General features: G+C 66.8%; 88 protein-coding genes, 1 tRNA gene, 1 rRNA gene and 2 pseudogenes. 29 read left to right on the forward strand and 63 right to left on the reverse strand.

Annotated elements, in window-relative coordinates; translation table 11 throughout:
* The 4 genes and pseudogenes from AB0280_RS20020 to AB0280_RS20035 all read left to right on the forward strand — a co-directional run.
* Window positions 1–258 (forward strand): annotated as a pseudogene (locus AB0280_RS20020) (lipoyl synthase); the annotation flags it as partial.
* Window positions 259–346: 88 nt separating this feature from the next.
* On the forward strand, window positions 347–1099 hold the full coding sequence (locus AB0280_RS20025) for a DUF4191 domain-containing protein (RefSeq protein WP_159632207.1): 753 nt from the start codon (window positions 347–349) through the stop codon (window positions 1097–1099).
* A 125-nt stretch (window positions 1100–1224) separates the two neighbouring features.
* Window positions 1225–1575 carry a DUF3817 domain-containing protein gene (locus AB0280_RS20030; protein WP_224025688.1) on the forward strand — a complete coding sequence of 117 codons (351 nt, stop codon included), beginning with the start codon at window positions 1225–1227 and terminating at the stop codon, window positions 1573–1575.
* Between the two features lie 18 nt (window positions 1576–1593).
* The gene (locus AB0280_RS20035; protein ID WP_366368520.1) at window positions 1594–2565 is read left to right on the forward strand and encodes a DMT family transporter; all 972 of its coding nucleotides are present in this window, start codon (window positions 1594–1596) and stop codon (window positions 2563–2565) included.
* 81 nt (window positions 2566–2646) lie between these two features.
* Here AB0280_RS20035 and AB0280_RS20040 read toward each other — a convergent pair whose 3' ends face one another.
* Window positions 2647–3084, reverse strand: a complete 438-nt coding sequence (locus AB0280_RS20040) for an RDD family protein (protein WP_366368522.1) — start codon at window positions 3082–3084, stop codon at window positions 2647–2649.
* Between the two features lie 283 nt (window positions 3085–3367).
* Here AB0280_RS20040 and glnA (AB0280_RS20045) point away from each other — a divergent pair, with 283 nt between their 5' ends.
* Entirely contained in the window at window positions 3368–4792 is a 1425-nt protein-coding gene (gene glnA / locus AB0280_RS20045; RefSeq protein WP_159632210.1) for a type I glutamate--ammonia ligase, read from the forward strand.
* A 273-nt stretch (window positions 4793–5065) separates the two neighbouring features.
* On the opposite strand, the gene AB0280_RS20050 is transcribed toward glnA (AB0280_RS20045), so the two are convergent.
* From AB0280_RS20050 to glnA (AB0280_RS20060), 3 genes are read right to left on the reverse strand one after another with little or no spacing between them, the layout of a single operon-like run.
* Window positions 5066–5602, reverse strand: a complete 537-nt coding sequence (locus AB0280_RS20050) for a GNAT family N-acetyltransferase (RefSeq protein WP_366368524.1) — start codon at window positions 5600–5602, stop codon at window positions 5066–5068.
* A complete protein-coding gene (locus tag AB0280_RS20055) occupies window positions 5592–8603 on the reverse strand; it encodes a bifunctional [glutamine synthetase] adenylyltransferase/[glutamine synthetase]-adenylyl-L-tyrosine phosphorylase (protein WP_224025684.1) in 3012 nt (1003 codons plus the stop codon). The genes AB0280_RS20050 and AB0280_RS20055 overlap by 11 nt, the downstream gene beginning before the upstream one ends.
* A 9-nt stretch (window positions 8604–8612) precedes the next feature.
* Complete coding sequence (glnA, locus tag AB0280_RS20060; protein WP_141160830.1) at window positions 8613–9953, reverse strand: type I glutamate--ammonia ligase; 1341 nt, start codon at window positions 9951–9953, stop codon at window positions 8613–8615.
* A 282-nt stretch (window positions 9954–10235) separates the two neighbouring features.
* Between glnA (AB0280_RS20060) and panB the strand changes: the two genes are divergently transcribed.
* Window positions 10236–11123, forward strand: coding sequence for a 3-methyl-2-oxobutanoate hydroxymethyltransferase (panB, locus tag AB0280_RS20065; RefSeq protein ID WP_307489665.1), 888 nt, complete (start codon window positions 10236–10238; stop codon window positions 11121–11123).
* A 15-nt stretch (window positions 11124–11138) separates the two neighbouring features.
* On the opposite strand, the gene AB0280_RS20070 is transcribed toward panB, so the two are convergent.
* Window positions 11139–11303, reverse strand: a complete 165-nt coding sequence (locus AB0280_RS20070; RefSeq protein WP_159632225.1) for an SPOR domain-containing protein — start codon at window positions 11301–11303, stop codon at window positions 11139–11141.
* 120 nt (window positions 11304–11423) lie between these two features.
* On the opposite strand from AB0280_RS20070, the gene map reads away from it, so the two are divergent.
* A complete protein-coding gene (gene map, locus AB0280_RS20075; RefSeq protein WP_307489668.1) occupies window positions 11424–12302 on the forward strand; it encodes a type I methionyl aminopeptidase in 879 nt (292 codons plus the stop codon).
* A 109-nt stretch (window positions 12303–12411) separates the two neighbouring features.
* The gene (gene ppgK, locus AB0280_RS20080; RefSeq protein ID WP_159632227.1) at window positions 12412–13215 is read left to right on the forward strand and encodes a polyphosphate--glucose phosphotransferase; all 804 of its coding nucleotides are present in this window, start codon (window positions 12412–12414) and stop codon (window positions 13213–13215) included.
* A gap of 52 nt (window positions 13216–13267) precedes the next feature.
* On the opposite strand, the gene nrdR is transcribed toward ppgK, so the two are convergent.
* The 3 genes from nrdR to AB0280_RS20095 all read right to left on the reverse strand — a co-directional run bounded on the left by nrdR (window position 13268) and on the right by AB0280_RS20095 (window position 15811).
* A complete protein-coding gene (nrdR, locus tag AB0280_RS20085) occupies window positions 13268–13762 on the reverse strand; it encodes a transcriptional regulator NrdR (protein ID WP_224025681.1) in 495 nt (164 codons plus the stop codon).
* 137 nt (window positions 13763–13899) lie between these two features.
* Window positions 13900–15273 carry a histidinol dehydrogenase gene (gene hisD / locus AB0280_RS20090; RefSeq protein WP_307489672.1) on the reverse strand — a complete coding sequence of 458 codons (1374 nt, stop codon included), beginning with the start codon at window positions 15271–15273 and terminating at the stop codon, window positions 13900–13902.
* Window positions 15274–15277: 4 nt separating this feature from the next.
* Window positions 15278–15811 carry a hypothetical protein gene (locus tag AB0280_RS20095; RefSeq protein WP_307489674.1) on the reverse strand — a complete coding sequence of 178 codons (534 nt, stop codon included), beginning with the start codon at window positions 15809–15811 and terminating at the stop codon, window positions 15278–15280.
* A 127-nt stretch (window positions 15812–15938) separates the two neighbouring features.
* On the opposite strand from AB0280_RS20095, the gene AB0280_RS20100 reads away from it, so the two are divergent.
* Complete coding sequence (locus tag AB0280_RS20100; protein WP_056331660.1) at window positions 15939–16439, forward strand: flavin reductase family protein; 501 nt, start codon at window positions 15939–15941, stop codon at window positions 16437–16439.
* Between the two features lie 71 nt (window positions 16440–16510).
* Here AB0280_RS20100 and dnaE read toward each other — a convergent pair whose 3' ends face one another.
* The 23 genes from dnaE to dinB all read right to left on the reverse strand — a co-directional run bounded on the left by dnaE (window position 16511) and on the right by dinB (window position 43467).
* Window positions 16511–20071 carry a DNA polymerase III subunit alpha gene (dnaE, locus tag AB0280_RS20105; RefSeq protein WP_159632231.1) on the reverse strand — a complete coding sequence of 1187 codons (3561 nt, stop codon included), beginning with the start codon at window positions 20069–20071 and terminating at the stop codon, window positions 16511–16513.
* Between the two features lie 49 nt (window positions 20072–20120).
* Window positions 20121–21047: an RluA family pseudouridine synthase gene (locus tag AB0280_RS20110; RefSeq protein WP_159632232.1), complete on the reverse strand. Its 927-nt coding sequence runs from the start codon at window positions 21045–21047 to the stop codon at window positions 20121–20123.
* On the reverse strand, window positions 21040–21612 hold the full coding sequence (lspA, locus tag AB0280_RS20115; protein WP_366368530.1) for a signal peptidase II: 573 nt from the start codon (window positions 21610–21612) through the stop codon (window positions 21040–21042). Before lspA ends, AB0280_RS20110 begins: the two co-directional genes overlap by 8 nt.
* Window positions 21613–21705: 93 nt before the next feature.
* A complete protein-coding gene (locus AB0280_RS20120; protein WP_159632234.1) occupies window positions 21706–22392 on the reverse strand; it encodes a DivIVA domain-containing protein in 687 nt (228 codons plus the stop codon).
* A gap of 177 nt (window positions 22393–22569) precedes the next feature.
* Window positions 22570–22857 (reverse strand): YggT family protein, encoded by a 288-nt coding sequence (locus tag AB0280_RS20125; RefSeq protein WP_307489682.1) that lies wholly within the window; start codon window positions 22855–22857, stop codon window positions 22570–22572.
* A 136-nt stretch (window positions 22858–22993) separates the two neighbouring features.
* Entirely contained in the window at window positions 22994–23524 is a 531-nt protein-coding gene (locus AB0280_RS20130) for a cell division protein SepF (RefSeq protein WP_142121297.1), read from the reverse strand.
* Between the two features lie 90 nt (window positions 23525–23614).
* A complete protein-coding gene (locus tag AB0280_RS20135; RefSeq protein WP_366368533.1) occupies window positions 23615–24376 on the reverse strand; it encodes a YggS family pyridoxal phosphate-dependent enzyme in 762 nt (253 codons plus the stop codon).
* On the reverse strand, window positions 24369–25058 hold the full coding sequence (pgeF, locus tag AB0280_RS20140) for a peptidoglycan editing factor PgeF (protein WP_307489686.1): 690 nt from the start codon (window positions 25056–25058) through the stop codon (window positions 24369–24371). The genes AB0280_RS20135 and pgeF overlap by 8 nt, the downstream gene beginning before the upstream one ends.
* Window positions 25059–25066: 8 nt before the next feature.
* On the reverse strand, window positions 25067–26320 hold the full coding sequence (gene ftsZ, locus AB0280_RS20145; protein WP_307489688.1) for a cell division protein FtsZ: 1254 nt from the start codon (window positions 26318–26320) through the stop codon (window positions 25067–25069).
* A 184-nt stretch (window positions 26321–26504) separates the two neighbouring features.
* Complete coding sequence (locus AB0280_RS20150) at window positions 26505–27431, reverse strand: cell division protein FtsQ/DivIB (protein ID WP_425328629.1); 927 nt, start codon at window positions 27429–27431, stop codon at window positions 26505–26507.
* Window positions 27424–28800 (reverse strand): UDP-N-acetylmuramate--L-alanine ligase, encoded by a 1377-nt coding sequence (gene murC / locus AB0280_RS20155; RefSeq protein ID WP_366368536.1) that lies wholly within the window; start codon window positions 28798–28800, stop codon window positions 27424–27426. Before murC ends, AB0280_RS20150 begins: the two co-directional genes overlap by 8 nt.
* Window positions 28797–29897, reverse strand: coding sequence for an undecaprenyldiphospho-muramoylpentapeptide beta-N-acetylglucosaminyltransferase (gene murG, locus AB0280_RS20160; protein WP_307489694.1), 1101 nt, complete (start codon window positions 29895–29897; stop codon window positions 28797–28799). The genes murC and murG overlap by 4 nt, the downstream gene beginning before the upstream one ends.
* Before the next feature lie 6 nt (window positions 29898–29903).
* Complete coding sequence (gene ftsW, locus AB0280_RS20165) at window positions 29904–31238, reverse strand: putative lipid II flippase FtsW (RefSeq protein ID WP_307489696.1); 1335 nt, start codon at window positions 31236–31238, stop codon at window positions 29904–29906.
* A 2-nt stretch (window positions 31239–31240) separates the two neighbouring features.
* The gene (murD, locus tag AB0280_RS20170; protein WP_224025672.1) at window positions 31241–32818 is read right to left on the reverse strand and encodes a UDP-N-acetylmuramoyl-L-alanine--D-glutamate ligase; all 1578 of its coding nucleotides are present in this window, start codon (window positions 32816–32818) and stop codon (window positions 31241–31243) included.
* Window positions 32800–33909: a phospho-N-acetylmuramoyl-pentapeptide-transferase gene (mraY, locus tag AB0280_RS20175; protein WP_159632243.1), complete on the reverse strand. Its 1110-nt coding sequence runs from the start codon at window positions 33907–33909 to the stop codon at window positions 32800–32802. Before mraY ends, murD begins: the two co-directional genes overlap by 19 nt.
* On the reverse strand, window positions 33906–35369 hold the full coding sequence (locus AB0280_RS20180) for a UDP-N-acetylmuramoyl-tripeptide--D-alanyl-D-alanine ligase (protein ID WP_366368539.1): 1464 nt from the start codon (window positions 35367–35369) through the stop codon (window positions 33906–33908). The genes mraY and AB0280_RS20180 overlap by 4 nt, the downstream gene beginning before the upstream one ends.
* A 6-nt stretch (window positions 35370–35375) precedes the next feature.
* Window positions 35376–37007, reverse strand: a complete 1632-nt coding sequence (locus tag AB0280_RS20185; RefSeq protein ID WP_159632245.1) for a UDP-N-acetylmuramoyl-L-alanyl-D-glutamate--2,6-diaminopimelate ligase — start codon at window positions 37005–37007, stop codon at window positions 35376–35378.
* 96 nt (window positions 37008–37103) lie between these two features.
* Complete coding sequence (locus AB0280_RS20190; protein WP_224025670.1) at window positions 37104–38906, reverse strand: peptidoglycan D,D-transpeptidase FtsI family protein; 1803 nt, start codon at window positions 38904–38906, stop codon at window positions 37104–37106.
* Window positions 38907–38954: 48 nt separating this feature from the next.
* Window positions 38955–39662: a hypothetical protein gene (locus AB0280_RS20195; protein WP_366368542.1), complete on the reverse strand. Its 708-nt coding sequence runs from the start codon at window positions 39660–39662 to the stop codon at window positions 38955–38957.
* Window positions 39659–40651 (reverse strand): 16S rRNA (cytosine(1402)-N(4))-methyltransferase RsmH, encoded by a 993-nt coding sequence (rsmH, locus tag AB0280_RS20200; RefSeq protein WP_159632248.1) that lies wholly within the window; start codon window positions 40649–40651, stop codon window positions 39659–39661. The genes AB0280_RS20195 and rsmH overlap by 4 nt, the downstream gene beginning before the upstream one ends.
* A gap of 166 nt (window positions 40652–40817) precedes the next feature.
* A complete protein-coding gene (gene mraZ / locus AB0280_RS20205; RefSeq protein WP_018763545.1) occupies window positions 40818–41246 on the reverse strand; it encodes a division/cell wall cluster transcriptional repressor MraZ in 429 nt (142 codons plus the stop codon).
* Window positions 41247–41610: 364 nt separating this feature from the next.
* Window positions 41611–41982: a DUF3040 domain-containing protein gene (locus AB0280_RS20210; RefSeq protein ID WP_366368544.1), complete on the reverse strand. Its 372-nt coding sequence runs from the start codon at window positions 41980–41982 to the stop codon at window positions 41611–41613.
* Window positions 41983–42234: 252 nt separating this feature from the next.
* Window positions 42235–43467: a DNA polymerase IV gene (dinB, locus tag AB0280_RS20215; RefSeq protein WP_366368566.1), complete on the reverse strand. Its 1233-nt coding sequence runs from the start codon at window positions 43465–43467 to the stop codon at window positions 42235–42237.
* A 126-nt stretch (window positions 43468–43593) separates the two neighbouring features.
* Here dinB and AB0280_RS20220 point away from each other — a divergent pair, with 126 nt between their 5' ends.
* Together AB0280_RS20220 and AB0280_RS20225 are read left to right on the forward strand one after the other, a co-directional pair.
* Window positions 43594–44118, forward strand: coding sequence for a hypothetical protein (locus AB0280_RS20220; protein WP_159632250.1), 525 nt, complete (start codon window positions 43594–43596; stop codon window positions 44116–44118).
* Window positions 44115–45209: a polyprenyl synthetase family protein gene (locus AB0280_RS20225; RefSeq protein ID WP_224025668.1), complete on the forward strand. Its 1095-nt coding sequence runs from the start codon at window positions 44115–44117 to the stop codon at window positions 45207–45209. The genes AB0280_RS20220 and AB0280_RS20225 overlap by 4 nt, the downstream gene beginning before the upstream one ends.
* Before the next feature lie 9 nt (window positions 45210–45218).
* Here the strand turns inward: AB0280_RS20225 and AB0280_RS20230 are convergent, their stop codons facing one another.
* Window positions 45219–45572 carry an Rv2175c family DNA-binding protein gene (locus AB0280_RS20230; protein ID WP_201302431.1) on the reverse strand — a complete coding sequence of 118 codons (354 nt, stop codon included), beginning with the start codon at window positions 45570–45572 and terminating at the stop codon, window positions 45219–45221.
* A 249-nt stretch (window positions 45573–45821) separates the two neighbouring features.
* Between AB0280_RS20230 and AB0280_RS20235 the strand changes: the two genes are divergently transcribed.
* Both AB0280_RS20235 and pknB read left to right on the forward strand, forming a co-directional pair.
* Complete coding sequence (locus tag AB0280_RS20235; protein ID WP_275182058.1) at window positions 45822–47222, forward strand: lytic transglycosylase domain-containing protein; 1401 nt, start codon at window positions 45822–45824, stop codon at window positions 47220–47222.
* A 102-nt stretch (window positions 47223–47324) separates the two neighbouring features.
* The gene (gene pknB, locus AB0280_RS20240) at window positions 47325–49343 is read left to right on the forward strand and encodes a Stk1 family PASTA domain-containing Ser/Thr kinase (protein ID WP_366368547.1); all 2019 of its coding nucleotides are present in this window, start codon (window positions 47325–47327) and stop codon (window positions 49341–49343) included.
* Window positions 49344–49394: 51 nt separating this feature from the next.
* Here pknB and AB0280_RS20245 read toward each other — a convergent pair whose 3' ends face one another.
* Together AB0280_RS20245 and AB0280_RS20250 are read right to left on the reverse strand one after the other, a co-directional pair.
* Entirely contained in the window at window positions 49395–50786 is a 1392-nt protein-coding gene (locus tag AB0280_RS20245; RefSeq protein ID WP_275182054.1) for a class II 3-deoxy-7-phosphoheptulonate synthase, read from the reverse strand.
* 98 nt (window positions 50787–50884) lie between these two features.
* Window positions 50885–51706: a lysophospholipid acyltransferase family protein gene (locus AB0280_RS20250; RefSeq protein ID WP_366368549.1), complete on the reverse strand. Its 822-nt coding sequence runs from the start codon at window positions 51704–51706 to the stop codon at window positions 50885–50887.
* Window positions 51707–51816: 110 nt separating this feature from the next.
* Between AB0280_RS20250 and AB0280_RS20255 the strand changes: the two genes are divergently transcribed.
* From AB0280_RS20255 to AB0280_RS20265, 3 genes are read left to right on the forward strand one after another with little or no spacing between them, the layout of a single operon-like run.
* Window positions 51817–52605 (forward strand): alpha/beta hydrolase, encoded by a 789-nt coding sequence (locus tag AB0280_RS20255; RefSeq protein ID WP_366368551.1) that lies wholly within the window; start codon window positions 51817–51819, stop codon window positions 52603–52605.
* Window positions 52602–53408, forward strand: coding sequence for an alpha/beta hydrolase (locus AB0280_RS20260; RefSeq protein ID WP_307489726.1), 807 nt, complete (start codon window positions 52602–52604; stop codon window positions 53406–53408). Before AB0280_RS20255 ends, AB0280_RS20260 begins: the two co-directional genes overlap by 4 nt.
* Window positions 53395–53958: a hypothetical protein gene (locus AB0280_RS20265; protein ID WP_307489729.1), complete on the forward strand. Its 564-nt coding sequence runs from the start codon at window positions 53395–53397 to the stop codon at window positions 53956–53958. Before AB0280_RS20260 ends, AB0280_RS20265 begins: the two co-directional genes overlap by 14 nt.
* A gap of 28 nt (window positions 53959–53986) precedes the next feature.
* Here AB0280_RS20265 and AB0280_RS20270 read toward each other — a convergent pair whose 3' ends face one another.
* Window positions 53987–55075: an ROK family glucokinase gene (locus AB0280_RS20270; RefSeq protein ID WP_307489730.1), complete on the reverse strand. Its 1089-nt coding sequence runs from the start codon at window positions 55073–55075 to the stop codon at window positions 53987–53989.
* 170 nt (window positions 55076–55245) lie between these two features.
* On the opposite strand from AB0280_RS20270, the gene AB0280_RS20275 reads away from it, so the two are divergent.
* Together AB0280_RS20275 and AB0280_RS20280 are read left to right on the forward strand one after the other, a co-directional pair.
* A complete protein-coding gene (locus AB0280_RS20275; RefSeq protein WP_159632259.1) occupies window positions 55246–57054 on the forward strand; it encodes an AMP-dependent synthetase/ligase in 1809 nt (602 codons plus the stop codon).
* Between the two features lie 94 nt (window positions 57055–57148).
* The gene (locus AB0280_RS20280) at window positions 57149–58186 is read left to right on the forward strand and encodes an AAA family ATPase (RefSeq protein WP_159632260.1); all 1038 of its coding nucleotides are present in this window, start codon (window positions 57149–57151) and stop codon (window positions 58184–58186) included.
* Between the two features lie 154 nt (window positions 58187–58340).
* On the opposite strand, the gene AB0280_RS20285 is transcribed toward AB0280_RS20280, so the two are convergent.
* Window positions 58341–61739: a pyruvate carboxylase gene (locus AB0280_RS20285; RefSeq protein ID WP_307489735.1), complete on the reverse strand. Its 3399-nt coding sequence runs from the start codon at window positions 61737–61739 to the stop codon at window positions 58341–58343.
* 301 nt (window positions 61740–62040) lie between these two features.
* On the opposite strand from AB0280_RS20285, the gene AB0280_RS20290 reads away from it, so the two are divergent.
* On the forward strand, window positions 62041–62859 hold the full coding sequence (locus AB0280_RS20290) for a ParA family protein (RefSeq protein ID WP_159632262.1): 819 nt from the start codon (window positions 62041–62043) through the stop codon (window positions 62857–62859).
* Between the two features lie 100 nt (window positions 62860–62959).
* Here AB0280_RS20290 and AB0280_RS20295 read toward each other — a convergent pair whose 3' ends face one another.
* The 5 genes from AB0280_RS20295 to gcvH form a co-directional block, all read right to left on the reverse strand.
* On the reverse strand, window positions 62960–63553 hold the full coding sequence (locus AB0280_RS20295) for a MerR family transcriptional regulator (protein ID WP_018763528.1): 594 nt from the start codon (window positions 63551–63553) through the stop codon (window positions 62960–62962).
* A gap of 232 nt (window positions 63554–63785) precedes the next feature.
* Window positions 63786–64289, reverse strand: coding sequence for a bifunctional nuclease family protein (locus tag AB0280_RS20300; protein ID WP_056331728.1), 504 nt, complete (start codon window positions 64287–64289; stop codon window positions 63786–63788).
* The gene (locus tag AB0280_RS20305; protein WP_018763526.1) at window positions 64289–65005 is read right to left on the reverse strand and encodes a MerR family transcriptional regulator; all 717 of its coding nucleotides are present in this window, start codon (window positions 65003–65005) and stop codon (window positions 64289–64291) included. The genes AB0280_RS20300 and AB0280_RS20305 overlap by 1 nt, the downstream gene beginning before the upstream one ends.
* 23 nt (window positions 65006–65028) lie before the next feature.
* A complete protein-coding gene (locus tag AB0280_RS20310) occupies window positions 65029–65505 on the reverse strand; it encodes an FHA domain-containing protein (RefSeq protein WP_159632263.1) in 477 nt (158 codons plus the stop codon).
* 157 nt (window positions 65506–65662) lie between these two features.
* The gene (gcvH, locus tag AB0280_RS20315; protein WP_159632264.1) at window positions 65663–66049 is read right to left on the reverse strand and encodes a glycine cleavage system protein GcvH; all 387 of its coding nucleotides are present in this window, start codon (window positions 66047–66049) and stop codon (window positions 65663–65665) included.
* 167 nt (window positions 66050–66216) lie between these two features.
* Between gcvH and AB0280_RS20320 the strand changes: the two genes are divergently transcribed.
* On the forward strand, window positions 66217–67086 hold the full coding sequence (locus tag AB0280_RS20320) for an Fpg/Nei family DNA glycosylase (protein ID WP_307489739.1): 870 nt from the start codon (window positions 66217–66219) through the stop codon (window positions 67084–67086).
* A 133-nt stretch (window positions 67087–67219) separates the two neighbouring features.
* Window positions 67220–68665 (forward strand): polysaccharide deacetylase family protein, encoded by a 1446-nt coding sequence (locus AB0280_RS20325; RefSeq protein WP_366368556.1) that lies wholly within the window; start codon window positions 67220–67222, stop codon window positions 68663–68665.
* A 160-nt stretch (window positions 68666–68825) separates the two neighbouring features.
* On the opposite strand, the gene AB0280_RS20330 is transcribed toward AB0280_RS20325, so the two are convergent.
* From AB0280_RS20330 to AB0280_RS20375, 10 genes and pseudogenes are all read right to left on the reverse strand, one after another.
* Window positions 68826–68902, reverse strand: a tRNA-Pro gene (locus AB0280_RS20330).
* 137 nt (window positions 68903–69039) lie between these two features.
* Complete coding sequence (der, locus tag AB0280_RS20335) at window positions 69040–70587, reverse strand: ribosome biogenesis GTPase Der (protein WP_159632266.1); 1548 nt, start codon at window positions 70585–70587, stop codon at window positions 69040–69042.
* Between the two features lie 10 nt (window positions 70588–70597).
* Window positions 70598–71315, reverse strand: a pseudogene (locus tag AB0280_RS20340) (lysophospholipid acyltransferase family protein).
* Window positions 71308–72021, reverse strand: a complete 714-nt coding sequence (gene cmk / locus AB0280_RS20345) for a (d)CMP kinase (protein ID WP_159632267.1) — start codon at window positions 72019–72021, stop codon at window positions 71308–71310. Before cmk ends, AB0280_RS20340 begins: the two are co-directional and overlap by 8 nt.
* Complete coding sequence (locus AB0280_RS20350) at window positions 72021–73130, reverse strand: prephenate dehydrogenase (protein ID WP_307489744.1); 1110 nt, start codon at window positions 73128–73130, stop codon at window positions 72021–72023. Before AB0280_RS20350 ends, cmk begins: the two co-directional genes overlap by 1 nt.
* 3 nt (window positions 73131–73133) lie before the next feature.
* Complete coding sequence (locus tag AB0280_RS20355) at window positions 73134–74342, reverse strand: pseudouridine synthase (protein WP_307489746.1); 1209 nt, start codon at window positions 74340–74342, stop codon at window positions 73134–73136.
* A 127-nt stretch (window positions 74343–74469) separates the two neighbouring features.
* Window positions 74470–75156, reverse strand: coding sequence for an SMC-Scp complex subunit ScpB (gene scpB / locus AB0280_RS20360; protein WP_307489748.1), 687 nt, complete (start codon window positions 75154–75156; stop codon window positions 74470–74472).
* Entirely contained in the window at window positions 75153–75968 is an 816-nt protein-coding gene (locus AB0280_RS20365; RefSeq protein WP_159632271.1) for a segregation and condensation protein A, read from the reverse strand. The genes scpB and AB0280_RS20365 overlap by 4 nt, the downstream gene beginning before the upstream one ends.
* A 7-nt stretch (window positions 75969–75975) precedes the next feature.
* Entirely contained in the window at window positions 75976–76875 is a 900-nt protein-coding gene (locus tag AB0280_RS20370; RefSeq protein WP_079597205.1) for a ParA family protein, read from the reverse strand.
* Window positions 76876–77106: 231 nt separating this feature from the next.
* Entirely contained in the window at window positions 77107–78450 is a 1344-nt protein-coding gene (locus AB0280_RS20375) for a cation:dicarboxylate symporter family transporter (protein WP_307489754.1), read from the reverse strand.
* 160 nt (window positions 78451–78610) lie between these two features.
* On the opposite strand from AB0280_RS20375, the gene AB0280_RS20380 reads away from it, so the two are divergent.
* Both AB0280_RS20380 and AB0280_RS20385 read left to right on the forward strand, forming a co-directional pair.
* Entirely contained in the window at window positions 78611–80245 is a 1635-nt protein-coding gene (locus AB0280_RS20380) for a sensor histidine kinase (RefSeq protein WP_307489756.1), read from the forward strand.
* On the forward strand, window positions 80242–80955 hold the full coding sequence (locus AB0280_RS20385) for a response regulator (RefSeq protein WP_159632274.1): 714 nt from the start codon (window positions 80242–80244) through the stop codon (window positions 80953–80955). The genes AB0280_RS20380 and AB0280_RS20385 overlap by 4 nt, the downstream gene beginning before the upstream one ends.
* A gap of 60 nt (window positions 80956–81015) precedes the next feature.
* On the opposite strand, the gene AB0280_RS20390 is transcribed toward AB0280_RS20385, so the two are convergent.
* A complete protein-coding gene (locus AB0280_RS20390; protein WP_307489762.1) occupies window positions 81016–82920 on the reverse strand; it encodes a propionyl-CoA synthetase in 1905 nt (634 codons plus the stop codon).
* Window positions 82921–83093: 173 nt separating this feature from the next.
* Between AB0280_RS20390 and AB0280_RS20395 the strand changes: the two genes are divergently transcribed.
* The 4 genes from AB0280_RS20395 to AB0280_RS20410 all read left to right on the forward strand — a co-directional run bounded on the left by AB0280_RS20395 (window position 83094) and on the right by AB0280_RS20410 (window position 87367).
* Window positions 83094–83750 (forward strand): GntR family transcriptional regulator, encoded by a 657-nt coding sequence (locus tag AB0280_RS20395; protein WP_307489764.1) that lies wholly within the window; start codon window positions 83094–83096, stop codon window positions 83748–83750.
* On the forward strand, window positions 83743–85263 hold the full coding sequence (locus tag AB0280_RS20400) for an MmgE/PrpD family protein (RefSeq protein WP_224025649.1): 1521 nt from the start codon (window positions 83743–83745) through the stop codon (window positions 85261–85263). Before AB0280_RS20395 ends, AB0280_RS20400 begins: the two co-directional genes overlap by 8 nt.
* Window positions 85263–86165, forward strand: coding sequence for a methylisocitrate lyase (gene prpB / locus AB0280_RS20405; protein ID WP_159632278.1), 903 nt, complete (start codon window positions 85263–85265; stop codon window positions 86163–86165). The genes AB0280_RS20400 and prpB overlap by 1 nt, the downstream gene beginning before the upstream one ends.
* Window positions 86166–86227: 62 nt before the next feature.
* On the forward strand, window positions 86228–87367 hold the full coding sequence (locus tag AB0280_RS20410; RefSeq protein WP_159632279.1) for a bifunctional 2-methylcitrate synthase/citrate synthase: 1140 nt from the start codon (window positions 86228–86230) through the stop codon (window positions 87365–87367).
* A gap of 83 nt (window positions 87368–87450) precedes the next feature.
* Here the strand turns inward: AB0280_RS20410 and AB0280_RS20415 are convergent, their stop codons facing one another.
* Window positions 87451–87933: an 8-oxo-dGTP diphosphatase gene (locus AB0280_RS20415; protein ID WP_307489769.1), complete on the reverse strand. Its 483-nt coding sequence runs from the start codon at window positions 87931–87933 to the stop codon at window positions 87451–87453.
* Between the two features lie 78 nt (window positions 87934–88011).
* Between AB0280_RS20415 and AB0280_RS20420 the strand changes: the two genes are divergently transcribed.
* Together AB0280_RS20420 and AB0280_RS20425 are read left to right on the forward strand one after the other, a co-directional pair.
* Window positions 88012–88395, forward strand: a complete 384-nt coding sequence (locus AB0280_RS20420; protein ID WP_307489771.1) for a hypothetical protein — start codon at window positions 88012–88014, stop codon at window positions 88393–88395.
* On the forward strand, window positions 88313–88699 hold the full coding sequence (locus AB0280_RS20425) for a hypothetical protein (RefSeq protein ID WP_307489773.1): 387 nt from the start codon (window positions 88313–88315) through the stop codon (window positions 88697–88699). Before AB0280_RS20420 ends, AB0280_RS20425 begins: the two co-directional genes overlap by 83 nt.
* A gap of 21 nt (window positions 88700–88720) precedes the next feature.
* Here AB0280_RS20425 and xerD read toward each other — a convergent pair whose 3' ends face one another.
* The 10 genes from xerD to rrf all read right to left on the reverse strand — a co-directional run.
* Window positions 88721–89761 (reverse strand): site-specific tyrosine recombinase XerD, encoded by a 1041-nt coding sequence (gene xerD, locus AB0280_RS20430; protein ID WP_201302434.1) that lies wholly within the window; start codon window positions 89759–89761, stop codon window positions 88721–88723.
* The gene (locus AB0280_RS20435) at window positions 89761–90420 is read right to left on the reverse strand and encodes an NUDIX domain-containing protein (RefSeq protein ID WP_159632281.1); all 660 of its coding nucleotides are present in this window, start codon (window positions 90418–90420) and stop codon (window positions 89761–89763) included. Before AB0280_RS20435 ends, xerD begins: the two co-directional genes overlap by 1 nt.
* Window positions 90421–90445: 25 nt before the next feature.
* The gene (locus tag AB0280_RS20440; protein WP_307489778.1) at window positions 90446–92221 is read right to left on the reverse strand and encodes a CTP synthase; all 1776 of its coding nucleotides are present in this window, start codon (window positions 92219–92221) and stop codon (window positions 90446–90448) included.
* 135 nt (window positions 92222–92356) lie between these two features.
* Window positions 92357–94096, reverse strand: coding sequence for a DNA repair protein RecN (recN, locus tag AB0280_RS20445; protein WP_307489780.1), 1740 nt, complete (start codon window positions 94094–94096; stop codon window positions 92357–92359).
* A gap of 4 nt (window positions 94097–94100) precedes the next feature.
* Window positions 94101–95126, reverse strand: a complete 1026-nt coding sequence (locus AB0280_RS20450; protein WP_159632284.1) for an NAD kinase — start codon at window positions 95124–95126, stop codon at window positions 94101–94103.
* Between the two features lie 13 nt (window positions 95127–95139).
* On the reverse strand, window positions 95140–95955 hold the full coding sequence (locus tag AB0280_RS20455; RefSeq protein ID WP_307489784.1) for a TlyA family RNA methyltransferase: 816 nt from the start codon (window positions 95953–95955) through the stop codon (window positions 95140–95142).
* Window positions 95955–96206, reverse strand: a complete 252-nt coding sequence (locus AB0280_RS20460) for a hypothetical protein (protein WP_159632286.1) — start codon at window positions 96204–96206, stop codon at window positions 95955–95957. Before AB0280_RS20460 ends, AB0280_RS20455 begins: the two co-directional genes overlap by 1 nt.
* A gap of 9 nt (window positions 96207–96215) precedes the next feature.
* The gene (locus AB0280_RS20465; RefSeq protein WP_307489786.1) at window positions 96216–97205 is read right to left on the reverse strand and encodes an HAD-IIA family hydrolase; all 990 of its coding nucleotides are present in this window, start codon (window positions 97203–97205) and stop codon (window positions 96216–96218) included.
* A 6-nt stretch (window positions 97206–97211) separates the two neighbouring features.
* Window positions 97212–99152, reverse strand: coding sequence for a hypothetical protein (locus AB0280_RS20470; RefSeq protein WP_307489789.1), 1941 nt, complete (start codon window positions 99150–99152; stop codon window positions 97212–97214).
* 329 nt (window positions 99153–99481) lie between these two features.
* A 5S ribosomal RNA gene (gene rrf, locus AB0280_RS20475) occupies window positions 99482–99577 on the reverse strand; the annotation flags it as partial.

Below are 99577 nucleotides of genomic sequence, written 5' to 3' on the forward strand. Positions count from 1 at the left end.
CGGCACCTGCCCGTGGACCGCTGGGTCAAACCCCAGGAATTCGTGGACCTCCAGCACGAAGCCGAAGAAATCGGCTTCCTCGGCGTCATGTCCGGACCCCTGGTCCGCTCCTCCTACCGCGCCGGCCGCCTCTGGGCCACCGCCATGCGCAAAAAAGGCCGCGACATCCCCGCCGAACTCGCCCACATCGCCGAAGGCATCCAGGACTCCGGCACCACCCGCCAGGAAGCCAGCACCCTCCTCGCTGCACACTCGTGACGTCTCCTTTGTGAAGTGGCAGAGGGCCGGACGCCGGAAGACTCCAGCGTCCGGCCCTTTGGTTTAAGTCACGTAGAATTGAGGCACTATGGCGAAATCCCCTGACTCCAGCAACTCCACCCCGGCGGGCTCAAGCGCGGTGAAGCGCGGCCTGTTCACGCGCAAGCCCAAGGAAGCTAAGGCCAAGAAGCCCAGCAGGCTCAAGCAGATCGGCGAGGTCTTCACCATGACCCGCCGCCACGACCCCATGGTTCCGTGGCTCATGCTGCTGGTGTTCCTCGGTGTTGTGGCCGTGAGCTTCCTGGTGGGTTTCTGGCTGGATAACTGGATTACCGGCCTGATCATCGGCATTCCGCTCGGCCTGCTGGCGGCCACCTTCATTCTGTCCCGGCGCGCTGAGCGTGCTGCGTTCGCGCAGATCGAAAACCAGCCCGGAGCTTCGGGCGCTGCCCTGGGCACGCTCCGCCGCGGCTGGATCACCGAAGAGCAGCCCGTGGCCGTCAACCCGCGCACGCAGGATGCCGTGTTCCGCGCCGTAGGACGTCCCGGCGTCGTCCTTGTCAGCGAGGGCCCCGCCCACCGGGTGAAGCCGCTGCTCGATGCCGAGCGCAAGCGCCTGGCGCGAATCCTGCCCAACGTTCCTGTCCACACCATCCAGACCGGCCGCGGCGAAGGCCAGGTGCCGCTGAGCCAGGTGGCCAAGCAGATGGGCAAGATGAAGAACGAACTGACCAAACTTGAAGTCAGCACGGTATCCAAGCGCATCGCGTCCATGGGCAGCAGGCTTCCCATTCCCAAGGGCATCGACCCCTACAAGGCCCGTCCCAACCGCGGACGCTAGCTGGTTGAACGCCCCGGTACCGGCACTGCCGGCAGCCGGGGCGTTTTTCTTTGTGCCCGAACCGCCGCGCCCAGCCCTCCCATCACATGTGCGGTCAGCGCACCGCCCGACGACAGGACATGACCATGCCCCTCAGGACAACAGTGATCCGCGCCTTCCGCATCCTCGCCGTGGCCGAGGCCTGCAGTTGGGCCGCGCTCCTCGCCGGCATGTATTTCAAATGGATTGCCGGCACCACGGAGCTCGGCGTCCAGGTGGCGGGCCCTGTCCACGGTGCCCTGTTCATCGGTTACGGGGTCGCCGCGCTCATGCTGTGGCGGGTGCAGCGCTGGCCGTTCCTGGTGGCCGTACTGGCAGGTGTCTCGGCGGTCTTCCCGTTCGCCACCCTCCTGTTCGAACGCTGGGCCGGGCGCCGCGGGTACCTCAGCGCTGCCCGCGCAGCGGACGCCCCGGCCCTCGAGTCCAGCCGCGCCTAGCGGGACAGGCACGCCGCAGTGGACTCCGTTGAGCAGGGACTGACGTCACCGCCGCCGCAGGAGGCCGGGACGCCGGGCACGCGCGCGCAGGGACGCAGGCGGGTAATCGCTCTCTTCTCCCTGCTGGGGGCAACCCTGTTCTGGGCCGGCAACTACGTGGTGGGCGCCGGCGCTGTCCACAGCATCGACCCCCTGAGCCTGGTCTTCCTGCGGTGGGCGATCGCACTGGTGCCGCTGCTGCTGATAGCCCAGCTTGTGGAGAATCCCTGCTGGCGGTCCGTTGCAGCTGCGTGGCCGTGGCTGCTGGCGCTCAGCGTGTGCGGGCTCCTGGGCTACAACCTTCTCCTGTATTTCGCCTTGGAACACAACGATGCGTTCAATGCCTCGCTGATCAACGCGTTCAATCCGGCGCTGATCACGCTGGCGGCCGCAGTGTTCCTGCGCGAGCGGCTCACGCCGATGGCGGTGGCCGGCGTCCTGATGGCGCTGGCCGGCGTCCTCATCGTCATCAGCGGAGGGAATGTGGGCCGGCTGGCCACTGCCGGCTTCGGCACCGGCGAGGTGCTGATGGTGGGGGCGGTGGTTGTCTGGACGGCCTACACGGTCATTGGCCGCCTGGCGCCCAGGATCCCGCCGATCACAGCTACGGCAGTGCAGGCAGCCGTGGCGGTGGCTCTGCTGGCCCCGGTGCGGTTCGCGACGGGCGGCCTGGCTTTTCCTGGGACGGGCAGTGCGTTGGCGTCATTGCTCTTTATCGCGATTTTTCCGTCGGTACTGTCCTACGTGCTGTGGAACCGCGCCCTGACGGTGCTGCCGGCGGCCGGTGCCGGCGTGTTCCTCAACCTGATCACTGTCTTCACCGCCGTCCTGACCATTCTGGCCGGACAGGTCCACACAGCCGCGCAGTTTGTGGGCGGCGCCATCGTGGTCGGCGGCGTGATCGTCACGAATGCGCGGGCCTTCCGGCGGAAGCACCCGGCGGGCGCTTAGAGTGGCGATGGCCATGGGGCGCCGTTGCCCTTCGTGCGCCGTTGTCTCTTGGTGTGCCGTTGCCCGCGGGAGGGCCGAGCGTCAACGCCGGATGAGGAGCGTATTCATGGCCTTGTCGTGCAGGCCGCGCTGGTCGGGGTCGAAAATGACTGCGGGGATAACCAGGCAGAGGAGCACTGCCCTGACCAGGCCGGCCAGCGGTCCCGGAGTGCCGCCTCCCGGCTTGATCACCGCGATGCCCATGATGCGGTGGCCGATGCTGTAGCCGAGGGTGCCGACCAGCAGGGTCTGTTCAATGGCGAAGACCGCCAGCGTGGCCCAGGGATCGCCGCCAAAGGCAAAATTGCTGATGAGCAACGCGATGCCCCAGTCGATCATGATCGCAACGATCCTGCGCCCCGCCCGGGCAATGGAGCCGGGACCGGACTCCGGCAGCCCCAGGCGCTCCCCCGGATACTTTGAGATGCCGGAGGTGTCAGGTCCGGTGAGCCAGGAGCCAATGTCTTTGCGATCTACCACCGTCCAAGTTTACCGACCCCGGGGGCAGCAGGCGCCCACACTGTGGATGGGGCTCGACCACTGTGTGGACGGACGATACCGTGGTCATAGCAGGGCATTCTGTAACCTGCCCGAAACAATGCGGACATGGACGGGAAATGCCGGATCCATAGTCTGTTAGAAGTTTCAAGCAATCCCCCGGCAGGTACACGCGACAGGGACAACATGCGTTCTCCCTGATTTTGGATTGCGCTGGATCACATGGCGTGCATGCCAGATATTTACATATGCGTTAGGAGCATAGATGTTCAAGACTGCGGACGAAGTCCTCAAGTTCATCAAGGACGAAGATGTAAAGTTCGTCGATATCCGCTTCACCGACCTTCCGGGTGTCCAGCAGCACTTCAACGTCCCCGCGAAGAGTGTTGACGCTGATTTCTTCGTCAACGGACAGCTCTTCGACGGTTCCTCCATCCGCGGATTCCAGGGCATCGCCGAATCTGACATGCAGCTGATCCCGGACGTCACCACCGCGTTCCTGGACACCTTCCGCATGGAGAAGACCCTCGCGCTGAACTTCTCGATCGTCAACCCGCGCACCGGTGACCCGTACCACCGCGACCCCCGCGGAGTAGCCGAGAAGGCCGAGGCCTACCTGGCCTCCACCGGCATCGCCGACACCGCGTTCTTCGCTCCCGAAGCCGAGTTCTTCGTGTTCGACAACGTCCAGTACCAGTCCTCCCCCGAGGGCAGCTTCTACAAGATCGACTCCGAGGAAGCCCACTGGAACAGCGGCCGCGAGGAAGAAGGCGGCAACCTGGGCTACAAGACCCCCGTCAAGGGCGGTTACTTCCCGGTTTCCCCCACCGACAAGCAGGCTGACCTGCGCGACGCCATGTGCGTTGCCCTGGACGAAGCCGGCCTCGAGGTCGAGCGCAGCCACCACGAAGTTGGATCCGCCGGCCAGGCCGAGATCAACTACAAGTTCACCACGCTGACCCACGCTGCCGATGACCTGCAGAAGTTCAAGTACGTCATCAAGAACACCGCTGACGCCTGGGGCAAGTCCGTTACCTTCATGCCGAAGCCGGTCTTCGGTGACAACGGCTCCGGCATGCACTGCCACCAGTCGCTGTGGAACGGTGGCGAGCCGCTGTTCTACGACGAGAAGGGCTACGCCGGCCTGTCCGACACCGCCCGCTGGTACATCGGCGGCCTGCTGCAGCACTCCTCCGCCGTCCTGGCCTTCACCAACCCGACGGTGAACTCCTACCGCCGCCTGGTCAAGGGCTTCGAAGCCCCGGTCAACATGGTCTACTCGCAGGGCAACCGCTCCGCCGGTATCCGCATCCCCATCACGGGCTCCAACCCCAAGGCCAAGCGCATCGAATTCCGCGCACCGGACCCCTCCTCCAACCCCTACCTGGCCTTCGCTGCCCAGCTGATGGCCGGCATTGACGGCATCCGCAACCGCATCGAGCCCCCGGCTCCCATCGACAAGGACCTCTACGAGCTCCCGGCCGAGGAAGCCAAGGACATCCCCAAGGCTCCGGGCACGCTCGAGGAAGCCCTGGAGGCTCTGCGCGAGGACAACGAGTTCCTGCAGGCCGGCGGCGTCTTCACCCAGGACCTGATCGACACCTGGATCGAGTACAAGTACGAGAACGAGATCCGTCCGCTGTCCCTGCGCCCGAACCCCTACGAGTTCGAGCTCTACTACGGCGTCTAGTCTGCGGCCTGCCCCCGCAGGAGCGCTGAAGCAGCAAAGGCGGCCACCGGTTCATCCGGTGGCCGCCTTTTGCGTTGTCCGGGCCGTCAAGGCCGCGGACGGAGACCGTAAGGTGGGGGCCCGCCTCCAGACGTGCTGAGACCGGGAGCCGGACCCCCTGACGAATGCCCCCCGAGACGAAGACTGTCCAGCCTTCCCCCCAACAAGGTTGGAGAACACCGCCATCCACATAATCGGGCAAACGCTTGCTAAGCGCAATGCCGGTCCGGCGCGTTACGCCGGTACGGCGGCAGCGAAGCTGTGGAACATGGTCCGCTGCGGCCCCGCGGAAACGCCGAGGTACGGCCCTGCGTCGACGAAACCGGCGCGGCGGTACGCGGAGAGTCCCGCATGGTTCTCCTCATTGACGGAAAGCACGACGCCGGACTCGCGGCTTTGGTGCCGGACGGTGAGCTTGCGTGCGGCCTCCACAGCGGCGGTGGCCGCCAGCGTGCCCAGCCCCCTGCCCTGGTGCCGGCTGTCGATGAGGAAGCCCCGCAGCAGCCACGCTGACTTGTCGTCGGGCCACCCGGCAAGGCTGGCCGCCCCCGCCTGGAGGGTCAGGACACCGGATGCGTTCCCGCCGGCTTCCACGACGTAGGGATACCGTGATTCCTCGGCCAGGCCTGCCAGCGCCATGCGCAGGGGGTCGCCCACGAAACGTTCCTGGCCTGCCAGGAGCGACATGTCCGCGATGGCGCCCAACTGGATGGCGCGGGCATCCGCGTCCAGGTCCCGGAGCGGGATGAGCCAGACCCAGTCAGTGCCCATAGAAGACACGTTCAAAAACAGCCCGGGCGCGGCGGCTCACCCGCAAATAGTCTTCCTCCAGCGCGGCGGCGTGTCCCGGCTCGTAGCCGCACCAGCGCGCCACGGCCTCAAGGTCGCGGCGGGAGGATGGCAGGAGATCGGAAGCCTTGCCGTTCCAGATGACATTGGCGGACCGGATGCGGCTGGCCAGCCGCCAGGCCTCGGCCAGCAAACCGGCGTCGGCAGCATCCAACAGTCCAAGTTCCGCTGCTGCGGTGAGGGCTTCCAGCGTGGATGTGGTCCGGAGTTCCGGGTGTTTCCCGGCATGCTGGAGCTGCAGCAGCTGCACCAGCCACTCAACGTCGCTGAGGCCGCCGCGGCCGAGTTTGAGGTGCCGTGCTGGGTCTGCGCCGCGCGGCAACCGCTCCGATTCCACCCTGGCCTTGATGCGCCGGATCTCCCGTACGTCCTGCTCCGCCACAGTTTCCGGGTACCGGATGGGATCGATCAGCGAGAGGAAATCAGCGGCCAGGGCATCATCGCCGGCCATGGGCCGTGCCCGCAGGAGCGCCTGGGCTTCCCAGATCAGGGACCAGCGGCGGTAGTACTCGGCGAAGGAGTCCAGGGAGCGCACCATGGCCCCGTTTTTCCCCTCGGGACGGAGGTCGGCGTCCATTTGGAGGACCCGTTCCGCCATGATGGCCGGCTTCAGGGGTTGCGTGAGGAGGCTGGACACCTTCGCCACGATGCGGGCCGCCTGTTCCTGCGCCTCCGCTTCGGTAAAGCCGGGCAGCGCCCTGTGGACGTACATGACGTCGGCGTCAGAGCCGTAGCCGATCTCCCGGCCGCCCTGCCGGCCCATGGCCACCACCAGCACCGTGGTTTTGAGCGGGCCGGCGGCAGAGACTATTCCTTCCGCCACCCGCAGCGCGCCCAGGACGGCGGCGCGGTCCGTGTCCGCCAAGGCGCTGCCCACCTGTTCCTGGTCCAGGAGGCCCGCCGAATCGGCGATGGCGATGCGCAGGATTTCCCGCCGACGGATCAGCCGGATCAGGCGCATGGCACTCTCCGGATCCTCGTGCCGGGACATCTTTGCCGTGATCTCCTGCCATTGGGCTTCAAAGCCCACGGGAACCAGGTCCTTGTCCTGTCCCAGCCATGCCACCGATTCCGGCGAGACCTCGAGCAGGTCCGCGATGAGCCGGGAGTTGGACAGCATGTGGCACAGGCGTTCAGCGGCGGCGTTGGAGTCGCGGAGCAGGCCCAGGTACCAGTGGGTGGTGCCCAGGGCTTCGCTGACGCGGCGGAAGGCCAGAAGGCCTGCGTCCGGGTCCACGCCCTCGGCGAGCCAGTCGAGCAGGATGGGCAGGAGCTGGCGCTGCAGGGCGGCCCGGCGGCTCACACCGGCGGTCAGCGCCTCAATGTGGCGCATCGCCCCCTGCGGGTCCCGGTATCCGAGCGCCGCAAGCCGTCCCTGCGCCGCCTCGGGGGTCAGCCTGGCGTCCTCGCTGCTGAGTTTGGCTGCCGTATTCAGCAGCGGCCGGTAGAAGATTCGCTCGTGCAGTTCACGGACCGAGCGCTTGGTCCGCTGCCACGCGGACAGCAGGGAGTCCGGGCTGGGCCGTTCGTTGGAGAACGGCCCCAGGACGGCTTTGGCCAACGAGCGCAGCGCCGGCTCCGCCACCGGCATGAGGTGGGTGCGGCGCAGCTGGAACAGCTGGATCCGGTGCTCCAGGAGCCGCAGGTAACGGTAGGCGTTGTCGAAGGCCGCCGCGTCGGAACGGCCAATGTAACCGCCCGCTGACAGGGCAGCGATCGCAGAGGTGGTGTCCCGCCGTCGTAATGTCTCATCCGCCTTGCCATGGACCAGCTGGAGCAGCTGGACGGTGAATTCAACGTCGCGCAGTCCGCCGCGGCCCAGCTTGATCTGGCGCTGCTCCTCGGCGGCCGGAATGTTCTCGGTGACCCGGCGCCGCATCGCCTGGACGGACTCGACGAAGCCCTCCCGGCCGGCCGAGCTCCAGATCAGCGGCGCCACGGCTTCCTCGTACGCCCGGCCCAGTGCGGCGTCGCCCGCGATGGCACGGGCCTTGAGCAGCGCCTGGAATTCCCAGCTTTCGGCCCACCTGGCGTAGTACGTCTCGTGGGAGGCGAGGGTGCGGACCAGCGGCCCCGATTTGCCCTCGGGCCTCAGGTTCGCGTCCACCTCCCACAGTCCGGGTTCCCTCGCGACCGAGGAGATCGCCCGGGAGATGCCGCTCGCCAGCGCCGTGCCGATGGTGTTGGCCTGGGCGTCCTCCAGGCTGCCGGCGTCCACGACGTAGATGACGTCGACGTCGGAAATGTAGTTCAGTTCCCGGGCACCGCATTTGCCCATGCCGATGACTGCCAGGCCGACGTCGGCGACGTCGGCAGCGCTGTGCTGCTCCGCCGCTTCAGCGCGGGATACGGCGAGGGCAGCCTCGATGGCGGCCGCGGCCAGGTCCGCCAGTTCACCGCCCACCGATGGCAGGAAGTCCAGCGGGTCCGCGGCGCAGAGGTCCTTGACGGCGAGGTCCACCAGTCCGCGCCGGTAGGCCGTGCGCAGGGCAGCGTAGGCGTCCGCGCCGGTGGCGGCGGCCACGGGACGTGCGGCGCGGGGGTCGGCGCCCACAGCCTGCAGGAGGGTGGTGCGCAGCCGGCCCGGGTCGGCAGGCAGCGGCTCGGGACTGGCCCGGACCCGGAAGGCCTCCAGGTGTTCCGGGTGCCTGATGAGGAACTCCCCCAGGGCCTCGGAAGCGCCCAGGACCCGGTACATGGGCTCGCTGTCCTCCGCGTCAGCGGCCGCCAGGTCACGCAGCTGCGGGTGCTTTTCAATCAGCCGGACCAGGGACTGCAGGGCAGTGTCCGGGCTCGCGGCCAGCTGCAGCCCGGCAAAGAGCCTGTCCTGGTCCAGCCCCTCAAGTTCGCGCGCGGCAAGGAACCGTTCGCCCTTCTCCAGGTCGCTGAATCCGGCCGCGATCAGGCGGCGTGCCAGGCTCACGCCGGGCACCTAGAGGATGCCGAGGTTGCGCTGCAGCTCGTAGGGCGTCACCTGAAGCCGGTAGTCCTGCCATTCGGCGCGCTTGTTGCGCAGGAAGTGCTCGTAAACCTGTTCGCCCAGGATCTGCGGCATCAGCTCCGAGTCCTCCATGGAACGGATGGCATCGTGCAGGCTGGCCGGGAGCGGGTCATGGCCCATGGCGCGGCGTTCCGCGGAGCTCAGCGACCAGACATCGTCCTCTGCCGCGGCCGGAAGGTCGTAGCCCTCCTCGATGCCCTTCAGGCCCGCGCCGAGCAGCACGGCGTAGGCAAGGTACGGGTTCGCGGCGGAGTCGATGCCGCGGTACTCGATTCGGGCGGACTGGCCCTTGCCGGGCTTGTACAGCGGCACGCGGACCAGCGCGGAGCGGTTGTTGTGGCCCCAGCTGAGGTAGCTGGGTGCTTCGCCGCCGCCCCACAGGCGCTTGTAGGAGTTGACGAACTGGTTGGTGACGGCCGTGAATTCCGGGGCGTGCTTGAGGATGCCGGCGATGAACTGCCGGGCCGTCTTGGACAGCTGGAACTCAGCCCCTGCTTCGAAGAACGCGTTGCTGTCACCTTCGAACAGGGAGAAGTGCGTGTGCATGCCGGAGCCGGGGTGGTCGGTGAACGGCTTGGGCATGAACGTGGCGTAGGTGCCCTGCTGCAGCGCCACTTCCTTGATGACGGTGCGGAACGTCATGATGTTGTCCGCCGTCTGCAGGGCGTCCGCGTAGCGGAGATCGATCTCGTTCTGGCCCGGGCCTGCCTCGTGGTGGCTGAATTCCACGGAAATGCCGACCGATTCCAGCATGGTCACCGCGGTGCGCCGGAAGTCCTGGGCCACGCCGCCGGGGACATGGTCAAAGTAGCCGCCCTCGTCCACCGGAACAGGAGCACCGTTCGGACCCGGCTCGTGCGACTTGAGCAGGTAGAACTCGATCTCGGGGTGGGTGTAGCAGGTGAAGCCCATGTCCGCGGCCTTGGCGAGGGTCCGCTTGAGCACGTTGCGCGGATCGGCGGCGGAGGGCTCGCCGTCGGGGGTCAGGATGTCGCAGAACATCCTGGACGTCTGCTCGGTCTCGCCGCGCCACGGCAGGATCTGGAAGGTGGCGGGATCCGGCTGGGCCAGCATGTCGGATTCGAAAACACGGGCCAGGCCTTCAATGGAGGAACCGTCGAACCCCAGGCCTTCCTCGAATGCGCCCTCGACCTCCGCCGGGGCCAGCGCCACGGACTTCAGCGAACCCACGACGTCGGTGAACCACAGGCGCACGAAACGTACGTCGCGCTCTTCGATTGTGCGCAGGACAAATTCTTGCTGGCGGTCCATGATGGCCTCTTCTCCGGTCAACGTCCATGCTCCGGGGTCCGCGCAAAGGGGAAAGCCGGCAGCAGTTCATCATCACTGTACTAATCATTCGGCGCCGATGCTTGAGCCTGCGCCGTGCGTAACACAGCATTAACCTGGCGGTCCCCAAAACATGCCCCCAGGCGCGGTTTCCAGCGATACCCGGCACCCCGTCCCGGCGCGGAGCTATGGCGCTTATCACCTTTTTGCCGGGATGCCCGCGGTAGCTAGCTAGGACGGCCGGTGCCGCACTACGCTCATCCCATGGCCTCCAACAGCTCCGACTCCAGCGCGTCCGCAGAAGTACCCGCCCCGTACGGCAACGGCCCCGGCGTGCCGGTTCCTGCCGAACGGAAGCCCGCCAAGGTCCGCATCCACCACCTGCAGCAGGCCAAGCGTGACGGCACCAGGTTCGCCATGCTCACGGCGTACGAGCAGTACACGGCCGAGATCTTCGATGCTGCCGGCATCGAGGTGCTCCTGGTCGGAGACTCGGCGTCCAACAACGTCTTTGGCAATGAGACCAGCCTCCCGGTGACCGTTGACGAACTGCTCCCCCTCTGCCGGGCGGTGGCCAGGTCCGCCAAGCGTGCCCTGGTGGTGGCCGACCTGCCGTTCGGCAGCTACGAGGTCAGCGCGGAACAGGCCGTCGGCGCGGGCGTCAGGTTCCTGAAGGAAGGGCTGGCCCACGCGGTGAAGATCGAGGGCGGGAAGTACTACGCCCCCACGGTCCGCGCGATGGTGCAGGCGGGCATCCCCGTGATGGCCCACATCGGCTTCACGCCCCAGAGCGAACACGCCCTGGGCGGCTACCGCGTGCAGGGCCGCGGCGACGACGCCCAACGGCTGATCGAGGACGCCCACGCCCTCGAGGAGGCCGGCGCGTTTTGCGTGCTGATGGAGATGGTGCCGGCCGAGACTGCCGCCGCGGTTGACGCCGCCGTGGGCGTGCCCACTGTGGGCATCGGGGCCGGGAACGCCACCACGGGCCAGGTCCTTGTCTGGCAGGACATGGCAGGGCTTCGCGGCGGCCGGATGGCCAAATTCGTCAAGCAGTACGCGGACCTGCGCAGCACACTGCACGACGCCGCCACCGCCTACGGGGACGACGTCCGCTCCGGCACGTTCCCCGGCCCGGAACACTCGTTCTAGGCAGGAAACAGCCCGTCAGTCGTCGTCGCCCTTTTCCCAGGCCTCGTTGCGCGCCCGGACCTTCTCGATGGCGTGCTCAGCTTCTTCGCGGGTCTTGTAGGGCCCAATGAGCTGGCTCCAGTCCGACAGCCGGTCCTCTTCCACTTCGTGGGTATTGACGTTGAACCAGTACTCAGTCATCGTTGCTCCTCGTTCCGGCGACAGGAATCCCGGGGTGATCCACGTAACACAAACACTTACGCGCCCCCTCCCCAGCTTGTCGGTTGTTAGGCGTTCTGTGGTGCCTTATATGATCAATCTATGCCTTCCCTTGCCTCGACTGCACCCATTGGCACCCTCACCCCGGGTACCCTGAGTCCGCAGCGTCCCGTCCCGGCGTCCATCCCCCGTCCGGAATACGTCGGCAAGCCGGCACCCGCCAAATTCACCGGCTCCGAAGTCAAGTCTGCGGAGACCATCGAGAAGATCCGGATTGCCGGGAAGATCGCGGCGCAGGCCATCGTGGAAGTGGGCAAGCACATCCAGCCGGGAGTCACCACCGACGAGCTGGACAAAGTGGGCCACGAATTCCTGCTGGACCATAACGCCTACCCGTCCACGCTCGGTTACCGCGGATTCCCCAAGTCGCTGTGTTCCTCTTTGAACGAGGTCATCTGCCACGGCATCCCGGACAGCACCGTGGTCCAGGACGGCGACATCCTGAACATCGACATCACGGCCTACCTCAACGGCGTCCACGGAGACACCAACTACACGTTCCTGGTAGGGGACGTGGACGAGGAATCCCGGCTCCTGGTGGAGCGTACGGAGGAGTCGCTGAACCGGGCCATCAAGGCCGTGGCGCCGGGGCGTGAAATCAACGTCATTGGCAGGGCCATCCAGTCCTATGCCAAGCGCTTTGGCTACGGCGTGGTCCGCGACTTCACCGGCCATGGCGTCGGAGAGGCCTTCCACACCGGGCTCATCATCCCGCACTACGATGCCGCCCCTGCCTACAACACCGTGATCGAAGCGGGAATGGTGTTCACCATCGAACCGATGCTCACGCTGGGCACCGTGGAATGGGACATGTGGAGCGATGACTGGACCGTGGTCACACGGGACCGCAAGCGCACCGCCCAATTCGAGCACACCCTGCTGGTCACCGAGACCGGCGCCGAAATCCTTACCCTGCCGTAGCCCGGCCCGTGCCCCCTGGGCATGCTGCCGGTGCAGACCGGACTACTGTTACGGGCCGCCCCCAAAGCCGCCCCTTTTCCTGCCCGCCCCTGTCAAGAACGGAATCCCATTGGCCAAGAAGGACGAGAAGTCGCACAAGAACGCACCGCTGATCGGCATCGACATCGGTGGTACGGGCATCAAGGGCGGCATTGTCGACCTGAAGAAGGGCAAGCTCCTCGGAGAACGCTTCCGGGTGCCCACCCCGCAGCCCGCCACCCCTGAGGCCGTAGCCGAGGCCGTGGCCCTGGTGGTGGCCGAACTCTCGGCACGCCCCGAGGCCCCGGAAGCCGGCTCCCCCGTGGGCGTGACCTTTCCCGGCATCATCCAGCACGGCGTGGTCCACTCCGCAGCCAATGTGGACAAGAGCTGGCTGGACACGGACATCGACGCCCTCCTCACGGCCCGGCTCGGCCGGCCGGTGGAAGTCATCAATGATGCGGACGCCGCAGGCCTGGCAGAGGCACGCTACGGGGCCGGCGAAGGCGTCGCCGGCACTGTCCTGGTGATCACGCTCGGTACCGGCATCGGTTCAGCCTTCATCTTTGACGGAAAGCTGGTCCCCAACGCAGAGCTGGGGCACCTTGAAATTGACGGCCACGATGCCGAATCCAAGGCGTCCGCCGTTGCCCGCGAACGTGACGGGCTGTCCTGGGACGAGTACAGCGTGCTGCTGCAGCGCTACTTCTCGCACGTGGAGTTCCTGTTCTCGCCGGAACTGTTCATCGTGGGCGGCGGGATTTCAAAGCGCGCCGACGAGTACCTTCCCAACCTCAAGCTCCGTACCCCGATTGTCCCGGCGGTCCTCCGCAACGAGGCAGGCATCGTGGGTGCGGCGCTGGAAATCGCACTCCAGCACAACCTGGCCAAGTAGGAGTGGTGCCGGTGGCGGCTGCGGCTTCCCCTCCGCTGCCGCCACCGGAGTTCTAGAGGGGGCTCTTCTCGGAGCTCTTGGCTGCGCCCTTGGCGCCTTCCCCGGCCTCGTGGCGGAGCAGGGCAATGGCAGTCTCGAAGTCCTCGAGGGACTCAAAGGCCTGGTACACGCTGGCGAAGCGAAGGTAGGCTACCTCGTCGAGTTTCTGCAGCGGCCCGAGGATCACCAGGCCTACCTCGTGCGCATCGATTTCGGCGGCGCCCGAGGCACGGATCTGCTCTTCGACTTCCTGGGCCAGCATGGCGAGGTCATCCTCGCTCACGGGGCGCCCCTGGCACGCCTTGCGCACGCCGTTGATCACCTTGCTGCGGCTGAAGGGCTCGCCCACGCCGGAACGTTTGATCACGGACAGGCTGGTGGTTTCCACCGTGGTGAACCGGCGGCCGCATTCCGGGCATTGCCGGCGCCTGCGGATGGCCGAGCCGTCATCAGCCATCCGGCTATCCACCACGCGGGAATCAGGGTTGCGGCAGAACGGGCAGTACATGGCGTTCCCCCTTTTCGGTTGTGGTGTGCAACGGCGTTGGAAGCCACCAGCACCGCCGGGGGGCGATGCCGTGGCGTTCCCAGTTTACGGGCAGATGTGGGGTAATAACAATCCTGTAATTACTACATGTAGTGGTATCACCGATCGCCCGGGAACCGGGCCGTCACCGCGTCCCCGTGGGCCGGAAGATCCTCGGCCCGGGACAGGCTCACGATGTGTCCGCTGACCTCGGCCAGGGCTTCCCGGCTGTAGTTGACCACCTGGATGGCGCGCAGGAATGTGGTCACGTTCAACCCGGAGGAAAAGGCTGCCGTACCGCTGGTGGGCAGCACGTGGTTGGAGCCGGCGCAGTAGTCGCCAAGGCTGACGGGGCTGTAGTCCCCCACGAAGATCGCGCCCGCGTTCCGGATGCGGGCGGCCACGGCGGCAGCGTCCCGGGTCATGATTTCCAGGTGCTCCGCTGCGTACGCGTCACAGGCAGCGATTCCCTGCTCGAGGCCGTCCACCAGCACGACGCCGGACTGGGGACCGGACAGCGCCTCCTGCACCCTGGCCGAGTGCTTGGTGGCGGCGGCCTGCAGTGCCAGTTCAGCACGCACGGCGGCGGCGAGCTCCTCGGAATCGGTAATGAGGACCGAGGCTGCCTTCGGATCGTGCTCCGCCTGGCTGAGCAGGTCGGCGGCAACCAGGGCGGGCTGGGCGGAGTCGTCCGCCAGGATGGCGATTTCCGTGGTTCCGGCCTCTGAATCAATGCCGACGACGCCCTTAACCAGGCGTTTGGCCGTGGCAACGAAGATGTTGCCGGGGCCGGTGACCACGTCCACGGGCTCCAGGGCCGGACCTGCCTCCGTCGCTTCGACGCCGTAAGCGAAGGCTGCAATGGCCTGGGCCCCGCCGATGGCGTAAACCTCAGTGATGCCCAGCAGCGACGCGGCCGCCAGGATGGTGGGGTGCGGCAGCCCGCCGAACTCCTTCTGGGGCGGCGAGGCCAGGGCGATGGACTCCACACCCGCCGCCAGTGCGGGCACGACGTTCATGATCACCGATGACGGGTACACGGCAAGGCCGCCGGGAACGTACAGCCCCACGCGGGCCACCGGAACCCAGTTCTGGCTGACCACTGCGCCGTCGCCCAGTTCGACGTCGACATTGCGCGGGCGCTGCCCGTCCGCGAACTTCCGTGCCCGGCTGATGGATTCCTCCAGGGCAGCCCGCACGGCCGGATCCAGCTGGTCCAGCGCTGCGGCGAGTGCCTCCCCGGGGACCAGCGGGTGCTCCTGCGCCACGCCGTCGAACCGTTCGGCCAGCTCTGCCAGCGCCGCGAAGCCGCGCTCCCGGACGGCGGAAATGATCCGCAGGACCTTTTCCTCGGCGTCCGCCACGGTCTGTCCCTTCGCGCGTGGCACCGCGGCGCGAAGTGCCGGAAGGCTCAAGTGGCGGCCCCGAAGGTCAATGGTGCGGAACTCGACGGCGGCGGTCACGGGGGCAGGAAACTCCGGGGATGTGGTCACCGCTCTATTTTACGGGGCTGTGCACGCCTGCTGTTTCCGCGCCGGCTGAATCAGGCTTTCTGCCCGTGGTGCCCACCAGTTCAAGGATGAAGACCGAGACGGCCGTGGCGGCGGGCCAGAGCAGCAGGACCGGCCACGCCCGCAGGGAGAAGGCGATGCTGGCGTTTGCCGACGTGTCGACGGCCGGACCCCACAGCCGTCCCGCCAGGACACCTGTCCCCCATGCCACGGCGCTGCCCGCGAACGCCCCGGCCAGGCCGGTGAGCAGTGCCGCCTGCGGGTCCGGGCGCTTGCCGTCCGCCAGGAATACGGCCAGCAGGCAGCCGGCCAGCACCAGGATGCCTGCGAGCGTGAGATCGCGCGGCAGCCAGACCAGGGGCACGGTGCCGGCCGCCAGGGCTGGGTCGCGGGTGATCAGGTTCAATCCGCCCGGGGCAAGGACCCACCAGAGGATGCCCGCCGGGATGCCCGCGGCCGCCGGGACCAGCAGCACGGACCATGGCAGCAGCCGCCTGGCGGGGCGGGCGAAGTTCGTCATGCAACACACCTTAACAAAGGTTCCTGCAAGGCCATCCGCCGTGGTGCGGCCGCCGCCTGTTTTCCCGCCGTGACCGTGGGCCAATACGCTTGGGGAAAGAGTTACGCCACTTAGTTCAGGAGTTCCGGTGACCGACAACAGCGAGCCGTTCGAGCAGACGTTCAGGGAGATGTTCCGCCGGCATGCCGCGGGCGTCGCCATTATCACCGTGAATTACCAGGATGAGCCCTACGGCTTCACGGCAACCTCCGTGGCGTCCCTGTCGGCGAAGCCGCCGCGCTTCACGTTCAACATGGCGCGCAGCTCCAGGTCCTGGCCCGCCGTGGCCAACACCCAGTACCTGGGGGTGCACATGCTGGGGCTGGAGAACCAGGAGCTGGCGGCCCGCTTTGCCCGCCCCGGCAACCGCTTCGAAGGCAACCATTGGGAGATCGGTCCGCACGGGGTGCCCATCCTCAAGGATGTTGCCGGCTGGCTGATCGGCGAGATCCAGATGCGGCTCTCGTTCGAGAACAACGCCGTGGTGGTGGTCCAGGTAGTGGACGGCCAGGTGGGCGGCGAAGGATCGCCGCTGCTGTACCACGGCGGCGCCTATGGGCAGCCGGTCCCGCTGGACTACGAGATCTGACGCCCACGGACCGGCGCAGCAAAAAGGCGGCCGACGGCGGGAGGTGATTCCCGCCGTCGGCCGCCTGTTTGTCAGGCGTCCAGGCAGGCCGGGCCCAGCAGGACCTTCAGGTCGCCGAACAGCGACGGGCTGGGGTTCACCCGAAGGTGGACGGGCAGGCCCATGATTTCGGTCCGGGTGTCACCCTGCAGGTGCAGCCGCACCTCCGAGTTGCCCCGGTGGGTGCGCAGGACGTCGCCGAGCTCCGTGACCACGGCCTCGGTGGCTTTGTGGGTGGGCATGGTGATGACCAGGGGCCCGTGCAGCCCTTCGCTCAGGTCCGGGACGGAAAGCTCCATGCAGTTGAGCGTGATGGCGCCGTCGTCGCGCTTCTGCAGCCGGCCCTTGACCACCACGATCAGGTCCTCCGCCAGTACGGAGGCGATCGGCCCATAGACCTGCCCGAAGAACATGACTTCGATCGAGCCGCCCAGGTCCTCCACCTCGGCCCGGGCGTAGGCATTGCCGCTGGCTTTTGCGATGCGGCGGCTCAGGGACGTGATCATGCCGGCGATCGTGATGATCGCTCCGTCCTGCGGCCCGTCCTCGCCGATGATGGAGGTAATGCTCATCTCTGCATGCTGGGCCAGGAGTCCCTCCAGGCCCTGCAGCGGATGGTCCGATACGTACAGGCCCAGCATGTCCCGTTCGAAGGAGAGCTTGTCCTTCTTTTCCCACTCGGGCAGGTCCGGGATCTCGATGCTCAGGGAGGACGATTCCGCCCCGGCGTCTTCGAAACCGGCGAAGAGGTCGAACTGGCCGATGGCCTCGTTGCGCTTGAGGGTGATGACGGAGTCGATGGCCTCTTCGTGGATCATGGCCAGGGCGCGGCGGTGGTGGCCCAGCGAGTCGAACGCGCCGGATTTGATCAGGGACTCGATGGTCCGCTTGTTGCAGACCACGGCCGGGACCTTCATCAGGTAGTCCTTGAAGGAGGTGAACGCTCCCTCGCTTTCGCGGGCTGCCACCATGGCTTCCACGGCGTTGACGCCCACGTTGCGGATGGCGCCCATGCCGAAGCGGATGTCGTTGCCCACCGGAGTGAAGTTCAGGGCGGACTCGTTGACGTCCGGCGGAAGCACGGTGATGCCCATGCGCCGGCACTCGTTGAGGTAGATGGCCGACTTGTCCTTGTCATCGCCCACCGAGGTCAGCAGCGCCGCCATGTATTCAGGGGCGTAGTGGGCCTTGAGGTAGGCGGTCCAGTACGAGATCACGCCATAGGCGGCCGAGTGGGCTTTATTGAAGGCGTAGTCGGAGAAGGGCAGCAGGATGTCCCAGAGAGTCTTGACGGCCTCCATGGAGTAGCCGTTGTCCTGCATGCCCTGGGAGAAGCCGGCGAACTGCTTGTCCAGCTCGGATTTCTTCTTCTTGCCCATGGCGCGGCGGAGGATGTCTGCCTGGCCCAACGAGTAGCCGGCCAGCTTCTGCGCCACGGCCATGACCTGCTCCTGGTACACGATCAGGCCATAGGTCCCACCGAGGATTTCCTTGAGGGGCTCCTCCAGCTCCGGGTGGATGGGGATGACTTCCTGGATCCCGTTCTTGCGCAGCGCATAGTCGGTGTGGGCGTTGGCGCCCATGGGACCCGGACGGTAGAGCGCCAGGACGGCGGAGATGTCTTCGAAGTTGTCAGGCTTCATGAGCTTGAGCAGCGACCGCATGGGACCGCCGTCGAGCTGGAACACGCCCAGGGTGTCGCCGCGGGCCAGGAGCTCGTAGGACGGGGCATCGTCCAGCTCAAGGTTTTCCAGGTCCAGGTCGATGCCGCGGTTCATCTTGATGTTCTCGAGGGCATCGGAAATGATCGTCAGGTTCCGCAGGCCCAGGAAGTCCATCTTGATCAGGCCAAGGCCCTCGGACGTCGGGTAGTCGAACTGGGTGATCACCTGGCCGTCCTGGAAGCGGCGCATGATGGGGATGACGTCGATGATGGGGTCCGAGGACATGATGACGCCGGCGGCGTGCACGCCCCACTGGCGCTTCAGGCCTTCGATGCCCAGGGCCGTTTCGAAGACCTTGGCGGCTTCGGGGTCGGTGGCGATCAGCTGCCGGAAGTCCCCTGCTTCGCTGTAGCGCTTGGACTCCGGATTCTGGATGTCCGCCAGGGGAATGTCCTTGGCCATCACGGCCGGCGGCAGGGCCTTGGTCAGCGTCTCGCCCATGCTGAACGGGTAGCCCAGGACGCGGGAGGAGTCCTTGAGGGCCTGTTTGGTCTTGATGGTGCCGTAGGTGACGATCATCGCGACGCGCTCGTCACCGTACTTGCGGGTGACGTAGTCGATGACTTCCGAGCGGCGCCGGTCATCGAAGTCGACGTCGAAGTCGGGCATGGAGACGCGGTCCGGGTTGAGGAACCGTTCAAAGATCAGCCCGTGGCGCAGGGGGTCGAGGTCGGTGATGCGCATGGCGTAGGCCACCATGGAGCCTGCACCCGAACCACGCCCGGGGCCCACCCGGATGCCGTTGTTCTTGGCCCAGTTGATGAAGTCGGCAACCACCAGGAAGTAGCCGGGGAAACCCATGGAGGTGATGACGCCGAGCTCGTAGTCGGCCTGCTTGCGAACTTCATCCGGGATGCCGCCCGGGTAGCGGTACTGCAGGCCCTTGTCCACTTCCTTGACCAGCCAGGAGGTCTCGTCCTCGCCGGGCGGGCAGGGGAACCGCGGCATGAAGTTGGCGTCGGTGTTGAAGGACACTTCGCAGCGTTCGGCGATCAGCAGCGTGTTGTCGCACGCCTCCGGGTGGTCGCGGAAGAGCTCCCGCATCTCCTGCGGGGACTTCAGGTAGTAGCCGCTGCCGGAGAAGGCGAACCGGGAGCCGCCGTTGTCATAGGTGGGTTCCAGCAGCGTGGAGCCGGACTGGATGGCCAGCAGGGCCTCGTGCGCCTTGGCGTCGTGCTCATGCGTGTAGTGGAGGTCGTTCGTGGCCACCAGGGGCAGGTTCAGGTCCTTGGCCAACCGCAGCAGGTCGCCGGTGACCCGCCGCTCGATGTCCAGCCCGTGGTCCATCAGTTCGCAGAAGTAATTCTCCGCACCGAAAATGTCCCGGAACTCGGCCGCCGCCTCGAGTGCTTCGCGGTACTGGCCGAGCCGGAGCCGGGTCTGGACCTCGCCGGAAGGGCAGCCCGTGGTGGCGATGAGCCCCTCTGAGTACGTGTTGAGCAGTTCCCGGTCCAGCCGCGGCCACTTGCCGAAGACTGAGTCGAGGGAGGCGATGGAGGAGGCCCGGAAGAGGTTCCGCATGCCCACGTTGTTGTAGCTCAGGAGGGTCATGTGGGTGTAGGACCCACCGCCGGAGACGTCGTCCTTGCGCTGGGATTCATCGCCCCAGCGCACGCGTTCCTTGTCCGTCCGGGCAGTACCGGGCGTCACATAGGCTTCGACGCCGATGATCGGCTTGATGCCCTTGTCCGTGGCTTTGCGCCAGAAGTCGAACGCGCCGAACAGGTAGCCGTGGTCTGTGGTGGCGAGGGCCGGCATGCCAAGGCGTTCGGTCTCATCGAACAGCTCCCCCAGGCGGGCCGCTCCATCCAGCATGGAATATTCGGTGTGGGTGTGCAGGTGGACAAACGAATCATTGCTGGAACTCACCGCACTATTCTAAGCGCTGCCCCCGGACACTCCTGCCAGGCCGGCCGTGTCAGGCCTGGCCCGACTCCAGTACTTCCAGGGCGTAGGAAAGGTCCTGCGGGTACTCGCTGGTGACCGTAACGCGCTCCCCCGTCACGGGGTGGTCAAAGGCCAGTTGACGGGCGTGCAGCCACTGCCGTGTGAGCCCCAGGTTGGCGGCCAGGCGGGGATCGGCGCCGTAGGTGAGGTCGCCGGCGCAGGGGTGGCGGAGCGCGGAGAAATGGACCCGGATCTGGTGCGTGCGGCCGGTTTCAAGGTGGACTTCCACCAGGCTGGCCTTGCCGAAGGCCTCCAGGACTTCGTAGTGGGTTACGGAGGGCCGCCCGTCCTCGATGACGGCGAAACGCCAGTCGTGCCCGGGGTGGCGGCCGATGGGGGCATCGATGGTGCCCGTCAGGGGGTCGGGAAGGCCCTGCACCACCGCGTGGTAGACCTTGTCCACCGTGCGCTCCTTGAAGGCGCGCTTGAGGGCGGTGTAGGCGCGCTCGGATTTGGCCACCACCATCACCCCGGAGGTCCCGACGTCGAGCCGGTGGACGATGCCTGCCCGCTCGGGGGCGCCCGAAGTGGAGATCCGGTAGCCGGCGGCGGCAAGCCCGCCCACCACGGTGGGCCCCACCCAGCCCGGTGAGGGATGGGCTGCCACGCCGACGGGTTTGTCGACGACGACGAAATCATCGTCGTCGAGCAGGATATTCAGGCCTTCCACAACTTCCTCCACGACTTCAAGCGGGTCCCGCCGTTCCGGGACGGTGACCTCGAGGGTGTCCCCGGCCACGAGTTTTGCCGACTTGCCCAGGGCCTTGCCCCGGTTGAGGACGTGGCCGTCCGCGAGAAGGGATGCGGCGACAGAACGGGACACGCCCAAGAGGCCGGCCAGGCCGGCGTCCGCCCGCGCCCCGGCGTATTCTTCGGCGACGACGATGCGGTCAGTCATGGCCAGGCTTGTCCTTCTGTGCACTCCCCAGCCGTGTTCCGTCCAGGGCGATCCCGCGGATGGTCAGGATGCAGATAATGGCGACGGCGGACACCACCGCGGAGTCGGCAATGTTGAAGATGGCGAAGTTGGGAAGCTGGATGAAGTCCACCACGTGTCCCATGCCGAAGGATGGCTCACGGAAGAGCCGGTCCGTGAGGTTCCCCAGCGCCCCGCCGAGCAGCAGGCCCAGGGCCAGGGACCACCAGGCGGAGCCCAGCCGGCGGACCTGGAAAAGGATGGCGACAGCCACGCCGGCCATGATGATGGAAAACACCCAGGTGACGTTCTCGCCGATGGAGAACGCGGCGCCGGAGTTCCGGATGAAGTACCAGTGGAGCAGGGGCGGCAGCACCGGGATCCGTTCCCCTTCCACCATGGTGGAGGTGACCCACAGCTTGGTCAGCTGGTCCAGGACGTAGGCGAAGACCGCGAACCCCGCGAACAGGGACAGCAGCACCGCCCGGCGGGGGCGCGGCGAGGGTGGGAGAGGGCGTGCCGCGTCGGCGGCAAGTTCGTCAGTCATGGTGCTTTCAATTCGTGGAACTGGGTGTCAATGCCAAAAGCCGGTGGCCGAGGAATCCTCAGCCACCGGCTTTCAGAATACGTGCTGCCAGACTTAGTTGGCTTCGCTGACTTCCGGCGTCGCGACGGAGCCGCGGGCATCCAGGTCGCGGAGCTGGCCTTCGATGTAGGCCTTCAGGCGTGAGCGGTAGTCGCGTTCGAAGCCGCGGAGCTGCTCCACCTTGCGTTCCAGGACGGAGCGCTGCTGCTCCAGGGCGCCGAGGATCTTGCGGGACTTTTCCTGGGCGTCGTTGACGAGGCTGCTGGCTTCGATCTGCGCCTCGGCGATGATCTTGTCCTTCTGGGCCTGGCCGTCGGCGACGTGGCGGTCGTGCATCTGCTGTGCCATGGCCAGCAGGCCGGCAGCGGACTCGGCGGATGCAGTAGCGGCGGGAGCCTGTGCAACGGGTGCGGCGGCGGCGGGAGCGGCCGGCTGGACGTCCTTCTTCTTGCTGGCTTCGGCAGCCTTCGCTTCGGCTTCAGCCTTCTCGCGGGCTTCGTCCTTGTCGGCCTTGACCGGCGCGGGGACCTTCTCCACCACGGGGGCGGCAGCTGAGCTTGCCGGAACGCTGGAACCTGCTTCGGCGAGCTTCTTGCGGAGCTCGTCGTTTTCCTGGTTCAGGCGGCGGAGTTCAACGACGATTTCGTCCAGGAAGTCGTCAACCTCGTCCTGGTCATAGCCCTCGCGGAACTTGGTCGGCTGAAAGCGCTTGTTGACAACGTCTTCTGGCGTCAAAGCCATCTGGTCACCTCACTGGTCTGGTTAGTCAGTAGGCCTTCCGGCCGTCAAAACTAAGGTACCTAAATTTGGTCTGCTTACTCTAATTCAACACTGCGGTGTCAAACGGGAGGTTTCTTCGCTTTACAGTAGCCGTTCCGGGAAGGAACACACTGCATTGCGGGGTCCGGCGGGGAAAAATCAGGCCAGTCCCCTGGTGACGCTCATCGCGATACTGACGCCGATGAACAGGATCAGGAAGCCAAGGTCCAGGGAGACGCCGCCGAGGCGGAGTGGCGGAATCAGCCTCCGCAGCCCCTTCAGTGGCGGGTCCGTGATGGAGTAGACGGTGTGGGCCACCACCAGGGCCGCGCCCCGGGGCCGCCATTCCCGCGCAAACATCTGTACCCAGTCGAAGACCAGGCGGATGATGAGGGCCACAAAGAACAGCAGCAGGGCGAGATAGAGAAGTCCGAAAACAATTCCCATGACTTATTTCATATCTCCATATTCGTGCGGCCGGTTCATTGCGTGCGGCCGCTGTAGTACTGCTGTTGTCTTGTCTATTTCAGCACAGATGCCAGGCAGGTGTCCCTGCCTGGCATCTCCGTGCAGCCGATGGCGCTTAGCTCTGGTTGAAGAAGCTGGCCTGCGTATCGCTGGCCTTCTTGTCGTCACCGATCACTTCGACGTAGGACGGTGAGAGCAGGAACACCTTGTTGGTGACCCGTTCAATGCTTCCCCGCAGGCCAAAGACGAGCCCTGCCGAGAAGTCGACCAGGCGCTTGGCATCGGCCTCGCCCATGTCCGTGACGTTCATGATCACCGGGATGCCGTCCCGGAAGCTCTCGCCGATGAGCTTGGCATCGTTGTAGGAGCGGGGGTGGATGGTGGTGATCTGGCGCAGACCGGTGTTCTCTTCGCGGCTCGAGGCCGCACGCTTAATGGGGGTCACAGGGGCGCGGTATTCCTCTTCAGGGGCGTAGGACGCCTCGCGGCTGACTTCGCGGACCGGCGCCGGAGCACGGCGTTCCTCGCGGTCAACTTCCATCGGTTCGTCCTCATCCTTACGTGTGGTCTGTTGCTCGGACTCGTAATGCTCATCGCCGTCGGCGAGCCCAAGATAGATCATTGTCTTGCGCAGAGCGCCGGCCATGGTCGACTCCTAATCGTGTCCCGTAAGCGGGCCGCCCAATGATTTGACAGCACTGGAGTCCCCCGCCCATCACTTCCAATAGGTCCGACGCTACCCCACGGCAGGACGGGAACCGAGAATATCGGAACCGATTCGCAGGTGTGTCGCCCCGAACCTGATGGCCGCCTCGAGGTCCTGGCTCATGCCTGCCGAGATGCCGGTGGCTGCGGGGTAGGCTGCGACCAGCCGGGCGGAAATCCCGGCGAGCTTTTCGAACGCCGGTTCAGGCGGCGCTCCCAGCGGCGCAACGGCCATGACGCCGGCCAGGTTCAGGCTGTCAGCCGCGGCGATCCGCTCTGCCAGGAGGGGCACGTCGGCGGGGATTGCCCCGCCACGGTGCGTGCCGCCGTCGCCGTCGTGTTCTCTTTCCTCAAGGCTGACCTGGATGAAGCAGTCCAGCGGGGACCGGCCGTTGGAGTCCATCTCGTTCCGCACAGCCTTTGCCAGCGCATCCACGAGCTGCGGCCGGTCCACCGAGTGGACTGCGGCTGCGTAGCGCGCCACGGATTTGGCCTTCTTTGTCTGCAGCTGGCCAACGAAGTGCCAGGTCAGGTCCAGATCGGCGAGCTCCAGCGCCTTGGCAGCGGCCTCCTGGTCCCGGTTTTCGCCGACGTCGGTGATTCCGAGGGCGGCCAGGCGCCGGATGTCCTCTGCCGGGTGGAACTTGGTGACCACGATCAGCGAGGGCGGACGGTCTCTGCGGCCGGCGGTGCCGGCGGCATCGGCGATCCGCTTCCGCACCACGGCGAGCCGTTCGGCGAGTTCCGCGCTGCGGGGATCATTTCCCTGCCCGCTGCCCGGCCGCTCAGTCATGGCACCAGACCAGGCCGGCGAAGCGGCCCGTGTTCCGGTCCCGCCGGTACGAATAGAGCGTTTCCGTCTCCAGCGTGCAGGAACCGGCATACTCCACCTCGACGCCGGAAGCCTCCAGCTGGGCGCGTGCGCCGGCGGGAAGGTCCAGCGCCGGCGTTCCCCAGGCGGTGGTGCTCCGTGTCTCCGGAACCAGAGCCGACACCTCGTCGCGCAGGGCTGCGGGGACTTCGTAGCAGGACCCGCAGATCGATGGTCCCAGCCAGGCACGGATCCGGGACGCACCCAGCGACTTCATGCCGTCCACAGCGGCCGGAAGGACACCGTTTGCGATGCCGGGCCGCCCGGCATGCACGGCGGCAAGGACGGGCCCGTGTGCGGACTCCCCCGCCAGCAGCACCGGAATGCAGTCCGCCACCATGACCGCCAGGGGCAGGCCATGGGACACCATGGCATCGGCCTCAGGGGCAGGTGACCCGGCGTCCATGATCACCACGGTGTTGCCGTGGACCTGGTTCATGAAGCGCAGCGAGCCGGGCGCCGCCGCGATGGACTCTTCCAGGCGCGACCGGCGCTCCTGGACCGCGGCGGGATCGTCCCCCACGTGCAGGGCGAGGTTTCCCGCCCCCGCATCGGTAAATGCGGCCGACACCCCCGGGAGGATGTCGGCGCGCCAGTGGAACAAGCCGCTGCCTACTTCAGGAAGTCGGGAACATCCAGGTCATCCGGGTGGGTGCCGGTCATGTCCGGCTCCACCACGGACGGCAGGTCGACGTCGAAGCCGGAGTCCGCCGGAACGGCCTGCGGGCGCTGCTGACCCCAGTTGCTGAGGCCCGCAGCGCCGACGCCTGCGTGGATCGGCTGGACGTTCTGCTGGTGGGTCCCGTTGCCCTGGTGGTTTCCGCTCTGCGGGTGCGCCGAAGCCGGAGCAGCAGCAGGGGCGGCCGGCCGCTGGGGCGCGGCCTGCGGCTGGGACTGGTCCATGGAGGGCGAGGTGGCCTTGACGTCGTCAAAACCCGCGGCAATCACGGTGACGCGTGCTTCATCACCAAGGGCGTCGTCGATGACGGCACCGAAAATGATGTTTGCCTCGGGGTGGGCCACTTCCTGGACCAGGCGGGCAGCCTCGTTGATTTCAAACAGGCCCAGGTCCGAGCCACCCTGGATGGACAGCAGCACGCCGTGGGCGCCGTCGATGGATGCTTCCAGCAGGGGCGAGGCAATGGCCAGTTCGGCCGCCTTGACGGCGCGGTCTTCGCCGCGGGCCGAACCGATGCCCATGAGGGCCGAGCCGGCACCCTGCATGACGGACTTGACGTCCGCGAAGTCAAGGTTGATCAGGCCGGGGGTGGTGATGAGGTCGGTGATGCCCTGGACACCGGACAGCAGGACCTGGTCGGCGGAGCGGAACGCGTCAAGGACGGACACGTTGCGGTCGCTGATGGACAGCAGGCGGTCGTTGGGGATCACGATGAGGGTATCCACCTCGTCGCGCAGGGCGTCGATGCCTGCCTCTGCCGAACCGGCACGGCGGCGGCCTTCGAAGGTGAAGGGACGGGTGACCACGCCAATGGTCAGGGCACCGAGCGAGCGGGCGATCCGGGCGACGACGGGCGCGCCACCGGTGCCCGTGCCGCCACCCTCACCGGCGGTGACGAAGACCATGTCGGCGCCACGGAGGACTTCCTCGATCTCGTCCGCGTGGTCCTCGGCGGCCTGCTTGCCTACCTCGGGGTTGGCGCCTGCACCGAGGCCACGGGTCAGCTCGCGTCCGACGTCGAGCTTCACGTCGGCGTCGCTCATGAGCAGGGCCTGGGCGTCGGTGTTGATGGCGATGAATTCAACACCCCTGAGGCCGACCTCGATCATGCGGTTGACTGCGTTCACGCCACCGCCGCCGATGCCGACGACTTTGATGACGGCCAAGTAATTCTGCGGAGCTGCCACGTTACGTGTCCCTTGTTCGTGTCTTATTGCGAAAACTGATGGTGAGCTTGAAACCCTCAACCCTAACCCTCCGGTTGAAGGTTAGAGTTATGTCAAGTAACTCTTGTCTGTGACGGTATTTCCTCTGGTTCCGACATTCAATAACCGGGTCCGCGTGTCGGATTAATACCGGGAAAGAAAGCGCTCAGCGCGTCACGGGGTGCCGGGGCACACTGACATCGTAGACCCTGACCGGGTTCTTAGGGTCCGCCGGAGCCTTGAGGAGGGCGGCCAGGACCTTGGCCTTGAGCTCCTTCTCCGAGGCGTTGCCCCACACGATTGTCTGGCCGTCAACGAGCTTGAGTTCCACGGCATCGACGGACTGCGCGGACGCGTTGGACAGCTTCGCCAGGACGTCGGCCGGCAGGGCACCCAGCACTGCGGCCGTGGCGCGGAACAGGTCCTGTCCGATCGCACCGGCACCGCCGTCGATGACCGGCAGCGATGCCGTCGCTGGATCGTCGGTGGTGGCCAGCTGGACGCCGTCGACGTCCACCAGCTGGTACTGCTCCCCCTGCTTGACCAGCGCCACGGGCACCCGCTCATGCACGGCAACGGCGAGGGTGGACGGCGGCCGGGCCTCGACGGACACGGATTTGACCTGGACCAAAGAGCCGAGGAGCCCGCGGACGTCGTCGTCGCTGATCTGGGGCAGCGGCTTGCCGCGCAGTGGCTCCAGCGCCGTCTGCACCTGGGCCGGGGTGACGAAGTGCGTGCCCGTCACCGAGATGGTCTGCAGGGCCAGCACCGGCGAATAGATGGCGGCTGCCAGCAGTCCCACCACCAGCGCAACCACTGTTCCGGCAGCTGTCAGGACTTTCTTCCTGCGGCGCCGGCCTTTGGGCTCGGGGAAGGCCAGCACCGTTGCCCCGGAGGGTTTCTCCGCCTTCGCCGGCTTGTGCGCCGGCGCCTGGTCCGGGATGCTCCGGGATGCCGTGATCACATCGCCACCTGTGGAGGCGCCCGGCGTCCCGGACGATCGGGGCTCTTTCTCCGCACTTTCCTCGGGCGCTGCGTCGGGGCGGCCATTCCTCCGGGGCGGGGCGTAGGTGGGACGGCGGGAGCTAGGCACGCAGCGCCTCCACAATCCGCGGGCCGTAAGACGTGACGTCACCGGCACCGACGGTCAGGACGACGTCCCCGTCCGCGGCGGCCTTGGCCAGGGTTTCGACGGCGTCGGCTCCCTCTGCCAGCCGTCCGCCCGCTGTGAGGTGGTCGGCAATGAGCTGGCTGGTGACGCCCGGAATGGGATCCTCCCTGGCGGGGTAGATGTCCAGGACCAGGGCGGTATCGGCAAGGTTGAGGGCGTCTGCGAACTGCGCCGCGAACTCCCGGGTGCGGGAAAACAGGTGCGGCTGGAACAGGACGTGGACCTTGTGGCCGCCTGCCACCGAACGCGCGGCGGTGAGGGCGGCACGGACTTCCGTGGGGTGGTGGGCGTAGTCGTCGAAGACCCGGACGCCCCGTACCGATCCCTTCAGTTCGAAGCGCCGCGAGGCGCCGGCGAAGTGGGCCAGGCCGGCGGCGGCAGCGGCCGGGTCCACGCCGAGTTCAAGGGCGACGGCGAAGGCGGCGGCCGCGTTCAGCGCGTTGTGGCGGCCGGGTACCTGCAGTGACAGCCCGTACCGGGCGCCGTGTGCCGATACCGCGACGTGGCCCGGGCCGTCGTCGTGCAGCCGGACGTCCGCGGCCTCGCTGGTGCCGTACAGGAGCACCCGGGTGTTGCCCCTGGCCCTGGTGCGCTCGGCCAGGGCCAGCGCCCCGGCGTCGTCCGCGCAGGCCACCAGGAGGCCGTCCGCGGGCAGCAGCGCCGTGAAGCGGTCGAAGGACTCGTACACGGCTTCGGCCGTGCCGTAGTAGTCAAGGTGGTCGGGCTCCACGTTGGTGACGACGGCGATGCGGGGCCGGTAGTTCAGGAAGGATCCGTCGGATTCGTCGGCCTCGGCCACGAAGATGCCGGACGTGCCATGCGCGGCGTTGACGCCAAGCGCGGGGATGTTGGCGCCGACCGCGAACGACGGGTCCAGGCCCGCCGCCTGCAGCAGCACGGTGACCATGGACGTGGTGGTCGACTTGCCGTGCGTTCCGGCCACCGTGACCACGGTGTCATCACCCATGGTGGCGGCCAGCGCCTGGGACCGGTGCAGCACGGGCAGGCCCGCCGTGCGGGCTGCCGCCAGTTCGGGGTTGTCTTCACGGATTGCCGATCCGGCCACCACGGTCTGCGCGTCCGCCAGGTTGCCGGCGGCGTACCCGACGGCGATGCGTGCACCGGCCGCGGCGAGGTCCACCATCACGGGCAGGTCCTTGGCGTCGGAGCCGCTGACCGGGACGCCGCGCGCCACCATGATGCGGGCCACGGCAGACATTCCTACTCCCCCAATGCCGATGAAGTGCACCTTGCCAAGGGATTCCAGGCCGGGGGTGTTATGGGCGTTCATGCAGATACCGCTTCCAGGACAAGACCAGCCATGCGCTGGTCGGCGTTTCGGATGCCGAGCCGGTACGACTTCGCTTCCATGGCGGCAAGCCGTGCTTTATCGGTGATCAGCGGAACCAGCTCGCGCGCAACCCATTCCGGAGTGAAGTCACGGTCGGCAACGAGTACTGCGCCTCCTGCGGAGACCAAACCCGCTGCGTTCAGTGCCTGCTCCCCGTTGCCGATGGGCAGGGGCACCAGGACCGCCGGCACGCCGACGGCAGCGACCTCACAGACCGTGGCAGCCCCGGACCGGGCCAGCAGAAGGTCGGCCGCGGCGTAGGCACGTTCCATGCCGTCGATGTACTCCACCTGCCGGTAACCCTCAGCGGCAAGAGGCTGCCCGGCCGGGTCCAGGACGGTTTTTCCTCGGCCGGTGACGTGGAGGGTCTGGATACCGGCCTCCGCAAGGAGGGCCACGGAGGCAGCGATGGTCCGGTTGATGCTCTGCGCGCCGGAGGACCCGCCGGTGACGATCAGGGTGGGCTGGTGGGGATCCAGCCCCAGGGCCTCGCGTGCGGCGGTGCGGGCAGTCTTCCGGTCCAGGCCGGAAATCTCCTTGCGCATGGGCATGCCCACGTGCACCGCGTTGCGGAGCGGAGTGCCCTCGAAAGCCACAGCCACCCGGCCCTTGAGGAAGGCCCCCACCCGGTTGGCCAGTCCCGGCCGGGCGTTCGCCTCATGGATCACCAGGGGTATGCCGCGCTTCCGCGCGGCCAGGTACATGGGTGTGCAGACGTATCCGCCGACGCCCACCAGCACGTCGGCGTGCGCCCGGTCCAGGATGGCGCCGGCCTGCCGGACGGCACCGGCGAGCCGGGCCGGCAGGCGGAGCAGGTCAGCGGATGGCCTGCGGGGAAACGGCACCCGGTCGATCGTGGCAAGCTGGACGCCGGCGGCGGGAACCAGCCGGGTTTCCATTCCCGACGGCGTTCCGACCGCCAGGATTGAAGCGTCGGGGGCTTCGCTGCGCAGGGCCGCCGCGATGGCAAGCAACGGGCTGATATGGCCGGCTGTTCCGCCACCGGCCAGGACGATGGAAGGTTGTGTCGGTGTCATCTGGGGTTAGGCACGCTTTCTGGAATTCTTTGGTTGGTTCTTGTCCCGCCCCGGCCGGAGCTTGAACTTCAGCATCCGCTTGGGTCGCATGGCAGGCGCCATCTGCTCCCGGGCCAGGGAGAGGACCACCCCCACCGCACACAGCGACATCAGCAGGGCCGAACCGCCGTAGGAGATGAACGGCAGCGGAACACCGATGACGGGCATGAGGCCGGTGACCACGGACATGTTCACGGTGGCCTGGCCCAGCAGCCAGACCATGATGGTGCCGGCAAGGACCCGGTGGAACATGTCCTCCTGTGCCACCACCACGCGGTAAATGGCAGCGCCGAGGATGGCGAAGAGGATCAGGACGACGACGGTGCCCACCAGGCCGAGTTCCTCGCCGATGATGGCGAAGATGAAGTCGTTGTGGGCTTCGGGAATCCAGCTGTACTTTTGCCGGCTCTGCCCGAGGCCTACGCCCAGCCAGCCTCCGGATGCCAGGCCGTACATGCCGTTGGTGGCCTGGTAGTTGGCGTCAATCCCGTCGGCGCAGGACTGGCCGGTCCACCAGGAGGTGATGCGGCACATGCGGTTTGAACTGGTGACGGCCATGACTGCGGTGCCGGCGGCGGCGATGATGCCTGCGATGCCGAACAGGTAGAGCGGAACGCCGGCGAAGAACAGGGCCGCTGCCATGATCATCATGATGATCATGGCAGTCCCCAGGTCGTTGCCCACCAGGATCAGGACGATGACGATGGCTGCCATGGGTATGGCGGGTACCAGCACGTGCTGCCATTTGCCCAGCAGCTTGCCCTTTCGGGCCAGCACCGTGGCCAGCCAGAGGGCAAGGGCCAGTTTGGCCGCCTCGGAAGGCTGGAAGGTGATGCCGCCAAGGTCGATCCAGTTCCGGTTGCCGTTGATCTCGGTGCCCACCACCTGGACCAGGCCCAGGAGCAGGACGGCTGCCCCCACGGCGGGCCAGGCGAGGCGCTTCAGCCAGACAACGTTGATGCGTGAGAGCACGAACATGGTGAAGATGCCGATCGCGGCGAAGACTCCCTGCTTGAGGGCATCGCCATAAGGGGACTTGCCGGCGGCGATTGATTCAACGCTCGAGGCGGAGAGAACCATCATGATGCCAATGGCGGTCAGGGCCAGGGTGGCACCAAGGATGAGGTAGTAGGTGGAGCCGTTCCGGGACTTGCCCGTGCCCTCAAGCGCGGACCAGAAGCGGCGGTACAAGGTCCGCAGTTTTGCGCCGGCCGCGGCGGGCTGCCGGATGGCGGTTGAGCCGGGGCGGGGTTTGGCGCCCTTCGGCTTAACACCCTGCTGCCGGGTGGGCGTGCTGACCATTGTTACTCCTCGCCGGTCTGGGCCTGCCCTTCCACCAGCTCGCGGACAGCGTCGATGAAAGTACCACCACGGTGAGCGTAGGAAGAGAACTGATCCATGGAAGCAGCTGCCGGAGCCATGAGCACGGTATCGCCGGATTCGGCGAGCCGGGCCGCAGACGCAACGGCCCAGGACATCACCTGTTCTCCGTTGCCGGGGGTACCGGCAGTGGTGCCGCCGGGCGCCGAAGCAGTCTCCACTCCTTCAGTGTCACCTGCCCCCGGTTCGATCACCGGGACATCCGGCGCGTGTCGCTGGAGGGCTTCGCGGAGGTGCGACGTGTCTGTTCCGATCAGGACCACGGCCTTGAGCCGCGCTGCGTGATCCCGCACCAGGTCGTCATAGCTCACGCCTTTTGAGAGGCCGCCGGCAATCCAGACCACGTTGCTGAAAGCTGACAGGGATGCCGACGCGGCATGGGGGTTGGTGGCTTTGGAGTCGTTGACCCACAGGACACCGTTCAGGCGGGCCACAGGCTGGATGCGGTGGTCGCCGGGCACGTAGTCCAGGATGCCCTGGCGCACAGCCTTGGGTTCCACGCCGTACGCGCGCACCAGGCCGGCCGCGGCAAGGGCGTTGGCCACCATGTGGCGCGGGGCCAGCGGTCCAAGGTCGGCCATGGAGGCGAGTTCGGCTGCGCTGTCCTTGCGTTCTTCGATGAAGGCCCGGTCCACCAGCAGCCCTTCCACCACTCCGAGCATGCTGATGGCCGGCGTCAGTGTGGTGAAGCCAACGGCGCGGCAGCCCTCCACCACGTCGGCGTTTTCCACCATGCGTTCGGTTTCCACCTGCTCGGCGTTGTAGATGCAGGCTTTTTGGGTCCGCTCGTAGACCTTCGCCTTGTCGGCCAGGTAGGAATCATAGGAGCCGTGCCAGTCAACGTGGTCTTCGGCCACGTTGAGGCAGACGCTGGCAACAGGCGACACCGATTCCGTCCAGTGCAGCTGGAAGCTGGAAAGTTCCACCGCGAAGACGTCGTACTCCACGGGATCCCGAAGGGCATCAAGGATGGGGGTGCCCACGTTGCCCACAGCGATGGCTTTGAGTCCTGCGGCCCGCAGCATCGATTCCGTGAGTCCCACCGTGGTGGTCTTGCCGTTGGTGCCGGTGATGGCCAGCCAGTCGGCCGTCTTCCGGCCTTCCCTGATCCGCACGCGCCAGGCAAGTTCGACGTCGCCCCACACCGGGATGTGCTTCCGTGCCGCGGCCGCCAGGAGGGCCTGATCTGGGCGCCACCCGGGCGAGGTCACGATCAGTTCCGGCAGTTCGCCGTCGATCCGCGGGAGGTGGGTCACCGCGTCGGGGCCCAGCAGGACATCGGCGGCGCCGACGATTTTCAGGGTGTCGGCGTGTGCACGTGCGGTGTCGCTGGTGGCGGCGTCCACCACCACGACGCGGGCGCCGAGCTCGATCAGGGTGTCCGCGGCCGCGAAGCCGGAGACGCCGATGCCCGTCACGGCGACGCGCAGGCCGGCCCAGTCGGAGTCCCAGGAGACAAGGTTTGCCAGGCGGGGGGAAACGGTCACAGCAGTACAACCCATTCAGCGTAGAAGATGCCCAGGCCAACGGCGACGAAGAGTCCGCCAAGGATCCAGAACCGGACGACGACGGTCACTTCGGCCCAGCCCTTCAACTCAAAGTGGTGCTGCAGCGGCGCCATCTTGAACACACGTTTACCGCCGGTTGCCTTGAAGTAGCCCACCTGGATGATGACGGACAGCGTGATCAGCACAAAGAGGCCACCCACGATGCCCAGCAACAGTTCGGTGCGGGACAGGATGGCGAATCCGGCTACGGCGCCGCCGATGGCCAGCGACCCCGTGTCGCCCATGAAGATCTTCGCCGGGGAGGTGTTCCACCAGAGGAACCCCACCAGGGCGGCGCTGAGGATGGCCGCCAGAAGGGCGAGGTCCAGCGGGTCCCTGACGAGGTAGCAGCCGCTGCCGGCCTCCCGGGGGGAACCGCAGGCCTGGTTGCTCTGCCAGATGCCCATGAGGGTGTAGGCGCCGAAGACCATGATGGAGGCACCGGCGGCAAGGCCGTCCAATCCGTCGGTCAGGTTCACCCCGTTCGTGGCTGCGGTGACGATCAGGTTGGACCAGATGACGAACAGAATCGCGCCGAGGACGGTGCCGCCAAAGGCGAGGTCGAGCCAGGGCAGGTCGCGGACCAGGGAAATCTTTGTCGACGCCGGCGTCAGCCCGGCGCTGTTGGGGAAGTTCAATGCCAGGATGGCGAAGACGATGCCGACGGCCGCCTGGAGGATGAGCTTGGCTTTGGCGTTCAGGCCCAAACTCCGCTGCCGGGAGATCTTGATGAAGTCGTCCAGGAATCCCACCAGGCCCATGCCCACCATGAGGAACAGCAGGATGAGTGCTGAGGCCGAGGGGCCGGGTGAGTCGGGGTTCATCATCAGCATGATGAGGTGGGTGAGTCCGTAACTCAGCAGTACTGCGGCCACCACGACGGTGCCGCCCATGGTGGGCGTCCCGCGCTTGGTGTGGTGGGAGGTGGGGCCGTCGTCACGGATGAACTGGCCGTAGCCGCGGTGCACCAGCAGGCGGATGAACAGCGGGGTGCCCACCAGGGCAAAGAGCAGGGCCAGGCCTGCGCCGATCAATAGAGCAATCACAGCAGAGTGCTCCTTTCGTCGGCAGGGGTGGGGGCTGGGGGTAATGCTATCCGATCGCCCAAATGGCGGAGTCCAACGCTGTTGGAGGACTTGAACAGCACCAGGTCGCCCGGCTCGAGTTCTGCGTCCAGGACGTCGTAGGCCTCATCGAGCGTCTCCGCGAAGAGGCATTCGTCGCCCCAGGATCCCTCCTGCACGGCGGAGACGTAGAGGGCCCTCGCTTCCCGGCCCACTACCAGCAGCCGTGAGATGTTAAGGCGGACAACCTGGGTGCCTACGGCGGTGTGCTCGCGGATGGAGTCCTCGCCGAGTTCCAGCATGGCCCCCAGCACGGCCCAGGTGCGCCGTCCCCGGCCAAGGTCGGCCAGGGTGCGAAGGGCGGCCCGCATTGATTCGGGGTTGGCGTTGTAGGCATCGTTGATGATGGTGACGCCGTCGTGCCGCTCGGTACGCTCCATGCGCCAGCGGCTGGCTGCTGCCTGGCTGCTCAGTGACTCCGCGATGTGGTCTCCGGGCACGCCTGCGGCCCAGGCCGCTGCGGCGGCTGCCAGCAGGTTCCCCATGTGGTGGGCTCCGATGAGCCTGCTGCTCACGTGGCGGGGAGGGGCGCCGTCGGGAAGTTGGAGATCGAATTCGGGGCTGCCCCCGGCGTTGGTGTCGGCATTCAGGGCCTGCACCTGGGCGTCCTGCCGGCCTTCCGCGGAAAATCCGAGGACCGTGGCCTCGGTGCGGCTGCGCATGGCCGCGACGCGTTCGTCGTCGAAGTTGATGATGGCCGTTCCCTGGGCGGTCAGGCCTTCAACCATTTCGCCCTTGGCCAGCGCGATGTTCCCGACTCCCCCGAACTCGCCGGCGTGTGCGGTGCCCACTGCCAGGACAACTCCGATGTCCGGCTTGACCATCTCCGCAAGGTAGCGGATGTGGCCAATGCCGGTGGCCCCCATTTCAATGACCAGGTAGCGGGTATCAGTGCCCGCCCGGAAGACCGTGAGCGGGACGCCCACCTCGCCGTTGTAGGAGCCCTGGGGCGCCACGGTGTTGCCCTGCGTTGCCAGGACTCCGGCCAGCAGGTCCTTGGTGGTGGTCTTGCCGGCTGAACCGGTGATGCCCACAACCGTCAGCTGGCTTCCCGCTTCTGCACGGGCGGCACGGATGCGGCGGACGGCTTCGGCGGCGAGGGCTCCCATCGCCAGGACGGCGTCGGGAACCATGATGGAGGGGTAGGCGGTGCCGTCGGGGCCGGGTACGGGGCGCTCGACAAGTGCCAGGACCGCACCGGCAGCGAACGCTGCGTCAATGAAATCGTGGCCGTCGGCGTGCTCGCCCGGCTTCGCGACGTAAAGCGAACCCTGGATGGCTTCGCGTGAATCCGTCACCACCGAGAGGGGCGTAATTCCGGGATCGGCGTCCAGGCGCCCGCTGGTGATTTCGGCGATTTCCGCCGCAGTAAATGCAATCATCTCGGTCTAGGACTCTATCCGGTCGTCTTGGAGAACGTTGAATCCCCTGGCTGTCAAGGCGGTGCGCAGTTCAACCCTGTCGTCCAGGGCGAGGTTAACGCCCTTCACTTCCTGCCATACCTCGTGGCCGCGTCCCGCGACGAGAATGCTGTCCTGGGGGCGTGCCAGGGCCACGGCATGCCGGATGGCTTCCTCCCGCGGGAAGACCTCCAGCACTTCGGCGCCCAGGGACTCCGTCTCCACGGCATCACGCGCCCCGGCCAGCACGTCGGCGCGGATCGCTGCCGCGTCCTCGTCGTGCGGGTCGTCGTCGGTAATGATTACGGTGTCTGCGAGCCGGGCAGCGATGGCACCCATTGCCGGGCGTTTGCCCTGGTCCCGCTGTCCCGTGGCACCGAAAACGACGATCAGGCGCGAGTCCGGTTCCGGGGATTTGACGGCTTCCAGCGCCCTGGCCAGGGCGTCGGTGTTGTGCGCAAAGTCCACCACGGCAGCAGGCCGGTCGGAGATCAGCTGCATGCGTCCGGGCACGGCGACGGTGAAGGGGTCGGCGTGGTCCAGGGCCGCCTGCAGGTCGGAGAGTCCGACGCCGGACGCCAGCACCATGAGCACGGCCAGGGCAGCGTTCGCGACGTTGAAGCTGCCGGGCAGTCCGGTGTGGACGTCCAGGACGGCGCCGTCCGGACCCGCGAGGGTGAAGCTGGTCCCGAGGCCACGCGGCGAGGCCGAGGTAACGGTCCAGTCCGCCGGGCCCGAGCCGCTGGTGCTGAGGGTGGTGACCGGCACCTGGGCGCTGCCGGCCAGCCGCCGGCCCCATTCGTCGTCGACCGTTACTACTGCCTGCCGGGCACGCCCTGGAGTGAAAAGCTCTGCCTTGGTGGCGAAGTACTCCTCCATGGTGTTGTGCAGGTCCAGGTGGTCCTGGGTCAGGTTGGTGAACCCGGCCACGTCGAAGACAAGTCCGTCCACCCGCTGGTAGGAGATGGCATGCGAGGACACTTCCATGGCCGCGGCGTCGAGCCCCCGTTCGTGCATGAGGGCGATGAGGCCGTGGACATCGGTCGATTCCGGCGTCGTGAGAAGGCTGGGAATCGCCTGCCCGCCGGCCAGGATCTCGATTGTCCCGATCAGCCCGGTCTGCCGGCCCAGGGCACGCAGCAGCGAGGTGACGAAGTAGGTGGTGGTGGTCTTCCCGTTGGTGCCGGTCACGCCGAAAAGCTGCAGCGGGCGGCCGTCCGCGGACTGGCTGCGGTAGATCATGGAAGAGAGTGGCCCCACCTCGTTGCGGGGTTTCGCGACGACGAGCACGGGAACCGGCGTGTCCGCGGACAGGGCAAGCAGGCGCGCACCAGCGTCGTCCGTCAGAACGGCCACCGCCCCGGCGCCGATGGCGTCCCTGGCAAAGTCAGCGCCGTGCCTGCTGGCGCCCGGCAACGCCACATACAGGTCGCCGGGCTCCACGGTGCGGGAGTTGAGGGATATGCCTGTGATTTCCACGTCAGCAGCAGGAGCGGGCACGGCTACGCCAAGGGCCTGCCCGACGGCGGCCAGCGGGACGGGTGCGACGGCTTCAGGCCGGAAGCGGCCTGCGCTTTCATCCCGGGCAGCATCGCTGCCGGGCGTGGTGAACTCTGACAAGGGAATCTCCGATGGTGCTAGTGCGTGCCCGGCATGGTTCGGCCCGGGCACTGTGATGCGCTGGATGCTGCTGGTACTTCCGGCCTGGAACAGCCGCTATTTGGCGTACTGGGGCATCCTGGCCGGCTCGCCGGTTGAAGGCTGGACGTTGTAGGTCCGCAGCGTCTGGCTCATAACGGAGCGGAACACCGGTCCGTTGGTGATGCCGTAGATGCTGCCCTTCGGCCGCTGGAGCACCACCTCCACAATAAACCGCGGATCATCCATCGGCGCCATTCCCACGATGGAGGCCGTGTAGCCGCAGTAGCCGGACTTGCCGTCGTCGCAGGGCGATTCGGACGTACCCGTCTTGGCTCCTACGCGGTAGCCGTCGATGCCCGCGTCCTTGATTTCGCCCTCGGTGACGGCGCTTTCCAGGATGTCCTGGACCTGCTGGGCCGTGCTGTCCGAAACGACCTGCCGGGAGGGCTGTGCCGGTACCTTCTCCTCAGTCCCGTCCGGGGAAATGTAGGAGTCGATCAGCCGTGGCTGCAGCATCACGCCGTTGTTCGCGATGCTCTGGTAGGCCCGGACCGTCTGGAGGGTGGACTGCGAAACGCCCTGCCCGAACAGGACGGTGTACTGCTGGCGCCCGTCCCACTGGTCCGGGGGCGAGAGGATGCCGGATGCCGTTGCGGGAAGTCCGATGTCCGGCGCCTCGCCAATGCCGAACTTCTTCAGCCAGTCGTAGCGCTGTTCCTTACTCAGCCGCTGGCCGGCCATCACGGTTCCGGTGTTCATGGAGTACCCGATGATTCCCGCCAGCGTCCGTTCCTCGGTGCCGTGCGTAAACGCGTCGCTGAACGTCTGGCCGTCCACGGTGTAGGTGGGCGGAATGGTGAACGTGTCCAGTGGCTTGGCGAGGCCTTCATCGATGACAGCCGCGGCGGTCATCATCTTCTCCACCGAGCCGGGCTCATACGCTGCGGTCACGGAGCGGACGCCGCGGTCCTTCGCTGCCACCAGCCCGGGGTTGTTGGGATCCGGGGAGTTGGTGTCCGCCAGGGCAAGCAGGTTGCCGGTCTTGGCGTCCATGACGATGATGACGCCCCATTCGGCGCTCAGTTTGTCCGCCTGGCTTTGGATGGCCTGCTGGGCAAAGTACTGCAGGTCGGAGTTGAGGGTGAGTTTGACGTCCTTGCCGTTCTGGGGCGGGGTCAGCTCGTCAAGGCCCACGGGGATGCGGAGCCCGTCCGCTCCGATCTCGAACAGGCGCTTGCCGTCCGTTCCCTTCAGCTTGTCGTCCTGTGTCTGCTCAATGCCGGCCAGCCCGGTGGTCCCGTCCTGGAGGAATCCCACCACTCCCCCAGCGACCGCACCGTTAGGGTAGACGCGCTTGCTCACGCCTTCGGCCACAATGCCCGGGACCTGCAGCTTGGAGATACGGTCCTCAACGTCGGGCTTCACGTCCTTGGCCACGATGTAATACGGCTGCTGCCCGGTGACGGCGTCCCTGACCGCATTGGTGTCCATGCCCAGGGCCGAGGCGAGTTCGGAGATTGCCTGGTCGCGGCTGACATCCACCAGCTTTTCGTGGCCGTCGGTTTGTTCCAGCCGCTTGTAGGAGTCGGTTTTCGTGTTGACGCGCTGGTCAACCACGATGTTGTAGCGAATCACGCTGTTGGCCAGGACGGTGCCGCGCGAGTCCAGGATGCTGCCCCGCTCGGCCGGCAGGATGGCGGACGTCATCCGGCTGTTCAGGGCTGCTTCGGCCATGCCGCCGACGTCCAGCCCCTGGACCAGGAACAGCTTTCCGCCCACCACCAGCAGGAGTGTGAGCATGATGCCCAGCCCCAGCCGCAAGCGCTTCGTGGCGTTGGGTACCTTGCTTTTTCCTGCCGTGCCGGTCGTCTTCGCCACCGTGTATTTCCTTGCTGCTCGACGCTGCTGCCTTACCTGCCTGCCGGCCTACTGTCCGGGGACCTTCTGCTGCGGCGCCGGGACGGAGCCGCCGTGAAGTTCGGGGGCCGGCTTCGCCGCAGCTGCTGCGGCCTGTGCCGCTGCAGCCGCCTGGGCTGCAGCTGCCTGGGCGGCATCGGCGGAGGGAGCCGCGGCAGCAGCGGCGCCGGTGGCCGGCGCGGCGGCCTTGTCACCGGCTGCCCCCTTGGCGTCCGCGCTCTTCGCCGGCGGCACGATCAGCTGCCCTGCCACGGCGGGCGACGGGATGACTGCTCCTGTTGCCGCGCCCTTGACCGCGGGGGTGGCCTTTCCTGTTACTGACAGTGTCGACAGGTCGATCTGGCCCTTCACGGTCGACGCCACCATGCCCAGCTCCGTGGCCTTGGCCGCGAGGTTCTGCGGGGCCTCGTAGCTCTGCACCTGCTGGGTAAGGTCCTGGTTTGCCTTGGTCAGCGAGCTCTGCTTGGCACGCAGCTCCACCAGCTGGTATTGCGCGGTGGACACCGAGATGTTCAGGACCAACACCGCAACCAGCGCCACTGCGAGCATGGCAAAGCACAGCACGACGAAGGGTGCACGCCGTTTCCGCGGGGCCGAGCGGACCACGGAGAGCGGTGTGCGCGCTTTTTGTCCCCCGCCGGGTTTGCCTGCCTGCCTCGTATCGGGCGCCGAGCTGCCGGAAACAACGGGAAAGTTCTTGACGGCGGCGGTGCTCATGCAGCTCTCCTGGCTCTGATTCGTTCTGCCGCGCGGAGCCTGGCGGAGGCGGCGCGCGGGTTTTCGGCGATTTCGACGGCGGTGGGCACCTCAGTGCCTTTGGTCAGGGTCTTGAGTTCGGGCTTGTGTTCTTCCAGCTCCACCGGGAAACCAAGGGGAGCCGAAGACTTGGAGCGGGACTGGAAAACACCTTTGACGATCTTGTCCTCCAGTGAGTGGTAAGACATGACCACGATGCGGCCGCCGAGGGCCAGTGAATCGACGGCGGCAGGAACTGCCCGTTCCAGGACGTCGAGCTCTTCGTTGACCTCGATCCGCAAAGCCTGGAAGGTCCTTTTGGCGGGATGTCCACCGGACTTCGCAGCGGACGCCGGAACCACGGAACGGATCTGCTCCACCAGTTCGCCGGTGGTAGTGAAGGGCTTGGCCGCACGCGCTGAGACGATCCTGTTGGCGATCCGCCCGGCAAACTTTTCCTCGCCCCACTTGCGGATGATCCGGACCAGGTCCTCTTCGCTGTATGTATTGACCACGTCCGCGGCGGTTTGGCCCCGGCTGGTATCCATGCGCATGTCCAGCGGCGCGTCGAAAGAGTAGGCGAAGCCGCGCTCACGCTCGTCCAGCTGCAGGGACGAGACACCCAGGTCCATGAGGATTCCGTGGGCTTCGGCCACGCCGAGGTCTGCCAGGACGTCCTGGATCTCGTCATACACGGCGTGCACCAGGTCAGTCCGGGCGGCGAACGGAGCAAGCCGTTCCCCCGCGAGGGCCAGCGCTTCCTCGTCCCGGTCGATGCCGATGAGGTGGAGGTCGGGAAACCTCTGCAGCATGGCCTCCGAGTGCCCGCCCATGCCCAGGGTGGTGTCGACGGCAACGGGGGTCTCGCCGCGCAGCCGTGCCGCTTCGAATCCCGGTGCCAACAAATTGATGCACCGGTCGCGAAGGACCGGTACATGGCGTTCGGACGTGGGCTTGGGTTGATCGGTCATGCCTGGTCCTTTCCCGCCGTCGTTGTCCCCTGGATGCTTCTGGGATCAGATCCCCATCCGCGCCTACCGTTCCGCCCGCCTGGCTCCGGGGAAGGTGAGCCAGGTTGGCAGCCGATGGGCCGGCTGGAGATCTCATCCAAGAAACCTCTGCCGCCCGTTCCGGAATTCAGAGAATGCCCGGAATGGGATCGTCAGTTTCGGAAAAGGCCGTCTCCTTCTCCGCGAGGTATTCATTCCAAGCCTGGGCGTCCCAGATCTCGGCGCGGGTACCGGCGCCGATGACGGCAAGTTCCCTTCCGAGTCCTGCATACTCCCGGAGCGCCGGTGGAATGGTCACGCGCCCCTGCTTGTCAGGTACCTCGTCAGAGGCTCCAGAGAGAAAGACGCGGATGTAATCACGTGCCTGCTTGGAGGAGATTGGAGCCTCCCGCATCTGCTCGTGGACCCGCGCAAATTCCTTCTCGCTGAAGACGTAGATGCAACGCTCCTGGCCCCTTGTAAGCACCAGGCCGCTGGCAAGCTCCTCGCGGAACTTAGCGGGGAGAATGATCCGTCCCTTTTCATCCAGACGCGGCGAGTGAGTGCCCAGAAACACTGGCCCACCGCCTGTCCGCCGTCAGGAACTGCACATCCCCTATGTTGCAACCACCCTCTTATGTCCTCCACATTACTCCACTTTCCACCACAGTCAACGCAAAACGTGCCGTTGCGGCCCCCAAATATGGGCATAGTCCCTTGAAATGCCGCGGATTGGATGCGGTGGTGGGAAGTGGAGGAAATTTCGGCATCCGCGGCGCCGGCTGAATTCGGCCAGCCGGCAGGAGCCACGGAATTTTCGGGGAATTGCCGATTAAATAGGAAAAGACCCGCCGGAGCGGGTCTTTTCCTGCGGCCCCCTGTTGCGGGGGGAGCGAAATGGAGGAGCCTGGGGCCGGATAGCGGCCGGGCTTCCGTAGTGCCTAGGGTTCACCCCTGCGGCGCTCGTCCCACCGCTCTTCAAGGCTGCTCATAAACGAACTCCTTTGCCTGCCGGGCTTTCCCCCGCCGGCCTTGGACCCGGCTTTGCCACGGGAACTGCGCATGGTGGCGAAGTAAACGCCCCCGCCCATGACCACGAAGCCCAGCACTCCCACAAAGATGTTCTGGAGGGTGACCCCGACCAGAAGCAGGAAGACGCCGGCCAACGCGCCGAGAACCCCAATGACCACATGCCTGGTTGACCATGAACGCCCCGGGTCCGAACCCATGGAGTTCGCAAATTTCGGGTCGTCCTCGTGAAGCTGCTTTTCAAGCTGCTCAAGCAGCTTCTGTTCGTGCTCCGACAGCGGCATCACGACCTCCTTTTGTAGGCCAACGTCCGGGCTGATCCCAGCCATAACTTCTACTCCGATGAACGCCTGCTGTTGCTGGAAAGTTCCCGCTTGGCCAGCCATTGCCAAAACGGGAACCCAGCATGCAGTCGCGGGAGCGGAAGCATGTCCAAGAGGGTCCGGCAGTAAGTCCATTCACTCGAAACTATGTACCTCTAAGGATAGATTGTTGAGGGCTGATCTGAAAGACGGCAATGACTTCGGCGGACCCCGTCAGGCGGGCCGTTGCGTGCTGTCCCCCGGCCGGTTTTCCGGCTCCATCAGGCGGGCCGGAAGGACCGATTTGTTGCCGAATTTGCGCGCCACCTCGTCCAGTGCCTGCTCGGCCGCGCGCCAGTTGTCATCCCTGCGGTCAATGCTCAGCTGGAGCGAGGTCCGGGCCGTTTCCTCGAGCTGCTCGGCCCTGACCCCCACCAGCCGGACGGCCATGGCCCTGATCCCGACGGACTCCAGGAGCTGGAGTGCCACCGCGTAGATCAATTGGGCGCTGTCCACTGGTGTCTGGACGGTCCTGCTCCTGGTGATCGTGGAAAAGTCGGCGAACCGCAGCTTCAGTGCCACGGTCCGGGCCACCATCCCGGAACTCCGCAGACGGCCCGCGGTCCGGTGCGAAAGCCGCAGCAGTTCCCGGCGAAGGAGGGCGTCGTCGTCGGTATCCGTGGCAAAGGTCTCTTCCGCTCCGATGCTCTTTTCCAGCCGCACCGGCGTGACGGGACGGGGATCGATGCCCCAGGCAAGCTGGTGAACGTGCTCCCCCGTAGCGCCCAGGACCTTCTTCAGCGACGACACCGGGGTTGCGGCGACGTCCGCCACGGTGCTGATCCCCATCTTTGCCAGGACCTCTTTGGTCTTGGCACCGACACCCCAGAGCGCACCCACGGGCAAACTGTGCAGGTAGGGCACGGTCTGGTCCGGTCCGATGAGCAGCAGGCCGTCGGGCTTGCACCGGGTGGACGCGATCTTGGCAACGAACTTGGTCTCGGCAATCCCGACCGAGGCGGTGATGCCAAGTTCCGCTGCGACCCGGCGCCGGATCAGCTCGCCAATTCCCCTGGGCGGCCCCAGCCGCCGCAGGGCTCCTGTAACGTCCAGGAAGGCTTCATCGACGCTGAGCGGCTCCACGAGTCCCGTGATGGATTCAAAGATGGCCATCAGCTGCCCGGACACCTCGTAGTAGAGCTTGTGCCGGGGTTCGATCACTACTGCCTGCGGACACATCCGCATGGCCACGGCCATGGGCATCGCGGATTTGACGCCAAAGGCCCGGGCCTCGTAAGACCCCGAGAGAACCACGGAGCGCTCCCCCGGGAAGCCGACGATGACGGGCTTGCCGCGAAGTTCGGGGCGCGTGCGCAGCTCCACGGAGACAAAGAAAGCGTCCATGTCTACGTGCATGATGCACGTGCGCCGCCGGGCCGGAGGGCGCGCGGCGGATGCCTGGTTCATACCTGCGGGCCCCACGGCTGCCATCCTATCGGTTTGTGCGGGCTGCCCTTGTTTGTCGGGAGAGCACCGCAGGCTGGCTAAACTGGAGGCTGGTTCCGCCCCCACAACACCAGGAGGAAAGTCGTCGTGACGGCTATTGGATACTTCAAGCCGGCTGGCCTCGCCGCGCTTGCCGCCGCCGGAGCGCTGGTCTTGGCTGCCTGCAGCCAGGCCCCGTCCGGACAAGCCGAGCCAGCCCAATCCGCTTCCGTCGCCGCCACTCAGTCCTCCCTGACAGCCTCGCCGAGCCCCTCGGCGTCGCCCAATACCTCGGCAACCGTTGGCGCCGTGGTGGAGGGCTTTCCGCAGCAGCTCCTCCCGCTGATGACCGGTGCAACGGTGGTGTCCAGCAGCTTTGACAAGGCGTCTTCCCCGTCCACGGCGGCACTCGTGGGAACCGTCAAAGCGCCCACCGCCTCTGTCATCGATTTCTACAGCAAGGTTCTGGAGGGCCAGGGTTTCAAGGCCGTTCCGGGCGACAACGTCGGCGGGGTGGCATCCAAGGATTTCGTCCGCGGTGACAACGAGACTGTTAATCTCTCCGTCGTGGAAGCTGCCGGCGTCTCCACCTTCACCATTGGTGCCAACGTGGCTGCTGAGTCGGTAAAGTGACCGCCGCGGAGCAGTTAAGGAATGAACAGGCCGACTTTGTAGCAGGGGTGGCCGGGGAGCTCACAGGCTTCCTGACGGCACGGCAGTCGGTCATGTCCGGCATTTCCCCCGACATCGAACCCATCATGGGCTCGATCTCCAATTTGGTCACCGGCGGCAAGCGCCTCCGGGCGCTGATGTGCTACTGGGGCTGGCGGGGCGCGGGCGGCGAGGCGGGGGCCAGCCAGGTCGTCACGGCCGGTGCCGCACTTGAACTGTTCCAGGCGGCCGCCCTGATCCACGATGACATCATCGACCGTTCGGATACGCGGCGGGGCGGTCCCAGCGTGCACCGCCGTTTCAGCCAGCTGCACACTGCGCAGGGCTGGGCGCTGGACAGCGAACGGTTTGGCCAAGCCGCTGCCATCCTTGCGGGCGACCTTTGCCTTTCCTTCAGCGAAGAGGCGTTCACTGACATCGGCGAACGGGCTGCGTCGGGCAGCCGGGCCAGGCTCATCTTCAACCTCATGCGGGCAGAGGTCATGGCCGGCCAGTACCTGGACATCCTGGAAGAAGTAGCAGGTCCGGTCCGGGACCGGGCCGGTGCCGTCGGCAGGGCCCAGTCGATCATCCGGTTCAAGAGTGCCAAGTACTCCACCGAACACCCCCTGGCCCTGGGTGGGGCCCTGGCCGGAGCCACCAATGAGCTGCTCCGGGGCTACTCGGCATTTGCCCTCCCGCTGGGCGAAGCGTTCCAGCTCCGCGATGACGTCCTGGGCGTGTTTGGTGATCCGCTGACCACCGGGAAGCCGGCCGGCGACGACCTGCGCGAAGGAAAGCGGACGGTTTTGGTGGCACTCGCCCTGGACCAGGCTTCGCCGGAAGAGTCGGCATTCATCGATGCCAGCCTGGGCAGCCCGGATCTGTCAGACGCTGACATCCTGGAGATCCGGCGGATCATCGAGGACTCCGGAGCGCTCCAGGCCACCGAAGTCCTCATCAATGAATTCGGCTCGGCAGCCTTCGATGCACTTGACGGGCTTGAACTGGAAGAGTTGCCCAAAACCGCCCTCCGGAGGCTGGCCGAAGCGACGGTCAGCCGAGCCTCCTGAAGCGGGCTGTTACCAGGCCAGGGTCTGGGCCCTGCGCCTGATTTCCGTCTTGCGGCCCTCACGCAGGGCATCGATGGGGCGGCCACGCAGTGACTCGTCTTGCGTAAACAGCCACACAATAAGGTCCTCGTCTGAATAGCCGGCGTCCGCCAGCACCACGATGGTTCCCTTAAGGCTGTCCACTACCTGGCCGTCCTGGATGAACTCCGCGGGTACCGAGCGGATTTTCCGGTCCCCCACGCGCAAAGCCGCCAGGGAACGCTCGTCAATAAGGCTGTGCACCTTGGTGATTGATACATCCAACAAACGGGCGACGTCGGGCAGCGGCAACCACTCGCCCACCAGGTTTTCTACATTACTCACGGATCAAGGTTGCCACGCCGCCCACCCCGGCGCCTAGTCGGCGCATTTCATTCCGCCCCTGGCCTGGGGACACTCCCAAAAAGAAGCTATTACCCGAATTTCCAAAATTCTTGTGCTATCCGCAAATTCATGAGAGATTCACACACATCACAGTTGTAACACTAATAACTTGAGTCACAGTAGTATCAAGATTGACAGCGGCATCCCCGTCCGCGTCCGCACCCGCAGTTGAGAAGAGGATTCTTTCCGATGACGATGTCCCGCTCGCCCAAGCAGCCCCCCAAGCCGAGTCTGCCGATGATTGCCGCCACCACTGCGGCGCTGCCAGCGGTCGTATTGTCATCTTTGGCCCTCGCCCAGCCGGCGACCGCCCAGCAGCCCGTACGGAACATTCCCAGCAGCCTTGCAGCAGCAATGAAGGCACAGGCTGCAGCGAAAGCGGCCGGCACCGTAATCCCCGCCGCAGTTGTCTCCACCACCATTCCCGCAGCGTTCCAGCCCGCGCAGCCGGCGGCACCCGCCGAGTACACGATCGTCCGTGGGGATACCGTCAGCGGGATCGCCGGCCGGTTCGGCCTGAACACCGGGGACATCCTGAAGCTGAACAACCTGCAGGCCAACACGATCATTTACCCGGGCCAGAAGCTCAAGCTGTCCGGCTCCGCGGAGCCTGCGGCTCCTGCACCCGCCGCTGCACCCGCAGCTCCGGCTCCCGCAGCGCCGGCCCCCGCGGGCGGCGCGACCTACACGGTAAAGCCCGGCGACACCCTTGGTGCCATCGCGGCCAGGCACAACGTCTCCCTCTCGGACGTCTTCGCCTGGAACAACCTCTCCATGCGCTCCATCATCTACCCGGGACAGAAGGTCAAGGTGGGCGGCGGCGATTCCGCACCCGCCCCCGCAGCCCCGGCTCCCGCCGCACCTGCACCCGCACCTGCACCGCTGGCAAATACCGCGGCACCGGCAACGGGCTCGTACACCATTAAGGCCGGCGACACGCTCTCCGCTATCGCGTCGCGCCACGGCGTCAAGCTGTCGGACCTGCTCGCCGCGAACAAGCTGGGCATGACCACGGTTATCTACCCGGGCAGCAAGCTGGTGATTCCCGGGGGCTCCGGCCAGGCAGCACAGCCCGCAGCAGCACCCCAGCCCGCAGCCGCTCCCCTGGTGCCCAGTTCTTTCCTGGGGTTCAGCTACCCGGCCGCTGTCGTCAGCTCCGCCAATGAAAACAAGGCCCTGCTGAACGCCTCGCCCGTTCCCTCGCGGGACGAAATGAAGAACATCGTTGCGGATACGGCACGCCGCATGGGCGTGGACCCCTCCCTGGCTTTGGCTTTCGCCTTCCAGGAATCCGGCTTCAACCAGCGCGCCGTGTCGCCCGCCAACGCGATCGGCACCATGCAGGTCATTCCGAGCTCCGGGCAGTGGGCATCGGACCTGGTTGGACGGAAGCTGAACCTGCTGGATCCGTACGACAACGCCACGGCCGGGGTAGCCATCATCCGGCAGCTCCTGGCCACCAGCAAGGACCAGGACACCGCCATCGCCGGTTACTACCAGGGCCAGTACTCGGTGAGCAAGAACGGTATGTACGACGACACCAAGGCCTACCTGGCGGCCATCAAGGCGCACCAGAAGAACTTCAGCTGAGCTCCGGCCGCTGACCAATTTCATGATTGCGGGTCCGAACCGTTACCGGTTCGGACCCGTTTTCATTTCAGACGCGTTTTGCTGCGGGATTAGGATCGTAAGGTGCAGGAACACGTGTCAGACCCAGTTGTAGGGACGCTGGTGGACAACCGCTATGCCGTCACTTCCAGGATCGCCCGTGGCGGGATGTCCACCGTCTACCTGGCCGTGGACCAAAGGCTGGACCGTGAGGTGGCCCTCAAGGTGCTGCATCCCCACCTCGCAGCAGATGAAAACTTCCTGGGCAGGCTGGGCCGCGAGGCCAAGGCCGCCGCCCGCCTGTCCCATCCGCATGTGGTGGGTGTTTTGGACCAGGGAAACGACGGCGTAACTGCCTACCTCGTCATGGAATACATCAAAGGCCACACGCTCAGGGACGTCCTCCGCGACCGGGGCGCCCTGCCACCCCGGCTGGCGCTGGCACTGATAGATCCGGTGGTGGAGGGGCTGGGGGCGGCACACGCAGCCGGTTTCATCCACCGCGACGTGAAGCCGGAAAACGTCCTGATCGCCGACGACGGCCGGATCAAGATCGGCGACTTCGGCCTCGCCCGTGCCGTGACCAGCTCAACCAGCACCGGAGCCCTGATCGGGACGGTGGCCTACATCTCGCCGGAGCTGGTCCTCGGCAAGCCGGCGGATGCGCGCAGCGACGTCTACTCGGTGGGCATCATGCTGTACGAAATGCTGACCGGGCGGCAGCCGTTCGAGGGCGAAGTACCCATCCAGGTGGCCTACCAGCACGTCAACGGGATGGTCGGGCCGCCGTCGGACCTGGTCCCCCGGCTGGCCGGCGAAGTGGATGAACTGGTGCAGTGGTGTACCGCCAACGATCCCGAGAACCGGCCCGTGGACGGCAACGCGCTGCTCCAGGAGCTGCGCCACATCCGGACCAACCTCACCGATGCGGAGCTGGACCTGCAGCCGCCGGCAGCGGCCGCCGCTGCGTTGCAGCACGCGACGGAAATTCTGGGCCGCACCAGCAATCCGACAACGCTGCTTCCTCCCTCCCGGCCGGCAGCGCCAGCTTACCCGCCCGGGCTTACGCTGCCCGACGACGACGATGCCGACAGCGGCTGGTCTCCCCCGCCGCCGCGGCTGGGCAAGCGGGCGCAGCGGAAAGCGGACCGGGATAGCGAGAAGCTCCGCGCGCTGGCCGCCGCCACACCGGTTCGTACCCTGCGGGAGGGAAATCCGCGCCGGCGGGGCTTCATCTGGGTGGTGGTCCTCATCCTCGCGGCCCTGCTGGCGACGGGCGCGGGCTGGTTCTTCGGCATGGGCCCCGGTGCCGCCGCTGCCGTGCCTGCAGTAGCCAACAAGACAGTGGCACAGGCCCAGCAACTGCTCAACGGGGTGGGCTTCCGCTCCACCACGAGCGACGTCTTCGACGACGACGTGCCCACCGGACTCGTGGTGGGCAGTGAGCCTGCCGCTGGGACGGAAATCCGGAAGTTCCAGCCCGTCTCATTGCTGGTGTCCAAGGGGCCGCAGCTTTTCCCGTTGCCACCACTCACCGGCGGGACTCTGGACGCGGCGAAGAGCGCCCTGAACGCGGCGGAGATGGCGCTGGGGACGGTCACCGAAAAATTTGATGAGGAAGCAGCCGCCGGTACCGTCCTGTCCCAGGATCCCGCTGCCGGCACCCCTGCCCGGCACGGTACTCCCGTGGGACTTACGGTTTCCAAGGGACCGCAGCCTATTGCCGTTCCGTCGGTCGTCGGTAAGGCCGAGGACGACGCCGTCGCCGCGATTGAGGCAGCAGGCCTTACTGCCGAGGTAGCCCCCGACCAGGTGTTCGACCGGAACGTTCCGGAGGGCGCCGTGGTCAGCCAGTCCCCGGCCAACGGGACGCTGACCAGGGGCGGCACGGTGACCGTGACCATTTCCAAGGGCCCGAAGATGGTGGCTGTCCCCAGCTTCATCGGCAAGCAGGCCTCGGAGGCACGCAAGGCGCTCGAAGCACTGGGCTTCCAGGTCCGGGTGAACAACATCCTGGGTGGCTTCTTCGGCACCGTGCGGGACCAGTCGCCGGTGGACCGGGAGGTCCCGGAAGGCTCCGTCGTCACCATCACGGTGGTGTAGTCCAGGTGGGCAGGCATCAGCCTGCCCACCTGGAACCGTTTGGCTTGGTTCCTAGTGCTTGGCGAGCGCGCCGGCCACCAGGAAGGCCATTTCGAGTGACTGCATGTGGTTCAGGCGGGGATCGCAGACAGACTCGTAGCGGTCCAGGAACGCATCCTCGTCGATCGGGTCGGCGCCGCCCAGGCACTCGGCGACGTCGTCGCCTGTCATCTCCACGTGCAGGCCGCCCGGTACCGTCCCCAGTCCGTGGTGCACCTCGAAGAACCCGCGCACTTCGTCGATGACGTCGTCGAAGTTCCGCGTCTTGTACCCGTTGGGCGAGGTGACGGTGTTGCCGTGCATCGGGTCGGTGACCCACAGGACCTGCGCCCCGGAGGCGGTGACCTTCTCGACGACGGCCGGCAGCTTTTCGCGGATGTTGCCGGCACCCATGCGGGTGATGAAGGTGAGGCGGCCGGGCTCGCGGTCCGGGTCGAGCTTGTCGATCAGGCGCAGGGCGTCGTCACCGGTGGTGGACGGGCCCAGCTTCACGCCGATGGGGTTGCGTACCCGCGAGAGGAAGTCGACATGGGCGTGGTCCAGTTCCCGGGTACGCTCGCCGATCCAGAGGAAATGGGCTGAGGTGTCGTACGGGAAGCCGGTGCGGGAGTCGATACGGGTCAGCGCGCGTTCGTAATCCAAGAGCAGTGCCTCATGGCTTGCGAAGAACTCCACCCGCTTGAGGGCTTCGAAGTCGGCGCCGCAGGAGTCCATGAACTTGATGGCACGGTCAATATCGCGGGCCAGTGATTCGTAACGGGCGTGGGCCGGGTTTTCGGTAAACCCCTTGTTCCACTGGTGCACGGAGCGCAGGTCCGCGAAACCGCCCTGCGTGAAGGCGCGGATGAGGTTCAGGGTGGAGGCCGACGTGTGGTACGCCCGCAGCATGCGCGCGGCGTCGTGGCCGCGCGACTCGGGGGTGAAGTCGTACCCGTTGACGATGTCGCCGCGGTAGGCAGGCAGGGTCACGCCGTCACGTGTTTCGTCATTGGAGGAGCGCGGCTTGGCGAACTGGCCCGCCATGCGGCCCATCTTGATGACCGGCATCGCGGCACCGTAGGTGAGCACCACCGCCATCTGGAGGATGGTTTTCACACGGGCGCTGATCTTGTCCGCCGTGGCAGCCTCGAAGGTCTCGGCGCAGTCGCCGCCCTGCAGCAGGAACGCCTTGCCCTGGGCAGCGGCAGCCAGCCGCTCGCGAAGCACGTCCACTTCGCCTGCAAACACCAGCGGCGGCAGGACCGACAGTTCCTTCACTGAGGCCTCAAAGACATCCCGGTCCTGCCAGCTGGGCTGCTGGGAGATGGGAAGGTCCCGCCAATGGTCCAGTCCGGGATAGTTGGCCGCTCCGCTCTGGGCGGTGCTGGACAGAGAAAAGGCTGGTTTTGCAGATAGCTCAGTCACCCTCTAAGACTAGCGGCAGGGCGGCAGCGCCGGGCACCGGACCGTCACGCTGCCCGCTGTCCCCGTCACAACTGCCGCGGGGCGGCCGGAAGGTTCCGCTATCCCGCGGCCTCTGTGCGGGCGTCGTCCTCCACACCGGGGCTGCCCGGCGCCGGGCCTGACCCGGAGTCCTGGATGAATCCGTCTCCGGAGGCTGCCGGGGCCGCGAGGGGCTCGGCGGCAGCCCGCGGTTCCTCCGGCTTCCCGGCGAGCCGCAGCTTCACCACGGCCGCATATTCATCCACGTATTCCTGGCCGGAGAGCCGCATCAGCCGGGACATGATCTCGTCCGTGACCTGGCGCTGGACCGTGCGGTCCTCGGCCTGCTCCCGGTACTGGCTGAAATCCAGCGGTTCGCCGAAGATCATGCCGATCCTGCGGATGTTGGGCAGGCGCTTGCCGATGGGCTGGACCTTGTCAGTGCCGATCATGGCGACGGGGATCACGGGGACCCCGGCCTGGAGCGCCAGCCGTGCCACGCCTACCTTGCCGCGGTACAACCGTCCGTCGGGGCTTCGCGTGCCCTCCGGGTAGATGCCCAGCAGGCCGCCGGCGCTGAGTACTTCCATCCCTGCGTTCAGGGACGCGGCGGAGGCAGCGCCCCCGGAGCGGTCCATGGGCAATTGGTTGGTGAGGCGGAAGAACGCGGCCGTGAGCCTGCCCTTGATGCCGGTTCCCGTGAAGTACTCCGACTTGGCGAGGAAGACCACAGGGCGCCGCACCATGAGCGGCATGAAGATGGAGTCGGAGAACGACAGGTGGTTGGAGGCGATGATGGCGGCCCCCTGCGCCGGAATGTTGTCCAGGCCCTTGACCCAGGGCCTGAAGAGCAGCTTGATCACCGGACCGAGGAAGATCCTTTTCATGACCCAATAGAACACGTGGTGAACCTCTCCGGAAGGCAGCCCCAGGCCCTGCGTCGGGCCTGGCCAGCGATTCAATGCAACCCTACTCTAGTGAGATTTGGCTGGAACAGTGACACGATGGAGTCATGACTGAAAGCAGCCCCCCGTCCCGTCCGGCCGCTTTCAGTTATCCGGGCCACGGCGCCAACGCCCGCACCGGGGTGGCCATTTGCCACGGTTTCACGGGCAGTCCCCTGAGTGTCATGCCGTGGGCACAGCACCTCGCGGACCTCGGATACGCCGTATCCGTCCCGCTTCTGCCGGGGCACGGAACAGACTGGCGCCAGCTCGCGCTGACCGGCTGGCAGGACTGGTACCGCAGCTATGAAAAGGCCCTCCTCGAGCTGGCGGCCCGGACGGATTCCTGTTTTACGGCGGGCCTGTCGATGGGCGGTGCGATTGCCCTCCTCGCAGCATCCCGCCACCAGGTGGCAGGCGTCAGCGTGGTTAACCCGGGCCTGAGCTTCTATGACCGCCGGGTACGGATCATCGGCCTCCTCAAATACTTCCAGCGGACCACGGTCCCCATCCAGGAGGAGCAGACCGGGGCGCCGGCGACGAACGATGGCGATTACTCCCTGACGCCGCTCGCGGCAGTGCATGAGCTCAAGAAACTGTTCGGTGCAACCGTGCGGGCGCTGCCCGGTGTCGACGCCCCGGTCCAGGTCTTCAAGTCGCGTACCGACGCCGTGGTCCCGCCCACATCGCTGGCCCTGCTGCGGAAGGGGTTGGGCGCGAACCTCACCGACGTGGTGGACCTTGCCAGCAGCGGCCATGTGGCTACTCTGGACGTTGACGCGCCCGCGATCTTCGCCAGGTCCGGAGAATTCGTCGCCGCCCACGCCCGCCGTACCAGTCCCTTGGAGACGCCATGACCTCCGGTCCGGACCACAGCCCGTTCACCAGCCCCTTCAGCGGCGAAGGATCCCGCACGGGGGTGGTCCTGTCCCACGGCTTCACGGGAAGCCCCCATGGCCTGCGCGCCTGGGCCACGGCGTTCGCCGCAGCCGGTTTCGCCGTCCGCATGCCGCTGCTGCCCGGCCATGGGACCACGTGGCAGGACCTGGCCCGCACCCGCTGGCAGCAGTGGCACGGCGCCCTGGATGACGCCTTCCTGGAGCTGGACGCCGAGTGCGACCAGGTCTTCGCAGCCGGCCTGAGCATGGGCGGGGCGCTGGCCCTGCGCATTGCCGCCACCCGGCCCGTCGCGGGGGTGATCCTGGTGAACCCCGGCCTGGTGATTGACGATCCCCGCGCGCCCTTGGCAGGGATCCTGAAGCTGGTGCTCAAGAGCACCCCGTCCATCGGCAATGACATCCTCAAGGCAGGGATGGATGAGGGTGCTTATGCGCGCACACCCGTGGCCGCTGCGCACGAACTGAACAAGATGTTCAGGGACACCGTCCGGCTCCTGCCACGGGTCACCGCACCCGTGCAGGTCTACCGCTCCGCCGTGGACCACGTGGTGTCGGATGCCAGCATGGACGCCCTCCGGCGCGGACTGACGCACGCTCCGCTGGAAGTGGTGCGGCTGGAGAACAGCTACCACGTCGCGACCCTGGACAACGACGCCGACCGCATCTTTGAGGGGTCTGTTGAGTTCATCCGGCGCGTCCTGCAGGATGCGCCGGCCGGCCCTGCGCGGCCCGGACAGGAGGTCCGCAGTGAACAGGCCTGACTCCGACCAGCCGGACCAGGGCGCCAACCAGGACGACTCCGTCTGGCTGGACCTGGTGGCAAGGCTGGAATCGGACACCGTGGCGATCCGCCCCGATTCCGCCGCCCCCGCCCCCGGGGAACATTTGCCCACGGGTCCGGTGGCTGCTGCGCCGGAACCCCCCGCGCAACCAACGTTCCGCGACTTCGATCCCCTGGGACTGGCGGGAACTCCTCCCGCCGAAATGTCCGCGGCCGAACGTCAGGCGCGGCCCGGGAATGGCGCGGACGGGCCCGGCGAGGGTCCCAGGGACTATGACGTGGACGACGACGGCGAAGAGTTCGTGCCGGAGGAACCGCCCAGCCTGGCCGGCACCGACCCCCTGACCATGCTCGCCTGGCTCGGGGCCGTCGGCGGACCCGTCGCACTGCTGCTCTCAGCCATGTTCTGGCGGTCAGCACCCCTGCTGGCCATCGTTGGCATCGTTGCGGTGTTCGTGCTGGCCACGGTGTACCTGATCATGAAGCTGCCCCAGGAAAAGAACGGCGACGACGACGGCGCCAGGGTCTAGCTCCCCGGCGGCCGCACCGCCGTCGTCCTCAGCTGCGGACGCGGCTGCTGACGCGGGAAAGGTCGGCAGCTCCGATGAGCCCCGCGTTGGGGCCCAGGGCCGCCAGCTCGATCCCTGCAGCCGGGCGGAATCCGCGCCCCGTCAGGTTCCGTGCGAAGGCCTTGCGGGCCGGTTCCACCAGCAGGTCGCCCGCTGAGCACAGGCCGCCGCCGATAACGAACAGCCCCGGGTCCAGGGCCGCTGCCAGGTTGGCCAGCCCGAGGCCCAGCCATTCGCCGACCTCCTCGATCAGCTCCCGCGAAGCGGGGTCGCCGGCGAGCGCCAGTTCGGTCACGATGGCTCCGGTGATCGCTTCCGGATGTCCCCCCACGGCCGCCAGCAGGTCCTGGGCCATCGGTGAGTTGGACCGTGCCAGGAGCCGGGCTTCCCGTCCCAGGGCGTTGCCCGAAGCGTACTGTTCCCAGCAGCCTCGGTTGCCGCATTCGCAGCGGTGGCCGCCCGGCATGATGATCTGGTGGCCAAACTCGCCTGCCACGCCAAAGCGGCCGCGTTCCACCCTGCCGTCCATCACCATGGCGCCGCCGATGCCGGTACCCAGCGTGATGCAGACCAGCCGGTCCTCCCCATGCCCGGCGCCGAAGCGCCACTCCGCCCATGCTGCGGCATCGGCGTCGTTGGTCAGGAGCACCGGCCGGCGGAGGAGCCGCTGGAGGTTGTCACGCAGCGGCTCATTGCGCCAGGCCAGGTGCGGGCTGAAAAGGACGGTTCCCCCGGCAAGGTCCATCCAGCCGGCTGCGCCGATGCCCACTGACCAGATGCGGTGCCCCCGGCCGAGTTCCTCCACCAGTTCGACAATGACCTGCTCCACTGCCCGCGGGTCCGTTCCGGGGGTGGAGCGGCGGGCCTCGCTGAGGATCCGTCCTTCGGCGTCCACCACGCCGGCAGCGACCTTGGTTCCCCCGATGTCGATTCCGATGGCCAGTCCCTTGCGGCCCAGGCGGAGGTGCCCGCCGGCGCCGCCATGGAGCTGTCCGGCACGGTGGGTGGCGGGACGGCGGCGCCACGGAGTTGGTCTTTTCAGGGGGCCGGCCTGATCGCCGGGCAACGGTCCGTACATAGTCCACCATTCTAGGCGGGCGGAAACATTGTCTTGACATACAGCCCTTCACAGCGCCCATTGACGGCTAAGTTACTCGCCAGTAGGTTTGTGTACTGCACTGTTCCGCCCGGGGTACTAGTCTTTAGGCAAACCCCCTGCGCGGGACTTCAGATATCAAAGGAGCTATAGTGCGCGAATTCAGTGTTCCGCCCCTGGTTGTTGTCCCGCCCGAAACCAACATCACTGACCTGGTGCTGCGGCAGGCGGCCAAGCCCAGCAACCCGGCACTGTTTTCCCGCCTGGACGCCTCGGGTGCGTGGCGCAACGTGTCGGCCACCGAATTCCTGGCCGACGTCAAGGCGTTGGCCAAGGGGCTGATGGCCAGTGGAGTCGGCGCCGGTGACCGTGTGGGCATCATGTCCCGTACCCGCTACGAGTGGTCTCTCGTGGACTTTTCCATCTGGTTCGCAGGAGCGGTCTCGGTCCCCATCTATGAAACCTCCTCCCCTTCCCAGGTGGCCTGGAACCTGGGCGACTCCGGCGCGGTGGCCGCGTTCGGCGAGTCCGCCCAGCACGAGAACGTTATCCGCCAGGCCGTCACCGCCGAAGGCCTGACGGACGTGCAGCACGTGTGGCAGCTTGAGGGCCAGGGCCTGGACAGCCTCCGGGAAGCAGGCCGCGGCGTCAGCGACGAGGACCTCGAGTCCCGCCGCAAAGCTGCGGGACTGCGGGACGTCGCCACCATCATCTACACCTCCGGAACCACGGGACGCCCCAAGGGCTGTGAGCTGACGCACGGCAACTTCGTGGAACTCTCGGACAATGCCCTGGGCATCATCGGCGAAATTGTCCACGAGCATGCCAAGACCATCATGTTCCTGCCGCTGGCCCACGTGTTTGCCCGGTACATCTCGGTACTGGCGATGGCAGCCGGAACCACGGTGGCCCACACCCCGGACATCAAGAACCTCCTGGCGGACCTGCAAAGTTACGAACCGACGTTCATCCTCGCGGTGCCCAGGGTCTTCGAGAAGGTCTACAACTCCGCGCTGACCAAGGCCGAGGACGGCGGCAAGGGCGCCATCTTCCACCGGGCCGCCGAGACTGCCATCGCCTTCTCGAAGGCGCGGCAGGACGGACGGGTGGGGCTGGGCCTGAAGCTGCGGCACGCGTTGTTCGACAAGCTGGTCTACGGCAAGCTGCGGGCTGCCATGGGTGGACATGTTGCCCATGCCGTGTCCGGTGGCGGCCCCCTGGGCGAGCGGCTGGGCCACTTCTTCCAGGGCATCGGCCTGCAGGTGCTGGAGGGATACGGGCTCACCGAAACCACCGCGCCCATCACGGTGAACACCCCGTCCCGGATCAAGATCGGTTCCGTGGGCAAGCCCCTCCCGGGCAACTCCGTCAAGATTGCCGACGACGGCGAGATCCTGGCTAAGGGAGTCTGCGTCATGCGCGGCTACTACGGGCGGGACGACCTCACCGCGGAGGCGTTCACGGATGGCTGGTTCCATACCGGGGACATCGGCAAGCTGGATGACGACGGTTTCGTCTGGATCACCGGCCGCAAAAAGGAAATCATCGTTACCGCCGGCGGCAAGAACGTCATCCCGGCCCTGCTGGAGGACCAGATCCGTGCCGACGCCCTGGTATCGCAGGTTCTCGTGGTGGGCGACAACAGGCCCTTCATCGGGGCCCTGGTAACCCTGGACCAGGAAGCCCTGCCGGGCTGGCTCCAGCGCCACGGCCTTCCGGCGGACACCACCCTGGAGCAGGCAGCGGCCAATCCAGTGGTTAAGGCAGCAGTGCAGGACCTCATTACCGCGGCAAATTCGTCGGTCTCCCAGGCCGAAGCCATCAAGTCCTTCCGCATCGTCCCGGCCGACTTCACCGAAGCCTCCGGGCACCTCACGCCGTCAATGAAGGTCAAAAGGTCACAGGTCATGAAGGACTTCGAAAGCGTAATCGAGGAAATGTACTCCGCCCCGCGCTCCTGAGGCCGGTAACACGAAAGGGTCCTCCCATGGCGGGAGGACCCTTTCCTGTTCCACGGACCACCCCTGGTTCGGCATCGGGTACTACAGTGGTTGCATGGCTGCCAGCCGCAAACCGCTCGATGACCTGCGCGAAACCATCGGACACCTCGCCGATCAGCTCAAGCTGCCCGGCGGTTCGGAGCGCGTGGACGACCTCGTGGGCGATCTCATGGGGGCCAGGCCCGGGCCGGCCCGGCCGCTGTCCGAAGTGCAGGCCGAACTCGACGCGCTGGTCGGACTGGAAACCGTGAAGGAACAGGTGCGGGCCCTCGTCGCACTGCTCCAGGTCCAGGCACGCCGTAAGGCGCACGGCCTGCCGGAGGTTGCCACATCACAGCACCTGGTGTTCCTGGGAAACCCGGGCACGGGCAAAACCACCGTGGCCCGGCTCCTGGCCGAGATGTACCGCGCGGTCGGCCTGCTGCAGAAAGGCCACCTGGTGGAGGTGGACCGTTCGGGCCTGGTGGGGCAGTACGTCGGCCAGACCGCCATCAAGACGGACCGGGTGATCCGGCGCGCGCTGGACGGTGTCCTGTTCATCGATGAGGCCTACGCGCTGGCCCCTGAGGACGGCCGGATGGACTTCGGCCCGGAGGCGATCGAGGTCCTGCTCAAGCGGATGGAGGACCACCGCCACCGCCTGGTGGTGATTGTGGCAGGGTATCCGGCGCTGATGGAGTCCTTCCTGCTCTCGAACCCCGGGCTGCGCTCCCGGTTCGCCCGTGAGATCACCTTCCCCGATTACTCGGTGGACGCGCTCCAGACGATCTTCCACCAGATGCTGGCCCAGCACGAGTACATGCTGGAGCCGGGTGCGGACCAGATGCTGCGCCGCATCTTCACCGGGCTCCATGCGGGCGAGGACTCCGGCAACGCGCGGTTCGCCCGCACACTGTTCGAGCAGGCACTCAACCGCCAGGCGCTGCGGCTCTCGCTGGACGAGGAACAAAGCCTCGACGCCCTCGATCGTGAAGCCGTCATGACCCTCACCGCGGACGACATCGTCCAGGCCGCGCTGGCCCTCGGCGAGGAGCCGGAGCCTGAACCGGCGCCGGAACCGGAGCAGCCACGCTGGTGGCGCTGGCTGGCCTGACCGGACCACTGCGGCTTCCCACTGTTCCCGGCATGGCGGACTTCCCGTCTCCACGCAAAAAACTGCTCCCCGAAGGCCGGAACTGAATTCATCAGTCCAACTTCCGGGGAGCAGTTCACGAAAGGGAGGACCCTTTCGCCGTCTCCGGTGAAGCCTACTGGTCGATGACCAGCAGCAGGTCTCCGCCCTGGACCTGTTCCACGGCGGAGATGGCGAGGCGGGACACCTTGCCGGCTACCGGCGTCGTAATGGACGCTTCCATCTTCATTGCCTCGATGGTGGCCACGGTGTCTCCGGCCTTGACCGTCTCCCCCGGCTTGACGGTGACGGTGACGGCACCGGCGAAGGGGGCGGCCACCTGGCCGGGCTGCGCGGGATCGGCCTTCTCAGCGGCCTTGACGTTGCTCACCACGGAACGGTCGCGCACCACCACGGGACGGGACTGGCCGTTCAGGGTGCACATGACGGTGCGCATGCCCTTCTCGTCCGGCTCCGACACGGCCTCCAGGGAGGCGATCAACCGTACGCCGCGTTCCAGCTGGATTTCGTGCTCGGTTCCGCGCTGGAGGCCGTAAAGGTAATCACGGGTATCCAGCACCGAGATGTTGCCGTACGTCTCCACGCTCTTCAGGTAGTCCTTGGTGGGCCCGTCGAAAAGCAGCCGGTTCAGTGTGTACTGCCGGGTCTTGGAGTCGGACTTGAGCGCTGCGCTGTCCTCGGCGCTGAGCTCGACGTCGCGGACCTTGACGCTCCTGCCCTGCAGGGCCTTCGTGCGGAAGGGTTCCGGCCAGCCTCCGGGAGGATCGCCGAGCTCGCCGGACAGGAAACCGATGACGGAATCGGGGATGTCGTAGTTCTGCGGGTTGGCCTCGAAGTCGGCGGGGTCCGCGTTGAGTCCCACGAGGTGCAGGGCGAGGTCGCCCACCACTTTGGAGGACGGCGTCACCTTGACCAGGTGGCCAAGGATCCGGTCCGCTGCCGTGTACATGTCCTCGATCGCTTCGAACCGCTCCCCCAGGCCCAGGGCCATGGCCTGCTGGCGCAGGTTGGAGAGCTGCCCGCCGGGGATCTCGTGCTTGTACACGCGGCCGGTGGGGCCGGGCAGGCCGGACTCGAACGGCGCGTAGACGCGGCGGACGGCCTCCCAGTACGGCTCGAGCGAGCTGACGGCGTCCAGGCTGAGGCCGGTGTCCCGGGGCGTGTGGGCCAGCGCAGCAACAAGGGCCGACGCCGACACCTGGCTGGTGGTGCCGGCCAGGGATGCGGAAGCCACGTCCACGGCATCCACACCGGCGTCGACAGCCGCCAGGAGCGTAGCCAGCTGGCCGCCTGCGGTGTCGTGGGTGTGCAGGTGGACGGGCAGGTCGAAGCGTTCACGCAGCGCCGCGACGAGCTTGGCGGCGGCAGCGGGCCGAAGCAGCCCGGCCATGTCCTTGATGGCCAGGATGTGGGCGCCGGCGTCGACAATCTTCTGTGCCAGCCCCAGGTAGTAGTCCAGGGTGTAGAGCTTCTCTTCCGGATCCAGCATGTCGCCGGTGTAGCAAAGCGCCACCTCTGCGACGGCGGTTCCGGTGGCCCGGACCGCGCGGATGGCAGGAGCCATCTGGTTGACGTCGTTCAGGGCGTCGAAGATGCGGAAGATGTCAATGCCCGTGGCGGCAGCCTCGTTGACGAAAGCTTCGGTCACTTCTTCGGGGTAAGGGGTGTAGCCCACGGTGTTGCGGCCGCGCAGCAGCATCTGGATGCAGACGTTGGGCATGGCCTTGCGCAGTGCGGCGAGCCGGTCCCAGGGGTCCTCGCCCAGGAAGCGCAGTGCCACGTCATAGGTGGCGCCGCCCCAGGCCTCGACGGACAGCAACTGCGGCATGAGGGCCGTAACGGCGGGGCCGGCGGCGACGAGGTCGCGGGTGCGGACACGCGTGGCCAGCAGGGACTGGTGCGCGTCACGGAAGGTGGTGTCGGTGACGGCAACGGCATTCTGCTCACGCAGTGCCTTCGCGAAGCCCTCCGGGCCCAGCTCAAGAAGCTTCTGGCGTGAACCGGGCCCTGCCTGCATGTCCTTGACGTCGGGCAGCTTGTGGGCCGGGTCAGAATGCACGGCCAGGTCGCCGTTGGGCTTGTTGACGGTGACGTCGGCCAGCCAGGTCAAGAGCTTGGTGCCGCGGTCGGCCGAGACGCGGGCCTTGAGCAGTTCCGGGCGCTGGTCGATGAAGTTCGTGGCCACATCCCCGGCGATGAAGTCCGGGTCATCCAGCACAGCCTGGAGGAAGGGGATGTTCGTGGAGACGCCGCGGATGCGGAACTCCGCAAGTGCCCGGCGGGCGCGGGCAACCGCGGCGGGGTAATCCCTGCCGCGGCAGGTGAGCTTGACCAGCATTGAGTCGAAGTGGGGGCTGATCTCGGCACCGGAGTAGACCGTGCCGCCGTCCAGGCGGACACCGGCACCGCCTGCCGAACGGTATCCGGTGATCTTTCCGACGTCCGGGCGGAAACCATTTGCGGGGTCCTCGGTGGTGATGCGGCTCTGCAAGGCGGCGCCGCGAAGCCTGACCGTGTCCTGGGAGAGGCCAAGATCGGCCAGCGTCTCACCGGAGGCAATCCGCATCTGAGCCTGGACCAGGTCCACGTCCGTGACTTCCTCGGTGACCGTGTGCTCCACCTGGATGCGCGGGTTCATTTCGATGAAGACGTGCTGGCCCGCCCGCTCGCCCTCGGTGTCCACCAGGAACTCGACAGTACCGGCGTTGACGTACTTCAGTGCCTGCGCGAACTTCACGGCATCCCGGTACAGGGCCTGGCGGATGCTGTCGTCCAGGTTCGGGGCAGGAGCGATCTCGATGACCTTCTGGTGCCTCCGCTGGATGGAGCAGTCACGCTCGAAGAGGTGCATAACGTTGCCCTCGGCGTCCGCGAGGATCTGCACTTCGATGTGCCGCGGGCGAAGGACCGCCTGCTCCAGGAACATGGTGGGATCACCGAACGCAGCATCGGCTTCGCGCATGGCCGACTTCAGGGCTTCCGGCAGTGCCTCGCGGGTGTCCACCCGCCGCATGCCGCGGCCGCCGCCGCCGGCCACGGCCTTGGCGAAAATGGGGAATCCGATCTCATCGGCGGCGGCCAGGAGCTCATCCAGGTCCTTGGACGGCTCGCTGGACTTCAGGACCGGCACCCCGGCCTCCCGGGCCGCCTTCAGGGCCGCCACCTTGTTGCCGGCGAGCTCAAGCACCTCGGCGGGCGGACCCACGAAAGTGATGCCGGCTTCCTTTGCCGCACGTGCCAGTTCCGGGTTCTCGGAGAGGAAACCGTAGCCCGGGTAGATGGCGTCTGCGCCGGACTCCTTCGCGACGCGCACCACCTCCGCCACGTCCAGGTATGCCCGGACGGGATGTCCTTCCTCGCCAATCAGGTAGGCCTCGTCCGCTTTCTGGCGGTGGATCGAGTTACGGTCCTCTTGGGGAAAAACGGCAACGGTCTTAGCGCCCAGCTCGTAGCCGGCGCGGAAGGCCCTGATCGCGATTTCGCCGCGGTTGGCCACCAGAACTTTGGAAAACATACTTCTCCTGCATCATTGCGGGTGGATCGATGAGTGGTCACAGTGTCTAGGACCTGCAAGGACAAACACAAATCTTTGTGGCCACGGTCACAGATTTTCCCGTCATGTCCCGAACGCTTTCAGCCTGACTGGCGGAAACCGCCCCGGCAGCACAGTCGGTGCCATGCCGACGCCCGATAAAGCAGGATTCGCCGACGCATCAACATATGATGAGTAGGGCGGCAGGACCGTCCGGCTTCGGCTCTGCCGAGGCAAACATTACCCCCAACACGGCATCCGGCGTTAGGTTTTGGTCTCTCAAGTGCAAGTAGTCAGCATCAGCAGCCTCAAGGGTGGAGTCGGCAAGACTTCCGTCACCACAGGATTGGCGTCTGCGGCGCTGGCCGCAGGAGTACGCACGCTGGTGGTGGACCTGGATCCGCACGCCGACGCCACCACCGCCCTAGGCGTGCAGCCGGGTGACCAGCTGGATATCGGCAGGATGCTGAAGAGCCCGCGCCGGGCGAAGCTGGCTGAGAACGTGGTGCGGAGCAGCTGGGCCGACCGCGCCCCCTCCAACGGTTCCAGGCCCGCCGTCCTGGATGTCGCCGTCGGCTCCGCCTACACCGGTATCTACGACCGGCCGGACCTTGGCCGCCGCGATCTCCGGCGGCTTTCCGCCGTGCTCGCCGGCGCCGCGGACTACCAGCTGGTCCTGGTCGACTGCCCGCCCTCGCTCAATGGCCTGACGCGCATGGCCTGGGCGGCCAGTGACAAAGTGGCCCTGGTGGCCGAGCCGGGCCTGTTCTCTGTTGCCGGTACCGAACGCACCATGCGGGCCATCCAGCTGTTCAAGCAGGAGTTTGCGCCCAATCTTTCGCCGGCAGGGATCGTTGCCAACCGGGTCCGGAGCGGTTCCTCCGAGCACACCTACCGGCTTGCGGAGATGGAGTCCATGTTCGGCGAACTCCTGCTGAGCCCGCGCATTCCTGAGCAGGCCAACTGGCAGCAGATCCAGGGCGCAGCCCACCCCGTCCACCATTGGCCGGGTGATTCGGCAAAGTCCGCGGCCGGTTTGTTTGACGACCTGCTGTCCAACCTGATGACGGCCGGCAGCGGCCTCCGCAGCCGCGCCCGCTGACCGGGACGTTCCGCAGGCCGCAGAAACCACAGCGCTTAAACGGATAAGGGGCCGCCCTCCAGCTGGAGGGCGGCCCCTGATTCGTATGGGTGCGGGTGGGTCAGCTGATCTTCCGCGCTGCCCGGCGCTTGCTCAGTTCGTCGTCCGGAAAGGACTGTTCGGCGGCGTGCTCGCTGGGCAGCGATGCGAGGCTGCCCTCGACCTCGCGCCATACGCGTCCCACTGCGATGCCGAACACGCCCTGGCCGCCCTGCACCAGGTCAATGACCTCATCGGCGGAGGTGCACTCGTAGACGCTGGCGCCGTCGCTCATGAGCGTAATCTGTGCCAGGTCCTCAACGCCGCGCTCCCGCAGGTGTTCCACGGCGGTGCGGATCTGCTGGAGGGAAACTCCGGTGTCCAGGAGCCTTTTGACCACTTTGAGGACCAGGATGTCGCGGAATCCGTAGAGCCGCTGCGAGCCTGAGCCGGCGGCGCCGCGGACGGCCGGTTCGACGAGTCCGGTGCGGGCCCAGTAATCGAGCTGGCGGTAGGTGATGCCTGCGGCCTTGCAGGCAGTGGGGCCACGGTAGCCGGCGTCTTCATCCAGTACCGGCAGGTCTTCGGTGAACAGGAGGCCTTGGGCACCACTCACGGGCACAGCAACACCAGCCGTGGGCTGTTTAAGCCCGCCTGCTTCGCCTTTGGGACTCACCTGGATCCTCCTTGTCGTACGCTCCCCCGGAACTGATACAGCATCCTTGGCATGAAGACCATGGGTGTAATTTCTCCGCGGGGCGCACTTTCCAGTGTGACTTGCGCGGCTGCCGTAAGCAAGGGAACTTGATACTTCGACGTTAGGCCCGGCGGGTCCCGAGGTCAAAGACCTCGGGGGCTTCGAAGAGGCGTGTCGAAACTTTCAGCCTTAACTTTAACCTAACGTGACCTTAGCCGTCGAAGTCCTCTGGTTCCACGTCGTCCAGGAATTCACGGAAACGCCGCAGTTCGCGCTCCTCGTCCACGGTGGGGCCCGGCTCGGCGTCTTCCCCCTCGTCGTGCTCTGTAATGCGGACGCCTGCCTCGTCCATTACGGAATCGGCACACCAGATCCGGCACTTGGCGCGCAGCGCAACCGCCAGCGCGTCCGAGGCGCGCGAGCTCACAGTGGTGCCGTTCTCGAACTGCAGCTGCCCGTAGAAGATGTTGTCCTCCACGGCCACGATGTTGACGCTGACCACGGAGTGGCCCAGCGACTCCACCACGTCCACCAGGAGATCGTGGGTCATGGGCCGGGGCGGGACCACGCCCTGCTGGGCCAGGGCGATGGCGCTGGCTTCCGGGGTGCCAATCCAAATGGGAACGTGGCGTTCGCCGTGCATCTCTTTGAGCAGGACCAGCGGCTGGTTGGAAGGCAGTTCGATGCGAACGCCTACAATCTCGACTTCGATCATCAGATGTCCATGCGTGAGATGTGGTCCTGCACCAGGGCCCGGTGCAGGGTGAGGCAAAGATCGCTGATCTCGCGGGCCGCCTCTGCCGCGCGTGCCTGGGATGCCGAGTCCTTGCGTGAGGCAAGGGGCGCGACAGCGCGTTCCACCAGGCCGAATTCCCGTTCGGCTGCTGCCTGGAAGGGCCTCAGGTGCCGTGGTTCCAGGCCGTGGCTTTCCAGCTGGACGCAGGCGCGGGCCACCTGGAGGGCGTGCTCGTCGAACTGGCCGTTGCTGTGGCTGATGAGGCCGAAGCTCAGGAGCGACTGCAGCAGGGGTACGCTGGCGCCGGACTCTGTACGGAGCTGCTCCTCGCTCAGCTTGCGGCCACGGTTCTGCAGTTCGGCGGCCAGTTCATCGGAGACAATGCGGGGGGAAACCACGACGCCGGGGGGCAGGTTCTCCGGCCGCTCTCCCCTGTCGATGGCGTCAAGGTAGTCCTTGATCACTTTCAGGGGCAGGTACTGGTCCCGCTGCAGGGCCAGCACGAACCGCAGCCGCTCCACGTCGCCATCCGAGTACTGCCGGTAGCCGGCGGGGGTGCGCCGCGGGTTGATCAGCCCTTTTTCCTCCAGGAAGCGGATCTTCGACGCGGTCATGCCCGGGAAGTCGGCGCTCAGCTGGGCGAGGACTTCACCAATGTTCAGGACCTGGGGGCCCCGGCGTTCCGGTTGTGCCATTGCCACAGGCAGCGGTCCCCGGTTCAGCTGCGGCCTGCAGCCGTGGCAGGGCTCAGGTAGAAGGTGAGGCGGAACTTGCCGATCTGGACTTCGCTGCCGGACTTCAGCTCCACGCTGTCCACGCGGTCATGGTTGACGTACGTGCCATTGAGGCTGTTCTTGTCCACCACTTCGAAGCTGCGGGCGGTGCGCCGGAACTCCACGTGGCGCCGCGATACCGTGACGTCGTCCAGGAAGATGTCGGCGTCGGGGTGGCGCCCCGCGGTGGTCACATCCGAATCCAGGAGGAACCGGGCACCGGCGTTCGGGCCGCTGTGGGCAACGAGCAACGCCGAGCCGGCAGGCAGGGCCTCCACCGAGTTGCGCTCTTCCGAGGACAGCTTGGGCGCGATGATGGGTTCGTCAGTGACGGGGGTGAGATGGATCGAGGTGGTCTCCGACGACCTAGCCGCACCCGTGCCGTATTCCCCATCGGCAGGGTTGTGTCTGTGGCCAGCCATGGATTCCTCCTCTTAGACGTTGCGGGCACTCAACCCACAACCAACGGTTAGTCTCCGGTCCTGTCCGGCAGGTCCGGCGCCGGCTCCCGATCCGGGCTCTGACGTGCGCAGACGCCATGCCCGCGACGCGGGGCCGGACCGGAAATACCGGTTAGCTTTAGCCTACCTGTTGTTCGTACTCGGATGCACTGAGCAAAGACTCAACGGCGTCAGGTTCGGCCAGTTTGATCTCGATGAGCCAGCCGTCGCCGTAGGGATCGGTGTTGATCAGGGCCGAATCGCTGTCCAGGGAGTCGTTGCGGGCCACGACTTCGCCGGAAACGGGTGCGTAGATGTCGCTCACGCTCTTGGTGGACTCAACCTCACCCACCACTTCGTTTGCCGTAATCTTCGTGCCGACCTCGGGCATCTGGGCGTAGACGACGTCTCCGAGCGCGTCCTGGGCAAAATCCGTGATTCCCACGCGGACCACGCCGTCGGCATTCGGGGCGGTAACCCACTCGTGTTCGGCGGTGTAGGACAGGTCTTCGGGAATGTTGCTCATGGGGGGCCTTTCATCGGGGTACGCGCCAATGTCACAAGGGGCCCGGAAATCGGGCCGCCGCTGAAAGTATAGGCATAACTGCCGGGGCCGGCACGGGCCTTTCTGACAAGATGGAACCCATGAGTGCAAGCACCGGTGCAGCATCTTTGGGGAAGGTGGGGTAGGCCATGCCGGAACTGCCGGAAGTCGCAGGCCTGGCCGCGTTCCTTGATGAACAGCTGCGTGGCTGCGTGGTCACCAAACTGCAGGTTGTCTCCTTTGCCGTGCTCAAGACGGCCGATCCTCCCTATAACGCGGTCGAGGGCCGTACCGTGTCCGGCGTCCGGCGGTTCGGGAAGTTCATCAGCATCGATACCGACGGCATTTCCCTGGTGTTCCATCTGGCACGGGCCGGCTGGGTGCGCTTCACGGACTCCCCCGCCGACAGCCAGCTCCGGATGGGCAAGGGCCTCATCGCGGTCCGGTGCGCTTTCTCCGGGCCGGATGGTCCGCGCGGGCTGGACCTGACGGAAGCGGGCACCAAGAAGAGCCTGGCTGTCTACGTGGTGCGTGATCCGCAGGAGGTGCCGGGCATCGCCTCGCTGGGCCCGGACCCCTTCACGGAGGCGTTCGACGCCGGCATGCTGGCTGAGATCCTGGCCGGCAGTTCGCAGCAGATCAAGGGCCTCCTGCGCAGCCAGAGCGTCATCGCGGGGATCGGCAACGCTTACAGCGACGAGATCCTGCACGCGGCCCGCATCTCGCCCTTCGCCATCGCGAAGTCACTGGACCGGGAGACCGTACAGGTGCTGTACGACGCCATCCACAGCGTACTGGGCGAAGCGCTGGCGGAAGCGGCCGGCAAGCCGCCCAAGGATCTCAAGGACGTCAAACGCAGCCATATGCGGGTCCACGCCCGTGCCGGCCAACCCTGCCCGGTCTGCGGCGACACCGTCCGTGAGGTGTCGTTTGCGGATACCGCACTGCAATACTGCCCCACCTGCCAGACCAAGGGCAAGATCCTGGCTGACCGGCGCACGTCCAAGTTCCTGAAGTAGGAAGATCAGGCACCCGGGGCGTTGCACGGCCTGCCCGGGCAGATTCGGGACTTCCGGTCCTGCCCGGACACGCCCCCGGGGCGTAGCGTCTTGATCAAGGCTTGCATGTCTCGGTCAGTACGAAGGGGTCACAATGCGCCGGTCCCGACCCGCCGTCCTCGGAATGGCCTTGGTCCTCGCCCTCGGCGGTGGCCTCGGCGGTACGGCTCTGGGTCCGCCCGCGGCCACGGCGTCAGCGGCAGCCTCGCAGCGGAGCGTTGCGGCGTCGGCAGCGGTCCAGCAGGTTGGCGACGACGCGATCGTCCAGCACTATGAGCAGCTCGGCGGCGGCGCATCGTTCCTCGGAGCGCCCGTCGGCACCCCATACGACATCGCTGGGGGCCGCGCCCAAAACTACGCCGGCGGCACGATCTACTGGAGCCCCGCCACCGGAGCCCACGAAACACACGGCTCAATCGGCGGACACTACGCAGAACTCGGCGGCCCGGCCGGCTTCCTCGGCTTCCCCCTCACCGACGAAACCGCCACCCCAGGCGCCGCCGGCCGCTACAACACCTTCGCCGGCGGCACCATCTACTGGAGCCCCGCCACCGGAGCCCACGAAATACACGGCTCAATCGGCGGACACTACGCAGAACTCGGCGGCCCGGCCGGCTTCCTCGGCTTCCCCCTCACCGACGAAACCGCCACCCCAGACGGAGTTGGCAGGTTCAATCACTTCGCCGGGGGCTCGATGTACTGGAGCCCCGCCACCGGAGCCCACGAGGTGCATGGAGCCATCCGCGCCCAGTGGACGGCACTCGGTTGGGAGCACAGCAGGCTCGGCTACCCGACCAGCGACGAGTATGGCATCACGGGCGGCCGCCGCAGCGACTTCCAGCACGGTTCGATCCTGTGGCATGAGGCCAGCAGCAGGATTGAGGTCATCTACACCAGCATCCCATCAGCGCTCCTGGGCGTGGACCTCGAGCGGATTCCGACCACGCAGAAGGTTGTCGCACTCACGTTCGACGCCGGCGCCAACGACGCCGGCCTGCGATCGATCCTCAGCACCCTCACAGCCAACGGGGTCCCCGGCACATTCTTCCTCACCGGAAACTGGGTCAACCAGTTCCCCTCCGACCCGGCCCTGATCTACAACGCGGGGAATCGAATCGGCAACCACTCCATGACCCACCCGGACTTCACCACCCTGACCGACGCCCAGATCGCGGCCGAGATCGGTGGCGCGCAGAGGGCCATCGAGGCCGCAGGAGGCGACCCGCTCCCGTTCTTCCGCTTCCCGTTCGGCGCCCGCGATTCGCGCACGATCGCCGACGTCAACGGCGCCGGCTACGCGGCGGTCCGGTGGACCGTCGACACCCTTGGCTGGCAAGGCACTATGAACGGAACACGCGGCCCGGACTTTATCGTCCAGCGCGTCATGGCTTCCGCGCAGCCCGGTGAGATCGTCCTGATGCACCTCGGCTCGAACCCGGACGACGGCTCAACGCTCGACGCAGCGGCCCTCCCCCAGGTGATCTCCCAGCTCCGGGCGGCCGGCTACGGCTTCGTCACCCTCGACGCGGCCCTCGGCTGACTGTCCACCATGCCCTGCACCACCCAGGACACCCCCAACCGGACAATTCACCCCCGGCTCCCGGGGTGATGTGTCCACGTGAGGGTGCGCAGCCGGGAATGACCATGAAACCCAAAAAAGCGGAAAGCGCCGGAGAAATTCTCCGGCGCTTTCCGCTTTTTGGTCGGGCTGACAGGATTTGAACCTGCGACCCCTTGACCCCCAGTCAAGTGCGCTACCAAGCTGCGCTACAGCCCGCTGGTTCCGCCGTTCTCCGCTGAACTCAAATCCGAAGATTTTCATCAGCAGTCCGGCCGAACCACCTAGAAGAGCTTACACGATCCGGAGGGGTGCCAGTGACACTTTCCGGTGATCAGCCCCAAGGTGTGTCGCAATTAACGCTTCCGGCCACGCTTCTCGCGGACGCGCATGCTCACCTCGATGGGCGTGCCCTCGAATCCGAAGGTCTCGCGCAGGCGCCGCGTGATGAAGCGGCGGTACCCGGGATCCAGGAACCCGGTGGTGAACAGCACGAACTTCGGCGGACGGCTGGAGGCCTGGGTGCCGAAGAGGATGCGGGGCTGCTTGCCGCCGCGGACCGGGTGCGGATGTGCGGCAACGAGTTCACCCAGGAAGGCGTTGAGGCGCCCGGTGGGGATACGCCGGTCCCAGTTCTCCAGTGCCAGGTCCAGGGCCGGGACCAAGCGGTCCTTGTGCCAGCCGGTCTTTGCCGAGATGTTGACCCGCGGCGCCCAGTCAACGTGTGCCAGGTCCTGTTCGATTTCGCGCTCCAGGTAGCGGCGGCGTTCGTCGTCGAGCAGGTCCCACTTGTTGAAGGCCAGGACAAGGGCGCGGCCGGACTCGATGGCCAGCTGGAGGATGCGGACGTCCTGTTCGCTGAGGACCTCGTCCACGGCGAGGAGCACGACGGCGACCTCCGCCTTCTCGAGCGCGGCCTGCGTCCGGAGCGAGGCATAGTAGTCCGCGCCCTGTGCCATGTGCTGGCGGCGGCGGATGCCGGCGGTGTCCACGAAGCGCCAGGTGCGGCCGCCGAGTTCGATGAATTCGTCCACCGGATCACGGGTGGTGCCGGCGGTGTTGTCCACCACCACGCGTTCGGATCCGGCGAGCTTGTTCAGCAGCGAGGACTTGCCCACGTTCGGGCGGCCGATCAGGGCGATACGCCGCGGACCGCCGGAGCGTTCCACGCCTTCAACGGTGGAAAACTCGGGCAGGACATCCATGACGTGGTCCAGGAGGTCGGCCACCCCGCGGCCATGCAGGGCCGACACCGGGTAGGGCTCGCCGAAGCCAAGGCCCCAGAGTGCTGCGCTGTCGGCTTCCTGGGCAAAGTCGTCCACTTTGTTGGCCACCATGATGACCGGCTTCTTGCTGCGGCGCAGCATCTTCATGACGCCTTCGTCCGTGGCGGTGGCGCCGACGGCGGAGTCCACCACGAACAGGACGGCGTCAGCGAGTTCCACGGCCATCTCGGCCTGCTCCGCGACCCTGGCGTGGATGCCGCGGGCGTCGTGTTCCCATCCCCCGGTGTCCACCAGGGTGAAGTTGCGTCCGTTCCAGTTCGCGGAGTACATCACGCGGTCGCGGGTTACGCCGGGAGTATCCTCCACGACCGCTTCGCGGCGGCCCAGGATACGGTTCACCAGGGTGGACTTGCCCACGTTCGGACGTCCGATAATGGCCAGGACGGGGTCCAGCTTGAGGGGACCTTCGAGGTCCTCGTCGCCGTACTCGCCGCTCAGCAGGGCGGCGTCGTCCTCGTCCAGCTCGTAGTCCTCCAGGCCGGCCCGGAGGGAGGCGGCGCGGAGCTCGGCCTCGTCGTCCCCAATCGCCGCCAGGCGCTCTGCAACCTGGTCGGTGCCGGTGGGGGTGTATTCGTCGTCGGCGCCGGAGTGCCCGGAAGCCTGGGTGGTGTCGCTCATTGCACTGTCCTTAGTGGTCATCTGCCGGCGTCCCCGGCTACTGCTGTCAAGTCTTTGTGGTCAGCGAAGGGCAGGGTCTGCCCGCTGAGTTGAATGGTGTCCTGGACGTGCCCTGCCAGCGCTGCACGGATGTCCTGCGCGGCCCTGTCCATTGAAGCACGGCCAGTTTCGCCGGCGCGGCGGGCCAGGGTCAGGGCCGATCCGAAGCTGACGTGGAAGCGCCGCCCGGGCCGTGGGACGAAGTCCAGGTGCTCATCGCCCTGGCGGGTGCCCAGGATGGCTACCGGCACCACGGGGGCTCCGGAATTCAGCGCCAGCCAGGCCACGCCGCCGTTGATGTCCGCGGCTGCGCCGCTCCCCCGCGTCCCTTCCGGAAGAATCCCTACGCAGCGCCCGGCGTCGAGCACGTCCTTGCAGCGCTGCAGCGCTGCGCGGTCACCGCGGCGGTCCACGGGCAGCTGCCCGGACGCGGTAAGCACGCGGCCCAGGAAACCTTTGAACATCTCCTGCTTCACCAGGATGTGCATCGGCCGCGGCGCGGCGCCAAACATCACCGGCCCGTCAAGGAAGCTGATGTGGTTGCCTGCGAAGATCACCGGTCCGCCGGTGGGGACATTGGTCCTGCCGGTCACGGTGGTCCGGTAGACCAGGTGGTCAAGGATCCAGCCCACCGGCCTGCTCCATGCCGTGGTCAGCCCGGACGGCAGGCCGGCCCCGGCGTCAGTCACGGTTCAGGACCTTGGTGACGATGACGAGGGCGGCATCCACGGTCTGTTCGAAGTCGAGGTCCGAGGAGTCCAGCGTCACCACCCCGGAAGCGGCTTGCGTGAAGTTCACCACGGTGGAGTCCTTGGCATCGCGGTGCGTGACCTGGGCTGCCAGTTGCTCGGCGTTCTGGGTACCGCCCAGCTGGATGCCCCGCCGGCGCAGGCGGGCTTCCTCGCTGGCGGTGAGGAGCATGCGCACCTCGGCGCCGGGCGCGACGACGGTGGTGATGTCCCTGCCTTCCACCACCATCCGGCGGTGGTGCTTTTCGATCAGGTCCCGCTGCCGCCGGATCAGTTCGGTCCGGGCGCCCAGGGTGGTGGCGACGGCACTGACGGCGGAGGAGATGGCCGGCTCACGGATGGCGTCGGTGACGTCCACGCCGCCCACCCGGACATATTCCTCCATGGGACTGGTGCTCAGTTCCAGGACGAAGTCCCTGGATGCCTGCTCCACCGCCGCGCCGTCCTCAAGGTCGATGCCTTCGGTCACGCAGTACCAGGTCAGGGCACGGTACATGGCGCCGGTGTCCAGGTAGGCCAGCCGGAGCCTGCGCGCAACTTCCTTGCTCACGCTGGATTTTCCGGAGCCTGAAGGCCCATCGATGGCAACCACCAGCGGCCGGCCGATGCGCAGGGCGCGCATGGATTCGAGGAGTTCCTGTGTCATTACTGAAGTACCCGCCATCCGCGGTCGTTGAGAGCTTCGATCAAGTGGTCGTGCTTGTTCGGCAACACGGAGATTTCCACCATACCCACGTTTTGGCCCGACGAGTGGTCAAGCCGCATGTCCTCCAGGTTGACGCCGATCTCCCCGATCTCGGTGAGCAGCCGGGCGATCTGGCCAGGCTTGTCATCCACCAGGACGGTAAGCCACGCGTAAGCCTGCGGCGGACCACCGTGTTTCCCGGGGATCCGCGCCTGGCCGGCGTTGCCCTCGCTGATCAGCTGCGCGAGGTCCAGCCGGGCCCCGGGTGCGGTGGGGTTCTCCAGGGTTCCAATCAACCGGTTCAGGTCGTCCCGGACACCGTAGAGGATCTCCACCACCTTGTCCGCGTTGCCGCCGAGGATCTGGACCCACAGGGTGGGGTCGCTGGCCGCGATCCTGGTGACGTCACGCAGTCCGTTGCCTGCCAGGGACAACGCGTGCAGAGGAGTTCCCTGCAGCCGGCTGGCCAGCAGTGAGGACATCACCTGGGGCAGGTGCGAGACCAGTGCCACGGCTTCGTCGTGTTCGTCCGCCGTGAACTGCGAGACGACGGCCCCCAGGTCCGAGGCGAGCGAGCGGGCCACCTGCAGAGCGGCACCGGACGTTTCCTCGGACGGGCAGAGCACCCAGGGCATGGAGGTGAAAAGCTCGCCGCGCGCCGCTACGGGGCCGGACTTTTCGCGGCCCGCCATGGGGTGGGTCCCCACGTAGCGGGACAGGTCGACGCCCGATTCCCGCAGCCGGGCCAGGATGTCCGCCTTCACGCTGGCGATGTCGATGACCACAGCGTCCGGGTAGTTGGACAGCGCGGCAAGGACGACGTCGGCCGTGACGTCCGGCGGGGCGGCCACCACCACCAGCTGCGGCGCTGTATCGCCCAGTTCCGGCAGCGGGCGGCCGGCACCGATGTCCACGGCCACCGCCTGGTTGGTGGGCGACGGGTCCGAGAGGAACACGGGTACGCCGCGCCCCCGCAGGCCCAGCCCAATGCTGGTGCCCAGCAGCCCGGTGCCGATGACCACCACCGGGCCATCCAGGTGGCCGCGGCCCTGGCTTTTGAACGCGGACATGCCTCAGAGCCCTACGGATGCCAGCAGGTGGCCGACTTCCTGCTTGCCCAGGTTGCGGATGCTGCCCTGGCGCTGGTCGCCGAGCCCGATGGGGCCCACCTTGACGCGGACCAGCCGCTGGACCGGGAAGCCAACGGCGTCGAACAGGCGCCGGACAATGCGGTTCTTGCCGGAGTGGAGTACAACCTCGATCAGCACATGGCCCGGGGTTGAGTCCACCAGGCGGAAGGAGTCAACGGAAGCGAAGCCGTCCTCCAGCTCGACGCCGGCCTTCAACTGGGCGCCAACGCCCTGCGGGAACGGTCCGCGCACCTGCACCAGGTAGGTCTTGGGAACCTCGTAGGAGGGGTGGGTGAGCCGGTTGGCGAGTTCGCCGTCGTTGGTCAGCAGCAGCAGGCCTTCGGTGGCGACGTCGAGCCGGCCAACGTGGAAGAGGCGTTCGCCGGTGTTCTTGTTGTTCTTCAGGAAGTCGCTGATGCAGGGCCGGCCCTCGGGGTCCTCCATGGTGGACACCACGCCCTTGGGCTTGTTGAACACCATGTAGACCAGGTTTTCGTCCAGCTGGATCCGCAGGCCGTCAACGTGGATCACGGCAGTCTTGGGGTCTACGCGGACTCCGAGTTCGGTGACTACCTGGCCGTCAACTTCGACACGGCCCTCGGCGATCATCTCTTCGCAGACGCGCCGGGAGGCGACTCCTGCGGAGGCCATCACTTTCTGGAGGCGCACGCCGTCGGCATCGTGGAGTTCGGACTGGGGAACGTTGCCCCGGGGACCTTTCTTCCGTGCAGGCTTGCGGACCGGCCCCAGGTTCTGGCCAAAGCGTTCGCTGCCGAAAGCACGGGAAGCGGCTGCTCCGGGAGCGCCCGTTCGCGGCTTGGGCTTGAGCGCACCGGGGGTTCCGGGGGCTTTCCCGGCACCGGGCTTGCGGGCCGCGGGCTTGCGGGACGACGGCTTGGCACCCCTGGCGGGCTCGGCTCCGCGTCCCTGCTGGTCCCCCGCGAGGTCGGGGTCGATGAAGCGCTCTTCGCGCGGCTTGGGCGCGCGGTGCGGGCGGTCCCCGCCGAATCCCGAGGATCGCTTGCCTGCTCCGCCGCGGGAGCCCCCGCTGACGCTGCCGCCCTGTGCCGGGTTGCGCTGTGAACTGTTGCGTTCGTTCCCCCCGCGTCCCGAACCGTTACGTGGTGAACCCTGGCGTCCCGCCTGTGTCATGACCCGTCCTTCAAATGTGTTTTGGCCGGCTGAGATGTCCAAGGACAACCTTAGCCAGCCGCGCAGACTTCGTCTGCCCTGATAAATAACCGTGCTGGATGGACTGTTGCGGGCAGGGGTGTCCTGCCTACATCGTCCCGGCGTCGTAGAACTCTGCGATCCCGTCGAGCCCCGGAAGGTGCGGCGACAGTTGGGGCAGGTCCTCCACTGAACTGATTCCCATCCGTTCGAGGAAATACGAGGTAGTCCGGTAGAGGATTGCGCCGGACTCGGGATCTGTTCCCGCGTCCTCGATCAGCCCGCGCTGGGCCAGCGTCCGTACGACAGAGTCAACATTGACCCCGCGAATTGCAGACACGCGCGCCCGGGAAACGGGCTGGCGGTACGCGATGACCGCCAGTGTTTCCAACGCCGCCTGGGTGAGCCTGGCAGTCTGCCCCTCAAGCACGTACTTGCCCACAATGTCGGCAAATTCCGTGCGGGAGTAGATGCGCCAGCCACCGGCGATGTTCCGCAATTCAAAACCCCGGGGACTGGAACCGATACCAGCGCTGCTGGCACTCTCCACCTCCGGGGCTTTAACAGTATAGCCGTTATAATCGCGCTGCAGTTCTGCCAGCAGCGAGCGGACCGAGTCCACCGTCAGCCCCACCCCTGCCGCCAGCTCCTCCTCCGTGGCCGGTTCGTCCAAAACCATGAGGACGGCTTCCAGGGCAGCCTTGGCGCCGCCGGGAAGGTCGGCGAAGGCGGGGCCGTGGCCGGCGTCGTCCTGCCACTGCGTCTGCTGCGGCTGCGTATCCTCCTGCGGGTTCACAGTTGCTCCTCGAATTCTTCGCTTAGGTTTTCCGCCGACCAGTCCCGGCGGTCGGCCGTCCAGTGGATGGCAAGGTCCGCCAGCGGGGAGAGCTGGTCGAACGAGACAGCCCGGTCCCGGAACAACTCCAGCAGGGCCAGAAACCGGGCCACCACCACCAGGGTGGACTCGGCGTCGGCAATCAGGGAACGGAACGTCAGGGGTGACTCCTGCTGGAGCCTGAGGCCCAGCACTTCGGCCTGCTCCTTGACGCTGACATTGCCGCCGTGCAGGTGGCCGAGGGCAACCTGTGGTGGCTGCGCCGGCGCCTTGGGCCGGAGCGCGGCTTCTGCCAGTGCAGCGAACTGCCGGGGCGTATGTTTCCAGACGAGCTCGGGGAGCATGGCTGCGAAATGTTCCTCGAGCGCCACCTGCCGTGGAAAGCGGCGGCCTTCCTGGTGCAGGGTTTCACCCATGATGCCTGCCACCTGCTTGAAGGCCTTGTACTGGAGCAGCCGGGCAAACAGGAGGTCCCGCGCCTCCAGCAGGGCGATGTCCTCGTCATCCTCGACTTCTCCGGCCGGGAGGAGCCGTGCTGCCTTGAGGTCAAGCAGGGTGGCGGCAATCACCAGGAACTCGCTGGCCTCGTCCAGGGCCCATTCTTCGCCGAGCTCCTGCAGCTTGCGGATGTACTTGATGAACTCATCGGTGACCGTGGCGATGGCAACTTCGGTGATGTCCAGCTGATGCTTGGCGATCAGTCCCAGGAGGAGGTCGAACGGACCCGTGAAGTTGGCCAGCCGCACCTCGAAGCCGGGTTTGGTCTCGGCCACGGCGTGCTTAGGGTGCGCCGCCGCGGGAGATCAGCTCCTTGGCCAGCCGGCGGTAGGCGTCCGCACCCACATGGTTTCCGGCGTAGCTGGTGATGGGCTCCGCAGCCACGGTGGCATCCGCGAACTTGATGGAGCGCTTGATGACGGTTTCAAAGACTTTGTCACCGAACGCCTCCACCAGCCGGGTGATCACTTCGCGGCTGTGCAGCGTGCGTGCGTCGTACATGGTGGCCAGCACGCCGTCCACCTGCAGCCGCGGGTTCAGCCTGTCCTGGACCTTGTCGATGGTCTCAACGAGGAGGGCCACGGCGCGGAGCGCGAAGAACTCGCAAATGAGCGGGATGATGACGCCGTGGGCCGCGGTGAGGGCGTTGACGGTCAGGAGGCCCAGGGACGGCTGGCAGTCGATGAGGACGACGTCGTAGTCGTCTTCGACCTTCTTCAGCGCGCGGTCCAGGACCTGTTCGCGCGCCACCTCGTTCACTAGCTGCACTTCCGCCGCAGAGAGGTCGATGTTGGCCGGCAGCAGGTCGACGTTCTCGACACCGGTCTGGTGGATGGCGTCGCGGATGTCCACCTTGCGGTCCATCAGGACGTTGTACACGGTGAGGTCGAGTTCGTGCGGGTTGACGCCCAGGCCCGCCGACAGCGCACCCTGGGGGTCGAAGTCCACCAGCAGGACACGCCGGCCGTATTCGGCGAGTGCCGCGGCCAGGTTAATGGTGGAGGTGGTCTTCCCGACGCCGCCCTTCTGGTTGACCATGGCGATGACGCGGGCCGGACCGTGGGAGGACAGCGGCGCGGGTTCCGGGAACTCGCGGTATGGGCGACCCGTGGGGCCCATCACCGCGTTTTCCAGGTCGAATTCCGTGCCCTCCAGAGTTGCTGAACCCTGTTCGCTGCTCACGTATCTGTCCACACTTTCGATGACGGTGATTTCCTGCCGCTGGCTGACCAGCGCCGTTCGTTCTGCTCCCTAGGTTACAGCGCCCGACACGGTATTCGACGGAACTTGACTTTCCGCGAATGTTGAGCCTTGACCCTCTAGCTGAGGTCGAAGGTTGCACTGCAGGGCAACGAAAAACCGCCCCCGCAGCAGGGCTGCAGGGGCGGTTTCACGTCTCTTATGGGACAGAGGCTAGGCCTTGGCGGCCTCGCGGGCGCCTTCTTCCTTCGGTGCCATCTCGCCGTGGCCGGCGATCATGGTCTGCTCGTCGAAGGGGACTTCGCCGGAGAGGACGCGGGCAACCTGGCCGCCGTCGATCTCCTTGACCCAGGTGCCCACCAGGACCGTGGCCACGGCGTTGCCGGTGAAGTTGGTCAGGGCGCGGGCCTCGGACATGAAGCGGTCGATTCCCACGATCATGCCCACGCCGCCCAGCAGCTCGGGACGGTGTGCCTGCAGGCCTGCTGCGAGGGTCGCCAGGCCGGCGCCGGTGACGCCGGCGGCACCCTTGGAGGCGATGATCATGAAGACCAGCAGGGAGATCTGGGCGCCGAGGTCCAGCGGGGTTCCCATGGCGTTGGCAACGAAGAGGGACGCCATGGTCAGGTAGATGGCGGTTCCGTCCAGGTTGAAGGAGTAGCCCGTGGGAACGGTGACGCCCACGACGGGCTTGGAGACGCCGAGGTGTTCCATCTTGGCGATCAGGCGGGGCAGCGCCGCTTCGGAGGAGGAGGTGGAGAAGATGATGAGGTACTCGCGGGCCAGGTACTTCATCAGCTTGAAGATGTTCACGCCGGCAACGACCTGGAGGAGGCCGCCCAGGATGACCACGATGAACAGTGCGCAGGTGATGTAGAAGGCGATCATCAGGGTGAACATGCTCACGATGGCCTGGACGCCGGTTGCGCCGACGACGGCGGCGATGGCACCGAAGGCACCAACCGGAGCGAGCCACATGATCATGATGAGGATGCGGAAGACGAGGCCCTGGGCGTGGCCGATGGCCTTGAGGATGGGGGTCCCCTGCGTGCCCATCTTCTGCAGGGCGAAGCCCACCAGGATGGCGGCCAGCAGGGTGGGCAGGACGGGGATGTCACCCGGGATGATGCCCATCAGGAAGTCCACGGTGCTGTCAGTGGCGGCCTTCTTGTTGGGGTCGTAGGGCGTCAGCTTCAGGCCTTCGCCGGGGTGGATCAGGTTGCCCACCACGAGGCCGATTGCCAGCGCGAAGGTGGACATGATGATGAAGTAGCCCAGTGCGAGGCCGCCCACCTTGCCGACGGTGGCTGCCTTGGCAATGGATCCGATGCCCAGGACAATCGTGCAGAAGATGACCGGGGCAATCATCATCTTGATGAGCTTGACGAACCCGTCTCCCAGGGGCTTGAGGGACTTGCCCACCTCCGGGAAGAGCAGGCCGACCACCGCGCCGAGGACGACGGCGGCGATAACGGCAATGTAAAGGTAGTGGGACTTGTCCAGTCCCTTGCGCCGCGGCGTCGCGGTCTCGAGCGACTCTCCTCGTTGAGAAGCCATGATGTGTCTCCTTGTGGATATTCTGATAGACGCTGCGGCGCAGTCTCTGGGCTCAACACGTCCGTGCAATGTGATATCCATCATTGGGCACCCCGTGATCCAGCTCACCGTTGCGTTCATATTGGTCGCGGCACCCCCCGGGGTTCTGAAGGAGGCAGGCATGATCCACCGCTGGAGTATCGCCCGCCGGCTCTTCCTGGCGAACCTGCTGATCGTCGTATCCTTCATTGCCATTGTGGGGACTGCGGCCTACGTGGACGCCCGGGACCGTACGTATGACGAGGCGGGGCGCCGCATGGAAGGAGTGGCTGCCTCCATCGCCGCCAATCCCCTGGTGCTCCAGGCCGCCGCCACGCCGGACCCGTCCGCTCTGCTGCAGCCTTACGCCAAGGACGTCACCAGCGCCGCCCACATCGACTTCATCACCATCATGGCTCCTGACCGGACCCGCTGGACGCACCCGCGGGACGAGGAACTGGGCCGCCCGTACATCGGCTCCATCGACGTTGCATTGCAGGGCCGGGCCTTCACCGAAGTCACCGCCGGCACCCTGGGCCCCTCGGTCCGGACCATCGTTCCGGTCAAGGACGCCCAAGGGACCGTGAAGGCGCTGGTGGCGGCGGGTGTCACCGTCCGCAGCGTCGACGTGGCCTTCACCGGCCGCCTGCCGGTCCTGCTGGCCGTCGGCATCGCCCTGCTGGTGGGCGGATCCCTGGCGTCGTGGCTGCTGGGCAGGTATCTGCGGCGGGTGACGCGCGGCTGGGGGCCCGAACAGCTGGCGCAGTTGTTCACGTACTACGAATCAGTGCTGCACTCGGTGCGCGAAGGGCTGATCCTCATCGATGCCAAGAAGCGCGTGGTGATGTACAACGACCAGGCTGCCGAACTGCTGGGCCTGGCCGAAACGGGCAGCAACGATCCCACGCGGCCCCCATCCCTGGCAGACCTCCCCCTGGACAGCGAGCTGCGCAGCCTGTTCGATTCGGGGCGCACCACCAAGGACGAGATGGTGCTGACCGGTTCCCGCGTGCTGGTGGTCAACCAGGGCCCGGCCAGGGGCCCCGAGTCCCCCGGGGCGCGCGGGAAGGTCCCCGTGTACGGAACAGTGGCCACGCTCCGGGACCGGACGGAAATCGAGGCACTGGGCAACGAACTGCAGACCATGCGGACTCTTTCGGACGCCCTGCGGGCCCAGACCCACGAACACGCCAACCGGCTCCACACCATGGTCTCGCTCCTGGAGCTTGGCCGGACGGGCGAAGCCCTCGATTTCGCCACCCAGGACCTGGCCCTGAGCCAGCAGCTGACGGACGACATGGTGAGCTCGATTGATGAACCGGTGGTGGGAGCCCTGGTCATGGGCAAGGTGGCCGAGGCCCACGAGCGCGGCGTCCAGCTGGATGTTTCCACCCTCGGCTCGGGCGCCGCACCCGGGGTGGCCGTCCAGGACCTGGTGACGATCCTGGGCAACCTGCTGGACAACGCGATTGATGCTGCTGCCGACGCCCCTCCCCCGCGGCGGGTGGTGCTGACGCTGGAGGCGGACGAGGAAGGACTGGACATCGCCGTCAACGATTCCGGGGCGGCCATCGACCCCGCGGACTCGGAAAAGATCTTCCGGCACGGGTTCAGCACCAAGCCCGCCGGGATGGGGGGCCGGGGCATTGGACTGGCGCTGGTCCGGCAGGCCGTGCAGCGTTTGGGCGGTACGCTGGCCATTAATGGCCGGCGCGGCGCCAAGTTCGAAGTATTCCTGCCTGCGCCGGTCTCCGCGGATAAGGAGCACAGACAGTGAGCAACATCCGGGTCCTCGTCGTCGAAGACGAGGCCATCGCTTCCGCAGCCCATGCCGCGTACGTGGGGCGGCTGGAAGGGTTTGAGCTCGCGGGGACTGCACCCGATGGCCAGTCCGCCCTGCGGCTCCTCAATGAATTCGTGGCGGCGGGAGAGCCGGTGGAACTTGTCCTGCTGGATATGAACCTGCCCGACCTGCACGGCCTGGACATCGCCCGGCGGATGCGCTCCGCCGGGATCCTCGCGGACATCATCGCCATCACCGCCGTGCGCGAGCTGGCAATCGTCCGCAGCGCCGTCGCCATCGGCGTGGTCCAGTACCTGATCAAGCCCTTCACGTTCGCCACCTTCTCGGACAAGCTGGAAAACTACCGCCAGTTCCGGCAGCAGCTGGCGGGTTCCAACGGCGGTCCCGGCAAGGGGGGTGCCTCGCAAAGCGAGGTGGACCAGGCTTTTGCGAGCCTCCGTGCGCCGTCCGAACTTCCCCTTCCCAAAGGCCTGTCCACCTCGACCCTCGGCTCGGTCCAGGAGTTCCTGCGCGGCCAGCCCGAAGCAGTGTCCGCCACCGAGGTCATGGATGCCCTGGGTATGTCCCGGGTAACCGCGCGGCGCTACCTGGAATACCTTGCCGACGCGGGCACCGTTTCCCGGACCGCGCGCTACGGCACCCCGGGAAGGCCGGAGAACGAGTACCGCTGGAACGCGCGCTGACGCGCCGAGGCTAAACATGCGGGGGTCCACGTGCGAAGGTTGGACGCCCCGCCCTGACCGTCAGCGGGCTTCTGCCCCGCCCACCCGGAGGGTGCCGATCAACTGGTCGATGACCCCGGGATCCTCGATGGTTGAGGGTACGGTGTACTCCTCGCCGTCTGCGATCTGGCGCATGGTCTTGCGGAGGATTTTCCCGGACCGGGTCTTGGGCAGCGCGTCCACCACCGTCACATGCTTGAAGTCCGCAACCGCACCAATGTCCCGCCGGACCAGGGCCACCAGGTCCTTGGCCAGGACGTCTTCGGGGATGTCGACGCCGGATTTGAGCACCACGTAGCCGCTGGGGCGCTGGCCCTTGAGGGGGTCGGCGAGGCCGATCACGGCACACTCGGCAACCGCCGGATGCTGGCCGATCACCTGTTCCATGGCGCCGGTGGACAGCCGGTGTCCGGCAACATTGATGATGTCGTCGGTGCGGCCCATGACGAACAGGTACCCGTCCTCGTCGCGGTAGCCGGAATCGCCCGTGGCGTAGCAGCCCTCGAAGGCCTGCAGGTAGGACGAGATGAAGCGTTCATCGTTTCTCCACAGGGTGGTGAGGGTGCCCGGCGGCAACGGCAGCTCCAGGACGATGTTGCCTTCGGTGCCGGGCTCCACTTCCCCGCCCGCGCCGTCGAGGATCCGCAGCCGGAACCCGGGCATCGGAACGCTCGGGGAGCCGGCCTTGATGGGCAATGGCTCCAGTCCACGCGGATTGGCGCAAATGGCCCAACCTGTCTCGGTCTGCCACCAGTGGTCCACCACGGGCACGCCTAAAACCCTGGATGCCCAGTGGAACGTGTCCGTGTCCAGCCGCTCGCCGGCGGCGAACAGCGTCCGCAGGCTGGAGACGTCGTAGTTCCCCAGCAGCGATGCCTCCGGATCGGCCTTGCGGATGGCCCGCAGCGCCGTGGGAGCGGTGAACAGCACGTTGACCTTGTGGTCCTGGACCACGCGCCAGAACGCCCCGGCGTCAGGAGTGCCCACCGGTTTGCCCTCGTACATCACGGTGGTGGCTCCGGCCAGCAACGGACCATAAACGATGTAGGAGTGCCCCACCACCCAGCCAACGTCGGACGCCGTCCACATCACGTCGCCGGGGCCGATGCCGTAAATGTTTTCCAGGGTCCAGCGCAGGGCGACGGCGTGCCCTCCGTTGTCCCGCACCACACCCTTGGGCGCGCCCGTTGTTCCGGAGGTGTAGAGGATATACAGCGGGTCCGTGGCCTGCACGGCGACAGGGGCCACGGCTTCGGCCGAAGCCATGGCCGAATCCCAGTCCAGCCATCCAGCATGGTCCCCGGCCGCCGATGCGAAGCCGTCGCGCGCTTTGACCACCACGGGAATGCCGGCCGTGCCGGCCAGCCCGAGGGCCTCCGCGACGGCAGGCAGGTATTCGATGCGCCTGGCCGGTTCGATCCCGCCGGAGGCCGTGACCACGGCGGCGGGAGCGGCATCGCGGATGCGCGCGGCGAGCTCCTTGGGCGCGAAGCCGCCAAAGACCACCGAGTGGACCGCGCCCAGCCGGGCAGTGGCCAGCATGGCGATGGCGGCTTCCGGGATCATGGGCATGTAGATCACCACGCGGTCGCCCTTGCCGACGCCGTGGCGCCGCAGCACGCCGGCAAAGCGGGCCACGAGGTCCGTCAGTTCCGCGTAGGTGTAGCGCTGCTGTGTACCCAGCATCGCGGAGTCATGGATCAGGGCGTCCTGCCCTCCGCGGCCCTCGGCGACGTGCCGGTCCAGCGCGTTGTAGCAGGTGTTCAGGGCGCCGTCGGGGAACCAGCTGTAAAGCGGTGCCCGGCTGGAGTCCAGGGCCCGGCCCGGCGGAGAGGTCCAGGAAATCTTCTGCGCTGCCTCCAGCCAAAAATCTTCAGGCTGTTCGAGGCTGCGCTGGTAGCTGTCCCGGTAGCTTTTGGTGACCATGAGGGGTATCCCGTCCACGACGTTGTGATGCAGCTCATGGTAGCGGGCAGAGTGCGCCCGCCACAAGGGTTATGTATACAGAACTTGGATGGAATCCGAATATTATCCCCTTTTGCTGCAATCCGGCGCCTCTTGTGTATACACTGATGCTGTCACCGAGGAAGGAGAGCAGCATGCGCGCCAGCGACAAGGCCTACGCGGCCCTGCGGGACGACATCATCGAATGGCGCCTCGCTCCCGGTACTGTCCTGGCCGAGGTGGAACAGTCCGAGCGCCTTGGCGTGTCCCGCACACCGCTCCGTGAAGCACTGGGCCGCCTGACGGCAGAAGGGCTGACGGCGGCAGGCGGCCGCGGCGTCGTGGTCACCGACATCTCCCTCGAGGACATCGACGAACTGTTCGAACTGCGCGAAACCCTTGAGGGCAAGGCCGCCGCCCTGGCTGCCCGGCGAGGGGACGCTGCCACGTTCGAGCAGCTGCAGCACGAACTGCTCAATGCCCCCGCGCTGATCAGCGGCGGGGACCCCGCCCTGCATGACTATTACGAACTGGTGGGCCGGCTCGACGCAGCCATCGACGCCGCCATCTCCAACTCCTACCTGGCCCAGGCCATGCGAAGCCTGCGCGTGCACCTGGTCCGGATCCGCCGGCTTGCAGCGGACGACGCCCGCCGCCTCACCGCCGCAGCGGCCGAACACGCCGCCATCGCGGAGGCCATCGCGGCCGGCAACCCGAAGCTCGCCGAGGCGGCGACGATCGTCCACCTGCACCGAAGCCTCTCCCACGTCAAAGCAACCCACGCATCCCACCCGAAGGAGCACCATGGTTAAGGAACACCACGTCCGCGTCTACAAGAGCGAAGAGAACCTGCCCCGCGAGGACCAGCTCGCCTACAAGATCGCCCAGGTCGCGGCCGATCCCGTCGCCGTCTCCGACGAAGTCACCGACATGGTCATCAACCGCGTCATCGACAACGCCTCGGTGGCCATTGCTTCCCTGAACCGCGCCCCGATCGTCGCTGCCCGGGCCCAGGCGCTCACCCATGGTCCCAGCACCGGAGGCAAGGGCTCCAAGGTCTTCGGCATCGAGGAACGGGTTGCACCGGAATGGGCTGCCTGGGCCAACGGCGTGGCCGTACGGGAACTCGACTACCACGACACCTTCCTCGCCGCCGACTACTCCCACCCCGGTGACAACATTCCCCCGATCCTCGCCGTGGCCCAGCACGTTGGGTCCAGCGGGCACGACCTCATCCGCGGCATCGCCACCGGCTACGAAATCCAGGTCAACCTGGTCAAGGCCATCTGCCTGCACAAGCACAAGATCGACCACGTCGCCCACCTCGGCCCCTCCGCCGCCGCCGGCATCGGCACCCTGCTGGGCCTCGACGTCGAGACGATCTTCCAGTCGGTGGGCCAGGCGCTGCACACCACCACCGCAACCCGGCAGTCCCGCAAGGGCGAGATCTCCACCTGGAAGGCGCACGCCCCGGCGTTTGCCGGCAAGATGGCCGTCGAGTCCGCGGACCGGGCCATGCGGGGCCAGACCTCACCCGTGCCGATCTACGAGGGCGAGGACGGCGTCATCGCCTGGATGCTCGACGGTCCGGACGCGTCCTACATGGTCCCGCTCCCCACTCCGGGCGAAGCCAAGCGTGCCATCCTGGACACCTACACCAAGGAGCACTCCGCCGAGTACCAGGCGCAGGCCTGGATCGACCTGGCCCGCAAGCTCCACGGTGAGCACCCGGAGGTCACCGACCCGGCCAACGTCGAGTCCGTGCTGATCAAGACCAGCCACCACACGCACTACGTGATCGGCTCCGGCGCGAACGATCCGCAGAAGTACAGCCCCACCGCCAGCCGCGAGACCCTGGACCACTCCATCCCCTACATCTTCACGGTGGCGCTGCAGGACGGCGCCTGGCACCACGTGGACTCCTACGCCCCGGAGCGCGCCGCGCGTCCGGACACCGTGGAGCTGTGGCACAAGGTCACCACGGTGGAAGACGCGGAATGGACCCGCCGCTACCACTCCCTGGACATCGCCGAGAAGGCCTTCGGCGGTTCCGTGGAGATCACGCTCAAGGACGGCACCGTCATCACGGACCAGATCGCCGTGGCCGACGCGCACCCGCTGGGCGCCCGGCCGTTCGCCCGGGAACAGTACGTGAACAAGTTCCGCACGCTGGCCGCCGGCCTGGTGGAAGAGGCGGAAATCGAAAGGTTCCTCGCCGCCGTCGAACGCCTCCCCGAACTCGCCGCCGGCGAGCTGGACCAGCTGAACATCACCGCCGCCCCCGGCGTGATCGACCTCGCGGCGGCACCGAAGGGACTCTTCTGATGCTGTACTCAAAGACAACCCCGGAACAGAAGCGGATCCGGTTCCGGGAACTGCTGGCCTCCGGGACCATCCAGCAGTTCCCCGGCGCCTTCAACCCGCTCTCCGCCCGCCTGATCGAGGAGAAGGGCTTCGCCGGGGTGTACATTTCCGGCGCCGTCCTGGCCAACGACCTGGGCCTGCCGGACATCGGCCTGACCACGCTGACAGAGGTGGCCACCCGTGCGGGCCAGATTGCCCGTATGACGGACCTGCCCTCGATCGTCGACGCCGACACCGGGTTCGGTGAACCGATGAACGTGGCCCGCACCGTGCAGGAACTGGAGAACGCCGGCCTGGCCGGATGCCACATCGAGGACCAGTTCAACCCCAAGCGCTGCGGCCACCTGGACGGCAAGAACGTGGTGGACCTGGATACTGCCACCAAGCGGATCCGGGCCGCGGCCGACGCTCGGCGCGATCCGAACTTCCTCATCATGGCCCGTACCGACATCCGGGCCACCGATGGACTGGAGGCGGCGCAGCAGCGAGCCAAGGCCCTGGTTGAAGCCGGCGCGGATGCAATCTTCCCCGAGGCCATGAAGGACCTGAGCGAGTTCAAGGCCATCCGGGACGCGGTGGACGTGCCGATCCTGGCCAACATGACCGAGTTCGGCAAGAGCGCGCTCTTCACCGTGGATGAACTGGCGGGCGTGGGCGTCAACATGGTCATCTACCCGGTAACGCTGCTCCGTAGTGCCATGGGCGCTGCTGAGCGTACTCTGGAATCGATCAAATCCGACGGCACCCAGGAGGCACAGGTTCCAAACATGCTGACCCGTGCCCGGCTCTACGACCTCGTTGACTATGAGGCCTACAACCACTTTGACACCGGGGTGTTCAACTTCCGGATCCCCGGAGTCTGACACCCCCACCGGACTGCCGGCCCCGGCCGGTCAACAGGCGTTAGGAACAAAGGAGTTTCAGCATGGCTGAAAATGAGATCAAAAAGGGCCTCGCCGGCGTCGTGGTGGATTACACCGCGGTTTCGAAGGTCAACCCGGACACCAACTCGCTGCTCTACCGCGGCTACCCGGTCCAGGAGCTGGCCGCCCGCTGCAGCTTCGAGGAAGTGGCCTACCTGCTGTGGAACGGCGAACTGCCCACAAAAGAGCAGCTCGCGGAGTTCACCGCGCGGGAGCGCGCCGGCCGCGCCCTCGACCCTGTGGTCAAGCAGGTCATCGACGCCTTGCCGGTGACCTCGCACCCGATGGATGTCTGCCGGACCGCGGCCTCGGTGATGGGCGCCAGGCACCCGCAGGCGGAGGACTCGTCGCGGGAGGCCAACATGGGCAAAGCGGTGGACTTGTTCGCCGCCATGCCCGCAGTGGTGGCCTACGACCAGCGCCGCCGCCACGGCCAGGAGCTCGTGGAGCCGCGCGATGACCTGGGCTATTCGGCGAACTTCCTGTGGATGGCCTTCGGCGAGGAACAGGTGCCCGAGGTGGTGGATGCCTTCAACGTCTCGATGATCCTCTACGCCGAGCACTCCTTCAACGCGTCCACGTTCACCGCGCGCGTCATCACCTCGACGCTCTCGGACCTGCACTCAGCGGTAACCGGAGCCATCGGGGCCCTGAAGGGTCCGCTGCACGGCGGGGCGAACGAAGCCGTAATGCATACCTTCGACGAGATCGGCATCCGGCAGGAGGAGTCCCTCGAGGAAGCTGCGGCGCGGGCGAAGGCCTGGATGGAGGATGCCCTGGCGCAGAAGAAGAAGGTCATGGGGTTCGGCCACCGTGTGTACAAGCACGGCGATTCCCGGGTTCCCACCATGAAGGCCGCCCTGGACAAAATGATTGCCCACTACGGCCGCCCCGAACTGCTGGGACTGTACAACGGCCTGGAAACGGCGATGGACGAAGCCAAGGCCATCAAGCCGAACCTGGACTACCCGGCGGGGCCCACCTACCACCTGATGGGCTTCGACACCCCCACGTTCACTCCCCTGTTCGTGGCCAGCCGGATCACCGGCTGGACCGCGCACATCATGGAGCAGTTGGACGCCAACTCGCTGATCCGCCCGCTGAGCGAGTACAACGGGGTGGAGGAACGGCACCTGGCCTAGCGTTTGGCTGGAACGTCCGACGGCGGGCGAGCACTGCGGTGCCTGGCCCGCCGTCGGCTTTTAACAACCTGGAGTTTGCCGCGTCAGCCCAGGAGGCTGCGGGATGACGCGACGGTCTCGTTGTCAGTGTGCATGGTGACCACTACGTTCACCCTGCGGCCCTCCAGCACCACGGGCAGCCAGTGGTCCGCGTCCTGCCACATGCGGTCCACAGGGAGGGTGTCCACCGGGAACCACTCGGGCAGGATCTCGTCGCTGGGTTCCGGTTCGCCCTCCCAGGTACGGGCGGTGAACAGCGTGGTCTTCATGTCCCAGTCCGGCCGTGCCGGGAAGACAAAGTGCACGGCACCGGCGTCGGCAAGGTCCTCGATCCGGAGCACCACCCCGGTTTCTTCCAGGACTTCCCGGACCACGGCCTCCGCGTCGGACTCCCCCGGCTCAACGTGGCCGCCGATGCCTACGATCTTGCCTTTGCCGAACCCGGTTTGCTTGAGTCCCAGGAGGACTTCGGCCCCGTCTTCCCCGTCACGGAGAAGGAAGCATAGGGTCACAGCGGCTGCGGTCATTGCTCCAGCTTAACGTGACGCCGGCCCCGTACAGCGGTGCGGTGCCGCGCTCCGGTGCCCGTTGCTACAGTGAGCCCCATGAACACGGAAGGCGGGGAACAGTCCACGCCCGCTCCGGGAGTCCGGCCTCCGGGACGCAGCACCGTCCGGTTGCCTGGCTGGCTGGTAAGGAGTCCGCTGTATGCCGGATGGCTGTGGACCGGAGCGTGGGCGTTGCTGATCCTCGCCGACGAATACCTGGACCTGGCCGGCTGGGCCTGGTACGCGTGCGTGGGGATGGCCGCACTGCCCACCCTGGGCTGCACGGTGGCCGTCCTGCATGCCACTCCACGCACATACCTGCGGCCCGCGGGAGAGTCCGTGCTGGCACACCCTGGCGTTGACGGCCGCTTTCCTGGTCTGGGGCATCCCGGTGGTGGCCAGCGCCTCGGTTTCAACCACGGTCCAGGCGCTTGCAGGTGAATCGGAGCGGGCAGTCACCTCGCTCGGCCTGAATCTCCTCGTGGCCGCCGTGCCGTTGGTTGTGTCTGTGCTGTGGATGGCCCTGATCGTGCGTTGCGCCTGGTTCCTTGCCCGCCTCCGCGGCTGGCACCAGGCGCCTGGGAATTCGCGCGTCCCGGCAAGGTTCCTGCGACGTTCCCCGGAACTCCGGAGGGTGGTCATTGGCCTCGCCCACCCGGGCCTGCTCCTGGTGGCCGGGCTCGGCACTACCCTCCTGGCCCTGGTCCTCAGCGGACTGGAACTGACGCTCAGCGTGATGGAATGATCCCCCGCCCGCCCGCGGATCCTAGCCCAGTGCCCGCGGGTGTGCCGCGGCGTAGATCTCGCGGAGTGTATCCGCAGTGACCAGTGTGTACACCTGGGTGGTGGTCACCGACGCATGGCCAAGCAGCTCCTGCACCACACGGACGTCGGCGCCGCCTTCGAGCAGGTGGGTGGCGAATGAATGCCGAAGCGTGTGCGGCGAAACATCGCGGGTGATGTTGGCCTTCTCCGCCGCCGCCTTCAGGATGGTCCAGGCACTCTGGCGGCTGATCCGCCCGCCGCGGGCATTAAGGAACAGCGCGGGCGTGCCCTTTCCCTTGGCGGCCAGCAGCGGGCGCCCGCGGACCAGGTAGGCATCCAGTGCCCGGGCCCCGTAGGAGCCCAGCGGCACCAGCCGTTCCTTGGACCCCTTGCCGAACAGGCGGACAATGGCGGGCCCGGATTCCGGCGCGGCCAGGGAGATGTCGTCAACGTCCAGGCCCACCGCTTCGCTGATCCTGGCGCCGGTGGAATAGAGGAATTCGAGCAGGGCGCGGTCCCGCAGTCCCGTGGCGGTGTCAGTTCCCGCCGCTTCGAGGATGCGGGTCACCTCGTCAACGCTGATGGCTTTGGGGAGCCGCTTGCCGGCCATCGGCGGGTGCACTTCGCTGGCCGGATCAGCGGGCGTGTAGCCTTCCAGCGCCCAGAACTTGTGCAGTCCCCGCACCGCCACCACCGTCCTGGCCGCGGACCGCACCCCCAGGGTGGACCCGCCGTCGGAACCGTCCGAAAGGGCGCGGACGTAGCCGGTGACGTGGTGCCGGGTGATGTCGCCTGGACGTGTGCAGCCTGCGGCGGCGAGGTAGCGGGCGTAGCGGGCGAGGTCCCGCCGGTAGGCTGCCAGCGTGTTCACGGCAAGCCCCCGCTCCACGCCAACATGCTGGAGGTAATCGGTGATTCCGCCTTCGATCGCGGCCGGTATTCCGGGCGGGGCAGCACCGGCCAAGGCGGCACCGTTTGCAGCGCCGGGGTTCGGAGCCTGTTCGACCTCCGGAGCCGCTTCAGCCGAGGGACCCGGAACCATCAGCGCTGGCTGGGGTGTGCGGGCCAGGGGGCGTCGGCGGGACGAAGCCCTTCATAGTTGCCGGCCCGGGCCGCAGCAGCGGCAAGGATCCCGACGACGGCGGACGGGTTGTGCAGGCGGCCTGCCAGGACGGAGGCCACGGCATCGTCCAGGCTGATCCAGTGGAACTCGATCTCCGCTTCCTCGTCCGTCCGCTCGTGGCGCTCGTGGTGCGGCACCTCGGTGAGGTCGCGGGCCAGATAGATCCGGATGGCTTCGCTCGAGGATCCGGGGGAATTGAAGACATCGGCCAGGACGTTCCATGTCCCGGCCGCCAGGTCCGCTTCCTCAGCGAGTTCCCGCGCCGCCCCCACCACGAAGTCTTCGCCTTCGACGTCCAGCAAGCCCGCGGGGACTTCCCAAAGGTCCATGCCCACGGGGTGCCGGTACTGCTTCAGCAGCAGGATCTGGCCTTCGCCGTTCATGGGCAGGACGGCGACAGCACCCGGGTGGTCGATGTAGTCACGGGTCAGGGCGTCCCCGGACTCGGAGAGCTGGAAGGTGTCACTGACGACGTCCCAGATCCGGCCTTGGTAGACCTTCTCCGTAGACAAAAGACGGCGCGGGCTTGGTGCATCCGAAACCTGTTTTGCAGGGGTGGCTTCAGGTGTACCAGGCATCGCGCCGTCCTTTTTGTTCTATTGACTACTTAGCGGTAACGCTACCCGATGCTGCAGGCTCCCCTGCCGCGGCAGCGTCCGTGTCGGCGGCACCCTGGTGGTTCGCGTTCTGGTGATCCAGGGCCGCCTTGACGAGTCCGGTGAACAGCGGGTGCGGGCGGGTGGGCCGCGAACTCAGTTCGGGGTGCGCCTGCGTCGCCACGTAGTACGGGTGGACGTCGGCCGGCAGCTCAACGAATTCGACGAGCTTGCCGTCCGGGGAGGTGCCGGAGAAGACCAGGCCCTTCTCGGCAATCTGCTGGCGGTACTTGTTGTTGACCTCGTAGCGGTGCCGGTGCCGTTCGCTGACCGTGGTCTTGCCGTAGGTACCGGCGATGACCGAGCCCTCGTCCAGCTTGGCTTCGTAGAGGCCAAGGCGCATGGTGCCGCCCAGGTCGCCACGGCCTTCCACGAACTCCAGCTGCTCCTCCATGGTGGCGATGACCGGGTACTTGGAATCCGGCTCGAACTCGCTGGAGGAAGCACCTTTCATGCCCACCACGTTGCGGGCGTACTCGATGACCATGCACTGCAGGCCAAGGCACAGGCCCAGCACAGGCAGCTTGGTCTCGCGGGCGAACTTGAGGGCGCCCAGCTTGCCTTCGAGGCCACGGATACCGAAACCGCCCGGCACGCAGATGGCGTCCACGCCGTCGAGCGCCTTGATGGCACCCTCACGGGTCTCGCACTCGTCCGAAGGGACCCAACGGATCTTGACCTTGGCCTCATTGGCGAAGCCGCCGGCACGCAGGGCTTCAGTCACCGAGAGGTAGGCGTCCGGAAGGTCGATGTACTTGCCCACCAGGGCGATTTCGACCTGGTGCTTGGGGTTGTGGACGGCCTCCAGGAGGCGGTCCCAGCTGGTCCAGTCCACGTCCTTGAACGGCAGGTCCAGGGCACGGACGATGTAGGAGTCCAGGCCCTGGGCGTGCAGGGTCTTGGGGATGTCGTAGATGCTGGGCGCGTCCGGGCAGCCGATGACGGCTTCGAGGTCGACGTCGCACATGCGGCCGATCTTGGCGCGCATGGCTTCGGGGATCTCGCGGTCGGAGCGGATGACGATGGCTTCGGGCTGGATACCGATGGAGCGCAGGGCCGCCACCGAGTGCTGGGTGGGCTTGGTCTTCAGTTCCTGCGACGGTCCGATGTAGGGGACCAGTGACACGTGCACGAAGAAGACGTTGCCGCGTCCCACGTCCTGGCGGACCTGGCGGGCCGATTCGAGGAACGGCTGGGACTCGATGTCGCCAACGGTGCCGCCGATTTCGGTGATGATGACGTCGGGGGCGTTCTTGCCTTCAGCAGGCAGCCGCATGCGGCGCTTGATCTCGTCCGTGATGTGCGGGATGACCTGGACGGTGTCGCCGAGGTATTCGCCACGCCGTTCCTTGGCGATCACGGTGGAGTACACCTGGCCGGTGGTCACGTTCGCGGAACCTTCAAGGTTCTCATCGAGGAAGCGCTCGTAGTGCCCGATGTCCAGGTCCGTTTCGGCGCCATCGTCAGTGACGAAGACCTCACCGTGCTGGAAGGGGTTCATCGTGCCCGGATCCACATTCAGGTAGGGATCGAGCTTCTGCATCGTGACGGACAGGCCGCGTGCCCGGAGCAGGTGACCGAGGCTGGAGGCCGTCAGTCCTTTACCGAGTGAGGACGCCACACCGCCGGTGACGAAGATGTGCTTGGTCATCTTGGAGGAGCCCGGGAACCGGGAATTTACACGGGAATTTGATCGCTGCACCACGGAATTCGAGCCTATCATCAATTGAGCCTTCCACGGATCGGGCCGAACCTGCACCCAAGCGTTCCAGTCTGCTGGGATGGGGCCGCTGAATCAAGGGGCGTCCATCCGGCTAATCGAAGGCCAACCGGCCCTCTCCCCCCGCTTTTTGCCGCGTCAGGCCCGCTGTGGCAGGAGTTTGGCGTCGTCCAGCAGTTCCTGGGCGTGGGCCTGTGCGGACTCGGAGTCTTCCTGCCCGGCCAGCATGCGGGCGAGTTCACGCACCCGTTCCGGCCCGTCGAGGAGGCGGACGTCACTGGAGGTGAAGCCGGTGGCGGTGCCGCCGTCGGCTCCCCTGACGGACGTTTTGGTCACGGTGATGTGCTGGTCGGCAAAGGCGGCCACCTGGGGAAGGTGCGTGACCACCAGCACCTGGACGTGGCGTGCCAGCATGGCCAGCCGGCGGCCGATCTCGACGGCGGCGCGTCCGCCCACACCGGCGTCGACCTCGTCGAACACAAACGTGGGGACGGGGTCGACGGCGGCGAGCACCACCTCGATGGCAAGCATCACCCGGGACAGTTCACCACCGGACGCGCCTTTGCCCAGGGGCCGGGCCGGGGCTCCGGAGTGCGGCTGCAGCAGGAAGGTGATCTCGTCCGCGCCGTGGGGGCCCAGCTGCCCGGAGGGTTCAAGATTGATCACCAGGGTGGCGTCGGCCATGGCCAGGGCCTTCAGTTCGGCACTGACCCGGGCAGAGAGGTCCTTGGCGGCCTTGGCCCGGATCTTGCTGATGGCTGCCGACTGTCTGGTCAGTTCTGCTTCGGCGCGGACCACCTCCGCGTCGAGGGCTTCGATGCGGGAGGAGTCGTCCTGCAGCTCGTCGTACCGGACGCGGGCCTTTTCGGCCCACTCCAGCACTTCGTCGATGGTGGGGGCGTATTTGCGGACCAGCTTGGCCAGGGCTGCCCGCCGGTCCTCAATGTCGGCGAGCCGTTCCGGGCCCTCCGAGTCCAGGCCGGCCTGGTAGCTGGCCAGTTCGGTGGCGATGTCGTTGAGCAGGAAGCCCACTTCCGCCAGCCGCGCCGCGGCGGAACCGAGTTCGGCGTCGTGCTCGGCCACATGCTCCAGGGTGCGTTTGGCGGAATCCACCAGGGTGGTGGCGTCACCGGTCTCGCCGAAGTCCTCGGCGATGAGGGCCTGGTGTGCCGTGCTGGCGGCAATCCGCAGTTCCTCGACGTTGGCGAGCTTGACGGCCTCGGCCTTCAGGAGCTCGTCCTCCCCCGGCTGCGGATCCACCTCGTCGATTTCAGCGAGGGCCGCCTCCAGGGATTCGGCTTCGCGGAGCCTGTCCCGAGCGGCGCTCCGCAGGCTGTCCAGTTCCGCCTGGCTGGCCTTCCACCTGCTGTACAGCTCCTGGTACGCGGACAGCGGTCCGGCCATGCAGTCCCCGGCGAACTTGTCCAGGGCTTCCCGCTGGGCCGTGGCGCTCTTGAGCCTGATCTGGTCCGACTGGCCGTGCACCACCACCAGCGATTCGCCGATCTCGGCCAGGACGCCCACCGGCGCAGCCCGCCCACCGAGGAACGCACGGCTGCGGCCGTCCGCACCCAGGCGGCGGGCCAGGATGAGCTCGGCGCCGCCGTCGAACTCCTCGGCTTCGGCACCGGCATCAAGCGCACGGGCGATGGCCGGATGTCCGGCGTCGAGCTTGAGCACCGCTTCCGCGGTGGCACTTTTTGCGCCGCTCCGGACGGCGCCGGCATCGGAACGCGCTCCCAGGAGCAGTCCGACGGCGGTGACCACCATGGTCTTGCCCGCACCGGTTTCGCCGGTCACTACGCTCAGTCCAGGGCCGAGCGGAAGCGTTGCGTCGGTGATGACGCCCAGGTCGCGGATTCTCAGTTCTTCAAGCATGGCTTCACTTCGCAGTCGACGGATCGGGATCGCTGCCCGGGTTCTCCGCATGCGGTACCGGCAGCGGCGGCATGGGCCGTGGCGTCCGCACAATGGGAATGGGGCCGGTGTGCACGGCATCGGACTTGGGCACCGGACCGCGCCAGCCATGGATGGGCAGCTCGAACTTGCGGACCAGGCGGGCCGAGAAGGGGGTCTGGTGGGTGCGGGCCAGCCGGACCGGGGTGGCCGATTTGGTCACTTCCACGCGGGCGCCGGGCGGCAGGTCCACCGAGCGCCGGCCATCGCACCACAGGACCCCCTGGGCGTCGGTGCGTCCCAGCACCTCAACAGCGAGCCTGGACCGGGGCGATACGACAAGGGGCTTGGCGAAGAGCGCATGTGCGCTGATGGGCACGATCACCAGCGCCTCCACCTCCGGCCACACCACGGGACCCCCGGCGGAGAACGCGTAGGCCGTGGAGCCCGTGGGGGTGGCCAGCACGATGCCGTCGGAGCCGAAAGACGTCAGCGGGCGCTCGTCCACCTCGGTCACCACCTCGAGCATCCGTTCCCTGTTGGCTTTCTCGATGGCGGCCTCGTTTAAAGCCCAGGTGTGCCAAATCTTCTGGCCGCGGACCCAGACCTGGACATCGATGGTCATCCGCTCTTCAACGGTGTACTCGCGGCTGGCAATCCACTCCACGGTCTGGGCAAGGTCCGCCCGCTCGCTTTCAGCCAGGAAGCCCACATGGCCCAGGTTCACGCCCAGCAGCGGCACGTCCACCTCGCGGACCAGCTCAGCGGCCCGGAGGATGGTTCCATCGCCGCCAAGGACCATGACCAGTTCCACATCGGGCAGCTGGACGTGGTCGTGGAGCACCTCCACCGGCTGGGCGAGGTGCCCGAAGAACCGTTCCATGTCGCCCAGTTCGGACTCCTGCATCACGGGGACCATGCCTGAAGCATGCAGCAGGGCGCAGGCCTCCCATGCGGCTTTCAGTGACTCCTCGCGGCCGGTGTGGGCAAGGACCAGTACACGCCTGCTCATCAGGTTCCGCTCTCTAGTGGTTCGGCCAGATTTGTCCGAGCAAAGCAGCAGCTGCTGCCTCACGCTCTTCGATCTTAGGCAAGTCTTGGGTGATCCTGCGTTTTATCCACAGGAAGTATTCGACGTTTCCGTCCTGTCCGGGCAGCGGACTGACCGCAAGGCCACACAGGTCCAGGCCGGCGTCGAGCGCTGCCCTGGCCACCTTTTCCACGGCCATCCGCCGCTCGCGCTCCGACGTCACCACGCCGGTGCGGCCCAGGCGGTCCTTGCCGATCTCGAATTGCGGCTTGACCATCAGCACCAGGTCGCCGCCGGGCTCCGTGCAGTCAGCCAGCGGCTGAACCACGAGGGTGAGGGAGATGAAGGACAGGTCGGCGACGGTCAGGGCGGCCGGGCCGCCGATGTCCGCAGGTGCCATGTACCGGACGTTCATGCCCTCGTGGACCTCCACGCGGGGGTCGTCCCGGAGGTGCGGCACCAGCTGGCCGTGCCCGACGTCGACCGCCACCACGTGTGCGGCCCCGCGCCTCAGCAGGACGTCCGTGAAGCCGCCGGTGGAGGCACCGGCGTCGAGGCACCTTTTGCCTTGGGCCGAAACGTCCGGGAATGCGTCCAGGGCGCCGGCCAGCTTGTGCCCGGCACGGCTGGCGTAGGTGTCCTGGTCATCATGTTCGACGGCCAGGTCCCGGCTGTCGTCAACCTGCAGGGAGGACTTGGCAAGGACCTGGCCGCCGGAACGGACCTTGCCTTCGGCAATCAGCGAGGCTGCGTGCGTCCGGGACCTGGCCAGTCCGCGGGCCACCAATGCCTGGTCGAGGCGTACCGGCATCAGGCGGCCCCGCCGGTCTTTTCGCTGCCTGTGGGACCGCTGTCTGCGGGTTCGCTGTTGAGGGCGGCCAGCAGTTCATCGTGCAGCACGTTGTAAACGGCTTCGTGCTCCGCTGCCGGAAGGCCGGGCAGGTCGAGAAGCCTGGCGGTGGCCTGTGCCACCTGCGGATCCCTGATGTCCTGCCCGGGGGCCTGGGGCCACTCCGGTGCCGGCTGGTCTGTCGGATGGTCCGGTTCGGTCAGCTCGGTCATAGAACCAGTCTAGTGATCCAGCCACACCAGCTTGGGCGCCTGCGGGGTTGACGCGTCAGGCGTCCCGGCCCACCAGGCGGCACACGCCGCGCGCCACGAGTTGAGGTCGTCCTGGCTGCCAATGATTCCCACTGCTCCGTTGGCCACGCGCGCAGTCGACTGCCCGCACGTGTAAGTGCCGTCGTCGTGCGTTATCTCCGGGTATGGCCGGTGCAGGTCCTTAAGGTTTTCGATGATGTACGCGGGACGTTCCGCTGCGCGGGCCGCCAGGATGGTCTCGCGCGTGTCGACGCCGGTCAGGACGGCCACGGTGGCGAAGCCGGCGTTATTGCCGCCCAGGATGTCCGTGTCCAGCCGGTCGCCCACCACCAGGGGGCGCCCGGCGCCAAGCCGCTTGGCGGCCGAATGGAAAAGCGGCGCTTCCGGCTTACCCGCGACTTTCGGCTGCTGCCCGGTGGCCGCAGCGACCGCCGCCACCAGGGTGCCGTTTCCAGGAGCGATGCCGCGCTCCTGGGGAATGGACATGTCCGTGTTAGTGGCCACCCAGAGGGCACCGGCGTTCACCACATAGGTGGCTTCCGCCAGGTCCTTCCAGCCAATGGCGGGGCTGAAACCCTGGACCACGGCGACCGGGTCCTCATCCTGGCCAGCCACCGGGACCAGGCCCACCAGCTCAATTTCGCGGGCGAGGGCCGGACTGCCGGTGATGAGGATCCTTGACCCCGGAGCCAGCATCGAGGCGAGCAGCTCGGCCGCCGCCTGGGATGAACTGACCACCTGGTTGTCCTCTGCCGGCGCACCCAGCTCACGGAGATGCGCGGCCACTTCCGCCGGTGACCGGGAGGCGTTGTTGGTGACATAGCCCAGGCCAATGCCCAGCCCGGAAAGCTGCTTCAGCGACTCAACAGCTCCGGGAATGGCATGGGGCCCGGCGTAGACCACGCCGTCCAGGTCGGCGAGGAGTGCGTCGAAGCGGGAAACCAGGGAAACATCGCTCATCTGTGTTCAGTCTTCCCGGCGGTCTTCGTCGTGCTCAATGCCTGCGTTGTCTTGGGCAGCGGTGTCGTCTGCGCTGGCATCGTCAGCACCGGCATCGTCCGCATCGGCGTCGTCCGCGGGCACGGAGTGGAGCTCGTCGTGTTCCACCGAGTCCTGGTCCGATTCTGCGTCGTCGGAAACGAAGTAGTCGGCATCCTGGTCGTCGATGCTGCTGTCCTGTGAGGACTTCGCCTCGGCTGCGCGGGCGCTCCCGGAAGCTGCCTCCGTGGAACCTGCTGCGGGCGTTTCGGGCCCAGCGCCCTTGGAGGCGCGGTCCAGCATCCGCCGGCGTTCTGCCTCTTCCCGGGCTTCCTCTTCCTCGTCCCAGCCGAGGTCGATGATTTCGGGTTCTTCGTCAGCGCCCACGCCCAGGGCATTTTCTGCCACGACGGCCTGACGGCTCCACTTCTGCGACTCGTCTTCGCGTCCCACCGCAGCCAGCGCATCGGCGTAGGCGCGGAAGAGGCGCGGGCTGTAGGAGAACGCGCGGTTCATGTCCAGCTGCGGGATTTCAAGTTCGGCTACTGCCGCGTCAAGCTGGCCCAGGTCGGTGCGCGCACCGGCGGCGACGATTGCCAGTTCCACCTTGCCGGGGGCATCCAGGTCCTGGGCTTCCTCAGAGCGCGCCACATCCAGGGCACGGTCGGGGCGTCCCAGGCCACGCTCGCAGTCCGCCATGATGGGGAGGTGGACGTTTGAACCACTGATACGGCGGAAGGTGCGGAACTCGCGGAGCGCCTCACCGTAGTGCCCGGCGGCGTAGGCTGTCAGGCCAACGGCTTCCCGGACAGCGGCGAGCCGGCCGCCGCGGCGGCTGGCTGCCAGGGCGTGCTGGAAGGCAAGCTCCGGCTCGTCATCGATGAGGCGGCCGGCCATCACCAGGTGGCGGGCCACCCATTCCGAGCTCTTGGCTTCGAGGGTCTTGATCTGGTGCTGGGTGGCGCGGTCCAGTTCTTTACCCGTGACGTCTTCATCGATTTCGGGTGAGCGTTCCCGGTCCGGGCGGTTGGCGCTGCGGAGGTCGGCGGCGTTGGGCACGCGGACAGGACGGTCTTCCTGGCGATCGCGGCCAAAGCTGCGGGGGCCGGCCCCACGGCCGGACTCGGCGCGGGAGTCACCGCGGTCGAAGCCGCGGGGAGCCCGGTCCTGCCGGCCTCCGAACGGCTTGCGGTTATCGCCGCCACCAAAACCACGGCGGTCACCTTCGCCGTCGCGGCGCGGACGGTCACCAAACGGCTTGCGGTCACGGTCACCGAACTGGCGACGCTCGCCTTCACCGTCGCGGCGCGGACGGTCCCCAAACGGCTTACGGTCACGATCACCGCCAGCAAAACCACGGCGATCACCCTCGCCATCGCGACGGGGACGGTCGCCAAACGGCTTGCGGTCGCGATCACCGAACGGCTTCCGCTCGCCACCGCCGGCACCGCCGCCAAAACCTCGGCGGTCGCCCTCACCGTCGCGGCGCGGACGGTCACCAAACGGCTTGCGGTCGCGGTCGTTGATCTGGCGACGGTCGCCCTCGCCATCGCGGCGCGGACGGTCTCCAAAGGGCTTGCGGTCGCGGTCGTTGTACTGGCGACGGTCGCCCTCGCCATCGCGGCGCGGACGGTCTCCAAAGGGCTTGCGGTCACGGTCACCGAACGGCTTCCGCTCGCCACCGCCGGCACCGCCGCCAAAACCGCGACGGTCACCTTCGCCATCGCGACGGGGGCGGTCTCCAAAGGGCTTGCGGTCACGGTCACCGAACGGCTTCCGCTCGCCACCGCCGGCAGAGCCGCCGCGGGAGAAGTTGTTGCCATCGCGGTCGGACCGGGACCGGAATCCGCGGGGCTCACCGCCGGAGTTGTTGTTGCCGCGGAACGCGCCCCGGTCGTTGCCTCGGTTGCCACCGTTATGCTCGGCCATGTGGATTCCTCCTGTTGTGAGCCGACCACTGGCGCAACTGCAGCCGCTCGTTTCGTTTCCTACGCAACCCGAAATCAAGCGCTTCGAAGTCCGTACATCTTCATCAATTCTAGTGGAGCCACCAAATCCCCCCGGACAGTGCGCGCCCTGGGACCGGGTATCGTGGCCATGTTCACAACGGGACAGCCCTGCGGCAGCCGCTGCCCGCTGTAACCAGGCCGCCGGCATAAACTCCGCCCGCCGGACGCCGCTGGCAGCACCTGCGGGTTTTTCGGGTTAAATGTGGGAGGCCCCAACCGTGTGGTTGGGGCCTCGACCATTAATAGTTGTTCCGGCGGTGACCTACTCTCCCACACCCTCCCGGGTGCAGTACCATCGGCGCTGTGGGTCTTAGCTTCCGGGTTCGGAATGGGACCGGGCGTTTC

This window comes from Pseudarthrobacter sp. 902506025 (assembly GCF_040702325.1).
Lineage (GTDB): Bacteria > Actinomycetota > Actinomycetes > Actinomycetales > Micrococcaceae > Arthrobacter.

What these genes read in the sequence shown, in the direction of transcription:
- AB0280_RS20025 (WP_159632207.1), top strand. Translation starts at nt 347, where the DNA reads ATGGCGAAATCCCCTGACTCCAGCAACTCCACCCCGGCGGGCTCAAGC.
- AB0280_RS20030 (WP_224025688.1), top strand. Translation starts at nt 1,225, where the DNA reads ATGCCCCTCAGGACAACAGTGATCCGCGCCTTCCGCATCCTCGCCGTG.
- glnA (WP_159632210.1), top strand. Translation starts at nt 3,368, where the DNA reads ATGTTCAAGACTGCGGACGAAGTCCTCAAGTTCATCAAGGACGAAGAT.
- AB0280_RS20050 (WP_366368524.1), bottom strand. Translation starts at nt 5,602, where the DNA reads ATGGGCACTGACTGGGTCTGGCTCATCCCGCTCCGGGACCTGGACGCG.
- glnA (WP_141160830.1), bottom strand. Translation starts at nt 9,953, where the DNA reads ATGGACCGCCAGCAAGAATTTGTCCTGCGCACAATCGAAGAGCGCGAC.
- panB (WP_307489665.1), top strand. Translation starts at nt 10,236, where the DNA reads ATGGCCTCCAACAGCTCCGACTCCAGCGCGTCCGCAGAAGTACCCGCC.
- AB0280_RS20070 (WP_159632225.1), bottom strand. Translation starts at nt 11,303, where the DNA reads ATGACTGAGTACTGGTTCAACGTCAATACCCACGAAGTGGAAGAGGAC.
- map (WP_307489668.1), top strand. Translation starts at nt 11,424, where the DNA reads ATGCCTTCCCTTGCCTCGACTGCACCCATTGGCACCCTCACCCCGGGT.
- nrdR (WP_224025681.1), bottom strand. Translation starts at nt 13,762, where the DNA reads ATGTACTGCCCGTTCTGCCGCAACCCTGATTCCCGCGTGGTGGATAGC.
- AB0280_RS20095 (WP_307489674.1), bottom strand. Translation starts at nt 15,811, where the DNA reads ATGACGAACTTCGCCCGCCCCGCCAGGCGGCTGCTGCCATGGTCCGTG.
- AB0280_RS20110 (WP_159632232.1), bottom strand. Translation starts at nt 21,047, where the DNA reads ATGACTGACCGCATCGTCGTCGCCGAAGAATACGCCGGGGCGCGGGCG.
- lspA (WP_366368530.1), bottom strand. Translation starts at nt 21,612, where the DNA reads ATGACTGACGAACTTGCCGCCGACGCGGCACGCCCTCTCCCACCCTCG.
- AB0280_RS20120 (WP_159632234.1), bottom strand. Translation starts at nt 22,392, where the DNA reads ATGGCTTTGACGCCAGAAGACGTTGTCAACAAGCGCTTTCAGCCGACC.
- AB0280_RS20125 (WP_307489682.1), bottom strand. Translation starts at nt 22,857, where the DNA reads ATGGGAATTGTTTTCGGACTTCTCTATCTCGCCCTGCTGCTGTTCTTT.
- AB0280_RS20130 (WP_142121297.1), bottom strand. Translation starts at nt 23,524, where the DNA reads ATGGCCGGCGCTCTGCGCAAGACAATGATCTATCTTGGGCTCGCCGAC.
- AB0280_RS20135 (WP_366368533.1), bottom strand. Translation starts at nt 24,376, where the DNA reads ATGACTGAGCGGCCGGGCAGCGGGCAGGGAAATGATCCCCGCAGCGCG.
- murC (WP_366368536.1), bottom strand. Translation starts at nt 28,800, where the DNA reads ATGAACGCCCATAACACCCCCGGCCTGGAATCCCTTGGCAAGGTGCAC.
- murG (WP_307489694.1), bottom strand. Translation starts at nt 29,897, where the DNA reads ATGACACCGACACAACCTTCCATCGTCCTGGCCGGTGGCGGAACAGCC.
- ftsW (WP_307489696.1), bottom strand. Translation starts at nt 31,238, where the DNA reads ATGGTCAGCACGCCCACCCGGCAGCAGGGTGTTAAGCCGAAGGGCGCC.
- murD (WP_224025672.1), bottom strand. Translation starts at nt 32,818, where the DNA reads ATGGGTTGTACTGCTGTGACCGTTTCCCCCCGCCTGGCAAACCTTGTC.
- AB0280_RS20180 (WP_366368539.1), bottom strand. Translation starts at nt 35,369, where the DNA reads ATGATTGCATTTACTGCGGCGGAAATCGCCGAAATCACCAGCGGGCGC.
- AB0280_RS20195 (WP_366368542.1), bottom strand. Translation starts at nt 39,662, where the DNA reads ATGAGCACCGCCGCCGTCAAGAACTTTCCCGTTGTTTCCGGCAGCTCG.
- rsmH (WP_159632248.1), bottom strand. Translation starts at nt 40,651, where the DNA reads ATGACCGATCAACCCAAGCCCACGTCCGAACGCCATGTACCGGTCCTT.
- AB0280_RS20210 (WP_366368544.1), bottom strand. Translation starts at nt 41,982, where the DNA reads ATGCCGCTGTCGGAGCACGAACAGAAGCTGCTTGAGCAGCTTGAAAAG.
- dinB (WP_366368566.1), bottom strand. Translation starts at nt 43,467, where the DNA reads ATGAACCAGGCATCCGCCGCGCGCCCTCCGGCCCGGCGGCGCACGTGC.
- AB0280_RS20235 (WP_275182058.1), top strand. Translation starts at nt 45,822, where the DNA reads ATGACGATGTCCCGCTCGCCCAAGCAGCCCCCCAAGCCGAGTCTGCCG.
- AB0280_RS20255 (WP_366368551.1), top strand. Translation starts at nt 51,817, where the DNA reads ATGACTGAAAGCAGCCCCCCGTCCCGTCCGGCCGCTTTCAGTTATCCG.
- AB0280_RS20260 (WP_307489726.1), top strand. Translation starts at nt 52,602, where the DNA reads ATGACCTCCGGTCCGGACCACAGCCCGTTCACCAGCCCCTTCAGCGGC.
- AB0280_RS20270 (WP_307489730.1), bottom strand. Translation starts at nt 55,075, where the DNA reads ATGTACGGACCGTTGCCCGGCGATCAGGCCGGCCCCCTGAAAAGACCA.
- AB0280_RS20280 (WP_159632260.1), top strand. Translation starts at nt 57,149, where the DNA reads ATGGCTGCCAGCCGCAAACCGCTCGATGACCTGCGCGAAACCATCGGA.
- AB0280_RS20285 (WP_307489735.1), bottom strand. Translation starts at nt 61,739, where the DNA reads ATGTTTTCCAAAGTTCTGGTGGCCAACCGCGGCGAAATCGCGATCAGG.
- AB0280_RS20300 (WP_056331728.1), bottom strand. Translation starts at nt 64,289, where the DNA reads ATGATCGAAGTCGAGATTGTAGGCGTTCGCATCGAACTGCCTTCCAAC.
- AB0280_RS20305 (WP_018763526.1), bottom strand. Translation starts at nt 65,005, where the DNA reads ATGGCACAACCGGAACGCCGGGGCCCCCAGGTCCTGAACATTGGTGAA.
- AB0280_RS20310 (WP_159632263.1), bottom strand. Translation starts at nt 65,505, where the DNA reads ATGGCTGGCCACAGACACAACCCTGCCGATGGGGAATACGGCACGGGT.
- gcvH (WP_159632264.1), bottom strand. Translation starts at nt 66,049, where the DNA reads ATGAGCAACATTCCCGAAGACCTGTCCTACACCGCCGAACACGAGTGG.
- AB0280_RS20320 (WP_307489739.1), top strand. Translation starts at nt 66,217, where the DNA reads ATGCCGGAACTGCCGGAAGTCGCAGGCCTGGCCGCGTTCCTTGATGAA.
- AB0280_RS20325 (WP_366368556.1), top strand. Translation starts at nt 67,220, where the DNA reads ATGCGCCGGTCCCGACCCGCCGTCCTCGGAATGGCCTTGGTCCTCGCC.
- der (WP_159632266.1), bottom strand. Translation starts at nt 70,587, where the DNA reads ATGAGCGACACCACCCAGGCTTCCGGGCACTCCGGCGCCGACGACGAA.
- cmk (WP_159632267.1), bottom strand. Translation starts at nt 72,021, where the DNA reads ATGACACAGGAACTCCTCGAATCCATGCGCGCCCTGCGCATCGGCCGG.
- AB0280_RS20350 (WP_307489744.1), bottom strand. Translation starts at nt 73,130, where the DNA reads ATGTCCGCGTTCAAAAGCCAGGGCCGCGGCCACCTGGATGGCCCGGTG.
- AB0280_RS20355 (WP_307489746.1), bottom strand. Translation starts at nt 74,342, where the DNA reads ATGACACAGGCGGGACGCCAGGGTTCACCACGTAACGGTTCGGGACGC.
- AB0280_RS20375 (WP_307489754.1), bottom strand. Translation starts at nt 78,450, where the DNA reads ATGGCTTCTCAACGAGGAGAGTCGCTCGAGACCGCGACGCCGCGGCGC.
- AB0280_RS20380 (WP_307489756.1), top strand. Translation starts at nt 78,611, where the DNA reads ATGATCCACCGCTGGAGTATCGCCCGCCGGCTCTTCCTGGCGAACCTG.
- AB0280_RS20390 (WP_307489762.1), bottom strand. Translation starts at nt 82,920, where the DNA reads ATGGTCACCAAAAGCTACCGGGACAGCTACCAGCGCAGCCTCGAACAG.
- AB0280_RS20395 (WP_307489764.1), top strand. Translation starts at nt 83,094, where the DNA reads ATGCGCGCCAGCGACAAGGCCTACGCGGCCCTGCGGGACGACATCATC.
- AB0280_RS20400 (WP_224025649.1), top strand. Translation starts at nt 83,743, where the DNA reads ATGGTTAAGGAACACCACGTCCGCGTCTACAAGAGCGAAGAGAACCTG.
- prpB (WP_159632278.1), top strand. Translation starts at nt 85,263, where the DNA reads ATGCTGTACTCAAAGACAACCCCGGAACAGAAGCGGATCCGGTTCCGG.
- AB0280_RS20410 (WP_159632279.1), top strand. Translation starts at nt 86,228, where the DNA reads ATGGCTGAAAATGAGATCAAAAAGGGCCTCGCCGGCGTCGTGGTGGAT.
- AB0280_RS20415 (WP_307489769.1), bottom strand. Translation starts at nt 87,933, where the DNA reads ATGACCGCAGCCGCTGTGACCCTATGCTTCCTTCTCCGTGACGGGGAA.
- AB0280_RS20420 (WP_307489771.1), top strand. Translation starts at nt 88,012, where the DNA reads ATGAACACGGAAGGCGGGGAACAGTCCACGCCCGCTCCGGGAGTCCGG.
- xerD (WP_201302434.1), bottom strand. Translation starts at nt 89,761, where the DNA reads ATGGTTCCGGGTCCCTCGGCTGAAGCGGCTCCGGAGGTCGAACAGGCT.
- AB0280_RS20435 (WP_159632281.1), bottom strand. Translation starts at nt 90,420, where the DNA reads ATGCCTGGTACACCTGAAGCCACCCCTGCAAAACAGGTTTCGGATGCA.
- AB0280_RS20440 (WP_307489778.1), bottom strand. Translation starts at nt 92,221, where the DNA reads ATGATAGGCTCGAATTCCGTGGTGCAGCGATCAAATTCCCGTGTAAAT.
- recN (WP_307489780.1), bottom strand. Translation starts at nt 94,096, where the DNA reads ATGCTTGAAGAACTGAGAATCCGCGACCTGGGCGTCATCACCGACGCA.
- AB0280_RS20450 (WP_159632284.1), bottom strand. Translation starts at nt 95,126, where the DNA reads ATGAGCAGGCGTGTACTGGTCCTTGCCCACACCGGCCGCGAGGAGTCA.
- AB0280_RS20455 (WP_307489784.1), bottom strand. Translation starts at nt 95,955, where the DNA reads ATGCCGGTACGCCTCGACCAGGCATTGGTGGCCCGCGGACTGGCCAGG.
- AB0280_RS20460 (WP_159632286.1), bottom strand. Translation starts at nt 96,206, where the DNA reads ATGACCGAGCTGACCGAACCGGACCATCCGACAGACCAGCCGGCACCG.
- AB0280_RS20465 (WP_307489786.1), bottom strand. Translation starts at nt 97,205, where the DNA reads ATGAGCGATGTTTCCCTGGTTTCCCGCTTCGACGCACTCCTCGCCGAC.
- AB0280_RS20470 (WP_307489789.1), bottom strand. Translation starts at nt 99,152, where the DNA reads ATGGCCGAGCATAACGGTGGCAACCGAGGCAACGACCGGGGCGCGTTC.